The organism is Nonomuraea sp. NPDC049400 (assembly GCF_044466425.1).
In the GTDB taxonomy this organism is placed as follows: domain Bacteria; phylum Actinomycetota; class Actinomycetes; order Streptosporangiales; family Streptosporangiaceae; genus Nonomuraea.
In genome coordinates this window covers 1-111662 of record NZ_JBITMP010000023.1, presented here as the reverse complement: position 1 = coordinate 111662, position 111662 = coordinate 1, and the positions used below count along the sequence as shown (strand labels likewise).

112 protein-coding genes and 1 pseudogene (1 of these 113 running past the window's edge) are annotated in these 111662 nt (G+C 69.6%); 61 read left to right on the top strand and 52 right to left on the bottom strand.

The window, feature by feature from the left end; translation table 11 throughout:
- Positions 1–1075, top strand: the 3' portion of a protein-coding gene (locus ACIBVN_RS32300; RefSeq protein ID WP_397142851.1) for an MFS transporter. Its footprint begins 455 nt before the window's first position; the window shows 1075 of its 1530 coding nt (coding positions 456–1530); the start codon falls outside the window, past its left edge; it ends in the stop codon at positions 1073–1075.
- Between the two features lie 68 nt (positions 1076–1143).
- Complete coding sequence (locus ACIBVN_RS32295; protein ID WP_397142849.1) at positions 1144–1548, top strand: GNAT family N-acetyltransferase; 405 nt, start codon at positions 1144–1146, stop codon at positions 1546–1548.
- 22 nt (positions 1549–1570) lie between these two features.
- On the opposite strand, the gene ACIBVN_RS32290 is transcribed toward ACIBVN_RS32295, so the two are convergent.
- Complete coding sequence (locus ACIBVN_RS32290) at positions 1571–2512, bottom strand: NlpC/P60 family protein (protein ID WP_397142847.1); 942 nt, start codon at positions 2510–2512, stop codon at positions 1571–1573.
- A gap of 339 nt (positions 2513–2851) precedes the next feature.
- Positions 2852–4282, bottom strand: a complete 1431-nt coding sequence (locus ACIBVN_RS32285) for an MFS transporter (protein ID WP_397142845.1) — start codon at positions 4280–4282, stop codon at positions 2852–2854.
- Positions 4283–4534: 252 nt separating this feature from the next.
- On the opposite strand from ACIBVN_RS32285, the gene ACIBVN_RS32280 reads away from it, so the two are divergent.
- The 7 genes from ACIBVN_RS32280 (at position 4535) to ACIBVN_RS32250 (ending at position 11300) form a co-directional block, all read left to right on the top strand.
- Positions 4535–4954, top strand: a complete 420-nt coding sequence (locus tag ACIBVN_RS32280; protein WP_397142843.1) for a DUF6153 family protein — start codon at positions 4535–4537, stop codon at positions 4952–4954.
- A 75-nt stretch (positions 4955–5029) separates the two neighbouring features.
- On the top strand, positions 5030–5656 hold the full coding sequence (locus ACIBVN_RS32275) for a DUF305 domain-containing protein (RefSeq protein ID WP_397142841.1): 627 nt from the start codon (positions 5030–5032) through the stop codon (positions 5654–5656).
- A gap of 373 nt (positions 5657–6029) precedes the next feature.
- Positions 6030–7427, top strand: coding sequence for an MFS transporter (locus ACIBVN_RS32270; protein ID WP_397142839.1), 1398 nt, complete (start codon positions 6030–6032; stop codon positions 7425–7427).
- A gap of 18 nt (positions 7428–7445) precedes the next feature.
- Positions 7446–7586 carry a hypothetical protein gene (locus ACIBVN_RS32265; protein WP_397142837.1) on the top strand — a complete coding sequence of 47 codons (141 nt, stop codon included), beginning with the start codon at positions 7446–7448 and terminating at the stop codon, positions 7584–7586.
- Positions 7583–8059: a (2Fe-2S)-binding protein gene (locus ACIBVN_RS32260; RefSeq protein WP_397142835.1), complete on the top strand. Its 477-nt coding sequence runs from the start codon at positions 7583–7585 to the stop codon at positions 8057–8059. Before ACIBVN_RS32265 ends, ACIBVN_RS32260 begins: the two co-directional genes overlap by 4 nt.
- On the top strand, positions 8056–9018 hold the full coding sequence (locus tag ACIBVN_RS32255) for an FAD binding domain-containing protein (protein ID WP_397142833.1): 963 nt from the start codon (positions 8056–8058) through the stop codon (positions 9016–9018). Before ACIBVN_RS32260 ends, ACIBVN_RS32255 begins: the two co-directional genes overlap by 4 nt.
- Entirely contained in the window at positions 9015–11300 is a 2286-nt protein-coding gene (locus ACIBVN_RS32250) for a xanthine dehydrogenase family protein molybdopterin-binding subunit (RefSeq protein WP_397142831.1), read from the top strand. Before ACIBVN_RS32255 ends, ACIBVN_RS32250 begins: the two co-directional genes overlap by 4 nt.
- 159 nt (positions 11301–11459) lie before the next feature.
- On the opposite strand, the gene ACIBVN_RS32245 is transcribed toward ACIBVN_RS32250, so the two are convergent.
- Together ACIBVN_RS32245 and ACIBVN_RS32240 are read right to left on the bottom strand one after the other, a co-directional pair.
- Positions 11460–11903, bottom strand: a complete 444-nt coding sequence (locus ACIBVN_RS32245) for a DUF4396 domain-containing protein (protein WP_397142829.1) — start codon at positions 11901–11903, stop codon at positions 11460–11462.
- A gap of 295 nt (positions 11904–12198) precedes the next feature.
- Positions 12199–14595, bottom strand: coding sequence for a heavy metal translocating P-type ATPase (locus ACIBVN_RS32240; RefSeq protein WP_397142827.1), 2397 nt, complete (start codon positions 14593–14595; stop codon positions 12199–12201).
- Positions 14596–15001: 406 nt separating this feature from the next.
- Between ACIBVN_RS32240 and ACIBVN_RS32235 the strand changes: the two genes are divergently transcribed.
- Positions 15002–15607, top strand: coding sequence for a MarC family protein (locus ACIBVN_RS32235; protein ID WP_397142825.1), 606 nt, complete (start codon positions 15002–15004; stop codon positions 15605–15607).
- A gap of 82 nt (positions 15608–15689) precedes the next feature.
- Here ACIBVN_RS32235 and ACIBVN_RS32230 read toward each other — a convergent pair whose 3' ends face one another.
- The 6 genes from ACIBVN_RS32230 to ACIBVN_RS32205 form a co-directional block, all read right to left on the bottom strand.
- On the bottom strand, positions 15690–17000 hold the full coding sequence (locus ACIBVN_RS32230; protein WP_397142823.1) for an MDR family MFS transporter: 1311 nt from the start codon (positions 16998–17000) through the stop codon (positions 15690–15692).
- The gene (locus ACIBVN_RS32225) at positions 16997–18112 is read right to left on the bottom strand and encodes a PLP-dependent cysteine synthase family protein (RefSeq protein WP_397142821.1); all 1116 of its coding nucleotides are present in this window, start codon (positions 18110–18112) and stop codon (positions 16997–16999) included. Before ACIBVN_RS32225 ends, ACIBVN_RS32230 begins: the two co-directional genes overlap by 4 nt.
- Positions 18113–19359: 1247 nt before the next feature.
- On the bottom strand, positions 19360–20172 hold the full coding sequence (locus tag ACIBVN_RS32220) for a F510_1955 family glycosylhydrolase (RefSeq protein ID WP_397142819.1): 813 nt from the start codon (positions 20170–20172) through the stop codon (positions 19360–19362).
- Between the two features lie 66 nt (positions 20173–20238).
- A complete protein-coding gene (locus ACIBVN_RS32215; RefSeq protein ID WP_397142817.1) occupies positions 20239–21189 on the bottom strand; it encodes a M56 family metallopeptidase in 951 nt (316 codons plus the stop codon).
- Positions 21186–21560 (bottom strand): BlaI/MecI/CopY family transcriptional regulator, encoded by a 375-nt coding sequence (locus tag ACIBVN_RS32210; protein ID WP_397142815.1) that lies wholly within the window; start codon positions 21558–21560, stop codon positions 21186–21188. The genes ACIBVN_RS32215 and ACIBVN_RS32210 overlap by 4 nt, the downstream gene beginning before the upstream one ends.
- Positions 21561–21586: 26 nt before the next feature.
- Positions 21587–22729 (bottom strand): NAD(P)/FAD-dependent oxidoreductase, encoded by a 1143-nt coding sequence (locus ACIBVN_RS32205; protein WP_397142813.1) that lies wholly within the window; start codon positions 22727–22729, stop codon positions 21587–21589.
- Between the two features lie 148 nt (positions 22730–22877).
- Between ACIBVN_RS32205 and ACIBVN_RS32200 the strand changes: the two genes are divergently transcribed.
- The gene (locus ACIBVN_RS32200) at positions 22878–23081 is read left to right on the top strand and encodes a heavy-metal-associated domain-containing protein (protein WP_397142811.1); all 204 of its coding nucleotides are present in this window, start codon (positions 22878–22880) and stop codon (positions 23079–23081) included.
- 136 nt (positions 23082–23217) lie between these two features.
- Here the strand turns inward: ACIBVN_RS32200 and ACIBVN_RS32195 are convergent, their stop codons facing one another.
- The 3 genes from ACIBVN_RS32195 to ACIBVN_RS32185 all read right to left on the bottom strand — a co-directional run bounded on the left by ACIBVN_RS32195 (position 23218) and on the right by ACIBVN_RS32185 (position 24819).
- On the bottom strand, positions 23218–23565 hold the full coding sequence (locus tag ACIBVN_RS32195; protein ID WP_397142809.1) for a hypothetical protein: 348 nt from the start codon (positions 23563–23565) through the stop codon (positions 23218–23220).
- Between the two features lie 9 nt (positions 23566–23574).
- A complete protein-coding gene (locus ACIBVN_RS32190) occupies positions 23575–24048 on the bottom strand; it encodes an anthrone oxygenase family protein (RefSeq protein ID WP_397142807.1) in 474 nt (157 codons plus the stop codon).
- Positions 24049–24207: 159 nt separating this feature from the next.
- Positions 24208–24819, bottom strand: a complete 612-nt coding sequence (locus tag ACIBVN_RS32185; protein ID WP_397142805.1) for a TetR/AcrR family transcriptional regulator — start codon at positions 24817–24819, stop codon at positions 24208–24210.
- Between the two features lie 234 nt (positions 24820–25053).
- On the opposite strand from ACIBVN_RS32185, the gene ACIBVN_RS32180 reads away from it, so the two are divergent.
- Both ACIBVN_RS32180 and ACIBVN_RS32175 read left to right on the top strand, forming a co-directional pair.
- On the top strand, positions 25054–25998 hold the full coding sequence (locus tag ACIBVN_RS32180) for an RNA polymerase sigma-70 factor (RefSeq protein WP_397142803.1): 945 nt from the start codon (positions 25054–25056) through the stop codon (positions 25996–25998).
- Between the two features lie 94 nt (positions 25999–26092).
- Positions 26093–27343, top strand: coding sequence for an NAD(P)/FAD-dependent oxidoreductase (locus tag ACIBVN_RS32175; protein WP_397142801.1), 1251 nt, complete (start codon positions 26093–26095; stop codon positions 27341–27343).
- A gap of 288 nt (positions 27344–27631) precedes the next feature.
- Here the strand turns inward: ACIBVN_RS32175 and ACIBVN_RS32170 are convergent, their stop codons facing one another.
- Positions 27632–27844 carry a hypothetical protein gene (locus ACIBVN_RS32170; protein WP_397142799.1) on the bottom strand — a complete coding sequence of 71 codons (213 nt, stop codon included), beginning with the start codon at positions 27842–27844 and terminating at the stop codon, positions 27632–27634.
- Between ACIBVN_RS32170 and ACIBVN_RS32165 the strand changes: the two genes are divergently transcribed.
- The gene (locus ACIBVN_RS32165; RefSeq protein ID WP_397142797.1) at positions 27834–28382 is read left to right on the top strand and encodes a DUF3558 family protein; all 549 of its coding nucleotides are present in this window, start codon (positions 27834–27836) and stop codon (positions 28380–28382) included. The genes ACIBVN_RS32170 and ACIBVN_RS32165 overlap by 11 nt on opposite strands.
- A 25-nt stretch (positions 28383–28407) precedes the next feature.
- Here the strand turns inward: ACIBVN_RS32165 and ACIBVN_RS32160 are convergent, their stop codons facing one another.
- The gene (locus ACIBVN_RS32160) at positions 28408–29391 is read right to left on the bottom strand and encodes a helix-turn-helix transcriptional regulator (RefSeq protein ID WP_397142795.1); all 984 of its coding nucleotides are present in this window, start codon (positions 29389–29391) and stop codon (positions 28408–28410) included.
- Positions 29392–29454: 63 nt separating this feature from the next.
- On the opposite strand from ACIBVN_RS32160, the gene ACIBVN_RS32155 reads away from it, so the two are divergent.
- Both ACIBVN_RS32155 and ACIBVN_RS32150 read left to right on the top strand, forming a co-directional pair.
- The gene (locus ACIBVN_RS32155; RefSeq protein ID WP_397142793.1) at positions 29455–30591 is read left to right on the top strand and encodes an epoxide hydrolase family protein; all 1137 of its coding nucleotides are present in this window, start codon (positions 29455–29457) and stop codon (positions 30589–30591) included.
- Positions 30592–30659: 68 nt separating this feature from the next.
- Entirely contained in the window at positions 30660–31715 is a 1056-nt protein-coding gene (locus ACIBVN_RS32150; protein ID WP_397142791.1) for a hypothetical protein, read from the top strand.
- A 27-nt stretch (positions 31716–31742) separates the two neighbouring features.
- Here the strand turns inward: ACIBVN_RS32150 and ACIBVN_RS32145 are convergent, their stop codons facing one another.
- On the bottom strand, positions 31743–32297 hold the full coding sequence (locus ACIBVN_RS32145) for a YceI family protein (RefSeq protein WP_397142789.1): 555 nt from the start codon (positions 32295–32297) through the stop codon (positions 31743–31745).
- Positions 32298–32399: 102 nt separating this feature from the next.
- On the opposite strand from ACIBVN_RS32145, the gene ACIBVN_RS32140 reads away from it, so the two are divergent.
- From ACIBVN_RS32140 to ACIBVN_RS32125, 4 genes are all read left to right on the top strand, one after another.
- The gene (locus ACIBVN_RS32140) at positions 32400–33251 is read left to right on the top strand and encodes a helix-turn-helix domain-containing protein (RefSeq protein ID WP_397142787.1); all 852 of its coding nucleotides are present in this window, start codon (positions 32400–32402) and stop codon (positions 33249–33251) included.
- 24 nt (positions 33252–33275) lie between these two features.
- The gene (locus tag ACIBVN_RS32135) at positions 33276–34112 is read left to right on the top strand and encodes an aldo/keto reductase (RefSeq protein ID WP_397142785.1); all 837 of its coding nucleotides are present in this window, start codon (positions 33276–33278) and stop codon (positions 34110–34112) included.
- 136 nt (positions 34113–34248) lie between these two features.
- Entirely contained in the window at positions 34249–35403 is a 1155-nt protein-coding gene (locus tag ACIBVN_RS32130; protein ID WP_397142783.1) for a glycerophosphodiester phosphodiesterase, read from the top strand.
- Between the two features lie 113 nt (positions 35404–35516).
- Positions 35517–36059, top strand: a complete 543-nt coding sequence (locus ACIBVN_RS32125; protein WP_397142781.1) for an MOSC domain-containing protein — start codon at positions 35517–35519, stop codon at positions 36057–36059.
- Between the two features lie 144 nt (positions 36060–36203).
- On the opposite strand, the gene ACIBVN_RS32120 is transcribed toward ACIBVN_RS32125, so the two are convergent.
- The 3 genes from ACIBVN_RS32120 to ACIBVN_RS32110 all read right to left on the bottom strand — a co-directional run bounded on the left by ACIBVN_RS32120 (position 36204) and on the right by ACIBVN_RS32110 (position 38632).
- Positions 36204–36647, bottom strand: a complete 444-nt coding sequence (locus ACIBVN_RS32120; protein ID WP_397142779.1) for a hypothetical protein — start codon at positions 36645–36647, stop codon at positions 36204–36206.
- A gap of 147 nt (positions 36648–36794) precedes the next feature.
- The gene (locus ACIBVN_RS32115) at positions 36795–37457 is read right to left on the bottom strand and encodes a response regulator (protein WP_397142777.1); all 663 of its coding nucleotides are present in this window, start codon (positions 37455–37457) and stop codon (positions 36795–36797) included.
- Complete coding sequence (locus ACIBVN_RS32110; protein ID WP_397142775.1) at positions 37448–38632, bottom strand: sensor histidine kinase; 1185 nt, start codon at positions 38630–38632, stop codon at positions 37448–37450. The genes ACIBVN_RS32115 and ACIBVN_RS32110 overlap by 10 nt, the downstream gene beginning before the upstream one ends.
- A gap of 220 nt (positions 38633–38852) precedes the next feature.
- Between ACIBVN_RS32110 and ACIBVN_RS32105 the strand changes: the two genes are divergently transcribed.
- The 6 genes from ACIBVN_RS32105 (at position 38853) to ACIBVN_RS32080 (ending at position 44484) form a co-directional block, all read left to right on the top strand.
- Positions 38853–39134 (top strand): metal-sensitive transcriptional regulator, encoded by a 282-nt coding sequence (locus ACIBVN_RS32105; protein WP_397142949.1) that lies wholly within the window; start codon positions 38853–38855, stop codon positions 39132–39134.
- A 28-nt stretch (positions 39135–39162) separates the two neighbouring features.
- Positions 39163–39375: a heavy-metal-associated domain-containing protein gene (locus ACIBVN_RS32100; protein ID WP_397142948.1), complete on the top strand. Its 213-nt coding sequence runs from the start codon at positions 39163–39165 to the stop codon at positions 39373–39375.
- Positions 39372–40322: a hypothetical protein gene (locus ACIBVN_RS32095; RefSeq protein ID WP_397142773.1), complete on the top strand. Its 951-nt coding sequence runs from the start codon at positions 39372–39374 to the stop codon at positions 40320–40322. Before ACIBVN_RS32100 ends, ACIBVN_RS32095 begins: the two co-directional genes overlap by 4 nt.
- 17 nt (positions 40323–40339) lie before the next feature.
- Complete coding sequence (locus tag ACIBVN_RS32090) at positions 40340–42544, top strand: heavy metal translocating P-type ATPase (RefSeq protein WP_397142771.1); 2205 nt, start codon at positions 40340–40342, stop codon at positions 42542–42544.
- A 276-nt stretch (positions 42545–42820) separates the two neighbouring features.
- Complete coding sequence (locus ACIBVN_RS32085) at positions 42821–43603, top strand: hypothetical protein (RefSeq protein WP_397142769.1); 783 nt, start codon at positions 42821–42823, stop codon at positions 43601–43603.
- A gap of 59 nt (positions 43604–43662) precedes the next feature.
- The gene (locus tag ACIBVN_RS32080) at positions 43663–44484 is read left to right on the top strand and encodes an alpha/beta fold hydrolase (protein WP_397142767.1); all 822 of its coding nucleotides are present in this window, start codon (positions 43663–43665) and stop codon (positions 44482–44484) included.
- Between the two features lie 323 nt (positions 44485–44807).
- Here ACIBVN_RS32080 and ACIBVN_RS32075 read toward each other — a convergent pair whose 3' ends face one another.
- Positions 44808–45815 carry a GlxA family transcriptional regulator gene (locus ACIBVN_RS32075; RefSeq protein WP_397142765.1) on the bottom strand — a complete coding sequence of 336 codons (1008 nt, stop codon included), beginning with the start codon at positions 45813–45815 and terminating at the stop codon, positions 44808–44810.
- A 71-nt stretch (positions 45816–45886) separates the two neighbouring features.
- Here ACIBVN_RS32075 and ACIBVN_RS32070 point away from each other — a divergent pair, with 71 nt between their 5' ends.
- From ACIBVN_RS32070 to ACIBVN_RS32025, 10 genes are all read left to right on the top strand, one after another.
- Complete coding sequence (locus tag ACIBVN_RS32070) at positions 45887–47191, top strand: APC family permease (protein WP_397142763.1); 1305 nt, start codon at positions 45887–45889, stop codon at positions 47189–47191.
- The gene (locus ACIBVN_RS32065) at positions 47188–47370 is read left to right on the top strand and encodes a hypothetical protein (protein WP_397142761.1); all 183 of its coding nucleotides are present in this window, start codon (positions 47188–47190) and stop codon (positions 47368–47370) included. The genes ACIBVN_RS32070 and ACIBVN_RS32065 overlap by 4 nt, the downstream gene beginning before the upstream one ends.
- A gap of 331 nt (positions 47371–47701) precedes the next feature.
- A complete protein-coding gene (locus tag ACIBVN_RS32060; protein ID WP_397142759.1) occupies positions 47702–48334 on the top strand; it encodes an RNA polymerase sigma factor in 633 nt (210 codons plus the stop codon).
- 79 nt (positions 48335–48413) lie between these two features.
- Positions 48414–48653 (top strand): anti-sigma factor family protein, encoded by a 240-nt coding sequence (locus ACIBVN_RS32055; protein WP_397142757.1) that lies wholly within the window; start codon positions 48414–48416, stop codon positions 48651–48653.
- Positions 48654–48772: 119 nt separating this feature from the next.
- A complete protein-coding gene (gene egtA / locus ACIBVN_RS32050; RefSeq protein ID WP_397142755.1) occupies positions 48773–50002 on the top strand; it encodes an ergothioneine biosynthesis glutamate--cysteine ligase EgtA in 1230 nt (409 codons plus the stop codon).
- Positions 49999–51291 (top strand): ergothioneine biosynthesis protein EgtB, encoded by a 1293-nt coding sequence (egtB, locus tag ACIBVN_RS32045; RefSeq protein ID WP_397142753.1) that lies wholly within the window; start codon positions 49999–50001, stop codon positions 51289–51291. Before egtA ends, egtB begins: the two co-directional genes overlap by 4 nt.
- The gene (gene egtC, locus ACIBVN_RS32040; RefSeq protein WP_397142751.1) at positions 51292–52011 is read left to right on the top strand and encodes an ergothioneine biosynthesis protein EgtC; all 720 of its coding nucleotides are present in this window, start codon (positions 51292–51294) and stop codon (positions 52009–52011) included.
- 14 nt (positions 52012–52025) lie between these two features.
- Positions 52026–53006: an L-histidine N(alpha)-methyltransferase gene (egtD, locus tag ACIBVN_RS32035; RefSeq protein ID WP_397142749.1), complete on the top strand. Its 981-nt coding sequence runs from the start codon at positions 52026–52028 to the stop codon at positions 53004–53006.
- On the top strand, positions 53003–54202 hold the full coding sequence (egtE, locus tag ACIBVN_RS32030) for an ergothioneine biosynthesis PLP-dependent enzyme EgtE (RefSeq protein WP_397142747.1): 1200 nt from the start codon (positions 53003–53005) through the stop codon (positions 54200–54202). The genes egtD and egtE overlap by 4 nt, the downstream gene beginning before the upstream one ends.
- Before the next feature lie 79 nt (positions 54203–54281).
- Positions 54282–54659, top strand: a complete 378-nt coding sequence (locus ACIBVN_RS32025; RefSeq protein WP_397142745.1) for an alpha/beta fold hydrolase — start codon at positions 54282–54284, stop codon at positions 54657–54659.
- Here the strand turns inward: ACIBVN_RS32025 and ACIBVN_RS32020 are convergent.
- The gene (locus ACIBVN_RS32020) at positions 54631–56607 is read right to left on the bottom strand and encodes a zinc ribbon domain-containing protein (protein ID WP_397142743.1); all 1977 of its coding nucleotides are present in this window, start codon (positions 56605–56607) and stop codon (positions 54631–54633) included. The genes ACIBVN_RS32025 and ACIBVN_RS32020 overlap by 29 nt on opposite strands.
- Positions 56608–57046: 439 nt before the next feature.
- Between ACIBVN_RS32020 and ACIBVN_RS32015 the strand changes: the two genes are divergently transcribed.
- Entirely contained in the window at positions 57047–57379 is a 333-nt protein-coding gene (locus ACIBVN_RS32015) for a hypothetical protein (protein WP_397142741.1), read from the top strand.
- 131 nt (positions 57380–57510) lie between these two features.
- On the opposite strand, the gene ACIBVN_RS32010 is transcribed toward ACIBVN_RS32015, so the two are convergent.
- Entirely contained in the window at positions 57511–57882 is a 372-nt protein-coding gene (locus tag ACIBVN_RS32010) for a hypothetical protein (RefSeq protein ID WP_397142739.1), read from the bottom strand.
- Between ACIBVN_RS32010 and ACIBVN_RS32005 the strand changes: the two genes are divergently transcribed.
- The 6 genes from ACIBVN_RS32005 (at position 57881) to ACIBVN_RS31980 (ending at position 62093) form a co-directional block, all read left to right on the top strand.
- Positions 57881–58138 carry a hypothetical protein gene (locus ACIBVN_RS32005; protein ID WP_397142737.1) on the top strand — a complete coding sequence of 86 codons (258 nt, stop codon included), beginning with the start codon at positions 57881–57883 and terminating at the stop codon, positions 58136–58138. The two genes, ACIBVN_RS32010 and ACIBVN_RS32005, sit on opposite strands and share 2 nt — an antisense overlap.
- Before the next feature lie 12 nt (positions 58139–58150).
- A complete protein-coding gene (locus ACIBVN_RS32000; protein WP_397142735.1) occupies positions 58151–59560 on the top strand; it encodes an ATP-binding protein in 1410 nt (469 codons plus the stop codon).
- Positions 59561–59676: 116 nt separating this feature from the next.
- The gene (locus ACIBVN_RS31995) at positions 59677–60339 is read left to right on the top strand and encodes a response regulator transcription factor (protein ID WP_397142733.1); all 663 of its coding nucleotides are present in this window, start codon (positions 59677–59679) and stop codon (positions 60337–60339) included.
- 70 nt (positions 60340–60409) lie between these two features.
- A complete protein-coding gene (locus ACIBVN_RS31990; RefSeq protein WP_397142731.1) occupies positions 60410–60970 on the top strand; it encodes a DUF4956 domain-containing protein in 561 nt (186 codons plus the stop codon).
- Between the two features lie 101 nt (positions 60971–61071).
- Positions 61072–61938: a polyphosphate polymerase domain-containing protein gene (locus tag ACIBVN_RS31985; protein WP_397142729.1), complete on the top strand. Its 867-nt coding sequence runs from the start codon at positions 61072–61074 to the stop codon at positions 61936–61938.
- A gap of 14 nt (positions 61939–61952) precedes the next feature.
- Positions 61953–62093 carry a hypothetical protein gene (locus ACIBVN_RS31980; protein ID WP_397142727.1) on the top strand — a complete coding sequence of 47 codons (141 nt, stop codon included), beginning with the start codon at positions 61953–61955 and terminating at the stop codon, positions 62091–62093.
- Positions 62094–62180: 87 nt separating this feature from the next.
- Here ACIBVN_RS31980 and ACIBVN_RS31975 read toward each other — a convergent pair whose 3' ends face one another.
- Positions 62181–63176, bottom strand: coding sequence for an acyltransferase family protein (locus ACIBVN_RS31975; RefSeq protein WP_397142725.1), 996 nt, complete (start codon positions 63174–63176; stop codon positions 62181–62183).
- A 330-nt stretch (positions 63177–63506) separates the two neighbouring features.
- Between ACIBVN_RS31975 and ACIBVN_RS31970 the strand changes: the two genes are divergently transcribed.
- Positions 63507–64568 carry a 3-deoxy-7-phosphoheptulonate synthase gene (locus ACIBVN_RS31970; protein ID WP_397142723.1) on the top strand — a complete coding sequence of 354 codons (1062 nt, stop codon included), beginning with the start codon at positions 63507–63509 and terminating at the stop codon, positions 64566–64568.
- A gap of 54 nt (positions 64569–64622) precedes the next feature.
- Here ACIBVN_RS31970 and ACIBVN_RS31965 read toward each other — a convergent pair whose 3' ends face one another.
- The 4 genes from ACIBVN_RS31965 to ACIBVN_RS31950 are packed head-to-tail and all read right to left on the bottom strand — an operon-like array spanning position 64623 to position 69347.
- Positions 64623–66539: a DUF6807 family protein gene (locus ACIBVN_RS31965; protein WP_397142721.1), complete on the bottom strand. Its 1917-nt coding sequence runs from the start codon at positions 66537–66539 to the stop codon at positions 64623–64625.
- Positions 66536–67591 (bottom strand): mandelate racemase/muconate lactonizing enzyme family protein, encoded by a 1056-nt coding sequence (locus ACIBVN_RS31960; protein ID WP_397142719.1) that lies wholly within the window; start codon positions 67589–67591, stop codon positions 66536–66538. Before ACIBVN_RS31960 ends, ACIBVN_RS31965 begins: the two co-directional genes overlap by 4 nt.
- The gene (locus ACIBVN_RS31955; protein WP_397142717.1) at positions 67588–68460 is read right to left on the bottom strand and encodes a 5-dehydro-4-deoxyglucarate dehydratase; all 873 of its coding nucleotides are present in this window, start codon (positions 68458–68460) and stop codon (positions 67588–67590) included. Before ACIBVN_RS31955 ends, ACIBVN_RS31960 begins: the two co-directional genes overlap by 4 nt.
- On the bottom strand, positions 68457–69347 hold the full coding sequence (locus ACIBVN_RS31950; protein ID WP_397142715.1) for an NAD-dependent epimerase/dehydratase family protein: 891 nt from the start codon (positions 69345–69347) through the stop codon (positions 68457–68459). The genes ACIBVN_RS31955 and ACIBVN_RS31950 overlap by 4 nt, the downstream gene beginning before the upstream one ends.
- 180 nt (positions 69348–69527) lie before the next feature.
- On the opposite strand from ACIBVN_RS31950, the gene ACIBVN_RS31945 reads away from it, so the two are divergent.
- From ACIBVN_RS31945 to ACIBVN_RS31920, 6 genes are all read left to right on the top strand, one after another.
- Positions 69528–70481: a LacI family DNA-binding transcriptional regulator gene (locus ACIBVN_RS31945; RefSeq protein WP_397142713.1), complete on the top strand. Its 954-nt coding sequence runs from the start codon at positions 69528–69530 to the stop codon at positions 70479–70481.
- A gap of 214 nt (positions 70482–70695) precedes the next feature.
- Positions 70696–71616 (top strand): carbohydrate ABC transporter permease, encoded by a 921-nt coding sequence (locus ACIBVN_RS31940; protein ID WP_397142711.1) that lies wholly within the window; start codon positions 70696–70698, stop codon positions 71614–71616.
- The gene (locus ACIBVN_RS31935; protein WP_397142709.1) at positions 71600–72466 is read left to right on the top strand and encodes a carbohydrate ABC transporter permease; all 867 of its coding nucleotides are present in this window, start codon (positions 71600–71602) and stop codon (positions 72464–72466) included. The genes ACIBVN_RS31940 and ACIBVN_RS31935 overlap by 17 nt, the downstream gene beginning before the upstream one ends.
- Before the next feature lie 45 nt (positions 72467–72511).
- Positions 72512–73789, top strand: coding sequence for an ABC transporter substrate-binding protein (locus ACIBVN_RS31930; RefSeq protein WP_397142707.1), 1278 nt, complete (start codon positions 72512–72514; stop codon positions 73787–73789).
- A gap of 10 nt (positions 73790–73799) precedes the next feature.
- Positions 73800–75080, top strand: a complete 1281-nt coding sequence (locus tag ACIBVN_RS31925; RefSeq protein WP_397142705.1) for a Gfo/Idh/MocA family protein — start codon at positions 73800–73802, stop codon at positions 75078–75080.
- On the top strand, positions 75070–76095 hold the full coding sequence (locus tag ACIBVN_RS31920; RefSeq protein WP_397142703.1) for a dienelactone hydrolase family protein: 1026 nt from the start codon (positions 75070–75072) through the stop codon (positions 76093–76095). Before ACIBVN_RS31925 ends, ACIBVN_RS31920 begins: the two co-directional genes overlap by 11 nt.
- 49 nt (positions 76096–76144) lie before the next feature.
- Here the strand turns inward: ACIBVN_RS31920 and ACIBVN_RS31915 are convergent, their stop codons facing one another.
- The 7 genes from ACIBVN_RS31915 to ACIBVN_RS31885 form a co-directional block, all read right to left on the bottom strand.
- Positions 76145–77914: an ABC transporter substrate-binding protein gene (locus ACIBVN_RS31915; protein ID WP_397142701.1), complete on the bottom strand. Its 1770-nt coding sequence runs from the start codon at positions 77912–77914 to the stop codon at positions 76145–76147.
- Between the two features lie 18 nt (positions 77915–77932).
- Positions 77933–78208, bottom strand: a complete 276-nt coding sequence (locus ACIBVN_RS31910; protein WP_349450651.1) for a DUF2160 family membrane protein — start codon at positions 78206–78208, stop codon at positions 77933–77935.
- Positions 78209–78210: 2 nt separating this feature from the next.
- Positions 78211–78963 carry a carbohydrate ABC transporter permease gene (locus ACIBVN_RS31905; protein WP_397142946.1) on the bottom strand — a complete coding sequence of 251 codons (753 nt, stop codon included), beginning with the start codon at positions 78961–78963 and terminating at the stop codon, positions 78211–78213.
- An 82-nt stretch (positions 78964–79045) separates the two neighbouring features.
- A complete protein-coding gene (locus ACIBVN_RS31900) occupies positions 79046–79939 on the bottom strand; it encodes a carbohydrate ABC transporter permease (RefSeq protein ID WP_397142699.1) in 894 nt (297 codons plus the stop codon).
- Positions 79936–81030 (bottom strand): ABC transporter ATP-binding protein, encoded by a 1095-nt coding sequence (locus ACIBVN_RS31895; protein ID WP_397142697.1) that lies wholly within the window; start codon positions 81028–81030, stop codon positions 79936–79938. The genes ACIBVN_RS31900 and ACIBVN_RS31895 overlap by 4 nt, the downstream gene beginning before the upstream one ends.
- On the bottom strand, positions 81023–82177 hold the full coding sequence (locus ACIBVN_RS31890) for an ABC transporter ATP-binding protein (RefSeq protein WP_397142695.1): 1155 nt from the start codon (positions 82175–82177) through the stop codon (positions 81023–81025). Before ACIBVN_RS31890 ends, ACIBVN_RS31895 begins: the two co-directional genes overlap by 8 nt.
- 65 nt (positions 82178–82242) lie before the next feature.
- Entirely contained in the window at positions 82243–82671 is a 429-nt protein-coding gene (locus ACIBVN_RS31885; RefSeq protein WP_397142693.1) for a MarR family winged helix-turn-helix transcriptional regulator, read from the bottom strand.
- A 64-nt stretch (positions 82672–82735) separates the two neighbouring features.
- Here ACIBVN_RS31885 and ACIBVN_RS31880 point away from each other — a divergent pair, with 64 nt between their 5' ends.
- Positions 82736–83128, top strand: a complete 393-nt coding sequence (locus tag ACIBVN_RS31880) for a VOC family protein (RefSeq protein WP_397142691.1) — start codon at positions 82736–82738, stop codon at positions 83126–83128.
- Here ACIBVN_RS31880 and ACIBVN_RS31875 read toward each other — a convergent pair.
- Positions 83106–84659 carry an alpha/beta fold hydrolase gene (locus tag ACIBVN_RS31875; protein ID WP_397142689.1) on the bottom strand — a complete coding sequence of 518 codons (1554 nt, stop codon included), beginning with the start codon at positions 84657–84659 and terminating at the stop codon, positions 83106–83108. The genes ACIBVN_RS31880 and ACIBVN_RS31875 overlap by 23 nt on opposite strands.
- A 65-nt stretch (positions 84660–84724) precedes the next feature.
- Entirely contained in the window at positions 84725–85507 is a 783-nt protein-coding gene (locus ACIBVN_RS31870; RefSeq protein ID WP_397142687.1) for an SDR family NAD(P)-dependent oxidoreductase, read from the bottom strand.
- Positions 85508–85648: 141 nt separating this feature from the next.
- On the opposite strand from ACIBVN_RS31870, the gene ACIBVN_RS31865 reads away from it, so the two are divergent.
- A complete protein-coding gene (locus ACIBVN_RS31865) occupies positions 85649–87202 on the top strand; it encodes a DUF4434 domain-containing protein (protein WP_397142685.1) in 1554 nt (517 codons plus the stop codon).
- On the opposite strand, the gene ACIBVN_RS31860 is transcribed toward ACIBVN_RS31865, so the two are convergent.
- The gene (locus ACIBVN_RS31860; protein ID WP_397142683.1) at positions 87199–88080 is read right to left on the bottom strand and encodes an arginase family protein; all 882 of its coding nucleotides are present in this window, start codon (positions 88078–88080) and stop codon (positions 87199–87201) included. The genes ACIBVN_RS31865 and ACIBVN_RS31860 overlap by 4 nt on opposite strands.
- Positions 88081–88109: 29 nt before the next feature.
- On the opposite strand from ACIBVN_RS31860, the gene ACIBVN_RS31855 reads away from it, so the two are divergent.
- Positions 88110–88637 (top strand): CGNR zinc finger domain-containing protein, encoded by a 528-nt coding sequence (locus tag ACIBVN_RS31855; protein WP_397142681.1) that lies wholly within the window; start codon positions 88110–88112, stop codon positions 88635–88637.
- 89 nt (positions 88638–88726) lie between these two features.
- Here the strand turns inward: ACIBVN_RS31855 and ACIBVN_RS31850 are convergent, their stop codons facing one another.
- The 3 genes from ACIBVN_RS31850 to ACIBVN_RS31840 all read right to left on the bottom strand — a co-directional run bounded on the left by ACIBVN_RS31850 (position 88727) and on the right by ACIBVN_RS31840 (position 93360).
- The gene (locus tag ACIBVN_RS31850; RefSeq protein ID WP_397142679.1) at positions 88727–90001 is read right to left on the bottom strand and encodes a hypothetical protein; all 1275 of its coding nucleotides are present in this window, start codon (positions 89999–90001) and stop codon (positions 88727–88729) included.
- A 281-nt stretch (positions 90002–90282) separates the two neighbouring features.
- The gene (locus ACIBVN_RS31845) at positions 90283–92211 is read right to left on the bottom strand and encodes a sugar transferase (protein WP_397142677.1); all 1929 of its coding nucleotides are present in this window, start codon (positions 92209–92211) and stop codon (positions 90283–90285) included.
- A gap of 342 nt (positions 92212–92553) precedes the next feature.
- Positions 92554–93360, bottom strand: coding sequence for an alpha/beta fold hydrolase (locus ACIBVN_RS31840; RefSeq protein WP_397142675.1), 807 nt, complete (start codon positions 93358–93360; stop codon positions 92554–92556).
- A gap of 85 nt (positions 93361–93445) precedes the next feature.
- On the opposite strand from ACIBVN_RS31840, the gene ACIBVN_RS31835 reads away from it, so the two are divergent.
- Complete coding sequence (locus tag ACIBVN_RS31835; protein WP_397142673.1) at positions 93446–94105, top strand: TetR/AcrR family transcriptional regulator C-terminal domain-containing protein; 660 nt, start codon at positions 93446–93448, stop codon at positions 94103–94105.
- Positions 94106–94203: 98 nt separating this feature from the next.
- On the opposite strand, the gene ACIBVN_RS31830 is transcribed toward ACIBVN_RS31835, so the two are convergent.
- Complete coding sequence (locus ACIBVN_RS31830) at positions 94204–94497, bottom strand: VapC toxin family PIN domain ribonuclease (RefSeq protein ID WP_397142671.1); 294 nt, start codon at positions 94495–94497, stop codon at positions 94204–94206.
- Between the two features lie 619 nt (positions 94498–95116).
- Between ACIBVN_RS31830 and ACIBVN_RS31825 the strand changes: the two genes are divergently transcribed.
- From ACIBVN_RS31825 to ACIBVN_RS31815, 3 genes are all read left to right on the top strand, one after another.
- On the top strand, positions 95117–95578 hold the full coding sequence (locus ACIBVN_RS31825) for a hypothetical protein (RefSeq protein WP_397142669.1): 462 nt from the start codon (positions 95117–95119) through the stop codon (positions 95576–95578).
- Positions 95579–96035: 457 nt separating this feature from the next.
- Positions 96036–96593 (top strand): GrpB family protein, encoded by a 558-nt coding sequence (locus tag ACIBVN_RS31820; protein WP_397142667.1) that lies wholly within the window; start codon positions 96036–96038, stop codon positions 96591–96593.
- Between the two features lie 255 nt (positions 96594–96848).
- Positions 96849–97832, top strand: a complete 984-nt coding sequence (locus ACIBVN_RS31815; RefSeq protein ID WP_397142665.1) for a BtrH N-terminal domain-containing protein — start codon at positions 96849–96851, stop codon at positions 97830–97832.
- Between the two features lie 156 nt (positions 97833–97988).
- On the opposite strand, the gene ACIBVN_RS31810 is transcribed toward ACIBVN_RS31815, so the two are convergent.
- From ACIBVN_RS31810 to ACIBVN_RS31760, 11 genes and pseudogenes are all read right to left on the bottom strand, one after another.
- Entirely contained in the window at positions 97989–98423 is a 435-nt protein-coding gene (locus ACIBVN_RS31810; protein WP_397142663.1) for a methyltransferase domain-containing protein, read from the bottom strand.
- A gap of 222 nt (positions 98424–98645) precedes the next feature.
- Complete coding sequence (locus ACIBVN_RS31805; protein ID WP_397142950.1) at positions 98646–98804, bottom strand: hypothetical protein; 159 nt, start codon at positions 98802–98804, stop codon at positions 98646–98648.
- Between the two features lie 14 nt (positions 98805–98818).
- Positions 98819–99106: pseudogene (locus ACIBVN_RS31800) on the bottom strand (transposase family protein); the annotation flags it as partial.
- Between the two features lie 127 nt (positions 99107–99233).
- Complete coding sequence (locus ACIBVN_RS31795; RefSeq protein WP_397142661.1) at positions 99234–99614, bottom strand: hypothetical protein; 381 nt, start codon at positions 99612–99614, stop codon at positions 99234–99236.
- 266 nt (positions 99615–99880) lie between these two features.
- The gene (gene efeB, locus ACIBVN_RS31790) at positions 99881–101149 is read right to left on the bottom strand and encodes an iron uptake transporter deferrochelatase/peroxidase subunit (RefSeq protein ID WP_397142659.1); all 1269 of its coding nucleotides are present in this window, start codon (positions 101147–101149) and stop codon (positions 99881–99883) included.
- A 16-nt stretch (positions 101150–101165) separates the two neighbouring features.
- Positions 101166–102302 (bottom strand): iron uptake system protein EfeO, encoded by a 1137-nt coding sequence (gene efeO, locus ACIBVN_RS31785; protein WP_397142657.1) that lies wholly within the window; start codon positions 102300–102302, stop codon positions 101166–101168.
- A gap of 11 nt (positions 102303–102313) precedes the next feature.
- Positions 102314–103147: an iron uptake transporter permease EfeU gene (gene efeU, locus ACIBVN_RS31780; RefSeq protein ID WP_397142655.1), complete on the bottom strand. Its 834-nt coding sequence runs from the start codon at positions 103145–103147 to the stop codon at positions 102314–102316.
- Positions 103148–103250: 103 nt separating this feature from the next.
- Positions 103251–104618, bottom strand: a complete 1368-nt coding sequence (locus ACIBVN_RS31775) for a glycoside hydrolase family 5 protein (protein WP_397142653.1) — start codon at positions 104616–104618, stop codon at positions 103251–103253.
- A gap of 5 nt (positions 104619–104623) precedes the next feature.
- The gene (locus tag ACIBVN_RS31770) at positions 104624–105466 is read right to left on the bottom strand and encodes a carbohydrate ABC transporter permease (protein ID WP_397142651.1); all 843 of its coding nucleotides are present in this window, start codon (positions 105464–105466) and stop codon (positions 104624–104626) included.
- Entirely contained in the window at positions 105463–106422 is a 960-nt protein-coding gene (locus ACIBVN_RS31765) for a carbohydrate ABC transporter permease (protein ID WP_397142649.1), read from the bottom strand. Before ACIBVN_RS31765 ends, ACIBVN_RS31770 begins: the two co-directional genes overlap by 4 nt.
- The gene (locus ACIBVN_RS31760; protein WP_397142647.1) at positions 106419–107705 is read right to left on the bottom strand and encodes an extracellular solute-binding protein; all 1287 of its coding nucleotides are present in this window, start codon (positions 107703–107705) and stop codon (positions 106419–106421) included. The genes ACIBVN_RS31765 and ACIBVN_RS31760 overlap by 4 nt, the downstream gene beginning before the upstream one ends.
- A gap of 194 nt (positions 107706–107899) precedes the next feature.
- Here ACIBVN_RS31760 and ACIBVN_RS31755 point away from each other — a divergent pair, with 194 nt between their 5' ends.
- The 4 genes from ACIBVN_RS31755 to ACIBVN_RS31740 form a co-directional block, all read left to right on the top strand.
- Positions 107900–108910 carry a LacI family DNA-binding transcriptional regulator gene (locus ACIBVN_RS31755; protein ID WP_397142645.1) on the top strand — a complete coding sequence of 337 codons (1011 nt, stop codon included), beginning with the start codon at positions 107900–107902 and terminating at the stop codon, positions 108908–108910.
- 96 nt (positions 108911–109006) lie between these two features.
- The gene (locus ACIBVN_RS31750; protein ID WP_397142643.1) at positions 109007–110470 is read left to right on the top strand and encodes a serine/threonine-protein kinase; all 1464 of its coding nucleotides are present in this window, start codon (positions 109007–109009) and stop codon (positions 110468–110470) included.
- A gap of 359 nt (positions 110471–110829) precedes the next feature.
- Positions 110830–111285: a hypothetical protein gene (locus tag ACIBVN_RS31745; RefSeq protein ID WP_397142641.1), complete on the top strand. Its 456-nt coding sequence runs from the start codon at positions 110830–110832 to the stop codon at positions 111283–111285.
- A 60-nt stretch (positions 111286–111345) separates the two neighbouring features.
- Positions 111346–111662: hypothetical protein (locus ACIBVN_RS31740; RefSeq protein ID WP_397142639.1), on the top strand; the 317-nt coding region annotated here is incomplete at its 3' end.

The following is a 111662-nucleotide window of genomic DNA, read 5'->3' as shown; positions in this document are numbered from 1 at the left end:
TTCGGTGGGCACCGGCCTCGGTCCCGTGCTCGGCGGGGCGCTGCTGGAAACGTTCTCCTGGCGCGCGGCCTTCCTGGTGGCCGTGCCGGTCATGGTGGTGGTGGCGATCGGCGCTCTCCTGCTGCTGCCCGACACCCGTAACCCGGCTGCGGGCCGGCTCGACCTGTTCAGCGTGGCGCTGACGCTGGCGACGCTGCTGCCCATCGTCTACGGCGTCAAGGAGCTGGGCAAGGACGGCACGCTCGCGACGGCGCTGGTGAGCATCGTGGCCGGGCTGGGATTCGGTGTGTGGTTCGTACTGCGCCAGCTGCGGCTGCCGGAGCCGCTGCTGGACGTGCGGTTGTTCGCCCACCGTGCGGTCAGCGGCGCGCTGGGCGTCTTCCTGCTGGCGGCGATCGCGCTCGGCGGCGTGTACCTGCTGGTCACGCAGTACCTGCAGCTCGTGGAGGGACTGTCCCCGCTGCAGGCGGGACTGTGGGTGCTGCCGGGGGCGGCCCTGCTGGTGCTGGTCTCCACGGTCTCCCCTGTCCTGGTACGGCGGGTCCGCCCGGGATATCTCATCGCGGGCGGGCTGGCCGTCCAGTTGATCGGCTACTTGATGCTCACCCAGGTCGGCGCGGTCGGAGGGCTGCCGCTGCTGGTCGCGGGCTTCATGGTGCTCTATCCGGCCGTCGCGCCGTCCATGGCGCTGACCACCAACCTCGTCGTGGGCTCGGTGCCGCCGCAGAAGGCGGGCGCGGCCTCCGGGCTCGCCACCACCTGCAGCGACCTGGGCATCTCGCTCGGCATCGCCATCATCGGCAGCGTCGGCGCCGCCGTCTACCGCACCCGGATCAGCGGCGAGCTGCCTGGCGGCCTGCCACCAGAGGCTGTCGCGGCCAGCCGCGACAGCCTCGACGGCGCGGTCTCGGCGGCACAGGGGCTCCCCGGCGAGCTTGCCGCGGCGGTGCTCGCCCCCGCTCGTGAGGCTTTCGCCGGCGGGCTCAACGTGGCGGCTGTCATCGCGGCGGTCATCGCTGGAGGCGCGGCGGTTCTGGCGCTGCTCCAGCTGCGCCACATCCCGCCCACCGGCTGAGAAGGGGATTCACCATGGTGTCGATCCGTCGCGCGACGGCTGATGACGCAGCGATCGTTCATGGCTTGATGCGTGAGCTCGCTGGGCACCAGAGTCAGGGCTCCGCGATCGCCGTGAGCATCGATCGCTTGGGGGAGCTGCTCACGCGCCCTGAGATCTGCTATTTGATCGCGGAGCGGGATGGCCGGGCGATCGGTTACGTGTCCTGGCTCGAGAGGGTCAGCCTGTGGTCGGGCAGCGACTATCTCGCGCTGGACGACCTCTACGTATGCGCCGGGGAGCGCGGCGACGGGGTGGGGGAGCGGTTGATGCGGGCGGTCTCCGAGGTCTCGGACGGCAAGGTGATCCGCTGGGAGGTCGCCGAGACCAATGTGGCGGCACAGCGGTTCTACCAGCGCATCGGGGCCGGCCTGGTCTCCAAGAAGATCTGCCGATGGCAGGTGGTGGAGTCCCGCGCCGTCGGGGAGTCATGATGGGGCCGCGGGCAGGCCAGTGCTAGGGGCGGACTGCGCCGAGCAGGCGGGTGCGCCAGTAGTCGTCGAGGTCGACGACCTTGATGACGTCTCCGGTCTGGGGCGCGTGGACCATCTTGCCGTTGCCGGCGTACATGCCCATGTGTCCCAGCCCCTTGCTGAAGAGCAGGTCCCCGGGCTCCAACGCGTTCAGTGGGACGCGGCGGTCGGATCCCCAGCCCCATTGGGTCCAGGTCGTGCGGGGCAGCGCGACTCCCGCCGCGCGCCAGGCGGCCTGGGTGAGGCCGGAGCAGTCGTAGGAGCCTGGGCCGGTGCCGCCGTACCGGTAGGGCTTGCCCACCTGGGCGAAGGCGAACTGGAGCGCGGCGCGGGCGTTGCCGGAGGCCGGGCCGGTGTAGGGGATGCCGACGCTGTTGGGGTCGCCGGTCGTGAAGCCGCCCAGTCTCCGCAGGAGCTTGGTCTGCTCGGCGATCAGCTTCTGGATCTTGGCCTTCTCGTCACGAACTTTCCCGCGTGCGGTCTCGGCCTCTTCGAGCACGGTCTTGGCTTCGCTCCGCCGGTCGCGTAGTTCCTTGGTGGCGGCCTCGTAGGCGCGGATCTTGGCCACTCTGGCCTGCGCCAGAGCCTGGACGGAGGCCATGGTGCTCAGGATGGTCTGGGGGTCGGCCTGGCCGGTGAACTGTTCCCATCCGCGGTGGGGGCCGAGTTGGTAGTCGCTGACGGCCAGCCGGGCGAGCTCCTCGCGCAGCGCGTTGGCGCGGGCGTCCTTGCGGCCTAGCTCGGCGTTGAGGGCGTCGTACTTCTTCTTGGCGTTCTTGAACGCCTCGGTGGCCTGGTTGTACTGCTCGACCACCTGGTCGGCCTGCTCGTTCAGCTTCACCAGCTTGGCCCTGGCCTTGGCGGGCGAGGGATCGGCGACGGCGGCACCGGGGTAGGTGGCCAATGCGACCAGGGTCAGCGCCATGGCCATTACTGTCTGCCCAAGCCTTGCCGGCACGGCCACTACGACGCCTCCTCGTAAATCTCCAACCTGGGGCGAAATAGTACAGAAGTGAAGAGAGTGGCTAGCCTGTTAGCGGCAATTTGCGCCAGTCGGCGGGACTTACTATCCGGGATAGCCGTGCCGCCCGGCTCCCGTGTTTCGGGAGCCGGGCGCGGTCACGTCAGCGATCTCATCCAGGTCCAGGTCTATCAGGGCCGGGTGGTCGTCCAGGTGGTCGGTGCGGCTCTCTGGCGGTTGCCAGGCGTCCGGTGAGCGTGTGTACGGACATGGGGGCTCTCCTTTCATGCGGCGGCCGTTGGGTCAGCTCCGCGTGGCGGCGGTTTCGTCGGCGGACTCGGTGTGTACGGTCCCGCGCGTGCGCAGGGTTGCCGCGGCGAGCAGGGCGCCGACGAGGGCGATACCGGCGGCTCCGATGAAGGCGGCGGAGAAGCCGCTGGTGAGCGCGGGCAGGTTGCCCAGCTGGCCGGAGCCGTTGGCGGCGGCGACGGCGGTCATCGCGGCCAGCCCGAGGGCCGAGCCGACCTGGTAGCTGGTGTTGACGATGCCGGAGGCGAGGCCGCCCTCCTCGGGGCGCGCTGAGGAGATGGCGGTGCCGAGGGAGGGAATGAAGGCCAGCGACATGCCGAGTGCGGCGACGAGGCTGGCGGGCAGCACGTCGACGGCGAAGCTGCCCTGCGGGCTGATCAGCGACAGCCAGGCCATCCCCACGGCGAGCAGGGCCAGGCCGGTGACAGTGGTCGCCTTGGGGCCGAACCGGCCGATGGTCCGGGGAGCCAGGACGATCATGCCGAGCATGATGAGCACGGTCATCGGCAGCAGCGCGGCGCCGCTGGGGAAGGCGCTGTAGCCGAGGACCTGCTGCAGGTAGAGGTTGAGGAAGAACCACATCGGGATCCAGGCCCCGCCGAGCAGCAGCTGGGTCAGGTTGGCGGCGGCCAGGTTCGGGGTGCGGAAGATCGACAGCCGCATGAGCGGCTCCCGGCGGCGGGCCTGGATGGTGACGAACGCGCCCAGCAGCACTACGGCGCCGGCCAGCACGAGCCACGTCTGCGCCGAGCCCCAGCCGACCTCGGGAGCGCGGACGATGGCGTAGACCGCGGCGCCCAGACCGGCGGTGACGGTCAGCGCGCCGATGACGTCGATGGTGCCGCGTCGAGGCGGGGCGGCGGGCATCAGGGGACCGGTGGCGAGCAGCGCGACCAGTGCGATCGGGATGTTGATGTAGAAGACCCAGGGCCAGCTCAGGTACTCGGTGATGACGCCGCCGAGGAACACGCCGGCGGTGCCGCCCGCCGGAGCGGCCGCGCCGTACAGGGCGAGGGCCTTGGTGAGCTCCTTGGGGTCGTGGCCGAACAGCATCATCAGCAGTGTGAGCGCGGACGGGGCGATCAGGGCCGCGCCGACGCCCTGCACGGCGCGGCCGGTCAACTCGACCCACACCTCGGGGGCGACGCCGGCGACCAGTGAGCCGGCGAGCAGGACGAGCCAGCCGGTGCCGAACAGTCTCCGGGCGCCGAACAGGTCCGACAGGCGACCGCCGAGCAGCAGGAGGCCGCCGAAGGCGACGACGTAGGCGTTGAAGACCCAGGACAGGCTCTCCTGGGAGAAACCAAGGTCCTCCTGCATGCGGGGGAGGGCCACGCCGATGATCGACGTGTCCATGATGACGATGAACTGCGCCGTGGCGATCAGGGCCAGGGCCGCCCAGCGCCGTGGTGATGGTGCGGACATTGGACACTCTCCAGACTGTTGTTCATATACCCATAGGGGGTATAGGAGAAGAGATATATACCTCCTGGGGGTATGTGTCAAGGATGCTTTCGATGGCGGATCCTGACCTCTGGTGGAGTGCCGGATGGTGGCATGCCGCTCTGTGCGGTCCGGCGCAGGGCTGACCGTTCCGCTACATGTCTTTCGCTACTATTGGGCGTAGTCGTGCGGGTGGCTGTGCGGCGCTGGCGTTATGTTGTGAGGAGGGGGCGCATGGACGGGCTGGTCCAGCGGCTGCCCTTTCCCTGCCTGCGGTGGCTGTTGCCGGTGATGCTGGTCCTGGGGGTCTGGGGCATGCACACGCTCGGGCACCTCAGCTCCCATCACGGCGAGACCGCCGCCTTCGGCTCGTACGCGCTCATGTTCATGGACCAAAGCGCACATGGCGGCGCGGAGCCCGCCGGGGCGGCTTCGGCTGCGAACGCGCCCAGCATGCCCTGGCTTGACCCGAGTGCTGTGTGCCTGGCCGTGCTGACCTCGATTCTCGCCCTGCTGATCGCGGCGACGTGGGCCGCGGGACGCCGGTGGCCGGGTGGGTCACCTGGGAGGGCGCCATGGGTCGGTGGGGTGGCCAGGCCGCCGCCACGCCGCCTGGCGCCCACCCTGGCTGGGCTCTCGGTGATGCGTACATAGGCCGAACCGTCCGCGGACGACCTCCCGGTTGTCCGAGATGTCGGCTCATGTACGTCATTCACCAGAGAGACAACCATGTTCACGAATATCAGGAAATTCTCCGCCGTCGTGGTTACGTCGGGCGCTGTGCTGGCTCTGCTGAGCGCGTGCGGTGGCACGGACAGCGCATCCATGGGCGGGCATGACATGTCCACCACGTCCAGCGCCGTCACAACGGCGAGTGCCCAGCCGAGCGCGACGTTCAACGACGCGGACGTGATGTTCGCGCAGATGATGATCCCCCACCATCAGCAGGCGGTCGAGATGGCCGATCTGGCTGACACGCGGGCGTCGGACAAGGAGATCAAGGACCTCGCGGCGAAGATCAAGGCGGCTCAGGACCCCGAGATCCAGACCATGCAGGGCTGGCTCACGGCCTGGGGCAAGCCGATGCCGTCCGGTGACATGGACCACGGGATGGGACATGACATGCCCGGGATGATGTCCGAGGAGGACATGAAGAAGCTGGCGGACGCCAAGGGCACCGCGTTCGACAGGCAGTTCGCCCAGCTCATGATCGCGCACCACGAGGGGGCGATCGAGATGGCGCATACCGAGCAGTCCAAGGGCTCCAATCCGGAGGCCAAGGAACTGGCCAAGACCATCGAGGCCGCCCAGCAGGCCGAGGTGGAGCAGATGAGGAAGATCCTCAAGCGGCTCTAGGCGTCACTGTCGGCTGCCCGGCCACCGGGCAGCCGACCGGGTCCGTCGATGCGACTCTACGAGGGTCCGTTGCGGCAGGTCGACATCGCCGCCGCGCCGGCTGACGATGCAGAACGCCGCCGCGCATCCGTGTGGCCACTCCGCCACAGAGCTGGCGCAAATCCGCCTGGGGACGGCCGTCGCGCGGCGCATGGAGCGTGCTGGTCGAGGGCGGTCGGCATCTCACGGAGCGTCTCAGGTAGAGCGGGCTCGGCAGGGCGGCGGGTCGGGGCTAGGCGTCCACAGTAGCTCTAATTCGTACATTCATGTTCAAGTTCTTGGGGATCTGCGGCTACAGTAACTCGTACAAGCATGTTCGAGTTAGGAGATTCTCGTGACTGACGCCGGCATCCACGCGCCGCCGAACCCGCGGCGATGGACCGCTCTCGTGCTGCTCTGCGTTGCCCAGTTCATGCTGATCCTGGACGTCACGGTGATCAACGTGGCGCTGCCGAGCATCGGCTCCGGCCTCGACCTCGACCGCACCTGGCTGACCTGGGCCGTCACCGCCTACACGCTGTGCTTCGGCGGGCTCATGCTGCTGGGTGGCCGCCTCGGCGACGCCTTCGGCTCCCGTCGGATGCTGCTGACCGGGCTGACGCTGTTCACCGTCGCCTCGCTGGTCACGGGCATGGCCACCAGCGGCCCCGTACTGATCGGGGGGCGGCTTGCCCAAGGCGTGGGCGCGGCGCTGCTGTCTCCGTCCGCGCTGGCCACCATCACCCGCACCTTCCACGGCGCCGAACGGAACAAGGCGCTCGGCGCGTGGGCCGCGCTCGGCGGGGCCGGATTCGCGGCGGGCGCGCTGCTCGGCGGGCTGCTGACCGCATGGCCCGGCTGGCGCTGGGTGTTCTTCATCAACGTCCCGGTCGGGCTGGCCGTGCTGCTGCTGTTGCCCCGCATGGTGGCGGCGGACCGTCCGGCGCGGCGGCGGCGCGTTGACCTGCCCGGCGCCGTGCTGGCCACCGGATCGACCGCGGCCCTCATCTACGGCCTGGTCAACGCGGGCGATGCCGGATGGGGATCGCCCTCGACCCTGCTGGCGTTCGGGGGCGCCCTGACGGGATACGTCCTGTTCGCGGTGGTCGAGCGGGCCACCGCCGAGCCGTTGATGGACGTGCGCATCCTGGCCCGTCGCCCGGTCGCCACCGGTGCGTTCCTGATGCTGGCCGGCACGGCGCTGCTGCTGGCCATGGTCTTCCTCGGCTCGCTCTACCTGCAGCGGGTGCAGGGCATGTCCGCTCTGGTCACCGGAGTGCTGTTCGTGCCGGTGGCGCTCATGAGCGGGGCGGGTGGGCACCTGGCCGGGCATGTCATCCACAGGCATGGCGCGCGGGGAGCCGCCGCCGGCGGACTGCTGCTGGCGGCCGTGGGCACGACCGTCCTCGCCCTGGTGGACGGCACGGCCTGGGTCGTCACGGGCCTGGCGATCGGTGCGGGCGGGATCGTCCTGACGTTCGTGGCCGCCACCACCACGGCGCTCGGGTACGTCTCCCACCACGAGGCCGGGCTCGCCTCCGGAGTGGTCAACACCTTCCATGAGGTCGGCGGATCGGTCGGCGTCGCGGTCGTGTCCACCATCGCCGCGCGCGGCATCGAGACGGGCACGGCCGGCGGTTTCTCCACGGCGTACGGGGTGGCGGCGGCCACGGCGCTCATCGCCGTCCTCATCGCGATCGTGCTCGTCCCGAAGGGCAAGGCGCAGATGCCCGAGGGCGTCCATCTCCACTGAGCCGCCCAGGAGTGTCCTGTGAAAGTCATCACCATCGAAGAGCACTTCGCCACCGCCGTCCTCCACGACGTCGGCCATCCCTGCACGCCCAACGCGCCGGCCCGAGCCGGACGCCTGCTCGGACTCGGAGGGGTCTGGTGCCTGGCAATACGTACATGAAGGCACGGTTGTCGGTGAACGGCCACCGTCACGAGCTGGAGCTCGACACCCGTGTCAGCCTGCTCGACTGTCTACGTGAGCACCTCGGCCTGACCGGCACCAAGAAGGGCTGCGACCAGGGCGCCTGCGGTGCCTGCACGGTGTTGTTGGACGGTGAGCGGGTCAACTCCTGCCTCGTGCTCGCCGTGCAGTGCGAGGACGCGGAGATCACGACCATCGAGGGGCTCGCCGAGGCGGGTCGGGCGATGCAGGAGGCGTTCGTGCGTCACGACGCCTTGCAGTGCGGTTACTGCACGCCGGGCCAGATCTGCTCCGCCGTGGCCATGCTCGCCGAGTACGAGGCCGGAGTGCCGAGTGCCGTGGGCGCGCCGGGGCTTACGGACGCCGAGATCAGGGAGCGGTTGGCCGGGAACCTGTGCCGGTGCGGCGCGTACAACGGGATCCTCGCGGCCGTGAGAGAGGTCAGCCGGTGAAGCCCTTCTCATACGTCACCGTCACCGACATGTCGTCGGCCATCGGCGTGGCCACCGCTGAGTCCAAGTACCTGGCGGGCGGCACCAACCTCGTCGACCTGATGCGTGCGGGTATCGAGACGCCCGACCGGCTGGTGGACATCAGCCGGCTGCCGCTGGCCGAGATCGAGGACCTGCCAGGTGGCGGGCTGCGGATCGGCGCTCTGGCCCGCAACACGCGGGTGGCGAGCGACGGCCGGGTCCGCGATCGCTACCCGGTGCTGGCCCAGGCCATCCTGAACGGCGCCTCGCCGCAACTGCGCAACCGGGCCACGGTGGGTGGCAACCTGCTGCAGCGCACTCGCTGCGGCTACTTCTACGACCAGCATTCTGCCTGCAACAAACGCGAGCCGGGCGCCGGATGCGACGCCCTGGACGGGTTCAACCGCATGCACGCCATCCTCGGCGCCAGCGAGGGCTGCATCGCCGTTCACCCGTCGGACATGTGCGTGGCCCTGGCCGCCCTCGACGCCGTGGTCAACATCGCCGGTCGTGACCCCGTACCGCTGGTGGACTTCCACCGCCTCCCCGGAGACACTCCGCACGTTGAGACGGTGCTGCGGCCCGGCGAGCTGATCATGTCGATCGACCTGCCGCCCGCCCTCCCCGGCCACTCGGCCTATCTCAAGGTCCGCGACCGGGCCAGCTATGCCTTCGCTCTGGTCAGCGTGGCCGTGCTGGTCCGCATGGAGGCTGGGCTGGCGGCCTCCGTTCGCTTGGCGCTGGGCGGGGTGGCGCACAAGCCGTGGCGCGCGTACGAGGCTGAACGGCTGCTGACCGGCACGTCACTCGACGACGATCTCCTCCGCCAGGCGGCCGAGCAGGCCCTCGCGGACGCCCGCCCGCTCCGCCACAACGCGTTCAAGCCCGAACTGGTCAGGCGCCTGATCCATCGAGCGCTGAAAGGAGCCCGTTCATGAGCCTCGCAGCGCGCGGCTTCACTTTTGCCGGCAAGGTGATGGGCAAACTGGCCAGACTCCTCCCCGACGGAAGGCCCGACCCGCTAGCTCACCACCGCGCCGAACTCGGTCGCCCCGCCGACAGACTTGACGGCCACGCCAAGGCCACTGGCGCCGTCCAGTACGTGGCGGACCACCGACCGCCTGGCCTCGCCTACGCCGTCGTGGTGGGCAGCACCGTCGCCAGAGCCCGCATCACCACCATCCACATCCCTCCGGCGCCCGGCGTGCTGCTGGTGATGACCCACTACAACGCGCCCGCGATGAAGCGCACCTCCGCCTACGCCACCCTCCAGGGCCCGCTCGGCGCCGCCGCGATGAGCCTGCCCGTGCTCAACACCGACGAAATCTTCTGGTACGGCCAGCCCATAGCGGTCGTCGTGGCCGAAACCCTGGAACAGGCCAGGCATGCGGCCTCAGTGATCCACGCCGACTACCGGCAACACCCCGCCGCCCTGTCGATGGCCGACGGGAAACCGTTCACGCCCGCGCACGCCGTACTGGAAGAGCCCGCGACCAGAATCGGCGACACCCGCACCGCGCTCGCCCACGCGGCGGCCACCATCGAGGCCGAGTACACCACCCCGCTCGAATACCACAACGCGATGGAGCCGCACGCCACCCTGGCCCAGTGGGAGGGCGATCGGCTCACCGTCCATGACACTTCGCAGTACCCCTACGGGGTCAAGGAGATGCTGGCCAAGAAGTTCTCGCTGGCCGAGGAGAAGGTACGCGTCCTGGCACCCTTCATCGGCGGCGGCTTCGGCAGCAAGACCACGGCCTGGCCACACGTCTCCCTCGCCGTGGCGGCGGCCAAGCTCACCGGCCGCCCCGTCAAGCTCGTCCTCTCGCGCGCCGACATGTTCGCCATGACCGGCGGCCGGGCCCCGACCCGCAGCCGCATCTCGCTCGGCGCCGACGCCGAAGGGCGGCTCACCGCGCTCGAGCACGAGGCCCTGTCGTCGTGCAGCACCGACGAGTTCGCCGAGGCCGCCGTCATCGCCTCCCGCCATCTGTATGCCTGCCCCAACCTCCGCACCGTTCAGCAAGTGGTACGCCTGGACCGCATCCAGAACGCCTTCTTCCGCGGCCCCGGCGTGGCGCCCGGCTCCTTCGCACTGGAATCCGCCATGGACGAACTGGCCTGGAAACTCGGCCTCGACCCACTCGAACTTCGCCTCCGAAACGAGCCCGAACGCGACCCGACCAGCGGAAACCGCTTCACCAGCCGCCACCTGCGCGAGGCGTACGCCCTCGGTGCCGACGGGTTCGGCTGGTCACAGCGCACGCCCACACCCAGGGCGATGCGGGACGGGCGATGGCTGATCGGGTACGGCATGGCCGCGGCGATCAACCCCGACGCCGTACTCATCGCCGGGGTAAAGCTGCGCCTTTCAGCCGATGGGACCGTGACCATCCGCAGCAGCACCAACGAGCTGGGCGCCGGCACCTCGACCGCGCAGAGCCAGGCCACGGCCGATCGTCTCGGCCTGCCCCTCGACCGGGTGCGCTTCGAACAAGGCGACTCCGACGTGGCCAGGACCCGCATCCCCGGCGCCTCCGCCGCGACCACGACCCTTGCCTCGGCCATCTGGTCCGCTCGGGACAAACTGGTCCGTGAACTGCTCAAACTCGTCCGCGACACCGACTCGCCGCTGGCGGGACGGTCGTTCGAGGAGGTCGAGACCCGTGGCGGCGGCTTGTTCTGCTCGGGAGGGGGTGAAAGCTACGAGCGCATCCTGGCCAGAGCCGGGCTGGAGGCCATGGATGTGGAAGGCAAGTCGGCGCTGCCGTACCAGACCGTCAAGCGCGGCACCTACTCCTATGGCGCGCACTTCTGCGAGGTGCGAGTGGACGAGGACACCGGAGAGACGCGCGTCACGCGCTGGGTCGGCGCGTTCGACGGCGGCCGGACCGTCAACCCGAAACAGGCGACCAGCCAGATGCGCGGCGGCATCATCATGGGCATCGGCATGGCGCTGACCGAGGAGACCCTGCTCGACGAGCGCACGGGCCTCATCGCCAACCGCAGCCTGGCCGAGTATCACGTGCCTACTCAGCCGGACGTGCCCGACATCGACATCCGCTTCGTCGACCGGCCGGACCCGCAGACGCCGCTCGGCGCCAAGGGCATCGGCGAGCTCGGCATCGTGGGTGTCGCAGCAGCCGTCGCCAACGCCGTCCACCACGCCACCGGCAAACGCGTCCGTTCTCTCCCCATCACCCCGGACAAACTCATGTAAGGGGCGTGATCGCCGGGCGGGGATCGCAGCGTGCGCTTCGGAGATCTATGAACCGCACTGACCTCGACTGCGCTGACATCTGCGAGACCCCAGCCCGCGTTCTCTCCCGCCACACCGGACACGGCGCCAACATGACGCGGGCCACTCCGTGGGCAGTCCTCAGTGGCCGTGGTGGTACTGGTGCGTCACCGCATGTCCCTTGCCCCGTGAGATCAGCCACTTGTTCACCGGTGTCGTCAGCACGAAGGCCACCAGCAACGACCCGGCCAGCGCTCCCCAGAACAGCCAACTGGCAAGGCCCGCGTCCATGGCGCCGGGCACGAGCAGCATCACCGAGTTGTCCAGGATCTCCATGATCGCGATGGAGATGGTGTCGGCGGCCAGCGCCACCTTCAGCGCGGTGCGGAAGTCGACCCCGGCGCGCAGCACGCCACGCATGGTCAGCGCGTAGCCGAACACGAAGGCCAACGCCACTGCGAGGACCACCGTGGCGAGGTTGGACAGGCCGACGGCGGTGCCGATGACCATGCCCAGCACCTCGCCGATGGCGCACCCGGTCAGGCAGTGCAGCGTCGCCTGCGCCGCCATTCCCCACGTGGCCATGGGCGGGGCATGGTGATCGTGCCCGGCCGGTCCAGTCGCATGGTGAGCGTGCTCGTGCTCCGCTGAGAGAGCGGGCTCGGAGGACGGATGATGGTGACCACTGTGGTCCATGATGATGCTCCTTAGTCGTGAAGCCAAGATTGTACGGGTATGGGGTATTGAGGAAAAGTGGCTGGTCGATGTGCCCGGCATCCCGTCATAGGCGTCTGGCCTGACCTGTACATAAGGCACTTGACTATGGGGTGTAGTAGCGACCGGGCCGGCGCCCAGCGGTGGGTCGCAGCCACGTCGGCGCTCAGTCTCCGGCAGCGGCAGGGCGGGGCAGGCGGAGCCCTTTGAGGGCGAGTGCGTTGACCGCGACGATGAAGCTCGACCCAGACATTGACAGGGCGGCGATCTCCGGTCGCAGCACGAGGCCGAAGGCGGGTTCGAAGACGCCGGCCGCGATCGGCAGCGCGATCGTGTTGTACCCGATGGCCCAGCCCAGGTTCTGCCGCATCTTGCGCAGCGTGCCGCGGCCGATGGCCAGCGCTGTCGGGACGTCGAGCGGGTCGGAACGCATGAGCACCACGTCGGCGGTCTCGATGGCGACGTCGGTCCCGGCGCCGATCGCGATGCCCAGATCGGCTTGCGCGAGGGCCGGGGCGTCGTTGACGCCGTCGCCGACCATCGCGACCTTACGGCCGCCGCTCTGCAGTTCGGCGATTTTGGCGGCCTTGTCGCCCGGCAGCACCTCGGCGATCACCGTGTCGATGCCGAGTTGATCGGCGATCCGCCGGGCGGTGGCCTCGTTGTCACCGGTCAGCATGACGACCTCTATGTCGGCCTCGTGCAACGCGGCCACCGCAGCCGCTGAGCTGTCGCGAGGAGCGTCGGCAATAGCGATCAACCCGGCCGCACGCCCGTCCACGGCGGCGATGACCGCGGTACGCCCGCCCGCGGCCAGTTCCTCGCGCCGGGAGGCCAGCAGGCCGAGGTCGATGCCTTCGACCTGCATCAGCTTCGTGTTGCCCACCACGACCCGGCGCCCGTCCACCTGAGCCGTCGCGCCGTGACCTGGGACGTTCTCGAACCTGGTGGCCCGCAGGACGCCAGGAGCGTGCGCGTCGGCGTACCGGACCACGGCCTCGGCCAGCGGATGCTCGGACTCCCGCTCGACGGCGGCGATCAGCTTTAGCAGTTCCGCCACCTCCAGCCCGTCGGCGATCACATCGGTGACCTCGGGCTCGCCCCTGGTGAGGGTGCCGGTCTTGTCCATGACCACGGTCTGGATGTGGGCCGAGGTCTCCAGCGCCATGGCGTTCTTGAACAGCACGCCGCGCTTGGCGCCGAGGCCGGTGCCCACCATGATCGCGGTCGGGGTGGCCAGGCCGAGCGCGTCGGGACAGGTGATCACGACGACGGTGATGGCGAACAGCATGGCCGTTCCGGTGGCCGCGCCCGCCAGCAGCCAGGCCGCCAGCGTCAGCCCGCCGCCGATGAGTGCGACGAGGACCAGCCAGAACGCCGCCCGGTCAGCCAGGCGCTGACCTGGGGCCTTGGAGTTCTGGGCCTGCTGGACGAGCTTGACGATCTGGGCCAGGGCGGTGTCGGCGCCGACCTTGGTGGCCCGTACCCGCAAGGTACCGTTCTTGTTGATGGTCGCGCCGACCACCGCGGAGCCCGGGGCCTTGTGCACCGGCAGGCTCTCGCCGGTGACCATCGACTCGTCGACCTCGCTCTCGCCCTCCATGACCTCGGCGTCGACAGCGATCTTCGTGCCGGGACGGACCAGCAGCACGTCTCCGACCACGACTTCGGCCGTGGGGATCTCCACCTGCTCGCCGTCGCGGATCACCAGCGCCATGGGCGGGGCCAGGTCCAGCAGCGCGCGGATCGCGTCGTTGGCACCGCCTCTGGCCCGCATCTCGAACCAGTGCCCCAGCAGCACGAACGCCGCCAGCACGGTCGCGGCCTCGTAGAACACCTCGCCGCCGCCGGTCAGTGTGATGTACAGCGAGTAGAGCCAGCCCGCCCCGATCGCCACGGCGACCAGCACCATCATGTCCAGCGTGCGCGCCCGCAACGCCCGTACGGCGCCGTCGAAGAAGATCCACGACGAGTAGAAGATCACCGGCAGGCTGAGCAGCAGCGCCCACACGTCCTCGCGCAGCCCGAACGGCACCGGTACGTCCAGTCCCAGCACCTCGCGGCCGATCGGCGACCAGATCAGGATCGGGACCGACAGCACGGCCGCCACCAGGAACCGGTTACGCATGTCGGCCACCATGGCCGCCATCGACATGGCGCCGTGGCCCCCGTGCCCCATCATCTCGTGCGGCGCCGGACCGGCCTCGTGCCCTGTACGTTCTCCATGTTCGGCAGCGGGCTCCAGGACGGCCGAAGCGGGGCGGAGGGCGTGCTCGCCACCTGGTGGGTCGGGTTCTGTCATGGGATCGCAGACGTGCGATGGCACAGACTGGCCCGCGCAGTGATAGCCGCATTCCTGTACCCAGCGGCGAAGCTCGGCCAAGGATGTGGCCCTGGGGTCGAACAGCACGGTGGCGGTCTGCCCGACCGGGTTCACCTCGACCTCGATCACTCCAGAGCGGCGACTCAGGGCGGCACGCACGACGTTCTGCTCGGAGGCCCACTGCAGGCCGCTCACATCGAGAACCGCCGTGCTGCGATCTTTGGCATCCCCGGTCGTCATGGTCTCCTCCATACCCGCCCGGTGGCGTGCTCACAGGAAGCCTCTATCTACCATCGGTCATAGTAGTCATTGGCTTCTGAGGCGCCGTACGCCGCCCTCGAAGAGCCCGGCTCAGACTCATACGTGTGGCGCGGGGTATGGAGAGATGCGCTCCGCGACCATGGAGCGCGCCGTTCCGCCGCATCCGACGTATGTTCCTGGCGCTGCCGATGTTCGTGGCCTCCGCATCTAGATCAAGGGAATAGCGCACACCCACGTGGCAGTTTGCGCGGGCATGAACAGGCACGGGTACGGCGGTGGCGCGGCATGGCTGCGCTGGACCGTGCCCTGCGAGCCCACGGGAATCCGGTCCATCCCCGTCAGCTGAGAGTACGGGGACCCTTCGTCCTTTTCCGTGGGGCATGCCATGTCGCTGTTCGTCCAAGCCTTCGTCACGCTGCTCGTCATCTTCGACCCGCTGGCGGCCATCCCGATCTTCCTCACGCTCACGAGGAGCCAGGACCCGGTGGCGCGCCGCCGTACGGCCAGGATCTCCGTCCTGGTCGCGGCCGGCATCGTCGCCGTGTTCGCGGTGCTCGGCAACGGGTTGCTCGATGCCCTGGGCATCTCGTTGCAGGCGCTGCAGGTGGCCGGTGGGGTGCTGCTCGCGCTCATCGCACTCGATCTGCTGAAGGCGGATTGCGCACGTAACCGAGCCAACGCGGAGAGCGGCGCCGTCGCGTTCGTCCCGCTCGGCACGCCGCTGCTGGCCGGACCCGGCGCCATTGCCGCGACCATGCTTTACATGGAGAAGGCCGCCGGCGTCTTCGCGGTGCTGGAGGTGGCGTTGGCACTGGCGGCGGCACTCGTGCTGACCTGGCTGACGCTGCGCTTCTCCGCGGTGATCGGCCGCCTGCTCAAGGACAACGGGCTCAACCTGGTCACCCGAGTGATGGGTCTGCTGGCCGCCGCGATGGCGGTGCAGCTCGTTGCGGGAGCCGTCCAGCACTGGATGCGCTGGGGCGTCGCATAACCAGCGCAATCGGGTTTTCCTCCTATGCTGCGTAGGACATAAGGCCCGATGCGTTGTACGCGCCCCGACGCGGAGCTGCAGATCAGGCCGTTATGGGCGCGGGCTTTGCTGCGCGCACGGTCGGCGGCGCCAGGCGGCCGGTCCGGTGCAGGCCGTACAGAGCGGCGGCACAGACCAGGCCGAGCGTGAACAACGCGATCCATGGAAGCGCGGAGGCGCCTGCCGTGCGGGCTGCGTCCAGGGCCGCGCCGGTTAGCAGGTTGCCGAGGGTGATGCCGACACCACAGATGGTGTTGTAGAGTCCGTAGTGGGTGGCGACGAGCTGGTCACCGGAGAGCCGGACGATGGTGTCCATCTCGAACGGATAGGCGATCATTGTGCCTACCGCGAGGAGCAACGCGGAGAGCGTCGGTGGCGCCGCCGCCAGCAGCCACAGCCCCACCCCGCCGTCCGGCACAGTGACCACGGTGGGTACGAGCAGGGGCACGAACCCCACGCCCATGGTGAGCAGCCCCCACGTAAGAGCTCTTCCTGGCTCCATCCGGGCCTTGCACCAGGCGGTGACCTTGGTCTGGAAGAGGATCGTGGTCAAGCCCGAGACAGCGAACAGCACCGCCACCGCCACCGTGCCGAACTCCCCGTCTCTGCCGAGCCGTTTAACCTCCAGCGGCAGGGCGAGATAGACCTGGAACTGCATGACGTAGGAGCCGATCATGGCTACCGAGAACAGCAGGAACGGCCGGTTGGCCACGATGCCGCGCCACTGGGACAGCACCCGTTCCCGCTGGCCGGCTGCCTTGGTGGCCTGCACGTCGCCCGCGCGCCGGGCCGGCAGGGCATGGATCTGCACGATGCTCAGCAGGGCGAAGATGCCGGCCGACACCAGGCAGGTGACGCGGAAGTCGACGCCGGTCAGCACCATGCCCACCAGCGGGCCGAGAAGGATACCCGCCTGGTAGAAGACGTTGAACAGCGCGAACGCCTCGACCCGGCGCTCCCCGGCGTCCGCCGCCAGATAGGCCCTGACGGCTGGGTTGAACAGGGCTCCTGCCAGCCCGGTGGCGGCGGAGGCAGCCAGCAGGGCAGGGACGGAGTCCACGAGCCCGAGGGTGGCGAAGCCGACGATGCGGAGCATCAACCCGGCAATGATCATCGGCTTGTAGCCGAGTCGGTCGGCCAGGGTGCCACCGACCAGGAACATGCCCTGCTGGCTGAAGTTGCGTACACCGAGAACGAGCCCGACGATCCAGCCGGCCAGCGCGAGTGTTCCGGAGAGGTGGGCGGCCAGGTACGGCATCAGCATGTAGAAGCCGAGGTTGATGGTGAACTGGTTCACCATCAACAGCTGGACGCTACGCGGGTAGGAGCGCACCTGCGCGATGGTCTCCTTCACGGGGCCTCCTCCGCGTCGGATTCCTGCGCCTGGTCCGCCAGGGTGAGCGGGTCGACCACGGTGGTGCACCGGGTCCAGCGGGTGACCTCCTTCTCGTCCAGGCGGCCGATCACCTCGGGCTCGACGGGCGGAGGGGAGTCGAGCAGGCCGTGGGCGGCGCAGTAGTCGTCGTCGTAGACCGTGCCCAGGTAACGCTGGGGGCCGTCGGGGAAGATCGCTGCGATCTTCGTGTCCGCGGGCAGGGTGCGGGCCAGCCATCCGGCCACCAGGGCGACCGCACCCACGCTCCACCCACCGGTGGCGTAGTGGGACGCGGCGAGCTGTCGGCAGGTCCACACTGCCTCGGCCGGTGCGACCCAGTGGACCTCGCTGAAGTTGTCGTAGGCGACGTTGCGCGGGTAGATGCTCGATCCCAGGCCGCGCATCAGCCGGGTACGGGCGGGCTGTCCGAAGATGGTCGAGCCGACGGTGTCGACGCCGACGAGCTTCATCTCCGGATAGAGGTGCTGCAGAACACGGGAAACGCCGGCGGAGTGCCCACCGGTGCCCACGCTGCACACCAGTATGTCGATGCGGTCCAGTTCGGAGGCCAGCTCCAGCGCCAGCGGGGTGTAGGCGGTGGTGTTGTCCGGGTTGTTGTACTGATCCGGGCACCACGAGCCCGGGTGCTGCTTCATGAGCTGGGCCACCCGTTCACGGCGGGCCTGCTGCCAGCCGCCGGTGGGGTGGGGTTCGGAGACGACGTTGACCTGGGCTCCGTACGCGGTCAGCAGCCGGGTCATGGACCGCTCGAGCCCCGGGTCGGTGACCAGGGTGACCGGGTGCCCGAAGACCATGCCGGCCAGGGCGAGGCCGAGGCCCAGGGTGCCGCTGGTGGATTCGATGATCCTGCCGCCGGGGCGGAGATCCCCGCGGGCACGGGCCTGCTCGACCATGTGCAGCCCGGGGCGGTCCTTGATCCCGCCGGGGTTGAAGCCCTCTAGCTTCGCCCAGAAACCGCGATCAGCTGGGGCCAAGGGCTCGGAAATCCGGAGAACCGGGGTGTTGCCGACGAGCCCGGAAAGGGCGGAGCGGCTGGCAGGTGTGATGTCAGTGGTGGTTTGCGGGTGCATCTTTCCGCTCTATTCAGTGGTGGCGTGACGGGATGCTCATCTCGCGTGCGGTGCCGCCTGGACGAGGCATGCGCCTGGGCCTTGGTGGCAGCACGCGGCAGCCGCTGTCGAGGGGCTGCGAAAGCCCCGGTCTAGAGCCGCCACTGACAGACGACGGAGAGTCTGGTTCGGCCGTAACGCCGTATCCGGCATCTGGTGCCGTTGGGACGCACGGCCGGCCGCTGGACAGCCACGGTGGCAGTCACTCCTATCGCCCCTGCGGCGAAGGCAGCCAGGGGGGCCGAGCCCGTGAACAGCTGCCGGGCTTGCGGCAGCACATGGCTGGCCGCGTAGGGCGCGCACTCAGAGCCAGGGTGTGGATGCGGAGCGTGGGACGTCTCCCGCTCGAGGGCCTGTGCCGCAACCGGGAGATGCTCGGCGCCGTCATGTGTATGACCGTCGCTGTCATGCGTGGCAGAACAGAGGAACGCCCACAGCAGCAGACCGCCCAGGACGACGGCCACCAGCCGGAGCAGCCACGAAGCACTGGCAGCGGGACGGCCGATGCGAGGGTGAGTAAGGGAGTGGAACGGCATGGTTCCTCCAGGTAGCAGCCGCTGCTCACGGTTGTGGAGAGCGCGGCTGGCGGAGATCAGCAAAGTTCCAGGCGGACACCGGGAAACAGATCCCGCACGGCAGCACGGCACACGGGCGTCTGGGTGACGGGAACCGGCCGCACGTGACCGCCCCAGCCGGTCGGAGCCGGGGACTGTCGATTCTCAGGAGGCGGCGAATAGCCGGCGACGCCGGAATCTAGATCTGCGTGAGATGCTCCTCGGCGCACGCAGCGCTCACCCCGTGTGTGAACAGGATGCTGAGAAGCAGCGCGGCTAACCACGGCAAACTCAGCGGCCCCGCAGAAGTGCGGGCTCGCAGCAAGCCGGAGCGTGACCAGGCCGTAACCATCCCGTGAATGCTAACCGCTGCCCAGCGGTGCAGCGCAACTTCCCGCATAGCACAGCTCTAACGCGCTGCACACCGACTCCACCAAAGCGGGCGGGCCAAATGTTCCGGATGCCCTTTTCTGAAGGGATGGACGGCAGGCCATCCGAACCGATGCCCCATACGGGTTTATGGAGATGTCGCATAAAGGGTGCGATCGTGATTCTCGTCACAATTCCACTGCGTGACTGTGAGGCCGTGGTGGTGTTCTACGCCACCAGGGTGAGGACTGCCGAGTCGCCGGGCGGAGAAGGCCCAACCTGACATCAGCCGCTGGTAGGGCGGAAGATGACGGTGAAGTCCGTGCCGCCGTTCTTTGATTCGTACACGGTGCCGTCCTCGGATGCGGCGAGGAGGCGTTGCCGGTCGACGGCGGTGAACGCGGCCGCCGGAGCCGGGAGCCGACCGCTCTTCCGCCACGTTTCGCCGTCGTCGGCGCTCAGGTGCACCTGGCCTTCGGTGTCCTGCCCGATCAAGAGGTCGGCTGTGGGAGCCTCGATCTGGCTGAGCAAGGGTGCGTTCTTCACCGGCTCGAAATCCATGCCGCCGTTCTCGCTCACTTGCACGCCGTCGGTCGTGGCTGCGTAGACGCGTTCAGGCCGTGCGGCGTTGGCGGCAAGGTCGATGATCTCCTCCTCGGCGCCCAGCCGCCAGGTCGTGCCCCCGTCCACGCTTGCCCGAAGACGACTGGTCTGGCTGTCGTAGGCGTAGAGGGTGCTCCCAGCCGGTTGAAGGGCGTGAAAATCGGCGGCGCCGCGCTCCGAGATCGTTTCCCACGTTGTGCCGGCATTGTCAGTACGGATCAGGCCGAGATGGGGCGGGGAGCCGGTGTCGGCCTCGCCAGGGTGTCCGCTGGCGAGAAAGGTCTTGGGGCCGATCACGGTGAATCCCATGTGATCCTGTACGCGTCCGGCGACGCGCTGGGCGGCGTTGGCGGACGTGACCTTGAACAAGCCGTAGTGTCCGGCAAGGTAGAGGGCGCCGTCGGCGGGGTCGACGCCGATGCCGTGAACATGCCCGACGCCTGGATCGGTCTGCGCCGGCTCACCGGACTGCCCGCAGGCCCCCAGCACCAGCACCAGGAGCGCCAGCGCGGCAGCGTGAATTCCTCGCATGACGCGGAGTCTACTATCGATACTAGTAGGTCAGAGGGTGAGGAGCGAATGGCAGTGATGTGCCAGGAAGGAGCTGAGGCCGGGCACCAGCGCGACCATCGCGGGTCCACCCAGCAGCAGGGCGACCGCAAGCAGCCCGGTCAGGCGCTCGCGGCGGCCGAGCGGTGCCTCGGGGTTGAGCATGCGGCGCACCCGGGTGAGCGCTGTCTCGCCACCCGCGCCCAGCGTGAACGCAGGCGCGCGACCGGTGGCCAGGCGGACCAGCGCGGCGGCGATCTGCACACGCGGGTGGCGGCGCGCGGCGACGTCGTCGGCCAGCAGCTCGATCAGCCGGGCGATCTCCGTCCTGGCCCGCTCGAACAGCGGGACGCGCGGGAAAGCGCGGGCCAGCGCCTCTCCGCCGGCCAGCACCAGATGGTGGCGTCCCCGCAGATGCGCCCGCTCGTGCTCCAGCACCGCGGCGACCTGCTCGGGAGCCAGGCTTTGCAGCGCTCCCGTGGTGATGACCATCTGGGCGTGCCTGCCGGGCACACAGTAGGCCAGGCGCTCGTCGTACTCGATCACGACCGCGCCGAGGTCGCTGTCGCGCCGACCCAGGAGACTGAGCAGCGCCGCGTGCTCGCGACGTTCCATGCGGGCCCTGACCAGGACGGCCGCCCCGCAATAGGCGACCCGGGCCAGCACCGCTCCCGCCGCGAGCAGCGCACCTGCGCCTGCCGACGTGAGCCCGGACCCGTCGTTCAGCATGTCGGCGCAGGCCTCGAACAGCCCGGCCAAACCGTGCCCCACGACCTCGGGGGGAACGGCGAAGGCCAGCGCGGCCAGCAGCACCGAGGCGACCACCGAAGCGGCCGCGGCCTGCCACAGCGCGATCGCCAGCCGGGGCGCCCGATCGGCCCAGCCTGCCGCCCGCCGACCAAGCCGGGGCAACCAGATCGCGGCCACGACCGTATAGAGCAGCAGGACGATGGCGGCGATCATGCTCGGCTGCCTCGGTGCGGGAACACCTGCAGCGCCGCCTCCAGCGCCGCGGCCTCCTCCGCGGTCAGCCGCTCCAGGAAGTGCACCAGCGTGGCGGCCTGGTTGCCGCTGTCTGCCAGCGCGCTGCGCATCAGGTCGGCGGTGTATGCCTCCTTGGAGGCGACCGGTTCGTAGACGTAGGCGCGACCGACGGGCCGGCGCTTGAGCAGGCCCTTGGTGTGCAGCTTGTCCATCACGGTCATCACGGTGGTGTAGGCGATGGTCCGCTCCTGGCGAAGGTCTTCCAAGACGTCTCGTACGGAGGCGGGCCTGCGCCGGGCCCACATCCGGTCCATGATCGTGGATTCGAGTTCGCCGAGGCCGCGCATCATGCCGGCAATGCTACCTGCGATCGTAGTCAGACCGTCTTGCGCGCGATGATCGCCCGCTTGAGCTGGATCAGGTCCTTGGGGGAGTTGACCGCGACGGCGCCCACCGGCACGCCCCGGCGAGTGAAGGCCACGGCGAAGCGATCTTCTTCAGGGGAGCCGGTGGCGATGCTCGCCGCGTCCGCGAGGTGCGGCAGCCCAGCCGTCTGGATGCGGGCGCCGTGCACATGGGTGGCGAAGTTCGGCACCTCCAGGAAAGGTTGAGCGTTCTCCGGTCCGGCCAGCAGATTACGGGCGGCGACCGCGCCCTGCTCGTTGGCGTTGGCCCAGTGCTCGATGCGCACCATCTCACCGTCGAAGAGTCCGTGCGGCCAGCGCGCGACATCCCCCGCGGCCACGATGTCGGTCGACCTCGTCGCGAACAGCGTCGGCTCGCACAGCACGCCGTCGTCCACGGCCAGACCGCTGCCGTCCAGCCATTCCGTGTTCGGCACCACGCCCATGCCCCCGACGACCAGGTCCGCGGCGATGGAACGGCCGTCGCTGAGCCGTACCTGACCGCCGTTCACGGCGGTGACCCGGACATTCGTGATGAGCTCGACGCCGTTGCGCTCGTGGTGCGCGGCCAGCCAGAGTGACGCGTCCTCGCCCAGTCCGGCGCGCATGGGGTACGGCGCGGAGTCGACGAGGGTGACTTTCCTGCCGAGCTGCCGTGCCGTGGAGGCCACCTCTCCCCCGATGAAGCCGCCGCCGATGACCAGCACGTGCTCGTGTCCCGACTCGAGCTCCGCGCGCAGTGCCAGCGCGTCCTCGAGGGTGCGGAGGGTGTGCACGCCGTCGAGCCGTCGCGGGCGCGCGCCGCTGGCGATGACGAGGCCGTCGTAGCCGACCGCGGTGCCGTCGTCAAGGCTGACCGTCCGGTTCCGGACGTCAAGGTGTACGGCCTGCCGACCGCGCAGCCACTGGTCGCCGAGCTCCTCCGCACCCGGGAGCGTGACGTCGTCGTCGCCCCGCAGCACGCTCTTGGAGAGCGGCGGGCGGTTGTACGGGACGTGCGTCTCGGCTCCGACCAGCGTGACCTCGCCCTCGAAGCCCTCCCGGCGCAGCGCCTGCACGGCCCGCAACCCGGCCAGCGAAGCACCGACAACGATGATCCTGTTGATTCTTCTCATGCCTGTGAACATACCTATAGGGGGTATGTTCGCCGCAATGTGACATGAGTCTCATATACCCCTACCCCGTATGTCTTGCCTTGGAAGTGATCGGGGCGTACCGTCTCCTTTCGCATACCCACTTGGGGTATCGAGAGGAGACATGGCGATGAGCACGAGCACGTACAAGGTGTCGGGGATGACCTGCAGTGGGTGCGCCGGCAAGGTGAAGACCGAGATCGGCAAGGTTGCCGGGGTCTCCTCGGTGGCTGTCGAGCTGGCGACCGGGCAGGTCACCGTCACTTCTGACGGCCCGCTCGACGACGCGGAGATCAGGAATGTTGTGGAAGAGGCCGGTTACGAAGTGGGGTGACGTTCATGGGTCGGCGTGGTCGATCAGCCGCTGACGGTCGAGGGTGATGCCGTCGTTGCGGCCACCTCGAACGTGCAGTGCGGGGTGCAGCGGCCCCGGTAGCCGGTGAACCGGGTGATGATCGCCACGGTCCTCGTCATGCCGACGCCATCTGAGTGCGGCTGACGGACCAGACCCGTGCCAGCTGCACCATGCTCACCCCGAACATCAGCACGCCGAGCGGCACGTGCAGGCTCTTCACGTGCGCCATGCCCAGCGCCATCTGGGCCAGCGTCATCACCAGCATGCCGGCGGCGGGCAGGATGGCGCCCAGCCGCCGCGACACCAGCGCGGCGACCAGGTACAGCAGCACGGTGACCACGACACCGAGGGCCGTGGCGCTGTGCGCCATCCGGCCGCTGGGTGAGGCCAGCAGCAGCCCGGCGGTGACCGCCTGGAGCAGCAGGGCGACGGTCTGCGCGGTGATCGCGATACGCAAGAACATGATCTTTCCTTAGCGGGTAGTGGGCCGGGCGACGACGACGACAGTGACGATCAGGACGAAAGCGGTCAGCGCGGTCAGGGTGCGCAGGGTGTGGAACAGCTCCCACTGCTGGAAGATCTCGGCGTAACCGTCCGGGACCGGGCCGGCGGCCCACTTCCGGAAATGCGCGTGCAGCGGGATGTTGCCGAACACCGTGATCAGCAGCGAGGCCAGCGCCAGCGCACCGGCGCCGAACGCCAGCCGGCGCCACCGGCTCCGGTCGGCGATCGCCAGGCCGAAGGTGGTGAGGATGGCCAGCGCCATCGCGCTCTGCATGACCGGCTCGTTGACCTTCATCATCGTGGTGTGGAAGGTCAGGCGCACCTCCAGCGGAACGGCGCCGAACGTGGGGATCACGTTGGCCGCGCCGTACCCGAACGCGCCCGCGAGCAGCCCGGTGGCCAGCAACGCCCCCCCGTGGAGGTACCTGACTGGGGTTCTCATGACGCCAATGGTCCTCAAGCCAGGGCTCCACGACGTCCCACACGTGGACCCTTTTGCACTACCTCACCGGGAGCAACGACCGGCCGGACTACGACGTCGGGAGTAGTCCCGCAATACTGCACAGCAGGGGCCGGGCCCACGACCGTGCCGTCGGCGCGGCTACGCTTGCGCGGGCCGCTCGGCCGGGGCGAGCAGTGACAGCATTGTCGTGATCAGCACCTGTTCGGACTCCTCGGGCGCAAGCCGCCCCGCCTCACGCTCCTGCGCGGCACTGTGGATGATCGAGAAGAACGTCGTCACCAGCCAGGCCAGCGGCAGGTCGGTCCGGAAGTCGCCGTCGTGCTGCCCGCGCGCAATAAGCCGCTCGACCCGCCGCAACGGCCGGTCATGGTGCTCCCGGATCCGCTCCGTGGCCAGCACCCGGTCAGCGGCCAGAAACAGGCGGCGATGCCGGTCGAGCAACTCCCAGGACGACCGCAGCAGCCCCGCCATGGCCTCCGGCGCAGGCGCCGTGTCGATCGACTCGTCCGCCAGCACCGTCTCCGCCACGTCAACCGCGTGATCGAGCACCGCGTCCACCAGCGCCTCCCGAGACGGGAAGTGGCCGTAGAGCGTCACCCTGCCCACCCCGGCGGCCTTGGCGACGTCGGCCACGCTGGCCGTGGGGTCGGCGCTGAGCAGCCTGGCGCCGGCTTCGAGGATCGCAGCGATGTTCCGCTCGGCGTCCGCGCGCCGAGCGGGTACGGGCTGTCGTGCCGCGGTCCTCGCCATGCGATCCACCCTACGACGGCGGTCCCCCGTGCCACGTCAACCCTCAAGCACTGCAACCTGCCGGACGCGCCGCCGTCTTCGACGCCACACCGAGTACGAGTACGCCGCGTAGGACCGTCAGTGCGGAGGAGCTGGCCGAACGACGTACCCAGCCATGATGACGCTGCGTCGACCAGCGACGGATCGGCGACGCTCGGGCCGTGCGTCGCGGGTCGCGCGGGCTAGCATCGGGCCATGCCCTTGACCGCGAACGACGTCGACCGGTTCGAGGCAGCCAGGCCGCGCCTGGAGGCCATCGCCTACCGCCTCCTCGGCTCCGCAGGGGAGGCCGAGGACGCCGTGCAGGAGACGTTCCTGCGCTGGCAGGCCGCCGACGTCGACCGCATCGAGGTGCCCGAGGCCTGGCTGACGAAGGTCCTCACCAACCTGTGCCTCAACCAGCTCACCTCCGCGCGGGCGCGCCGCGAGACCTATGTGGGCCAATGGCTTCCCGAGCCGCTGCTCGCCGGGGACCCGATGCTCGGCCCGGCCGACACCGCCGAGCAGCGCGAAGCGGTCTCGTACGCGGTCCTCACCCTCATGGAGCGCCTCTCGCCCAACGAGCGGGCGGTGTACGTGCTGCGGGAGGCCTTCGACTACCCGCACCGGGAGATCGCCGAGATCCTCGACATCGCCGAGGCCACCAGCCAGCAGCTCTTCCACCGCGCCAAGAAGCACGTCGCGGACGGCAAGGCCCGCAGCGAGATCGACGATGCCGCCGCCCGGCGGATCGTCGAGGAGTTCCTGGCGGCCGCCGCCAGCGGCCAGACCGAGGTGCTCGTGCGCCTGCTCACCGAGGACGTCATCTCGATCGGCGACGGCGGCGGGAAGGTCCCGGCCCGCGCCAAGGCGTTCGAGGGCGCCGCCGCGGTCGCGAGGTTCCTGCGGGGTCTGCTCAAACCCAGCGAGGCCAAGCGCGCCCTGGTCGGCGGCGCGCCCGAGGTCTACGCCTGGACCGCCAACGGCGGCCCCGCCGTCGTGGCCGTCGTGGACGGCCGGGTCGTCGCCGTCATGTGCCTGGAGGTCACCGCCGAGGGCATCGCCGCGTTCCGCAACCAGGTCAACCCCGACAAGCTCGAACGCGCGACCGCGCACTGGGCGGCCGCCGACCACGGGGAGCCCCTGTTCAAGGCCTTCTGAGCGCTATGTGAGGTGCTTCACATCGCGTACCTGTCAGCAAACGGCGGGCTGCCCGGTTCAAGGGGCAAAACCCGCGCGAGACAGGGGCAAGGAAATGCAGCACCGCATCATCGTCCTCGGAGCCGGATACACCGGGGCCATCGCCGCCGGCCGCCTCGCCAAGCGGCTCCGCCGCGAGGACGTCGCCATCACCCTCGTCAACGCCGAGCCGGACTTCGTCGAACGTGTCCGCATGCACCAGCTGGCGACCGGCCAGGACCTCAAGCCCCGGCCGTTCAGCGAGATGTTCGCGGGCACCGGCGTCGAACTGAGGCTCGCGAAGGTCACCGGCGTCGACGTCGACCGCAAGACCGTCACCATCATCGACGCGAACGGCGCCGGCTTGACCGCGCCCGGGTCCGGCGCCGGCTTGACCGCGCCCGGGTCCGGCGCCGAAGAGCTCGCCTACGACACTCTCGTCTACGCCCTCGGCAGCGGCTGGAACGCCCAGGGCGTCCCCGGGACCGCCGAGCACGCCTATGAGATCGCCGGCCGCGCCGGAGCGCTCCGGCTTCGCGAGCGCCTGGCCAGCCTCGACGCCGGGCAGACCGTGGTCGTCGTCGGCGGCGGCCTCACCGGTGTGGAGGCCGCGACCGAGATCGCCGAGGCCCGACCGGACCTCGACGTCGCCCTCGCCGCGAGCGGCGGCCTCGGCGACTGGCTCTCGCCCAAGGGCCGCGAGCACCTGTGGAAGGTCTTCGGCAAGCTCGGGATCACCGTGCACGAGCACGCCGCCGTCGCCGGCGTCGAAGCCGACCGCGTCGCCACCGCCGACGGCACGGTCATCCCGGCCGCGGTCACCGTGTGGACCGCCGGATTCGCCGTCCACCCGATCGCGAAGGCGACCGCCCTGGAGGTCACCGGCAACGGCCAGATCGTGGTGGACGGGACCATGCGCTCGCTCTCGCACCCGGACGTGTACGCCGTCGGCGACGCGGCCATGGTGATGGGCCCAGGGGACAAGCCGCTGCGGATGTCGTGCGCCTCGGGAATTCCGACCGCGTGGCAGGCCGCCGACGCGATCGCGACGCGCCTGACCGGCGGGAAACTCCCGAACGTGCCGCTCCGCTACTTCAACCAGTGCATCTCGCTGGGCCGCAAGGAGGGCTTGATCCAGTACGTCACCGCCGACGACCGCGCCGTGCAGGCGGTCCTGACCGGACGGCTCGCCGCCGTCTACAAGGAACTGGTCTGCAAGGGCGCCGCCTGGGGAGTAGCCAACCCGACGCTCGGGCTGCCGGCCCGGCGCCGCCGCCTCACGCGGGAGCGGGCCGCGACGGGCTCGGCCGCCAAGGCGCTGGCGTAGAGCACGAAACGAAGGGGAAGTCCCCGACGCGAGGGCGCCCGCTACGCTCTCGGACGTGTGACCAGAACGCTGTGTATTTCCCCGTTCACCCAGTAGATTCGAAGCTCTCGTTGATCGACGAGGGGGGATCGGGCGGTGCGCGACGGCATGACGGTCGGCGGGCGCTACCGCCAGGAGACCTGCCTTGTCAGCAGCCGCGCCACGGAGGTCTGGCTCGCCCGCGACCTGCTGCTGAACCGGGATGTCGTGCTCAAACGCATGCTCGTGGACAACGCCGGCTTCAGCCGCTTACAGGCCGAGGCCCGCGCCCTGGCCGCCTTCAACCACCCGCACGTGGTCACCCTGTACGACGCCGTGCAGGACGAGGACGGGGCGGCGTCGTGGACCCCGTCCGGCCAGGACCGTGGGCCCGATCGAGGTCATCGACCACCCCGCCGAGAGCGAGGTGTGCCGGCGCACGCTCTTGCCGCCCGGCGTCGAGGACACTGTCGTGAAGGTCATCGCGAACCTGGAGGAGGACGGCAAGGCCGACTTGTGCGCCATCGCCGACGCCGCCACCACCACCGCGGCCCAGGCACTCGCCGGCGGCCCGATCGAACGCCGCTCCCCGCCACTGCCCGCCGCCTCCCTGGCCCAGAAGGACGCCTGCGCGCTGCTGCGCGGCGACGCCCTCGAGGCCGTCCCGGGCGTCGACGCCACCAGCCCCGACCCAGGGTTCGGCGGATGGCAGTGCTCGTGGGACGGCACCACCGGCGACACGTGGGTGAACCTGCAGTTCGACCGCGAACTGCGGCGAAACACCGAGGACGACGGGACGCCCATCCGCGTCAACGGCTACCGGGCCTTCGTCACGCCGAAGGGCGAGGGCGGCGGGACCTGCCTGCTCCAGGTGATCTACCGGTCGTACGCCGACCAGCGCGGCGAGAGCGCGGTCGAGAAGGTACGCATCGTGGTCGGCGGCTCGCGCCCCACGGACCGGCTGTGCCGGATGGCCACCGACCTCGCCCGTTCCGCCACCGCCCAGCTCCGCGGATCGTGACCTCCCGGACCGATCCGGACAGACCCTACCGGGAGGAACGGTGGTGGGCGCGCCCCGCGGTTCCTGACGCCGCCCGGAGACGGTCGGCCATGACGCCGATCCGCTCGACCAGCTCCGGCGGGTCATGCACCTCGAACCCGATGTCCATCAGGGCGACCCACACGACGATCTCGTCGAGGTTGTTCGCACCGCACAGCAGGACGCAGGTGTCCGCGTCGACGGGCTCCACCGTTCCCATCGTCGGTGGCATGTGCCCGGTCACGACCTCCGCCGGGGCGTGCATGGTGAGGCGCGCCTGATAGCGGTACGGAGCGCTGGAGATCGCCCGGGACATGTAGGCGGCGAGGTCCTCGTCGGGCGGGTCCCGGGGGACGAAGCGCGGCCCGTTCGGCGTCCTCAGGCGCAGCCGGTCGACCCGGTACGTCCGCCAGTCCTCCTTGTCGATGTCCCAGCCCACGAGATACCACCGGCGCCCCGAATGCACGAGCCGATGGGGCTCGGCCGAGCGGCGGCTCTCCTGACCCCCGTGCGACCGGTAGTCGAACCGCAGTCCCTCATGATCTCGGCAGGCGGCGGCGATGGCGGTCAGCACCTCGGGGTCCACCGGCGCCGAGGACCCCGTCATGGGCACGGTCATCGACTGCAGCGCGTGAACACGATGCCGCAGCCGTGTGGGCAGCACCCGTTCGAGCTTCGCGAGCGCCCGTACGGACGTCTCCTCGATCCCCGCGACCGTGCCCCCGGCGGCCGTCCTCAGCCCCACCGCGACCGCGACCGCCTCATCGTCATCGAGCAGCAGCGGGGGCAGGTCGGACCCGGCGCCCAGCCGGTAACCCGGCGCGCCGGCCGTGGCGTGCACGGGATAGCCGAGCTCCCGCAGCCGGTCCACATCCCGCCGTACGGTCCGGGTCGTGACGCCGAGCCGCTCCGCCAGCTCCGCGCCGGACCAGTCCCGGTGGGTCTGCAGGAGGGACAACAATCTGAGGAGTCGAGCCGAGGTCTCCAACATGCCGCCAATCTTGCCCGCGACCTAGGACCGGATCCGTCCTAACCGGCTCCTAACGTCTTGGGCATGGCGAAAATCCACCCGTTCCGCATCGACATCCCGCAGGCCGACCTGGACGACCTCCGCGACCGCCTGGCCCGCACCCGCTGGCCGGACGAGCTGCCCGGCACCGGCTGGTCGTACGGCGTCCCGTCCTCGTACGCCAAGGAACTGGCCGAGTACTGGCGGACGGCGTACGACTGGCGGAAGCACGAGGCGGCGCTCAACGAGTACCCGCAGTTCACCACCGAGATCGACGGCCAGAACATCCACTTCCTGCACGTCCGCTCGCCCGAGCCGGACGCGCTCCCGCTGATCCTCACGCACGGCTGGCCCGGTTCGATCGCCGAGTTCATGAACGTCATCGGCCCGCTCACCGACCCCCGCGCCCACGGCGGCGACCCGGCCGACGCCTTCCACGTGGTGGCGCCCTCCCTCCCCGGCTTCGGGTTCTCCGGCCCCACCCGCGAGACCGGCTGGAACCTGCGCCGGGTGGCCCGCGCCTGGGCCGAGCTCATGAGCCGCCTCGGCTATGACCGGTACGGAGCCCAGGGAGGCGACACCGGCTCGTTGGTCTCTCCCGAGCTCGGCCGTGTCGCCCCGGACGACGTCATCGGCGTCCACGTCAACGGCGCTCTGGGCTTCCCGACCTTCGAACCCGGCGAGCTGCAGGGTCTAACAACGGCAGAGCAGGCCCGGCTGGCCCTCTACACCGACCAGGACCGCGCGGGCTACGCCGCGATCCAGTCCACCCGCCCGCAGACGCTGGCCTTCGGCCTGCACGACTCCCCGGCCGGTCAGCTGGCCTGGATCGTGGAGAAGTTCAAGGAGTGGACCGACCCCGCTCACGACCTCCCCGAAGAGGCCGTGGACCGCGATCAGCTGCTCACCGACGTCACCATCTACTGGCTCACCGGCACCGCGGGGTCGTCCGCCCGCCTCTACAAGGAGGGCGCGACCGACTGGGGCCAGCCTGTCGAGAAGTCCGATGTGCCCACCGGGGTGGCGATCTTCCCTGGCGACGCCGGGATCCGCCGCGTCGCCGAACGCGAGCACAACGTGGTCCACTGGTCGGAGTTCGACCGGGGCGGCCACTTCGCCGCGATGGAAGCGCCGGACCTGCTGGTCACCGATATCCGCGCGTTCTTCCGGTTGGTCCGCTGATCCGTTTGCCCGAGCTGCTGTTCGGGTGTGCCAGGGCGTCCGAGCCGGAGGACCTCTAGAGTCTCGGCATGGAGAGCATCCTTGCGGCGGCCTCGGCGGTTCTGGGGGAGAAGGTCAGCAGGCCGGTCGATCTGGGCGGGAGTTCGCGCAGCGACGTCCTGCGGTGCGTGACCGGCGATGGCGGCACGGTGGTGGTCAAGGCGTACCGGGATGCTGCGGGGTTCGCGGCCGAGGCGGCCGGATTGTCGCTCGGTGACGGGTTCGGGCCCCGGCTGCTGGCCGTGGATCCGTCCTTCCCGCTCATCGTGATGTCGGACCTCGGTGTCGCGCCGAGCCTGGCTGACGTGCTGCTGGGGGAGTCGGCGGAAGCGGCGAGGGAAGGGCTGCTCGCGTGGGCGCGGACGTACGGGCGGATCGCCGTGGCCGGTGCAGGGCGACAGCAGGAGTGGGCACGCTCTCGGGCCGCCTACTCCGGAGACGGTAAGGGGCGGCCTTTCTTCCGCGATCTCGGAGAGGTGCTGCCACCCGTTGTGCCCGCGGGGCTCGAGGGGGAGCTGGCGGCGCTGACGGCGGGCAGCGAGCGATATCCGGTGTTCACGCCGGGTGACATCTGCCCGGACAACAACCTGCTGACCGCGGACGGGCTGCGGGTGCTCGACTTCGAGAGCGCCGGATATCACTCGGCCTTTCTCGAGGCGGCTTACGTACGCATGCCGTTCGCCACGTGCTGGTGCGTGTTCCGGCTGCCGCCCGGGACGGAAGCGGAGATCGAGGACGTCTACCGCGCGCAGGTGGTCGCGGTCCATCCCGAGCTGGCCGATGACGAGATCTGGGAAGCGGGGGTGCGGCAGGCTGTGGCCACGTGGACGCTTTTCATGACGTGGGTCTTCCTGCCGCGGGCCCGTGAGCAGGATCAGCCCACGCACGCCACCCGGACGCCGGTGCCGAGCCGGCGCCAGGTGCTGCGCTACCGATGGAGTCGCCTGCTGGACGAACTCGGCCGGGGCGGGGACGAGTTCCCCGCCGTGGCCGAGGTCGTACGGACATGGTTGGAGACCAGCGCGGAGTGGGACGTCGCCGAGTTGCCCCGCTACCCTGCCTTCACCTCGGCTGGGCCAGGGTGACGCTCGGCCACGGGCTGTCCTGAGGTGTCACTCGGGCTCGACGAACTGCATGTCGAGCTGGATCTTCACGGCGTCACCGAGGATGGCGGGGGCGAAGCCGAGACCGAAGTCGCTCCGGCGGATCTCGCCCTTCGCCTCGAACCCGGCGTGCCGCCGTCCGTCCACGATGGAGTCCTCCACCCCGCCGAACTCGACGTCGAAGGTGACGGACCTGGTCACCTCACCGATGGTGAGGTCGCCCTCCATGATCCAGTCGCTGCCGTCGCCTTCGATCCTGGTGGAGCGGAACACCATGGCCGGGCGGTTGGCGACGTCGAGCATGTCGGGGGCGCTGAGGTGGGCGTCGCGGTCGGCGTTGCCGGTGTCGACCGAGTCGAGCGCGACGGTGGCGGTGACCGCACAGCTGTCGAGGGTGTCGCCGACGATGAGGTCCGCCTCGAAGCGCATGAACTGGCCGCGCACCTTCGAGATGCCGAGGTGGCGGATCGTGAAGCCGACCGCCGAATGGAACGGGTCGAGGGTCCAGTGCCCGGCGGCGAGCGGCAGAGCGGTCGGGATGGTCGTGGTGGTCTTGGAAGTCATGTCCCCCAACCTGGCCCGGGCGGCGGCGCGTAGGGAGGCCGGGCTGAGGCTGGCCCTGACAGGGCGACCATGAGCGCGCCGGGGGTCGGTAGGTTGCCGGGTGTGAGCGACAACGAGTTGGGCGCGTTCCTGCGGAGCCGCCGGGAGGCCATCAGTCCCGCCGATGTAGGGCTTCCCGCCGGGTTCCGGCGGCGCACCCCCGGGCTGCGCCGCGCCGAGTTGGCCACGCTCGCGGGGATCAGCGTCGAGTACCTCGCACGGCTGGAGCAGGGCCGCGACCGGCATCCGTCCCCGCAGGTGCTCGGCGCGCTCGCCGACGCCCTGCGGATGTCCACCGATGAGCGTTTCCACCTCAGGATCTTGGCGAAGGCGACGGAAGGCGGCAGCTCGTTCGACTGCCGTTCGGCGCAGCCGCCGGTCGTGTCCATCCGGCCGACGGTACGGGCGCTGCTCGACAAGCTGGAACCCGCCCCGGCGGTGCTGATCAACCGGATGACGCAGGTGCTCGCGTACACCACGGGCTTCGAGCGCCTGGCCCGGCCCACCGGCCTCCTGGACGCGGCCGAGCCCAGCTTCGCGCGGTTCGTGTTCACCGACCCGCGCGCCCGCGACCTCTACCCCGACTGGGACGCCGTCGCGACCCAGCAGGTCGCCATCCTCAAGGGCGCGGCCGGTCTCGCCGACCCGCACGTGGCGGCTCTCGTCGACGAGCTCACCATCACGGCCGGCGGGCCCTTCAGCGAGCGGCTCACGACGCCGGGCATCCCCGAGCGGGCCGGTGTCCAGCGCTGGGCGCATCCGGAGGCCGGGGACCTGCGCCTCGCGTACGAGGCCCTCGAACTCGCCGACGACCAGCGCCTGATCGCCTACCTTCCGGCGGACGAGGCGTCGTCGGCCGCGCTCGATCGCCTGGCCGGGCGCCACCTGGGCACACTCCGCGTCGTCAACAGCTGACCGCATGAGAGGCGAAACCGACACATGACATCGAGCACATTCCGCATCGGGGGCGAGCGCAGCGTGCGGCGGCTCGGGTTCGGGGCCATGCAGCTGCCGACCGGACCCGGACCGGCCCGGGAAGCCTCCATCGCGGTGGCGCGACGCGCCGTCGAGCTGGGAGTGACGCTGATCGACACCGCGCACCTGTACGGGTGGGGCGCCAACGAGGAGCTCCTCGCCGAGGCGCTGTACCCCTATCCGGACGATCTGCTCATCGCGACGAAGGTCGGGGTCGCGCCGCCGAGCCCGCCGCACGATGCGGCGATCTGCGGACGGCCGGACTTCCTGCGGGATCAGGTCGAGCAGGGCCTGCGCCGGCTTCGGGTCGAACGGCTCGAGCTGCTCCAGTTGCATCGCATCGACCCGACGGTGCCGCTCGCCGACCAGCTGGGAACGCTGCGCGAGCTCCAGATCGAGGGCAAGATCGGCCACCTCGGACTGTCCGAGGTCACCGTCGCCGAGCTCGAGGAGGCGCGGCAGATCATCGACGTCGCGAGCGTGCAGAACCGCTACAACCTGCTCGATCGCCACCACGAGGCCGTGCTCGACGCCTGTGCCGCGGCGGGGATCGCCTTCCTGCCCTGGCGGCCCGTCCACCCCGCGGTGTCGGAGGCGACGGCCGAGATCGCCGCCGTGGCGGCCGAACTCGGCGCCACCGCGGCGCAAGTCTCGCTCGCGTGGCTGCTCGACCGCTCCCCGGTCGTGCTGCCGATCCCGGGCACCGCCACGATCGACCACCTGGAGGAGAACGTCGCCGCGGCGAGCCTGCGGCTGAGCGGCGATCAGCGGCGACGGCTCGATCGCATCCAGCCGCGATGAGCCGGGTGGTGGAGGGACCGCGCTCGTCACCGGAAATTCCGCCGTTATTGGCCCATAGTCATATTTCGGTCCTTACCATAATGCCGCGGTGATCGCCGGTGAGAGTCTCCGGCACAGATGCCGCAGGGAGTCCCACGTGCGAAAGATCGCAGCCACCACCCTCGCCGTCCTCGCCCCCCTCGCCGGAGCCGGTGCGGCTCCGGCCGCGGCCGAGCCCGCGCACGACCGGTCCCAGGTCGTCGTCATCGGCCACCGCGGCTCGGCGGGCCACCGCCCCGAGCACACCCAGGGCGGCTACGAGCTGGCCGTGGCCATGGGTGCCGACTGGATCGAGCCCGACCTGGTGCCGACCAAGGATCACGTGCTGGTCGTCAGGCACGAGAACGAGATCTCCGGCACCACCGACGTGTCGCTGCACCCCGAGTTCGCCGCGCGCAAGACCACCAAGGTCGTCGACGGGCGCAACGTGACCGGGTGGTTCACCGAGGACTTCACGCTGGCCGAGCTGAAGACGCTGCGGGCGGTCGAGCGGCTGCCCGCGATCCGCCAGCGCAACACCGTCTACAACGGCTACTACCAGGTGCTCACCTTCCAGGAAGTGCTCGACCTGGCCAAGCGGCTCTCGCGCCAGTACGGCAGGCAGGTCGGCGTCTTCCCCGAGACCAAGCACCCGACGTACTTCAGGTCGATCGGGCTGCCGCTGGAGGAGCCGCTGATCGAGACCGTCAAGCGCAACGGCCTCAACCGGCCGGGCAGCCCGGTGGTGGTGCAGTCGTTCGAGCCGTCCAGCCTGAAGCGGGTGGCCAAGGACCTGCGCGTGCCGCTGTGGCAGGCACTGGGCACCACCGGCCGGCCGTACGACCTGACCGCGGCCGGAGACCCGACGACCTACGCGGACATGATGAAGCCCGAGGGGCTGGCCAAGATCGCGGAGTACGCGCAGTGGATCGGGCCGGACAAGTCCTCGGCGATCCCGATCAACCCGGACGGGAGCTGGGGCACCCCGACGACGCTGGTGTCGGACGCGCACAAGGCGGGCCTGAAGATCGGCGTGTACACCTTCCGCAGCGAGAACCAGTACCTGCCCCTGCAGCTGCGCCGCGGCCAGGCCCCGACCGACCACGGTGACGCGCTGGCGGAGTACCGTGCGCACCTCGACCTGGGCGTGGACGCCTTCGTCACCGACTACCCCGACGCCGCCGCCCTGGCGAAGGCCGAGCGGGGCAAGCCGCAGAGGCCCGTGCAGCCGAAGCAGTTCGACAACGGCCTGCCGGAAGAGGGCCAGGAGTAGGGAGGGGGCCGCCGCCACGCCGAGGCAGGCGGCCCCCTGCACGTCCGACCGCCCGCGGCCAGTACAGCTAGTCTGCTTCCGAATAGTCAAAATCCGCAAAGGGGGCAATGGGGATGAGCGGGACTGTCGTGGCGGTCAGCAGCAGCGGCGAGCACTCCTTCAGCAAGCCGGCCCGGGAGAGCATCACCCTGCTGGCCGGGCTCGGGGTGGAGGGGGACGCGCACGCGGGCGTGACCGTCAAGCACCGCTCCCGAGTCGCCCAGGACCCCACCCAGCCGAACCTGCGTCAGGTGCACCTCATCCACGAGGAGCTCTTCGCCGAGGTGAGCGAGGCTGGTTTCACGGTCAAGCCCGGCGAGCTCGGCGAGAACGTCACCACCAAGGGCATCGATCTGCTCGACCTGCCGGTCGGCACGCTGCTGCGCATCGGCGACGAGGCCGTCGTGGAGCTGACCGGGCTGCGTAACCCTTGCGTTCAGATCGACGCCTTCCAGAACGGTCTGCTCAAGCAGGTCGTCGGCCGCGACGCGGCCGGGAACCTGGTTCGCAGGGCCGGCGTCATGAGCGTCGTCAGGACGGGTGGCGTCGTACGCCCTGGCGACGTGATCCAGGTTGAGCTCCCGGCTGAGCCGCACCGACCTCTCGACCGGGTCTGACTCCAGGTGCTCCCAGGCTCAGCCACCGACCGCCTCCCTGGTCGCCCACGCCGACGCGCAGGGGCCCCCGCCCGCCTCGGTTGCCTGAGCGGGGGCCTCATCTGCCTGCCGGGAGCACCCTGTGCCGGGACAGACTTGTAGCGGTTACTTGTAGTACTGCACCCAGTACTCGACGGTGTGCTTCTTGTTGAGGCGGAAGCGCGCGTTGTACGTCCCGTGCCCGGCGTTGTGGATGCGGACGATGCCGTAACTGCCGTTGCAGGCCCACTTGCCGGACTTGGCGACCTTCTCGCCGGCGCCGTAACGGCGCACGTAACTGAGGTCGACCGTCAGCTGCGAGTCGTTGCCCCAGCAGCGGGCCTTGACCTGCATCACGCGGACACCCTTGGGCCGCTTCCAATACCCGGCCGTCATGTTCTTGCCTGGGCCCAGCGCCTCGTGCCGTTGGGTGTGCCACTTGGCCATTGCCGCTGCGCTCGCGTGGGTCGAGACCTCGCTGTGCGCGGCCGGGGCCGCGACGGCCGGTGCGGCCGCCAGACTCAAGCTCACCGCGGCGAGCAATGCCGACGCGGATGTCCTCAGCTTCATGCTGCCTCCCTGGTTCCCGTTGACGGACGGTGCTGTCATCCGAGAGTGCAGGTCGGCGACGTCGCGGCACATCTGTCTTGCGGCGGAACCTGCTGTCGGCCGTCGCGCGTATGGCGGTTCATCCGTGATCGTGATACGGCGCCGGGGTCAGGTGGCGTCGACCAGCCCGTTCTCGAAGGCGAAGACGACGGCCTGCACCCGGTCCCGCAAGCCGAGCTTGGCGAGGATGTGGCTCACATGCGTGCGCACGGTCCCCTCCGACAGGTACATCCGCGCCGCGATCTCGGTGTTGGATAGCCCTGTGGCGATCGCCGCGAGCACTTCCCTTTCCCGGCGGCTGAGTAGGGCGGCCCGCTGGTCGGGTGTCTTGCCCGGCTCCGGCACGCGCTGCATGAAGTGGGAGATGAGCCGCTTGGTGGTGGACGGCGCGATGATGACCTCGCCGTCGTGCACCACCCGGATCGCCTCGGCGAAGAACCGCGGGCCGCTGTCCTTGAGCAGGAAACCGCTGGCCCCGGCCTTGATCGCGCCGAAGACGTACTCGTCGAGGTCGAAGGTGGTGAGGACGAGCACCCGGGGCCGCGCGGCCCGCTCGCAGATGCGCCGGGTGGCCTCGATGCCATCCATGCGGGGCATCCGTACGTCCATGACCACCACGTCGGCGGGCACCTGCTCCACCAGCTCCAGGATCTCCTCGCCGTCCGCGGCCTCCCCGACGACCTCGATCCCCTGCTCACGGCGGAGCACCAGCCGCACCCCGGTACGGACGAGTTGCTGGTCGTCGGCCAGCAGCACACGGATCAGGTCCACGGCAAGGTGGCCTCGACCTGGAACCCGCTAGGTGGCGGCGAAGCGACCCGCACCGTGCCACCCAGCATGGCGGCGCGCTCCCGCATGCCGACCAGCCCTTGGCCGGAACCCGACCAGCTTAAGGAGCCGGCTCTGCGGCGAATTCTCCCACCCCCGTCATCGGTGATCTGGATGTGCAGCCCGTCGTCGGCGTAGCGCAGTGACACGTCGGCCTTGGCACCCTTTCCGGCATGCTTGAGCGTGTTGGTCAGAGCTTCTTGCACGATCCGGTAGGCGGCCAGACCCAAGGCCGGCGGGGCCTCGCGGACCTGGCCACTGACGTGTAACCGTACCTCCATCGGCAGCCGTTCGGCCAGATCCTTGATCGCATCGATGCTCGGCTGCGGCGCCATGGGCGCGTCCCGCAAGAGGCCCAGCAGCAGCCGCAGCTCCCGCAGCGTGGCCCTGCCGGACGCCCCGATGGCGTCAACGGCCTGGCCCGCCTCGTCCACGTCCTGGTCGAGCAGCGCGGCGGCGGCACCGTCCGAGTGGATCACCATGGCGCTGACGTTGTGCGCCACGATGTCGTGCAGCTCACGCGCGATGCGTATGCGTTCCTCCGCCAGAACGGCCTGGACGCGGCTCTCCTCGCCACGGGTGATCGCCTCGGATTCCGAACGGCGCAACCTGCCCAGCCCCCACGCGCCGGTGCACAGCACGAAGGAGGTCACCAGCAGGGGAGTGGGCACGGCGGGCAAGGGGAACGGCAGCGTGTCCGGTCCGAAGACCTGCTGGACGGTGACCGGTGCCACGGGCAGCAGCGTCGCGATGATGAACAGCCCGGCCCAGCGGGAAGAGCTCCACCGTCCCGCGGTGTAGGACATGAACATCAGCGCCGTCGGTGTGCTCAACTCCGCCCAGGAGGCGTTCCACTCCGTCCAGATGTCCCAGCGCCCGCTCAGCAGCCACAGCGCCCACACCAGGGCCAGGACCGCCACCGTGTTTCTGCGCCGCCACGCCAGGCTCGCATACGCCAGCAGATCGCCCCAGAACGAGAGGGGGACGCGGTCGAGGTCCGCGATCGTCTGCTCGTGATAGGGCACTTCTATCAGCAGGTACACGCAGGCGACCGTGGCGAGGAGCGCGTCGGCCAAGCGCTGATGACGGTTCCACCATTCCAGAAAGCGCCGGGGCATGACACGACGTTACGGCCCCCGTCTCGCGCCCGCCTCATCCTTGTCACGCATACGCGATACGCCGCCGGGCAGACCTCGGCCATCCGCCTGCAGGCAGATGCGCACACGTGTCATCTGTGCCCCTGAGCCGATGTGTGCCGTCAAAGTGCCGCGATTCTCGCCTGATCTTTGGAATACGGTAGGGGGGTATGGTACGTTGAAGGAGTCGGAAGGGGGAGCCATGGTTGGCTGCAGCGACAACAAGCAGGACCAGCTGCGCCGGCTGCGCCGGATCGAGGGTCAGGTGCGCGGGTTGCAGCGGATGGTCGAGGACGACAAGTACTGCATCGACATCCTGACGCAGGTGTCGGCGGCCACCAGTGCCCTGCAGTCGGTCGCGATCTCTCTGCTGGAGGATCAACTGGCGCACTGTGTGGCCGACGCCGCCGCTCAGGGCGGGCCGGAGGCGCAGGCGAAGGTGAAAGAGGCTTCCGACGCGATCGCACGGCTCGTGCGTTCCTGACATGACCATCGAGGAAGGGTTGATCGACATGGCTACTGCTACCTACACCGTCAAGGGCATGACCTGCGGCCACTGCGTGAGCTCGGTGAAGGAGGAGGTCGGCGAGGTCGCCGGTGTCACCTCGGTGGAGGTGGATCTGGCCAGCGGGCTGCTGACGGTCGAGAGCGACAGTCCGGTGGCGGCGGCGCAGATCGTGACGGCCGTGGAGGAAGCGGGCTATGAGGTGGTGAATCCGGCATGAACGCGGCGACCAAGCTGGGTGTTTACGTGCTGGGGCTGGCCGTCGTCTTCGGCGGCGCCCTGGGCGTCGGGAGCGCGGTGGGAGACGTCGGTCCGGCACCGGCCAAGCCGGAACACGGGACCACCCATTCGACTCCCGCCGCGGACAGCTGCGGCGGCCATGAGCAGACCACCGCAACAGCGCAAGACGATACCCCCGGGGGGCTCCAAGTGTCCCAGGACGGCTACACCCTCAACCCGTTGACCACCATCAAGGCCGGCGAGGCCACCGACTTCCGGTTCACCGTGACGGGGCCGGACGGCCGGCCGGTGACCGGCTACCAGGTCCAGCATGACAAGAAGCTGCACTTCATCGTGGTCTCGCGGGACCTCGGGACGTTCCAGCATCTGCACCCGGACATGACCTCCGGCGGCGTCTGGTCGGTGAAGCTGACGCTGGACGACCCCGGCGCCTACCGCGCCTTCGCCGACTTCGCCCCTACCGGTGGGAGTGGCCTGACCCTCGGCGCGGACCTGCTGGTCGCGGGCGACTACAAGCCGGACCCCCTGCCCGAGGTGGCCCGGACGGCCGAGGTCGACGGTTACCAGGTCTCGCTGGACGGTGATCTGGTGCCTGGCCAGGCCGCCAAACTCACGCTGAGCGTGAGCAAGGACGGCGAACCGGTCACGGACCTGCAGCCGTATCTGGGAGCGTACGGACATCTGGTGGCGTTGCGGGCAGGTGACCTGGCTTATCTTCATGTGCATCCGGAAGACAGCGGCAAGGCCGGGCCGGAGATCACCTTCTACGCGGAGGCTCCCAGCGCCGGTGACTACCGTTTGTTCCTGGACTTCAAGCACGACGGCAAGGTCCGCACCGCGGACTTCACCGCCCGCGCCGGGGCCGGACAGCCCAAGCCGACGGCCGAGCCGGGCACCGGCGCGTCCCACGATGACCACACGCACTGATCGGGAAAGGAGGGGTGATGTCTTCCCTGACTGAGGACAGATCCGTCGAGCTTGCCATTGGCGGTATGACGTGCGCGTCCTGCGCGAACCGGATCGAGCGCAAGCTCAACAAGCTCGAGGGCGTGAGCGCGACCGTCAACTACGCGACGGAGAAGGCGAAGGTCACCTTCCCCGAGAGCGTGGATGCGCAGCAGTTGATCGCCGAGGTGGAGAAGGCGGGTTACACCGCCGCGCTGCCCGCCCCGCCCGCAACCGAAGCCGACGAGGAGCCGGCGGACGAGCTGAGGCCGCTGCGCGAGCGGTTGGTCACCGCGGTCGTGTTGAGCGTGCCGGTGGTGGCGATGGCGATGGTCCCGGCGTTGCAGTTCACGAACTGGCAGTGGTTGTCGCTGGTGCTGGCGGCGCCGGTGGTGGTGTACGCGGGGTGGCCGTTCCACAAGGCGGCCTGGACCAACCTGCGGCACGGCGCGGCCACGATGGACACCCTCATCTCGGTCGGCACGCTGGCCGCCTTCGGCTGGTCACTGTGGGCGCTGTTCTTCGGCACCGCGGGCACGCCCGGGATGACGCACCCGTTCGCCTTCGCCATCGAGCGAACCGACGGCTCGGGCAACATCTACCTCGAGACCGCGGCGGCGGTGACCGCGTTCATCCTGGCCGGGCGCTACTTCGAGGCCCGCTCCAAGCGGCGCGCGGGCGCGGCGTTGCGGGCGTTGCTCGAGCTGGGCGCCAAGGACGTGGAGCTGGCCGACGGCCGCCGCATACCCACCGACCAGCTCAAGGTCGGCGACACCTTCGTCGTGCGGCCGGGAGAGAAGATCGCCACCGATGGTGTGATCCTTGAGGGCTCATCCGCGGTGGACGCCTCGATGCTGACCGGCGAGTCCGTCCCTGTGGAGGTCCGCCCCGGCGACGCGGTCACGGGGGCCACCGTGAACGCGGGCGGCCGCCTGATCGTCCGTGCCACGCGGGTCGGCGCCGACACCCAGCTCGCCCAGATGGCCAAGCTGGTGGAAGAGGCGCAGACCGGCAAGGCGGCTGTGCAGCGGCTGGCTGACCGCATCTCCGGCATCTTCGTGCCGATCGTGATCGCACTGGCCGTCGCCACGCTCGGGTTCTGGCTCGGCACCGGCAACGGTGCGGCGGCGGCGTTCACTGCGGCGGTGGCGGTGCTGATCATCGCGTGCCCGTGCGCGCTGGGACTGGCCACGCCCACGGCGTTGCTGGTCGGCACCGGGCGGGGCGCTCAGCTGGGCATCTTAATCAAGGGTCCGGAGGTGCTGGAGTCGACCCGTACGGTGGACACGATCGTGCTGGACAAGACCGGCACGGTGACCGAGGGCAAGATGACGCTGGTCGCCGTGCACCTGGCCGAGGGCGAGAGCCGCGAGGAGGTGCTCAGGCTGGCGGGCGCGTTGGAGCACGCTTCCGAGCACCCGATCGCTCAGGCCATCGCCCGCGAAGCCGGCTCCGATGCGACCGTCGAGGACTTCGCCAACGTGGAAGGACTCGGCGTACAGGGCATCGTGGACGGCCACGCGGTGCTGGTCGGCCGGCCCCGGCTGCTGGCCGAATGGTCTCAGCACCTGCCCGCCGACCTCGAACGCAAGCTGGCCGAGGAACAGGCGGCGGGCCGCACCGCGGTGGCGGTCGGCTGGGACGGCCAGGCGCGTGCGGTGCTGGTGGTGGCCGATGTGGTCAAGCCGACCAGCCGGCAGGCGATCGCCGACCTGCGGGCGCTGGGCCTGACCCCGGTGCTGCTGACCGGCGACAACGAGGCCGTGGCCAGGACCGTGGCGGCCGAGGTGGGCATCGATGAGGTGATCGCCGAGGTGCTGCCCGCCGACAAGGTCGATGCGGTGAAGAAGCTGCAGGCCGAGGGCAAGGTGGTGGCCATGGTGGGCGACGGGGTCAACGACGCCGCCGCACTGGCCCAGGCCGACCTGGGGCTGGCGATGGGCACCGGCACCGACGCCGCCATCGAGGCCTCCGACCTCACCCTGGTCCGCGGCGACCTGCGGGTGGCCGCCGACGCGCTCCGGCTGTCCCGCCGCACGCTGTCCACGATCAAGGGCAACCTGTTCTGGGCGTTCGCCTACAACGTGGCCGCCCTCCCGCTGGCCGCGCTCGGCCTGCTCAACCCGATGATCGCCGGAGCCGCGATGGCGTTCTCCAGCGTCTTCGTGGTGAGCAACAGCCTGCGGCTACGCCGCTTCAAGTGAACTAACCACCCCTGTGGCCGAAGGCGATCAACGCCTTCGGCCACGTTCACGTGTACAAGCGATCCGCGCGTCCCCCTGGACGCGCGCCGCCGAGCTGGGGCCGCTCGCCACATGCGCGACGGCAGCAGGGTCATCACCATCGGCAGCGGCCTCGCCGAACGGGGTGCCGTACCTGGGCTGTGGATGGCCTCGACCGGGCGTCTCACCTGCACGGGGGAGTCCCTTCCCCTTCGGGAGGGAAGCCGCCGAAGGACCTCCTCATTACCGTGGGCCGGCATGAGATCACGTGCACGGCCCGTGCTGCTGGTCGCGGGGTGGACGGGAGCGGCCGCGCTTGTGCTGGTGGCGCCCGGCAATCTGGTCATGCGGCTGGTGTTCGGCAAGCTGCACGACCCCGCGCTCGTCCGGCAGGTCCTGCTGTCGGTGCTCGGGCTGCTGCTCGCCCTGGTCACCGTTCGCTATGGCGAGCGCAGCCGCCCGCGCCGGCTTGAGCGCCGGGGCGACGGGACGGTCCGGCCTGCGCCCTGGGCCAGAGCTGTGACCTGGGCGGCGGCGGGCGTGCCGGTGCTGGGTTTCGCGGTTCCGCACCTGTTCTGGGGGCTTGGGGTGCCGTTGGGGGTGGCGATGGAGTCCGGTGCCGGCTTGGCGGGTTTGGGCGGGTCGGCGGTGTTCTGGGGGCTGCTCGTGGCGGGGCCGGTCGCGGGGGCCGGGCTCACGCTGGGGTTGATCAGCCGGTGGGGGCAGGTGGTGCCGGCGTGGGTGCCGTTGGCAGGAGGCCGGCGAGTGCCGCGTGTCATCGCCGTCGCCCCGCCGGTGCTGGTCGGCCTGCTGGTCGGCCAGTACGGGGCGATGATGACGAACTGCCTGGCTTTCGGCGTCACCCGTACGTGCGCGCCGGGCGGCGGCGCCGAGATCCTCGACGGCAGCTGGGGGTTCTCCGCGACCTATCCGGTCTTCCTGGTCTGGGGCGCGTCGCTGCTCGCCGCGGGGGTCGGCTACCTCCACACCACCTGCGCACGATCCATTCGCTGGGAGAAACCTAGGAAGATTAGGCTATAAGCTAGGCTCTCTAGGTAGCTGGAGGCGCCTGCTTCCGCTGTGCGCAATGGAGGAAGATCATGACTGTGCTGTCCGTACCCGGTGCCCGCCTCTATTACGAGGTCAGCGGCAGCGGGCCGGTGCTCCTCATGCTGCCGGGCGGCGGCGGTGACGCGGCCGTCTTCGACGTGGTGGCCGGGCCGCTCGCCGAGCACTTCACGCTCGTCACCCTCGACCCGCGCGGGTACTCGCGCAGCCGTCTCGACAGCCCGGTCCCCGTGGATCAGCGGGTCGACGTGCAGAGCGACGACGCCTTCCGGTTGCTCGGCGTGGTGAGCCCGGACCGGCCCGCCTACGTCTTCGGCGGCAGCAGCGGCGCCATCGTCGGTCTTGACCTGCTCGCCCGGCATCCTTCCCGGGTGCGTCGCCTGATCGCCCATGAGCCGCCGTGCTTCGCCCTGCTGCCCGACGCCTCTGCGCAGTCGGCCATGGTCGAGGAGGTGTATCAGCTCATGCGTACGCAGGGGCTCGCAGCCGCGTCAGCTCGGTTCATGGAGGGCGTAGGCGGCACCATGAAGGCCATGCCGGACCCGGCTTCGTTGCCGCCTCGGGCCGCCGAGATGATGGCCCGGCTGATGCGCAACGCTCCGATCATGATGGAGCACGAGTTGCGGCAGTTCACCTCCCATGTGCCTGACCTGGCCGCTCTTGGCCGGGTCTCCGACCGGCTGGTCCTCGCGGCCGGGCGGGAGAGCAGGGGGCATCTGCCGTACCGGCCCGCCGCCGTGATGGCTGAGCGGCTCGGGATCGAGCTGGTCGAGTTCCCGGGCGCGCACAGCGGTTTCACCGACGCACCCGAGGAATTCGCCAAGCAGCTGATCGACGTGCTCGGCGCTTCCTGACCGGCGTGGCCGGCCGCTCGGGTCCGGCTCACGCCTCGGCGGCAGGAGGCGTGCCGCCAATGCGGCCGGCTGCGGGCGGCGCTGGACGCCGGAGTCACGTCGGTCCGCGAGGTCGGCGGGCTCGGCATCCACATGGTGCCGCTCGCGAAGAAGTCGCAGCCCAATTCGCCGACCTTGACGTCCTCGATGCCGAAGCCGTGCGCGCCGTCCATTGCGTCGCGGACCGGTGCCGGGTGCGAGGCCAGGAGGATAAGAAGCCGGCGGCTTTCGTCCGCCGATTTCGGTCGGCCATTAACGCGTTCTCGAGACGCAAATCCCGGTAATCAAACGGATATGTTCCTGCGACTTTTGGCCGCTCCGTGCTCGGGTTTATCCGCGCGGTAACGGAAGATCTGACGGTAGGTCTGCGGGGGGACGCCGGCGACCCGGCCGAAGTGGTAACGGAACGTCGCGGCGGTCGCGAAGCCGGCCTGGCGGGCGATGTCCTCGATGGACTCGTCCGTGGTCTCCAGGAGCTCCTGCGCCAGCCGTACCCGCTGCTGGAGCAGCCACTGGAGAGGGGTGATGCCCAGGGTGTCGCGGAAGCGCCGGGCGAAGGTGCGCTCGCTCAAGTGCGCCACCTGGGCGAGCCGCGGAACGGTCAGCGGCTCGTGCAGATGGCTGCGGGCCCACTCCAGCACCGGGGTCAGGGAGCCGTTCTTGCCGGACTGGAGGACCGGCCGGGTGTACTGCGCCTGGCCACCTTCCCGATGCGGTGGCACCACCATGCGGCGGGCGATTTCGTTGGCGACCGCCGCGCCATGGTCCTGGCGCACCAGATGCAGGCAGGCGTCGATGGCCGACCCCGTGCCGGCCGACGTGATGACGTCGCCGTGGTCGATGTAGAGCGGTACGGGGTCGTAGTCGATCTGGGGGAAGCGGTGGGCGAAGTCGGAGCCGTTCATCCAGTGCGTGGTGGCGCGCCGGCCGTCCAGCAGCCCGGCGGCGGCCAGCACGTACGCGCCTGAGCAGATCGACATGATGCGCCTGCCCGCGCTGTGGGCGGTGCGCACCGCGTCCACCAGCTCGGACGGAGGATCGAGCTGGACGGCGCGGGCGACGGCGCCCACCACGACGGTGTCGGCCAGGACCAGGTCGTCCAGTCCGTACGCGGTGTCGATCGTCAGGCCGGCGGTGGTGCGCAGCGGACCGGGCTGGGCGGCGCACAGCCGTAGCTCGTACCAGGGATCGACCAGGTCGCTCCGGTCGATGCCGAAGACCTCGCACGGCACGGCCAGCTCCAGCACGGGGGTGCCGTCGGTGACCGCGAGGCCGATCACATGTCTGCCCATGGCTGGAATTTAACGCATAATGTCGTTTCTGCCGATGGCCCTGACGCGCCGTGCCCCTGATGCTGATCGGCATGAGTGACGTGACCAAGACGGGGAGCATGACGCTCCGCCACGGCACCGCGATGTACGTGGGCGCGGTGCTGGGCACCGGTGTGATCGCGCTGCCCGCGCTGGCCGCCGACGCCGCCGGACCGGCCTCGTTGCTGGCGTGGCTGGCGCTGGTCCTGTTGTCGGTGCCGCTGGCCGGAACCTTCGCCGCGCTCGGCGCCCGCTACCCAGACGCGGGCGGCGTGTCCACCTACGCCCGCCTGGCCTTCGGCGGGCGTGCGGCGGCGATCGTCGGCTGGTGCTTCTATTTCGCCGTGCCCCCGGGCGCCGCCGCGGCGGCGCTGTTCGGCGGCGCCTATGTCTCGGCCGCGCTCGGCGGCGGGACGACGACCACCACCGTCACGGCGTTCGTGCTGATGGCCGTGGTCACGGCGGCCAACGCCTTCGGCGTGCAGGCGAGCAGCAGGCTGCAGTTCGCGCTGGCGGGTCTGCTCGTCGCGCTGCTGCTCGTGTCGGTCGCGCTGTCCTTGCCGCACGCCGACCTGGACAACCTGCGGCCGTTCGCCCCGCACGGCTGGGGCGCGATCGGATCGGCGGCGGCGCTGCTGGTGTGGAGTTTCGCGGGCTGGGAGGCGATCACGCATCTCGTCGCCGAGTTCCGCCACCCGCGGCGCGACGTGCCGAGGGCGACCGGGGCCGCGGTGACCATCGTCGGCGTGCTCTATCTGCTGGTGGCCTTCGCCACCCTCACCGTCCTGGGGGCCGGCGCGGCGACGACGGACGCGCCGTTGGGCGAGCTGATGGCTCGCGGGCTGGGCGGCGGCGCCCGCTGGCTGGCCGCCGGGGCCGCGCTGTTGCTGACGCTGGGCGCCATGAACGCCTATTACGCCGGCGCCGCCAAGCTCGGCGCCGCACTCGGCCGGGACGGGGCGCTGCCCGGCGTGCTCGCCCGGGGAAGCGTGGCGGGCGAGGTGCCGCGGCGCAGCCTGGCCGTCAACTCGGCACTCTCGTTCGCCGCGCTGGCCGTGGTCGTCGCGGTCGGGGTGGGGCCCGAGCCGCTGGTGCTGCTCACCACCGGTTCGTTCGTCGCGGTGTACGCGTACGGGGTCGCCGCGGCGATCAAGCTCCTGCCCCGGCGCAGCAAGGGGCGGGCCGCGGCGATGCCGGCGCTCATCGCGGTGGTGGCGCTGCTGCTCATGTCCGGCGTCTACCTGCTGTGGCCGGTGGCGGTGACCGGAGCGGCCCTGCTGTACCTGCGGCTCAACCGGCGCCGCCGGCCCGCGGCAGGGGAGCGGCGGCCGGAGGACGTCCGACTGGAGCGCCTGTGATCCTCGGCATCGACCACGTGGGCCTGGCCATCGTCGCCCGCGCGCTGGGCAACATGCACAACACCGCACCGTTCGACGCCACCGGCAACCCCGCGCTCAGCGTTCCCTGCGGCTTCTCGGACGGGCTGCGGCCCCCGCGACCGACGTGCTACACGTTGTCAGGAGTGTGCGCGGCCTGAGACACCCCCGGACACGGCGTGTCCCCGGCCCGTCCCGGGGAGCCGGGGGCACGCCGCATTCGGGGGCCGGCGCCCGCACGGCTCATCGGCATCGCCACACGCCGTCTCGGTGGCCGCCGCGCTTACTCGGCCTGCCCTGGACTGCACGATCGCGAGACCGGCCCCCCGTCGGCCGCGTTTTTCCAGGCGGTGTTTTCAACGCGAGGACACCGCCGGGACGGAAGAACGTCAGTGGGAATGATTAGCGTGGGGCGGGTTAGTCCCAGGCGCAGGGGCCGAGGTCCGGCCTCGACGTCATGGATGTCTCAGCGTTCGACCGGAGGGGGCGATCGTGGGGTCTTTCGCGGGCGGTGGGCTGCCCCCGGACGACGTCGTCGTCACGGCCCTGCGAGCCGGAGACGAGGCGATGTTCGCGGCGCTGCTGGACACCTGGTCCGGGGGCATGTTGCGGGTGGCCAGGTCCTACGTGTCCACCGACCACTCCGCGGAGGAGGTCGTCCAGGACACGTGGCTGGCGGTGATCGGCGGGATCGACGCCTTCGAGAGCCGCTCGTCGGTCAAGACGTGGATCTATCGCATCCTGGTCAACACCGCGAAGAAGCGGAACGCCCGCGAGAGCCGCACGCTGCCGTGGAGCTCCTTCGAGCAGGACGGCGTGACGGACAAGGGCCTCGACGCCGTGCTGCCGGGCGGCTGGAAGGAGCCCCCGGCGGCCTGGCCGACGCCCGAGAGCGAGGCGCTCGCCGCGGAGGTGCGTGGGCTGATCGCCGAAGGGCTGGCCAGACTGCCTCCCCGGCAGCGGATCGTGATCACCCTGCGCGACGTGGAGGGGTGCACTTCTGAGGAGGTGTGCGAGATCCTGGAGATCTCCCCGGCCAACCAGCGGGTGCTGCTGCATCGCGCCCGCACGGCCGTGCGCGGCTGGCTCGCCGACTACTTCGAGTCGGTGAAGCAGCCAGAATAGCTCGCAGGCTCCCTTCCGGCCGATGCGGCGGCACAATTAGTGAAGCGGTTCATATCCAGAGAAAAGGGCGGTCGACGTCGTGAAGCGGTTCACCTGCGACGAACTGGCGGAAGTTATCACCGCCTACCTTGAAGACGCCCTCGACCGGCCGGCACGCGACGGCGTGCGGGCGCATCTGGCCTGCTGCGAGGGGTGTGAGCGCTACTTCGAGCAGTTCCGCGCGACCATCGGCGCCCTCGGCGACCCGCCTCCGGAGGAGCTGCCCGCCGACGTGCGCGCGCGGCTCATGTCGGCCTTCCGCGAGCGGCGGCGCTTATGACCGGAGGCAGGCGGTCACGAGGCCAGTGAGCCCGGTCGCCGTTCATTGCCCAAAAATTACCTGTAACGCTGGCGCGTCTCGCGGGTCTGTAGACCCGTGCGCCACGCGAAGGGTAGACGATGATCGGCCTGACGTCCGAGGGCACGCCGCTGCGGGACGCCTCCGAGGTGGCGGACTTCGCACGCCGCTGCTTCCAGCCGGACCTGGGTGCCACGGACCGGGTGGGCGTCGAGCTGGAGTTCCTGGTCTTCGACCGTAGGGCGCCGGCCGCGTACGTACCGCTGGCCAGGGTGGAGCGCGCCGTCCCCGCGCTGCCGGGCGGCAGCCGGGTGACGTTCGAGCCCGGCGGCCAGCTGGAGCTGTCCGGTCCGGCGGCCTGCCTGCCGGACGCGCTCGGCTGCCTGGCCGCGGACCTGGCCGCCGTGCGCGCCGCCCTGCACGAGGAGGGGCTGGTCCTGGCCGGGGTGGGCCTCGACCCGGTTCGGCCGGCCCGCCGCCAGCTGCGCCTGCCCCGATATGAGGCCATGGCCGAGTTCCTCGGCGAGCCGTACGGGCCGCTGATGATGTGCTCGACCGCGTCCGTCCAGGTCAACCTGGACCTGGGGGAGCGGCCGGCGGCGCGCTGGGAGCGGGCGCACGCGCTCGGCCCCGTGCTGCTGGCGGCCTTCGCCAACTCGCCGCTGAGCGGCGGCCGTCCGTGCGGCTGGATGTCGGGCCGACAGGCCGTGTGGGAACACCTCGACCGCACCCGCACCGCGCCCGTGCCCGCCTCGGGCGACCCCGCCGCCGACTGGGCCGACTACCTGCTGGACGCCCGGCTCATGCTGGTACGCGAGGGCGAGGAGCACTGCCGCCCGGTCCGCGACGGCTCGACGTTCCGCGACTGGCTGAACGGCGGAGGCGCGCGCCGGCCCACCGCCGACGACCTGGCCTACCACGCCACGACGCTCTTCCCCCCGGTGCGGCCCCGGGGCTGGCTGGAGATCCGCTACCTCGACGCCCAGCACCCGGCGGCCTGGCCGGTGTGCGCGGCCGTGACCCACGCCCTCGTCACCGACGACCGGGCCGCCGACGCCGCGCTCGCCGCCGCGGAGCCGTACCGGATGTGGTGGGAGACGGCGGCGCGGTGCGGGCTGGCCGATCCGCGCCTGAGCCGGGCCGCCGAGGCGTGTTTCCGCGCCGCCCTGGAGGCGCTGCCCCGCCTGGGCGCGGGCCCCGGCCTGGTCGGCGAGGTGGCGGCGTTCGCCGACCGGCACGTGACCACGGGCCGCTCACCGGCGGCCGACCTGATGGATGCGGTGCCGGGACGGCGCGTCCCGGCCTGGCTCAACGGGGAAGGACGGGAATGAACGACTTCAAGGAACGCATCGCGGCCGAGCTCCTCGCCGTGCGCGACCGGTCACTCGCCTACACGGCGGCGGACGACGACCTGCTGGTGCGCCAGCACTCGCCCCTGATGTCGCCGCTGGTGTGGGATCTCGCGCACGTGGGCAACTACGAGGAGCTCTGGGTGCTGCGCGAGGCCGGGGGCATCGACCCGCTCCGCCCCGAGATCGACGACATCTACGACGCGTTCAAACACCCGCGAAAAGACCGCCCCACCCTGCCGCTCCTGGGCCCGGCCGAGGCCCGCCGCTACCTCGAGGGCGTACGCGGGCGCGTGCTCGACGTCCTCGACGCGATCGACCTGGACGGACCGGCCCCGCTGCACCGCGACGGTTTCGTGTTCGGCCTGGTGATCCAGCACGAGCACCAGCATGACGAGACCATGCTGGCCACGCTGCAGCTGTCCGGGCAGCCGGGCCTGGTGCGCGAGGGGGAGCTGCCGCCGGGCCGGCGCAGCGGCCCAGAGGAGGTGTACGTGCCCGCGGGCCCGTTCTCCATGGGCACCGACACGTTGCCCTGGGCCTACGACAACGAACGCCCCGCCCACCAGGTCGAACTCGCCGCCTACTGGATCGACCGGCTCCCCGTCGGCAACCGCGCCTACGCGGCGTTCATCGAGGACGGCGGCTACGAGGATCCGCGCTGGTGGAGCGCGGAGGGCTGGTTGTGGCGGCAGCGCTACGGCGTCTTCGCCCCCCTGTTCTGGGTCAGGGACGGTGACACCTGGTGGCGCACCCGCTTCGGCCGGACCGAGCCCGTCCCGATGGACGAGCCGGTCCAGCATGTGAGCTGGTACGAAGCCGATGCCTACGCCCGCTGGGCGGGCAAGCGGCTGCCCACCGAGGCCGAGTGGGAGAAGGCCTGCGGCTGGGACCCGGAGGCCCGACGGGCACGCCGGTATCCGTGGGGCGAGGACGACCCGAGCCCCGACCGGGCGAACCTCGGCCACCGCGCCGCCCACCCCGCGCCGCTGGGCGCCTATCCGGCCGGGGCCAGCGCGTATGGGGCCGAGCAGATGGTGGGAGACGTCTGGGAGTGGACCGATTCCTGGTTCCAGCCCTACCCCGGATTCCGCAGCTTCCCGTACAAGGAGTACAGCGAGGTGTTCTTCGGCCACGACTACCGGGTGCTGCGCGGCGGCTCGTGGGCGGCCGACCCGGCGGCGGTGCGCACCACGTTCAGGAACTGGGACTACCCGATCCGCCGGCAGATCTTCACCGGGTTCCGGTGCGCGCGCTCGGAGCTGGTCTGAGTGTGCAGGCACGCGGCCTGGCTGGGCGCCGCCCGTCCGCTCACCTGGCTCATCCACGAGCCCGAGCACGGCCTGCTCAGACAGTCGTACGCGCCGCGGCGGCAGCGCCATGGCATGATCAACGCCGACGGCTACGGCATGGGCTGGTACGACCCGGCCAGCGCCGAGCCCGTGCGGTACCGCCGTACCGTGCCGATCTGGGCCGACGCCAACCTGTCCGGGCTCGCGCAGGCCGCCCGCTCGACCTGCCTGCTCGCGGCCGTGCGCTCGGCCACCACGGGCATGCCGATCGAGGAGAGCGCCACCGCGCCGTTCGCCGACGGCGGGTGGCTGCTCAGCCACAACGGGCGCGTCACCAGGGACGCGCTGCGCGACCTCGCCGACGACCTGGGCGATCGCGCGGAGAGCGCGTGCGACGCCGCCTGGGTCGCGGCCGCCGTGTTCCTGCGCGGGCGCACCGGGCTGGGCCTGGGCGCGGCGCTGGCCGAGGTCGTCGTCCACGCCGGGAAGAAGGATCCCGGTGCCCGCCTCAACCTGCTCGCCTGCGACGGCGCGTCGGTCGCCGCGACCGTCTGGGGCGACACGCTCTTCTACCGCCAACACGACGACGGCGTGCTCGTGGCCAGCGAGCCGCTCGACGACCTGCCGGGCTGGCAGGCCGTTCCCGAGCGCAGCCTGTTGACCGTCACCCGCGACCGCGTGAGCTTGCAGCCGTTGTGATCCAAGGAGGCCCCATGGCCGTCAGCCAGTCCATCGTGCATGTGATCGACCACCTTGACCGTGACTATCTGCGACAGACGCTCGAACGCGACGTCAGGACCGGCCTGACCGCGACACCCAAGTGGTTGCCGCCCAAGTGGTTCTACGACGCCGCGGGCAGCGACCTGTTCTCCCGCATCACGCGGTTGCCCGAGTACTACCCGACCCGGCGCGAGCTGGCGATCCTGCGGGCGCGGGCCGCGGAGCTGGCGGCGGCCTCTCACGCGGACACGCTGGTGGAGCTGGGGTCGGGCACCAGCGAGAAGACCGAGCTGCTGCTGGAGGCGCTCGCCGCGGCGGGCACGTTGCGCACGTACACGCCGGTGGACGTGGACGCCGTCACCCTCGAGGCGGCGGCGCGGCGGCTGGCCGGGCGCTTCGCCGGGCTGGAGGTGCGGGCGGTGTGCGCCGACTTCGAGCGCCATCTGGGGCTGCTGCCGCGTACTGGGCGGCGGATGGTGGCCTTCCTCGGCGGCACGATAGGGAACCTCGAACCCGCCGCCCGCAGGATGTTCATGAAGGAGTTGCGGGCCACGCTCCGGCGCGGGGACACATTCCTGCTCGGGGCCGACCTGGTGAAGGACACCGAGCGGCTGGTGGCCGCGTACGACGACGCGGCGGGGGTGACGGCCGCCTTCAACCGGAACGTGCTGCGGGTGATCAACCGGGAGCTGCGGGCGGACTTCGAGCCGGAGGCGTTCGAGCACGTGGCGCTGTACGACGAGCGGCACGAATGGATCGAGATGCGGCTGCGGGCCGGCCGTGACATGCGGGTGCGGATCGAGAGCCTCGGGATGGTGGTGGACTTCGCAGAAGGGGAGGAGATGCGTACCGAGATCAGCGCCAAGTTCCGGCCGGAAGGGCTGCGCCAGGAGCTGGTGGCGGCGGGTTTCCAGATCCGTCGCGGCTACACCGATCTGGCAGGTGACTTCACCCTGATCCTGGCGCAGGCGTGATCGCCGGGGCCGGGCGGCACGCTCCGATCGCCGGGGCCGGGCGCGCTTCGATCGCCGGGGCCGGGCGGCGCGCTTCGGTCGCTGAGGCCTGGCGGGGCGCGCGCAGCGTGGCGCCGCCCGGGCATCTCGACGCGGCCGGCTGCAACGTGCCCAGCGACCGGGTGCTCGACGCGGTCGTGGCGCACCTGCGGCTGGAACGGGAGCGCGGCGGCTACGCGGCCGTACCCGACCTCACCCCGGCGAAGTCGGCCCTGGCCGCGCTGGTCGGAGCCGATCCGGGGGATGTGGCGTTCCTGGAGAGCGGCACGGCGGCGATGGCGGCCCTCCTGGGCGGATGGCGGCTCGCGCCGGGCAGTCGCGTCGGCTACGCCCGCACCGAGTACGGCAGCACGCTGATGCTGCTGCACCGCCTGGCCGCCCAGCGCGGCTGGAAACCGGTCGAGCTGCCGGTGGACGGCGACGGCCGCCTGGACCCGTCGGAGCTGGGAGCGGGGCTCGACCTGATGATCGTCTCGCACATCGCCTCCCATCGCGGCGTCGTGCAGCCGGTGGAGGAGATCGGGGCGCGCTGCCGCGCGGCGGGGGTCCCGCTCGTGCTCGACGTCTGCCAGTCGCTCGGGCACGTGGAGGTACGCGGGGCCGGCGCGACCGCGTACGTGGGCACCTCCCGCAAGTGGCTCGCCGGCCCGCGCGGCGTCGGCTTCCTGATCGTCCCCGGCCTCACCCCGGCCATGGACGCCGCGGTCCCGACCCTCCGCGGCCACCTCTGGACTGCACCGGCCGATGACCCGGTGCCGGTGCCTGGCGCGGTGCGGTACGAGAGCGCGGAGGCGGCGGTCGCGGCCCAGGTCGGGCTCGGCGAGGCCGTGCTCGAGCAGCACGCACTGGGCCCGCCCGCCGTTCACGCGCATCTGGCCGACCTCGGTCGTACGGCGCGCGGCGTGCTCGACGGGGCGGGCGGGTGGCGGGTGGCCGAACCGCTCGACGAGCCGTCCGCCCTCGTAACGCTCAGGCCCCCGCCCGGTGACACGGCGGAGGCCGCCGCCGCCCGTGCCGCCGAGGCGTCCCTGCTGGTCAGCGTCGTGCCGCCGGCCAGGGCCCCGCTTGACCTACGCGAACCAGTGCTCCGCGTCTCCCCGCCACCCGGTACGCCTCCGGAGACCCTGCACGCCCTGGCCCGCGCCCTCGCCCACTGACCGGTCGGGTGCAACGACCACCGTCAGCCGTGCGGCGTACATAGTACCGACCGGTTCGATCTCTGCTAGTATCCGCGCTGTGGCGACATTTGTCCTGATCCCCGGTATGTGTCATGGCGGCTGGTGCTTCGACGAGCTCACCGAGCGGCTGCGAAGTCACGGGCACCGGGCGTACCCGCTGACGTTGACCGGGGTCGGCGAGCGCAGCCACCTGCTCCACGGCGGGGTGAACCTCGACACGCACATCCAGGACGTGACCGGGGTGCTGGCAGCCGAGAACATCACGGACGCCGTCCTGGTCGGCCACAGCTACGGCGGGATGGTGATCGCCGGAGCCGCCGACCGCGCGCCCGAGCGGGTGGGCGGCCTGGTGTACCTGGACGGGGTGGTGCCCGGACACACGGCGACTCCTGCTGGAGCGTCTCTGATCAGCTTAACGATCCTCTGTCAGGCGTAGTGGCTGGGATTGTTTCCCACCGTGGCGGGGTGACGTGGGCGTGGAGGTGGAATCCTGCGCCCAGCGCCGCGGCGCGCGGCCGGTGCTGCCTGGTGGGTGTGCTGATCGTTGTCCCGTTCTGGTGCCGGTGGGCTGCGCGCGGCAGCCGGTGCCGGTCCGTTGGTGCGGGTCCCTCCGGACGCTGGCCAGCAGGGCGGGTGAGCCATGCTGGGGAGGGTGCCCTGCGTCGCCTGGGCGCGGGGCGTGTGGTGCGGCGCCGGGTAGGGCCGGTCTTGGATCGATCCGTACGGCGAGACTGTATGGCGGACGGGGTGATGACCGCCGTGGCTTCCAGCTTGTCCACCACCGTGGGAATGGTCATCTGGCCGTTCGCCCGGTCTGTCACGGTCTTGGATTGGTGGGTCAGGCCGCGAGCGGCGATGCGGCGCCAGGCTCCCTGGTCCCGGTCGCCCTGCCAGCCGCATTCGGGGTTGGGGCAGGCGGCCCATTTCCAGCCCGGGATCGTCGGCTGGTCGGGGGCTTTGCGGTGCCGCAGCGGAGTGAGGCAGTGCGGGCAGTGCTTGGAGGTGTTCTTGGCTGGGACGGTGACCATAGCGATGCCGACCTCGGCGGCCAGGTGCCGGATGTGGTCGGCGATACGGCCGCGTACCTGCTGCGACAGGCGGGTGTTGAGAGTGCGGCCCATACCCCGAGCTTCCAGCGAGCGCAGGTCTTCCAGGTAGATCACGCTAGCCCGGGCGGCGATGGCCTGGTCGACGACCCAGCGGGCGGCGGCCCAGGCCAGGGCGTCGTTGAGGTTGGACCGGCGCTTGGACACGTGCCGGATCTCGTCGCGCAGCACGGTGTGCTTGCCGGTCAGCTCGTGCTGCGCGTTTGTGGCGATGAGCCGCTGGTGGTGGTCGGCCTTGGTGTGCAGGTGCTCGGACAGGCGGCGCAGCCGGTGCTGTTTGGCCAGGACTCCAGCGGCCCGGAACTGGGCCCCGGAGCCCAGCGCGCTGATCCGCCCGTCGGGGTGCAGCCGGGTCGCACCCGCGCTGAGCAGTGTGTTCAGGCCCCAGTCCACGCCGAGCGCGACCGTGTGACCGGTGGGGCTGGTCGTGGGAACGGCGTGGGTGTAGGCCATATCAGCCTGCACCCGGCCGCCCGCAAGGCGAAGGGTGGGCAGGTGCAGGACCGCTGAAGCGAGGACCGTGGGCGGCAGGGTGATGGGGCAGGCCACCCACGTCCAGTCCGCGTACGAGCGCGGGAGGGGCCGGGTGGGCAGCTGCAGCCGCAGCACAGCCCGCCGCGGGTCGCTCTCGCTACGCTCGATGGTGGCCTGCTGACGGTCGCAGGCGGCCAGCAGCAGCATCCCCACCACCCGAGGCACGTCCTCCAGCTCGAACACATCGGCCGGCAGCCGGCCGTTGGCTCGCAGGTAGGTGGCGATCTGCCGGGTGCGGGACTTGATGACGCTGGAAGGCAGGTGCCGGCCGTCGGGGACGGCGCCGCGCACGGCGTCCCATTCCTCAGCTGTGCGCTTGAGTGGGTCGCCGGGCCAGGTGGCCAGCACACCGGCGGTCACCTTCGCCCGCCAATGCGCGGAGCGGAGCTGCCGTCCGGCCTGTTCCTGGGCCATCCGCAGGATCCGGTCGTTGACCCTGACGCCCTCCGGCGCGCTGCTGGTCCAGCCCAGTCTGCGCAGTGCCATCCAGGCGTTTGACGGCAGGCGCCGCCCGCCTGTATCCACCCCACTCGCCAGCAATGCGACATCGACGCTGTTCCAATGTTCGGCCAGCAGCGCCGCCGTCATGCCGGACACCAACTCCGCACACCAGCCAACCCGCATCGCCAGCACGCCCGGCGACACCCATACGCCGGTCTTCTCTTCCGCACCATTACGCAGCAAGACGCGAGCACAAGCCGTCCGCGCACTCTCCCCCTCGGCCAGCGCAAGTCTCCGGCTCATCGGCTACCCCACCCTGACGATCCCGACGGCATCCCCACAGCGCACGGCGCCGAGCCTCCGCCGCTCGCTGTGGCACCTCCGCCTCTCCCCCACACCAAGCGCCAGACGAGCCCCACTACCGGCCCAGCAAGGCGCCGGCGACTTGCCTGCTCGAACCCGATCGCGAACGAACCAGCACGTCTCCGCCACCAGCACCCACCTCCCGGGTTTCACAGTGAGTGACCGATAGATTACCAGTCCTTGGAGGTGTCGGGTAGAACGTATGAGCGAGATATGGCCGCCGGTAGATATAAAGGCCACACCGCATCCCCTCGAGCTTCTCCAGGTCGCTTCTCAGACAAAGCCGCAGTCCACACTCAGACTCCGCAGGCCTCCTGGGCGGCCGGAAAACTCGGCGGATCACCCCGCTCATGATCACTAAGGATCGCTAAGGGATTCAATGATTCTGGTCTCCGAGCAGGAACGGTGGTGGTACGTGGACGTGGAGGACAGCGGCTACGCGACCCGGCCGCTGCCGTTCTTCGACCCGCGGGCCACGGCTCACCCGCTCGCCTCGGTGCTCCAGCCGCTCCGGCTCACCGGCGACCTCGCGCACATCCGCCGCAGGGATTACGTGTACGCGGCCGGCTGGGGCAGCGAGTCGCCGTTCACCGCCGTGTACGAGCGGCTGCGTCGCGACCCTTCCTGGACCACGCACGCGCTGGACAGCTCGCACAACCTCATGCGCGACGCTCCGCAGGAGCTGCTGAAGATCCTGCTCGACGTCGCTTAGACCGCGGTCGCCCCGGCGAGACACGGCGAGCGGAGCGTGATAATCATGCTGCGTAGCGTGATCGGATGAGAGTTTTCTCATCTCGGCTTCAGCGTGGTCTCCTCGAAGGGCGTCAAAGTCAAGGTCATGAATCACCGGGGAACGTTGATCCTGTTCGCCCTGGTTGCGGCGATGGCCGGGTTCATGTCGGTGGGGTTGGTGCGGGCGGCCCACCATGAGCCCGAGCTCGGTGACCCCGTCGTGGTGTCGCCCACGCCCACGTTGGGCTCAGGCCCCATGGGGGGTGGAGAGCTGGGGGCCGGCTCGAGCTCGCCCACCACGGCCGCGAGCCCCACGCCCACGACGAGCCTGGCGCCACAGCCCACCACGAACTCGGCGCCACAGGCCGCCATCAGCACGAAGCCGGCACCGCAGGCCGCCGTCAGCACGAAGTCGAGGCCCACGGCGAGCGCGAAGCCCGGGTCCCGCTCGAGTGCCGCGCCGAGACCGGCCAAGAGCGCCATGCCGAGACCGGCCAAGAGCTCCGCGCCCCGGCCCGTCAGGAGCGCCGCGCCGGGCGGGGACGACGCGCGAGAGACCGGTGTGCTGCCCGTGCCCGGCGATACCGGGGCGCAGCCCATGCCGCGAACGACCAGGGCGGAGCCGGTCCTGCCGCCGCCGCCCAGGCCGGCGGACGGTGACGATGACGGCGACGACCGCGGTGGGGATGACGGTGGCGGCGACGACCGCGGTGGGGATGACGGTGGCGACGATGACTGACCAGGTGGCCGCATGCGGATGAGCGCCCGTGCCCGGATCGTGGGCTGGATGCTCGCCGTCGTCGGCCTCGCCCTGTCGGTCTCGATCTTCGCGACCTGGACCATCCTGCTGACCCGTCTTGACGACCGGATGAGCCTCGAGCTCAGCAATGAGGCGGAGAAGCTGCGGCGCTACGCCGCGACCGCGCTGGATCCGGAGACCGGGCGCACGATCACCGACGTCGAGCACCTGCTCACCGGATACCTGGCGCTCAACGCGCCCGACAGGTGGGAGACCTTCTTCAGCATCGTCGACGGCCGGGCCAGCAGGATCACCGCGATCCCGCCACCCGTACGCCTCGACACCGACGACGCGCTGGTCGCGCGGATGGCCGGGGCCATCAGGCCCGATTACGGCGAGGTCGAGAGCGCTGTGGGAACGGTCCATTACGCGGTCATCCCGGTGACGGTGAAGTCGGATCCGCGGCCGGGCCACTTCGTCGTGGCGATCCTCTACGACCGGCACCGCGACGAGATCGTGGACGCTGTGCGGGTTCTCGGGCTGTCCGCGCTGGCGGCGACGGCGCTGGCGGGAGCGGCCGGGTGGTTCGTGGCCGGGCGGGTGCTGGCGCCGGTCCGGCTGGTCAGCCAGACAGCGGAGCAGATCAGCGACTCCACCGATCTCACGCGCAGGCTCGTCGTGCCGGGCGACGACGACGTGGCCGCGCTGGCGGCGACGTTCAACCACATGCTCGACCGGCTCGAGCACGCCTTCGTCGTGCAACGGCACTTCATGGACGACGCCGGCCACGAGCTGCGCACGCCGATCACCGTCATCCGCGGCCACCTGGAACTCATGGGCGACGACCCCCGCGAACGCGCGGAGACCCTCGCCCTGGTCACCGACGAGCTCGACCGCATGAACCGCATCGTCGAAGACCTCCTCACCCTCGCCAAGGCGGAGCAGCCCGGGTTCCTCGACCTGAACGACGTCGAGGTGGCCGACCTCACGGTCAGCGTGGTCGCCAAGGCCCGCGCGCTCGGCAACCGGCGCTGGCGGGTCGACGAGGTGGCCGAGGCCCGTGTGCCCGCCGACCGCCAACGGCTCACGCAGGCGCTCATGCAGCTCGTGGCCAACGCCGTCCGCCACACCACCGACGACGACCTGATCGCCGTCGGCTCGGCCGTCCGCGACGGGCAGATCGAGCTGTGGGTACGCGACAGCGGGCCCGGCGTGGCGCCCGCGGAGCGCGAGCGGATCTTCGGACGGTTCGTACGCGGCGCGGGCCGCACCGTGCTGTACGAGGGGGCAGGTCTGGGCCTGGCCATCGTCCGCTCGATCGCCGAGGCCCATGGCGGCAACGTGAGCGTGACGGATGCCCCAGGTGGCGGCGCCTGTTTCGTCATGACCATCCCGGTGTGGGAGCTGTGGAGGCCGGGATGAGCCAGACGTGCTCGCCCCGCCCAGGCCCACCGTGGTCGTGGGGGAGAGGCCGGAACCGGCGGGGTGTGATCGTCGAGGGCGGAATTCTGTTCACGCTGGGTGTGGGAGAGGAACGGATGAATCGCATTCTGATCGCCGAGGACGAAGCCAGGATCGCGTCCTTCGTGGAGAAGGGGTTGCGGGCCAACGGCTTCGCGACCGCCGTGGTCGGAGACGGGGTCGCGGCCTACGACCTTGCCTGCGCGGGCGGGTTCGACCTGTTGCTCCTGGACATCGGGCTGCCGTTGAGCGACGGGTTCACGGTGCTGCGGCGGCTGCGGCAGTCCAGGGTGACCATGCCGGTGATCATCTTGACGGCGCGCGCCAGCGTGAGTGACACGGTGGCGGGGCTGGAGGGCGGCGCGGACGACTACATCGCCAAGCCGTTCGCCTTCGAGGAGCTCCTGGCCAGGGTGCGGCTGCGCTTGCGGGCCGAACACACGCTGGAGGTGACCGTGCTGCGCGTGTCGGACTTGTCGCTGGATCTGCGTACGAGGCGGGCGTACGTCGGGGATCGGGCGGTCGACCTGTCCGCCAGGGAGTTCGCACTGGCGGAGATCTTCTGCCGCCACCCCGACCAGGTGCTGACGCGCGAGCAACTGCTCAGCCACGTCTGGGGCTTCGACTTCGATCCCGGGTCCAACGTGGTGGACGTCTACGTGCGCTACCTTCGCCGCAAGATCGGCGCGGACCGGATCGAGACCGTGCGCGGCACCGGTTACCGCATGAGAGTCGCCTAATCATCACCTCACCGTCGCCTCACCCCACGCAGTCAAGCTGTTCATCAGCAGCACCACGGAGGGAGCGGTCGTGACAGCCGGACTCGTCATGGATCTCGCGTCGATCGTCGTCCTGGCCTACGGCCTCTACTACCGGCGACACCACCGGCGCGACCTGCTCTTCGCCTACGTGGCACTCAACGTGGGCATCTTCGCGGTCGTCTCGCTCCTCCTCGTCCAGCGAGTCGACATCGCGGTCGGCTTCGGCCTGTTCGGGGTGCTCTCGATCATCCGGCTCAGGTCCAGCGAGATCACGCAGCAGGAGATCGCCTACTACTTCGTCGCCATCGTGCTGGGCCTGGTCAACGGCATCGCGGGGCGGTGGCCGACGACCGCCCTCCTGCTGGACGGGGTGCTGCTGGCGGTGATGTTCATCGCCGACCACCCTGGCCTGCTCGGACGCACCCGCCACCAGCTGGTCACGCTGGACGTGGTGCATGCCGACCCGGACCTGCTGCGCGTCGACCTGGAGAGCCGGCTGCGGGCGCACGTCCTCCACTACGTGGTCACCCAGATCGACTACGTCCGCGACGTGACGGTGGTCGACGTCCGCTTCGTGGTCCCACCGCACCGTCGCGCCGGCGCGCGTTGACCAGCTCGTGGACCGGGAGGCGTGCCGACACGGGGCGGAGCGGCGGTCAGGTCGCGTCGGGCTTGCGGCGATGGGGCGTTCTGGACGGTGGGGGTGTGGTGATGGCGGCTGAACTGGATGCGGATGTGCTGCTTGCCGGGGCCGCGGCCGCGGTGTCGCCGATCGGGCTGGAGGAGGTGCCGGAGCTGATGAGCCGGGTCGACCGCAAATACATCGTGACGGGCACGACCATGGCCGCGCTCGCCGCCGAGCTGGGCGACCGGTTCGCCGTGCTGCGGATCGGCGCGCGGCGGCAGTTCCGCTACAGCTCCACCTACTTCGACACGCCCGACCTGCTCACTTTCCACCAGCACCGGCAGGATCGGCGGCGCAGGTTCAAGGTCCGCACCCGTACCTACCTGGACGGGGGCGGCCAGTGGCTCGAGCTCAAGCTCAACGGCGCGCGGGGCAGCACCGACAAGCACCGCATCCCGTACGACGACGCTCCGGGACAGACCCTCACCCCGGAGGCATTGGACTTCGTACGCGACACCCTCCTCACCGAGCTCCACCTCATCGCCCCAGAGACGCTGGGACCGGTGCTGTCCACCGACTACAGACGCGTGACCTTCATCGACCCCTCCGGCGCCGCGCGGCTCACGTGCGACACGGGCCTGATCTGCCGTGACGGTCAGGCCAGCGCGTCGGCCCGCCGGGACCTGGTGCTGCTGGAGTCGAAGTCGGCGGACGGAAGGGCGTGGGTGGACAAGGTCCTGCGAGGGCTGGGCGCGCAGCCGGTGAGCGTGAGCAAGTACTGCCTCGCGGTCGCCGCACTCCGCCACCTTCCCGCCAGCCGCTGGCGCCCGGTGCTGCGACGCTATCTCGTCCACCGGCCGGAGCCGGAGGCCCGGCGCCTGGTGCCCAGGGGCTGTCGGGGGCAGGCGGCGTTTCCCAGCGTTTCGGACAGCACCCGCCGTACCGTTTCCTGAAGTGAGCTGTCCTGATGGATGACCGTTTCGTACCCGCCGGGCAGAAGATCCCGTTCGATGTACCACTCCCGCATCAGCTCCGCCCCGAACTCCGCGCTCTGCGGGCGGGTGACGAGCCCGTCGTGCGGGTCATAGGGGAGGCCGCCGATGGCTGAGTGGGTCGAGCCGGTCGCCGGGTAGGCTATCGTGCCTTCCCCTGTACAACGGAGCTCTGGAGCACCGCCGCAGAACCGGCCACCGTGTCACGGTCGACGGAGCGGGGTGAAGGCCCAGGACATGCGCGGCTCGACCGCCCAGTGGAAGATCCGGCGGACCGGCGGGGTGCAGAGCAGCGTGGCGACGCCCACGCCGAGCAGGATCGACAGCGGCACGCCCAGCTCGAACCGCTCGGCGACCTTGACCACGAAGCCGTGGAACAGGTACGCGTACATGGTGGCCGCGCCCAGCCCGCTGAACCAGGTGCGCCGCGCCGGCGTCACCGCGAGGAACGCCGCCACCAGCACCGCCCCGGCCACCAGCAGCCCCAGCCGGACGGCCGTCCCCGTGAGGTCGTCCACGTGCAGCGCCGAGTTGGGCAGCCGCCACCTGATCCACTCCGTGGGCACCCGGTCATGCACGAGCAGCGCCACCGCCAGCCCCAGACCGAGCACGCACGCCCCGGCCAGCCGCATGTACGGCCTGCGCAGCCACGCGAAGTGCGCCGGCTTGAGCATCAGCCCCAGCACGTAGAAGGGCAGCAGGGCGAACGTCCGGTTCATGGCCAGCTCGTCGGGCAGCGCGCTCATCCCGGTCAGCAGCGACAGCGCGACCGCGACCCCCAGCGGCCACCTGAGCTGCTGCCACACCGGCGTCGACAGCCGCCACAGGAACAGCGAGAGCAGGAACCAGGTCAGGTAGTACGGGTCCAGCAGGCTCAGCTCGAACTTCCCGTACAGGAGCAGCCTGGGCAGCGAGTACGCGAACTCGAAGATCAGGTACGGCACCGCCAGCGTCGAGATGAGCTTGCGCGCCTTGCCCGCCGAGAACGTGAACCGGCGCGACAGGTAGCCGCTCAGCACGATGAACAGCGGCATGTGGAAGACGTAGACGTAGAAGTAGAGCGCGTGCGGGATGGCCGCGTCCCGCTGGTCCTCGATGAGGTGACCGCACACGACCAGCACGATGGCCAGGTATTTGGCGTTGTCGAAGAACGGGTCCCTGGTGGTGACGGGCTCGGCGGTGACGGCTGCGCTGCTCACAGATCCCGCACCCTAGCCAGCACTCGAGTAACCGCCAGGAAACGGGGAGTGAGGGATTGCGGAAGGGCGGATGTCCGCTCACGCCCGGCGCGCGCGATTTGAAACCGTGGACGTCTCGCTGGTACCGTTCACGACATGCCGCTGATCAGTCGATTTTCGCGCTATGTGCGGGCTCCGGGTGGGGCCGAGGGTCACATGCGCTGATCAACTGTTCATCCGGAGCCAAAGGCAGAGAGATTCGTCTCTGCCTTTTCGTCATTTAGGCGGTCGGCTCCGGACCCTCGGGCGTGGGCCGTATCGCCACAGAGCGCAGAGAGCAGGCCCCGCCCCATGACTGTCACCAGGGATCTACGCATCACCTCGTTCGAAGCCCTGTCCGCACCCGCGGAGCTTCGCGCGGAACTACCGCTAGGAGCGGACAAAGAGGCATTCGTCGCGGCCAGCCGTCGTGCCGTCCGCGACATTCTCGCCGGCGACGACGATCGGCTGCTGCTCGTCATCGGACCGTGCTCCGTGCACGATCCGGAGGCGGCACTCGACTACGCCCGCCGCCTCGCCGAAGCCACGCGCGGCATGGAGGACGCCCTGTGCGTGGTCATGCGCGTCTACTTCGAGAAGCCGCGAACGACCATCGGCTGGAAGGGCCTGATCAACGACCCGGACATCGACGGCGGCCATGACGTGCAGCGGGGCCTGCACCTCGCCCGCACCGTGCTTCTCGACGTGCTCGGCACGGGACTGCCGGTCGGCTGCGAATTCCTGGAGCCCACCAGCCCGCAGTACATCGCGGACGCCGTCACGTGGGGCGCGATCGGCGCGCGTACGCCGGAGAGCCAGGTGCACCGGCAGCTCGCCTCCGGCCTGTCCATGCCGGTCGGCTTCAAGAACGCCACGGACGGCGATGTGCAGGTGGCGATCGACGGCGTGCACGCCGCCGCCCACCCGCAGGTCTTCTTCGGCATCGATGACGAGGGGCGGGCCGCGGTGGTGAGCACGAAGGGCAATCCGGACTGCCACATCATTCTTCGCGGCGGCCGTGGCGGCCCCAATTACGGCGTGGACTCCGCCGGCGACGCCCTCGCCCTGCTGCGGAAGGCTCAGCGACCGGAGCGGTTGATCGTGGACGCCAGCCACGGCAACAGCGGTAAGGACCATGTGCGTCAAGCCGCTGTGGTCCGTGAACTGGCCGCTCGTGTCGCGGAGGGTGAGGAAGGCATCGCCGGGTTGATGGTGGAGAGCTTCCTCGTTCCTGGCCGGCAGGAGCCCGGACCTCGCGAGGGCCTGACCTACGGGCAGAGCATCACCGACGCCTGCGTCGGCTGGGACGAGACTGAGCGCCTGCTCGACGTCCTGGCGGCGGCCGCGCGCTCCCGGAGAGAGTCCAAGAGCTGATTCACCGAGGCGGTGGCGGCTCGGACCGAGCCGCCACCGCCGCTGGGGATCTTGTCATCGCAGCAGCTCGCGGGCGACGGCGGAGGCCGAGGCCGCGTTCAGCCGCCCGTCGACCACCGCTGTGATGACCCGCCTCGTCAGCGCGGTCTCCAGCACCAGCGGCCGGTCCCAAGCCAGTGCCTGCCCCACCCCCGGATAGTGATCCACCCGCACGAACCACGGATCGTCGGCCGTCTGGGCGAAGACGAGCGTCCAGTCCCGGCCCTCGGGCGTGGTGCCCGTCATGGCCACCCACGGGGAGCGGCTGCCGTGCACGGCCTGCTCGTCCCCCGGGAAGGTGGTCCGGCCGGTGGAGGTGCCGGGCGCGCGCCAGAAGAACCCGCCGTAGCCCGCGCCCTCCCGGCCCTTGGTGGCCGAGCTCTGGATCTCCAGGGGAGAGCCGGTGAGGTTCGTGAGCGTGAACGTGAAGTCCAGCGCCCAGAAGCCGTCGAGCGGCAGGGCCGTGACCGCGCGCTCCTCGCGCGCCATGAGCCGCCCCTTGGGCCCGACCCACTCCAGGCGCTCGGCGAAACCGGAGTCATCGAGCCGCGAGAACGCCACGTGCCGCTGCGCGCCGTGATCGTCCAGCCAGGTCGGGCCCTGGTCCTTGACGTAGGTGCGGCCGCCCCAGAAGTTCGCGCCGCCCAGGTCGGAGATCGCGACTCCCACGCCGAGGTGATGCACGTGGTCCTCGGGGCGCAGCTGGGTGACCTCCACGCCGCCGAGCGTGCGCACCGGATGCAGGTAGGGCCGCGGCGAGTCGGTGACCGGCAGGTCGGGCCGCCACTCGTACGAGGCCACCGCCGTGTCCGCGACGTGCAGCTCCACCGTCGTCCACGGCACGCCCAGCTCCGAATACAGCGCCAGCTCCTCCGCGCTGCGGGCGGTCAGGTCGTCGACGCCGGGCAGGGTCCGGCGCGTGACCTCGCCGGAGGCGGGGTCACGCTCGACGACCTGGTGGCGCTCGGGGATCGGCAGCGGCTCGGGAGCCAGCCGCACCGCGTCCAGCACCTGCGTGAACGACTCCGTGGCCGACAGCGGCACCAGCAGGCCGGCGCCCGCGCGGACGTGGTCGATGAGGTTCTCCAGCAGGTCGGTGCGCTCGTGCACCGTGGTCGTGACCGAGCCGTCAGGGAGCTCGACCTTGAGCACGTCCTTCGTGTAGAAGAGCGTGGCCCGGCCCGCGTCGCCGTGCACGACCAGGTACGGGTCGTGCGTTTCCGCCGCGCACAGCGTGACCGCGATCGTGATCACCTGGCCGTCGTCGAGCCGGATCCGCACGCAGGAGGTGTCGTCCGACTCGATCGGGTGGGCGTGGTAGAGCTCGGTCTCGATCCCCGCGATCGGGCCGTCCACCAGGGCGAGAGCGGTCGCGACGGCATGCGCGAACGGGTTCGTGAGCGCGCCGTCCACCACGTCCACGCCGGCGAGCCGGCGTCTGCCCGACCAGGCGGACCTGGTGAAGTAGGACGAGGGCCGCACCCAGGCGCCCGCGCCGCCGATGCCGCGGACCCGGCCGAGCGCGCCGCCGGCGATCAGCGAGCGCAGCGCGGGGACCGCCGCCGAGCCGAGCGACTGGAAGCCGACCTGGCAGGCCAGCCCCGTCTCCGCCACCGCGGCGGCGATCCGCTCGTGCGCCGACCCGCTGGCCGCGGGCGGCTTCTCCAGCAGCACGTGGGAACCGGCGTGCAGCGCGGTCACGGCGAGGTCGGCGTGCGTCTGGATCGGCGTGCAGATGATCGTGATCTCCGCGCCGCTCTTGGCGATCAGCTCGCCCAGATCGGGCGACTGCAGGGGCGAGGCGAAGTCCACTTCGACGGGACGCACGTCGCAGATCCCGGCGAGCTCGACCTGCCCCTGGTGGCTGAGCCCGCGCAGGATGTCCAGGTGATGTTGCCCGTGCCCGCGCGCACCGGCGAGTACGACCTTCACCGCGACCACCTCAGCCCCAGCCCCGCGTGCTCGCTCGCCCGCAGCACACCGTCGGCGGCCCGCACCGGGTACGGCTCCTCCAGCAGCCCGAGCGTCGCGAACGACGCGTCCTCCACGTCCTCCGCCATGACCGGCAGCGGCAGGGCCAGCGCGAGCTGCCCGGAGATCTCGCTCAGCAGGTGCGGGTAGACCGGCACGTCGTACGCCCTGGCCAGCTCCACGATCCGCAGGAACGGCGTGATCCCGCCGACCCGCACCACGTTCGGCTGGACGACGTCGCACGCGCCCGCGGCCAGCAGGTCGCGGAACCCGTACGTGGTGTAGACGTTCTCCCCGACCGCGACGGGCACGTCGATGGAGCGCCGCAGCTCCACGTGGGCGGCCACGTCGTCGGCGGGCAGCGGCTCCTCGATCCAGTGCAGCCCGAACTCCCGCAACGCGGCAATGGCCCGCCTGGCCCGGTGCAGGTCCCACCGCTGGTTCGCGTCGATCATCAGCAGCCGGTCAGGCCCGATCACCTCGCGAACGGCGGCCACCCTGGCCACGTCCTCCGCCAGGTCGGGCCGGCCCACCTTGATCTTGACGCCCCGGTACCCGGCCGCCACCCAGCGCCGGGCCTGCTCCACCAGCTCCTCCAGCGGGTAGTGCAGGTTGACGCCGCTGCCGTAGACGGGCACCTCGTCGCGCCGCCGCCCCAGCACGTCGGCCAGGCCGCTGTCGCCGCAGCGCAGGTCCCACAGCGCCAGGTCGATCCCGGCCAGCGCAATCGTGGTGATCCCGCCCGGTCCCGCCTCGCGCAGGTGGCGCCAGAGCCGGTCCCACACCACCTCGGGGTGCGCGGGCAGCCCGATCAGCGCCTCGCGCAGGTCGTGGTCGAGCAGAGCCTGTACGGCGTGCGCCCCGATCTGCGGCGTCCATGAGAACCCGGTGCCGGTCCGCCCGTCCTTGAGCGTGACCTCGCACACGATCACGTGGTTGGCGGGCACGTCCGCGCCCCAGGGCCGCGGCAACGCGACCGTTCGCAGCGAGGTACGAAGGTCGGCGATCGTCATGACTTCGCCAGCTCCAGCCCTGTCTTGATCAGCGCCTCCAGCTCCGCCAGGTGCTCTTCGGTCGGCTCGACCAGCGGCGGGCGGACGGCGCCCACGTCCAGGCCGCGCAGCCGCACCCCGGCCTTGACCAGCGCGACCGGGTAGCCGGGGACCTTGCCGCGCAGCCGTACGAGCGGGGCGTAGAACTCGGTGAGCAGCCGCTCGTCACCGTTCAGATAGGCCAGCGCGATCTCCGGCGCGAACGCGAAGACCGCGCTCGAGTACAGCTCCACGCCGATGCCCCGGTAGGCGGGCATGGTCAGCTCGGCCGTCGGCAGCCCGTTGAAGAACAGGAAGTCCGGGTACGACTCCCGCACCGCCAGCACGATCCGCTGCATCCTGTCGATGTCGCCCACGCCGTCCTTGAGCCCGATCACCCCGGGGATGCCGGCCAGCTCGACCACGGCCTCCGGCTCCAGCACCACCGAGGCCCGCTGGTAGACGATCACCGGCAGCTCGGCGGCCACCGCCGCCACGTAGGCGGCGAAGCCGTGCCCCGGACCCTGCGCCAGGTACGGCGGCATGAGCAGCAGCCCGTCGGCGCCCGCCTCACGCGCGGCCCGCGCCTGGTTCAGCGCCGTGCCGAGCGGGCCGCCCGCGCCCGCGAACACCGGCACCCGCCCGCCCACGACCTCGGCCGCCACCCGCACCGCCCGCGCGTGCTCCGACTCCGACAGCGCGGAGAACTCCCCGGTGCCGCACGCCACGAACACGCCGCCGGGACCGTGCTCCATGCCCTGCCGGATGTGCTCGGCCAGCACCTCTTCTGCGAGCCTCCCGTCGCCGTCGAAGGGAGTCACGGGGAAGAACAGCACACCGCTCAGATTCATGCAGATTCCTTCAGTTCAGTGCGCCAGCTCCGCTTGGGCTGCCAGCCGAGCAGGCGCTGTGCCTTGGTCGTCGAGAAAGCGGGGGTGGTGCCGGTGAGCCCGGCCGCGAACGGCTCAGTCCCGGGCACGACCTGGGGCAGCAGGTCGGCGAGCGGCTTCCTGGCCAGGGCGTCGGCGGCCCCGGCGAAGAACACCTCGCCGTTCGGCAGCTCAGGCAGCGCCTCGGCCAGCACGGCGATCATTTCGGCGGCGTCGCGGGAGTCGATGTAGTTGAACAGCGAGACCCCGCCCAGCTCGGGCCGGTCCAGCCGCTCCTTCACGGTGTGCCCCGACTGCGTGGGCGCGCCCGCCCACTCCTCGGGCGGGATGACGAAGCACGGCCGCACCGCGGCCATCCGGGTCGTCCCGGCCACCGCGAACGCCTTCATGGTCTGCTCGGCCACGACCTTGGACAGGTTGTACGCGTTCCACGGACGTACCGGGTGCTCTTCGTCGATCGGCAGGTAGCCGGGCGCCCAGCCGCCAGGGGCGCCGTACCCGATCACCGTCGGGCTGCTGGCCACCACCACGCCCCGCACGCCCAGCGCCACGGACGCCTCGCAGACGTTGAACGCCAGCTGCGTGTTGACCTTGAAGATCACGGACTCCGGAAGGCTGAACGGCGTCGCGATGGCCGCCAGATGGATCACGGACTCGGGCCGGAACCTGGCGATCACCTCGAACGCCTCGCCCGTGTCCGTGAGGTCGGCCGGTAAGGCGGCCGCGGCCTCGGATGGCGTGCCCGGCGCTCTGTCCACGCCGATGACCTCGTGCCCGGCCGCCACTAGCGTGCTGACCACGCTGCGGCCCAGGCGTCCTGCGCTTCCGGTGACGAGGACTCTGCTCACCCTGGGAGGCTCCTTCAAGACTGCAAACAGTTGCACTAAACCTTCGTGTCCCCGAGGGCAGGGCGTCAAGTAGTGATTTCATTGCCCGGGCACGAGCAGGGGTTTCCTAGCGAGTTCGCTCGGCAAGCGCTTTCATGGTACTCGGGGAGTCTGCAAGCGGTTGCGTTATGGTGGGCGACTGTGACAGTGACGATTCGTGATGTGGCCCGGGCCTCCGGCGTGCATGTATCGACCGTGTCGCGGACGTTCTCCGCGCCGCACATGGTGAACGCGGCCACCCGCACCAGGGTGCTGACCGTGGCCGAGGAGCTGGGATACCGCCCCAACCGGGCGGCCAGGGCGCTCACGACCGGCCGCACCCATAATCTTGGCCTGATCGTGGCCGACATCGCCAATCCGTTCTTCCCCCCGCTGATCAAGGCGGCCCACGCGGCGGCCAGGCAGCGCGACTACCACCTGTTCGTGGCCGACACCGACGAGGAGGCGGCCGCCGAGGAGGAGCTGGTGCAGGCGTTTTCCAAACAGGTGGACGGTCTGGTGCTGTGCAGCCCGCGGTCGTCCAACAAGGCACTCGAACGGCTGGCACAGCGGGTGCCGTTCGTGGTGATCAACCGGCGGCTGCGCGGCGCCGCCACGGTGCTGATGGACGTCGGCAGCGGCGCCAGGCTGGCGGTCGAGCACCTGGCCGGGCTCGGGCACCGTCGCGTGGCCCTGGTGTCGGGTCCGGCCGGCTCGTGGACGAGCGCGGAGATCCGTACGGCCGCCGAACAGGTGGACGGTGTCGAGCTGGTCGTCATCGGCCCCAACGCGCCCACCGAGCGGGGCGGGTTCGCCGCGGCGGGCAAGGTGCGCGACTCTGGGGCGACCGGCGCGCTCGCCTACAACGACCTGGTGGCGATCGGGCTCATCGAGGGCCTCGGCGACCTCGGGCTGGGCGTGCCGGAGGACGTCAGCGTCGTGGGGATCGACGACATCGTCCCCGGACGGCTGAGCCGTCCCAAGCTCACGACGGTCGCCATGCCCACGGCCGCGGCAGGCCGGCTCGCGGTGGACCTCCTCATCCAGGAGGTGACGGCCACCACGTCACTGGAGACGCGCCTGGTCATCAGGGACTCCACCGCGCCACCACGATAGCCTGCCTACTGCAAACGGTTGTACTAATCGCGCAGCAAATTCGTCTGACTTCTTCGGTGGACGAGCGCTCTAGCTGGGAAAACGCCGTAACGATATATCGGTAACGGCTATGTAACGGCTGCAAAGGGTTGACGCAACTTTCCCGCCAGCTATAGGAAAGCGCTATCCATTCACATCTCGCCGGAAGGTCCGTGAATGACGAATGAGTTCCGTCATGGCTGACATGGTCAGAGGCGGGCCCCGCTCCCTACGTGCCCGCCGCGAGGCCAGAGCCGCCTACCTGTTCCTGGCGCCCTGGTTCGTCGGCCTGCTCGTCATCACGATCGGCCCGATCTTCGCCTCGCTCTACCTGTCCTTCACCGACTACAGCCTCCTCAAGGAGGCCAAGTGGGTCGGGCTCGAGAACTACATCAAGATGTTCACCGAGGACGAGAGGTTCCTCGCCTCGTTGAAGGTGACCACGATCTACGTGGTCGTGTCGGTCCCGCTGCAGCTGGCCTTCGCGCTGGCGCTGGCGCTGGTGCTCGACAGAGGGCTGCGCGGGCTGTCGTTGTACCGCTCGATCTTCTACCTGCCCTCGCTGCTGGGCGGCAGCGTCGCGATCGCGATCCTCTGGCGCAAGGTCTTCGGCGCCGACGGTCTGGTCAACGCGGTGCTGTCGCTCTTCGGGATCCAGGGACCCGGCTGGATCGGCGACCCGGACACGGCGCTGGGCACGCTGATCCTCCTGCACGTGTGGACGTTCGGCGCCCCTATGATCATCTTCCTGGCCGGGCTGCGGCAGATCCCCAGCAGCTACTACGAGGCGGCCTCGGTGGACGGCGCCGGATCCCTCCGCCAGTTCCGCTCGATCACGCTGCCGCTGCTGACGCCGATCATCTTCTTCAACCTCGTGCTGGAGCTCATCAAGTCGTTCCAGTCGTTCACGCAGGCCTTCATCGTCAGCAACGGCAAGGGCGGTCCGGCCGACTCCACCCTCTTCTACACGCTCTACCTCTACCTGCAGGGGTTCAAGAACTTTGACATGGGCTACGCCGCGGCGATGGCGTGGGTCCTGATGGTCATCATCGCCGCCCTGACCGGAGTGAACTTCCTCGCGTCTAAGTATTGGGTCTTCTATGGCGACACCAAGTAGGCCGGTCCCGGTGCTGTTCCGCCCCCTCAGGGGCGGGCCGGTGGTCAAGCACATCCTGCTGATCGGCTTCGGCCTGGTCATGCTCTATCCGCTGCTCTGGATGATCTCCAGCTCGCTCAAGCCGGAGGAGCTGATCTTCCGGCAGCCCGGACTGTGGCCCAGCAAGATCACGTTCGAGAACTACACCGAGGGCTGGACCGCGCTGAAGCACCCCTTCGGCTACTACCTGTGGAACTCCGCGGTCGTCACGGCGTTGTCGGTGGTGGCGAACCTGGTGGCCTGCTCGCTGGCGGCCTACGCCTTCGCGCGGCTGAACTTCCCGCTGAAGAAGCTCTGGTTCGCGATCATGCTGGGCACGATCATGCTGCCGCACCACGTGACGATCGTGCCGCAGTACATCATGTTCTCGAAGCTCGACCTGATCAACACGATCTGGCCGCTGGTGATGCCCAAGGTGCTGGCGACGGACGCGTTCTTCGTCTTCCTTATGGTGCAGTTCATCCGTACCCTGCCGAGGGAGCTGGACGAGGCAGCCGAGATTGACGGAGCGGGCTATTGGCGCATCTTCATCAGAGTGGTCATGCCGCTCTGCCTGCCCGCGCTGGCCACCACCGCGATCTTCACGTTCATCTGGACCTGGAACGACTTCCTCAGCCAGCTCCTTTACCTCAACAACCCGGACAACTTCACCGTCCCGGTGGCTTTGCGCACGTTCCTCGACTCCAGCGGAGAGTCGTCATGGGGCCCGATGTTCGCTATGTCGATCATCGCCCTGGGTCCGATCTTCGGCTTCTTCCTGGCCGGCCAGAAGTACCTGATCCGTGGCGTGGCCACCACGGGACTGAAGTAGCTCCATCCACCCCCCGACAAGAGGAAACCCATAGGAGGTAGAGCCGTGAGCTCTGGCAAGAAGATGTGGTCGGCGGCGCTGCTCGCCACCGCAATGCTGGCGGTCACCGCGGCCTGCGGCAGCGGCGGCGAGAGCGTCGACGGCAAGGTCAAGCTGCGCTTCTCCTACTGGGGCAGCGACGCGCGACAGAAGATGACCGAAGAGGCGATCAAGAAGTTCGAGGCGAAGAACCCGACCATCGACGTCGAGGGCGAGTTCTCCGACTTCGGCAGCTACTACGAATCGCTGTCCACCAAGGTCGCGGCCAACGACTCGCCCGACGTCATCACCCTCGAGATCCGCGGCCTGCGCGAGTACGCCGACCGCGGCACGCTGGCCGACCTGGCCAGCAAGGTCAACACCGCCGACATCGACGCCAAGGTGCTGGCCACCGGCGCCATCGACGGCAAGCAGTACGCCATCCCCACCGGTGTCAACGCCTGGTCCCTGGTCGTGGACCCGGCCGCGGTCGAGAGCGCGGGGCAGAAACTGCCCGACGACACCAAGTGGACCTGGGACGACTGGGTCGACCTGTCAGCGAAGATCACCGACAAGAGCGGTGGCAAGGTCTTCGGCACGCAGCAGGCCTTCAACCCCGCCTTCCTGCAGATCTTCGCCGCGCAGCGGGGCGAGCCGTTCTACAACGGCAACAAGGTCGGCGTCTCGCCCGACACGCTCAAGGCGTGGTGGGCCGTCATGCAGAACCTGATCAAGACCAAGGGCTCTCCTGACGCCGCCAAGACCTCCGAGATCGGCGCCCAGAGCGTTGACCAGTCGCTGTTCGCCACCGGCAACGGCGCGATGGGCATGTGGTGGAGCAACCAGCTCGGCGCGATCAACAAGGCGTCAGGCAAGGAGGTGGACCTGCTCCGGATGCCGAAGGCGCCGGGCGCCACCACCGGCGGCATGTTCCTGCAGCCCGCGATGTTCTACACCGCCTCGTCGAAATCCGAGCACGCGGCGGAGGCCGCCAAGTTCATCGACTTCATGATCAACGACCCGGAGGCGGGCCAGATCATCCTCAGCGACCGCGGCCTGCCGGCCAGCTCCAAGGTGCTGGCGGCGGTCAGGGAGAAGCTGCCCGCCACGGACAAGAAGACCCTGGACTTCCTCGACAAGGTCAAGGGCGAGCTGGCCGACCCGCCTGCCGCTCCGCCGAAGGGCGCCAGCGCCATGGAAGACATCCTCACGCGGTACTCGGAGGAGGTCCTGTTCGGCAGGATGACCCCCGACGACGCCGCGCAGAAGTTCATCACCGAAGCCAACGCCGCTATCGCCGGCTAAAAGGAGAGAAATGAAGTACGCGTTCGTCGGGCTCGGGCACCGCGCGCAGATGTACGTCGACGCGCTGCTCGGGGAGTGGCGCGACGCCGGCACCATCGTCGCTCTGTGCGACACGAACCGGACCCGCATGGACTACTACGTCGAGCGGATCGGTCACGAGGTGCCGCGCTTCACGCCAGATGAGTTCGACAAGGTGCTCGAGCTCGCCGACGCGGTCATCGTCACCACCGTGGACGCCACCCACGCCCGATACGTGTGCGCGGCGCTCGACGCCGGGCGCGACGTCATCGTGGAGAAGCCGCTCACCGTCGACGCCGAGGGCTGCGCAGCCATCGCGGAGGCGGCCGAGCGCAGCACCGGCAAGCTGATCGTCACCTTCAACTACCGGTACTCGCCGCGCAACTCGGCCGTGCGCCGCCTGCTGCAGGAGGGCGCGATCGGCCGGGTGACGTCCGTGCACTTCGAGTGGACGCTCGACACCATCCACGGCGCCGACTACTTCCGCCGCTGGCACCGCGAGCGGATCAACTCGGGCGGGCTGCTCGTCCACAAGTCCACCCACCACTTCGACCTGGTCAACTGGTGGCTCGCCGCCGCTCCCCAGACCGTCTTCGCCCAGGCCGACCTGCGCTTCTACGGCTCGGAGAACGCCCGCGAGCGCGGCGTGACCGACCGTCCCACGCGTGGCCAGGGCGCCCCGGGCCTCGGTACGGACCCGTTCATCCTGGACATCTCCCAGGACGAGCGGCTCAAGCGGCTCTACCTGGACGCCGAGCACGAGGACGGCTATATCCGCGACCAGGACGTCTTCGGCGACGGGATCACCATCGACGACACCATGTCGGTGATGGTCCGCTACACCGACGGCGCCGTGCTCACCTACTCGCTCAACGCCTACGCCCCCTTCGAGGGCTACCGGGTGGCGTTCAACGGCACCGCCGGGCGGCTGGAGCTGGAGGTAATCGAGCGGGCGTGGACCCCGCCGCACGCGGCCATCGACCCGAGCGCCGCCACCAAGCAGCACAAGGCCGATGCGTGGGAGAAGCTCACCCTGCACCGCCAGTGGAGCGAGCCGGAGGAGGTGCCGATCGAGAGCGGGGCCGGCGGGCACGGCGGCGGCGACCGCCTGCTGCTGAACGACGTCTTCCGCGGGCCCGGCGACGACCCGCTGAAGCGGCAGGCCGGCTACCGCGACGGCATCCGCAGCGTGCTGACGGGCCACGCGGCCAACGTCTCGGCCGCGACCGGCGAGCCCGTGCACCTCGCGGACGAGGGCACGCGTGTTCGCTGAGCTGGCCGGCATCACCGCCGCCCAGCTCGGGGTCTACCCGTCTCTCCCCGGCTCCGAGCTGCGCTCGGCCGCGCGTGCCGCCATGGGGGTGCTCGACCTGACCGCTCAGGACGTGCGGGTCGAGCGCTCGTGGACGGACGGCGACCTCGCCGGGGAGGAGCTCTCCTGGTCGGTGGGGTTCGGGCCACGCACCCACGCGTACCTGCTGCGCCCTCGGGAGGCGGCCGGGCCGCTGCCCGGGGTGGTGGCGCTGCACTGCCACGGCGGGATGAAGTGGGTCGGCAAGGAGAAGATCGCCGACGGCCCGTCCGCGCCTTCTCCCGAGGTGCTGAGGGTCCGCGAGCGGATCTACGGCGGTCGCGCGTACGCGAACGAGCTGGCCAGGCGCGGCTTCGTGGTGCTGGCCCCCGACGTGCTCACCTGGGGCAGCCGCCGCTTCCCGCTCGGTGTCGACGAGCCCGCCCGTTACGACGCGGCGGCCAAGGACCACGAGCATGTGGTCGCCAAGTACTGCGCCGCGCTCGGCACGTCCTTCGCGGGCGTGGCGGCGGGCGAGGACCTGGCCGCGGCGGCGTACCTCCGGTCAAGGCCCGACGTGGGACCCGTCGGATGCGCCGGGCTCTCCGGAGGCGGCCTGCGGGCCGCGCTCCTCGGCGCGTTCGACCCGGACATCCGGGCCGTGGTCGTCGCCGCGATGGTCTCGTCCTACCGCGACATGCTCGACGGGTACGTCGAGAAGCACACGTGGATGCTCTGGCCGCCGGGGCTGCCGCGCCTCGGCGACTGGCCCGACCTGGTGGCCGCCCGCGCGCCCCAGCCGCTCATGGTGCAGTACGCCCTGCGTGACGAGCTGTTCCCCGAGCCGGGCATGCGCCGGGCGCACGCCATGATCGAGGAGCGTTACCGGGAGGCCCCCGACGCCTACGAGGCGGTGTGGGCCGACGTGCCGCACAGCTTCGACGTGCCCAGGCAGGATCGGGCCTTCGACTGGCTGGCCCGTAACCTGAAGGAATAGGAGACGGCCGCCGCCCGGACCTGCCCCGGGCGGCGGCGCTCTCGCACGGTCAGTTCCCCGACTTCCACGTCGCGATCAGCTTGTCGTAGTCGAGCGTCTCCGGCTTGCCGCGCTCGTCGGCCAGCTTCGGCGCGGGCGCGCCCGGCTGGTCGAGCCAGTACTGGGCGGGGCGCTCGGGGTTCAGCTTCGGCGCGCAGTTCCCGCCGTAGCCGCGCCGCTCCAGCCGGGCCAGGATGTCGTCCTGCTGCTTGGCCAGGTTGTCCATGGACTGCTGGGCCGTCGTCTCGCCGGTCACCGCGGTGGCGACGTTCTGCCACCAGAGCTGGGCGAGCTTGGGATAGTCGGGCACGTTCGTCCCGGTCGGTGTCCACTGCTTGCGGGCCGGCGAGGCGTAGAACTCGATGAGCCCGCCGTACTTCTTGGAGTTCTCAGAGAAGTAGTCGCTCCTGATGTCGGAGTCGCGGATGAACGTCAGCCCCTTGATCGACTTCTTCAGCGACACCGACTTCGACGTGACGAACTGCGCGTACAGCCACGCCGCGGCCCTGCGGTCCTGCGGCGTGTTCCGGAGCAGCGTCCACGAGCCGGCGTCCTGGTAGCCGAGCTTGTTGCCCTGCTTCCAGTACGCGCCGTGCGGGCTCGGCGCGATGCGCCACTTGGGCGTGCCGTCGCTGTTGACGACCGACAGCCCCGGCTTGGTCATGTCGGCCGTGAACGACGTGTACCAGAAGATCTGCTGGGCGATGTTGCCCTGCGCCGGCACCGGGCCCGCCTCGCTGAAGTTCATGCCCGCGGCCTCCCGGGGGGCGTACTTCTTCAGCCAGTCCACGTACTTGGTGAGCGCGTAGACCGAGGCGGGGCCGTTGACGTCGCCGCCGCGGGTGACCGACGAGCCGACCGGGCGGCAGTTCTCGACCCTGATGCCCCACTCGTCCACCGGCAGGCCGTTGGGGATGCCGGGGTCGCCGTTGCCCGCCATGGACAGCCAGGCGTCGGTGAAGCGCCAGCCCAGCGACGGGTCCTTCCTGCCGTAGTCCATGTGGCCGTAGACCTTCTTGCCGTCCATGGTCCCGTTGCCGTTGACCTTGTTGGTGAAGAAGTCGGCGATGTCCTCATAGGCCGCCCAGTTGACCGGGACGCCCAGGTCGTACCCGTAGGCGTCCTTGAACTGCTTCTTGATCTTCGGATCGGTGAACCAGTCGTAGCGGAACCAGTACAGGTTCGCGAACTGCTGGTCGGGGAGCTGGTAGATCTTCTTGTCCGGGCCGGTGGTGAAGCTGATGCCGATGAAGTCGTCCAGGTCGAGGGTGGGCGAGGTGACGGTCTTGCCCTCGCCCGCCATGTAGTCGGACAGCGGGAAGACGTAGTCGCCGCGGGAGTGGGTGCCGATGAGGTCGGAGTCGTTGACGTACGCGTCGTAGATGTTCTGGTTGCCCTGGATCTGGGTCTGGAGCTTCTCGATGACGTCACCTTCCTGGATCAGATCGTGCTTGATCTTGATCCCGGTGATCTCGGTGAACGCCTTGGCCAGCGTCTGGGCCTCGTACTCGTGGGTGGTGATCGTCTCGGAGACCACGTTGATCTGCATGCCCCGGTACGGCGCCGCGGCCTTGATGAACCAGTCCATCTCCGCCAGCTGCTGGTCCTTGGACAGGGTGCTCGGCGTGAACTCGTCCGTCACCCACCGCTGCGCCGCGGCCTTGCCGTCGGACTCCTTGAAATCGCTCGTGGGCTTCTTCTCGCCCTGCGTGCAGCCGGCCACTATCAGGACGACCGCGGCCAGACCCACCGCCGCGGACCTGCCTGCACGATGCCTCATCGCTTGGCTCCTCCTCTGTTAGCCCCATATCCCGATCACGACCGCCACCAGCAGCGCGCACCCGAGTGCGAGCCACATGGACAGGTCGGTGACTGCTATCCAGCCCGCCAGCACGACGGCGGCGCTGATCAGGCCGATGTAGAGCCGGTCGCCACGGTCGGTCTCGATGCGCAGGAAACCGCGCCGGGCCACGGGCGGGGAGATGCGGGCCCAGACCGCCATGACGACCAGAAGGAGGGCGAGCCCGGCGAAGACCAGGGCGGTGGGGACGGTCCAGACCATCCACTCGAGCATCCCTAGACCCTCCCCATGGTGAATCCCTTGGCTATGTAGTTGCGGACGAACCAGATGACGATCGCGCCCGGGACGATGGTGAGCACCCCCGCCGTGGCCAGCAGGCCCCAGTCCACCCCCGCCGCGCTCACCGTCCTGGTCATGGTCGCGGCGATCGGCTTCGCGTTCACCGAGGTGATGGTCCTGGCGATCAGCAGCTCGACCCAGCTGAACATGAAGCAGAAGAACAGCGTGACGCCGATCGCGGAGCGGATCATCGGCAGGAATATGCGGATGAAGAAACGGGGCAGCGAATAGCCGTCTATCGCGGCCGTCTCGTCGATTTCCCGGGGGATTCCCGACATGAAGCCCTCGAGTATCCACACGGCGAGCGGCACGTTGAAGAGCATGTGCGCAAGGGCAACCCCGAGATGCGTGTCGAAGAGCCCGACGCTCTGATAAATCTGGAAGAACGGCAGCAAGAACACCGCCGGCGGCGCCATGCGGTTCGTCAAGAGCCAGAAGAACAGGTGCTTGTCCCCGGCGAAACGGAACCGCGAGAACGCGTACGCCGCCGGCAACGCCACGACGAGCGACATCACGGCGTTCATCGAGGTGTAGACGATGGAGTTCAGATAGCTCGAATACCAGGCGGAGTCGGAGAAGAAAGTGACGTAGTTGTCGAACGTCACGCGCTGCGGGATGAGCGAGAAGCTGCCGAGGATGTCCTCGTTCGGCCGGATCGACATGAGGAACATCCACAGCACCGGCAGCATCAGCGTCGCCACGTACAGCCAGAAGACCGTCCGCGCCCAGGGCAGCCGCCGCCCCGCGCCCCTGGTCAAAGCAGCCATCGGGTCACCTCCCCGACCTGGTCAGCACGGTGAAGAAGACGTAGCAGAGGATCTGCACGAACAGGAAGTAGAGCAGCGAGAACGCGCCCGCCGGGCCCAGGTCGAACTGCCCGACCGCGATCTTCGACAGCAGGATGCTGAGGAACGACGTCGCGTTCCCCGGACCGCCGCCCGTCACCACGAACGGCTCGGTGTAGATCATGAAGCTGTCCATGAACCTGAGCAGGATCGCGATCGTCAGCACCCCGCGCAGCCTGGGCAGCTGGATGTGGCGGAACGTGGCCCAGGCGGACGCGCCGTCGATCTGCGCGGCCCGGAAGTACGGGTCGGGGATCGAGCGCAGCCCGGCGTACGCCAGCAGCGCCACCAGCGGCGTCCAGTGCCAGACGTCCATGAGCAGGACCGTGACCCAGGCGTCCGTGGAGTCCAGCGTGTAGTTGAAGTTGATGCCCAGGACGTTGTTGATCGTCCAGCCGCCCAGGCCGATGTCGCCGCGGGCGAAAATCTGCCAGATCGTGCCCACCACGTTCCACGGGATGAGCAGCGGCAGCGCCACCAGCACCAGCGCCACCGACACCCATACGCCGCGGCGCGGCATCGACACCGCGATCGCCACTCCGAGGGGGATCTCCAGCAGCAGCACCTGCGCCGAGAACAGCAGCGTGCGCACGAACGCCGAGCGCACCTCGGGGTCGCGCGCGATCGAGCGGAACCACTCCAGGCCGACGAAGATGCGGTCGCTGGGGCTGAAGACGTCCTGGACGGAGAAGTTGACCACGGTCATCAGCGGAATCACGGCCGTGAACGCCACGGACACGACCACCGGCAGCACCAGCCACCAGGCCCGGTTGTTCTTCCGCTTCAGGTCCGCCCGCGACTCCTCCTGGACCTCGGTCACGTCGTGCCCCTTCCGTTCAGCGGCGCGAGCGAACCGCACCTGACCTGGTCGCGGAACAGGAACGTGCGCTCCGCGGGGAAGTGCAGGAACTCCACCGACTCCGGCGCGTACGGCGAGCCCGCCTCGGTCTTGGCGGTCACGTTGTGCTCGCCGACCTGGGCGTGCACCAGGTCGTAGGCCCCCATGCGGTCGATCCCGGTCACCCGGGCCGCCACCCCCGGCGAGCTGCGGGCGTCGCTGATCTGCACGAACTCGGGGCGCACCCCGATCCTGACCGGCCCGGGCGGCAGGTCGCCCGCGGCCAGGCCCACGTCCGCCTGCCCGACGCGTACGACGCCGTCGACGATCTCGGCGGGCAGCATGTTCATGCCGGGGGAGCCGATGAAGTGCCCCACGAACTCGTGCTCCGGCGACAGGAACAGCTCCGCCGGCTCGCCCGACTGCACGATCGCCCCGTCGTTGACCACCACGACCTCGTCGGCGAACGTCAGCGCCTCGGTCTGGTCGTGCGTGACGTAGATCAGCGTGTGGCCCGTGTCGCGGTGGATCTCCTTGAGCTTGCTGCGCAGCGTCCACTTCAGCGCCGGGTCGACCACGGTGAGCGGCTCGTCCAGCAGCACCGCCGCCACCTGGGAGCGCACCAGGCCGCGGCCCAGGCTGACGATCTGCTGGCGGCCCGGGTCCAGGCGGCGTGACCTGCGGCGGAGGAGGTCCTCGAGGCCGAGGAGCCGCGAGACCTGGCGGACGCGCTCGTCGATCTCCTTCGCCGGATATTTCCGGTTACGGAGGGGGAAGGCGAGGTTGTCGTATACCGACATCTCCTCGTACAGGACCGGGAACTGGAAGACCTGCGCGATGTTGCGGCCCGCGGTGGGCACGTCGGTGACGTCGCGGTCGTCGAAGAAGATCCGGCCCACCGTGGGCGTGATCAGGCCGGAGATGATGTTCAGGAGTGTGGTCTTGCCGCAGCCGCTCGGGCCCAGGAGCGCGTACGCCCTGGAGCTCTGCCAGGTCCAGGTCATCGGCTTGAGCGCCCACGTCTGGCCGCCGTCGTAGCTGTGGCCCACTCCTTCCAGCCGGATGTCAGCCATGCAGGTCGACCTCCGCGGCGCTCGTGGCGAGCAGGCGCCCGCCGTCCTCGTCGAAGACGAAGACGTGTGCCGGGTCCACGTACGCGACCGTGGTCTCGCCAGGGGTGAAGAGCTGGGTGCCCGGCAGGTGGGCGACCAGGTGGACCTGCCCCTGCAGGAGCAGGTGCAGGAACGTCGCGCTGCCCGTCACCTCGGCCAGCCTGATCTCGGCGGGCAGCTCCAGCGCGCCGGGGCCGCCCCGTTCGATGCTGACCTGGTGGGGACGTATGCCGAGCATGACGTCGCGCCCGGACGCGTGCGCGCGGGGCGCGGGGAACGACGTGCCGAGGCATTCGATCCTGCCGTCGCGCACGACGCCGGGCAGCAGGTTGAGCGGCGGGTCGCTGAGCGTGGCGGCGACGGCGAGCGTGGGCGGGTGGGCGTACATCTCGGCCACGTCGCCGACGTGCTGGACCCTGCCTTCGCCCAGGACCACGGTCGGCGCGGCGAACGTGAGCGCCTCGTTCGGGTCGGCGGTGGAGTAGAGGACCACGCCGGCGGAGTCCGCGAACATGGTCTTCAGGTCGGCGCGCAACTGCTCGCGGAGCTTGAAGTCGAGGTTGGCCAGGGGCTCGTCGAGGAGCAGCACGTCCACGGGGCGGGCCAGCGCCCGGGCGATGGCGGTGCGCTGCTGCTGGCCGCCCGACAGCTCGGCGGGCCTGCGGTCGAGGAACGCCGCGATGCCCATGAGCTCGGCCACCTCGCGCACCCGCCGGTCGATCCCGTCACGGCGGAACCCCGGGTCGAGCCGGAGGGGAGAGGCGATGTTCTCGTAGACGGTCAGCGACGGGTAATTGATGAATTGCTGGTAGACGAAGCCGACCGAGCGTTTTCGCACAGAAATGTCGGTGACGTCTTTTCCGTTGACAAGGACGCGGCCCGAATCCGGTGGTAACAATCCGGCGACGACGCGCATCAATGTCGTCTTTCCGGCGGTCATCGGGCCGATTAGGGTGGTCATTCCATCGGATAATTCCAGGCGAACGTCGTCAAGCCAGGTCTCCCCGCGCCGCCGTACGAAGACGCCATCGAGAATCAGCGTCACTGTGCCGGTCCTCTCTGCTCGCCTCCATCTAACATGATCTGCAACTGTGTGCAAAGAGGGCATGTGGTGCAGGAGTGAAGATTGTGACAGCTGGGTTAATTACCACCCTCGTGCGTGGCCTGTCCTGATCAGTTGGTGAAGACCTTCGCCACCAGCTCGTGCAGCTGCTTCCGCTCGTCCGCCGTCAGCGGGGCCAGCGTCTCCCGCTCCACGCGCTCGACCACCGCCAGCGCCCGCTCCAGCGCGTCGCGCCCCTCGGGAGTCAGCGAGATCCGGTAGCGCCGCCGGTCGGCCGGGTCGCGGTCGCGCTCTGCCAGCCCCTCGTCCATCAGGCCGTCCATGAGCCGCACCATGTCGCTCGGGTCGAGCCCGAGCCGGTCGCCGACCTCGCGCTGGGCGGCGGGCCCGAAGTCGGCCAGCGTGGCCAGCACGGCGAACTCCCACAGGCTCAGCCCCGTCTCGCCCGCCAGCCGGGCGGCGAGAGTGCGGCGATTGCCGGCTCCGACCTTGTGCAGCACGAAGGTCGTGGTCGCGAGCAGGGTGGGTGGCAGGTCCATGTCGGCCAAGTGTAGGTTGTGACCAATCATTGGTAGTCACCCACTAATTTCGAGGAGATCCCCGATGGACGCTCTCTATCCACGCCTGCTGGTGCGCGACTTCCCGGCCAGCGCCGCGTTCTACCAGGCAGTGCTGCGTGAACTGCTCGGCGTCGAGCCGGTGAAGGTCCTGCCCGGCTACGCCAACTGGGACATCGAGGGGGAAGCCGGGCTGGTGCTGTTCGCCCGGGACAGGCTCGCGGAGGCCGTCGGCACCGCTGACCTGCCCCGGACCGCTCAGGACGGGGCAATGCTGGTCATGAAGGTGGACGATGTGGACGTGGCGGCCGCCTGCCTCGCCCGCCACGGCGCCACCGTCGCCGCCCCGCCGCAGGACCGTCCCGACTGGGCGCCGACCCTGCGTACCGCGCATCTGCGTGACCCGGAGGGCAACCTCATCGAGTTGCAGTCGTACTGAGCTGGGTGCGGACCGGGAGCTCGGTCGAGGTCGGCACCGGCACCCCGGGGCAGGTGGCGGTGAGCCGCCCGGTCTCGAAGTAGTCGACCACCTTCGTGACGCAGCCCGGCACCCCGAGCGCGGAGCCGTGCACGTCGTCGTCGACGGTCACCACGTGCCCGCCGACGGCCGCCCTCGTCTGCAGCGTCCACTCGTACGGTGACGGGCTCTCGTGCAGGTGCCCCGACAGCACCAGCGAGCCGCCGGGCCGCAGGCGCGTGGTCTGCACGGGCAGCGGCCACCCGGCGCACATGGGGAAGAACGAGGTGGCCTCGCCGGTCACCGGATAGCGCTCGAGGCGCTCGCGGTAGGCGTTCCAGGCCGAGTCGAACGTGCGCGCGCCCTGGTCCTCGTTGCAGAAGAACGCGACGCGCGCCGTGCCGTTGTTCCGCTCGGGCACGCCGGCGGGCGGGGGCGGCGGCCGGTCGCCGAACAGCTTCTTGATCGTCGGGGGCGCGGTGGGGCCGGTCGCGTCCACCAGCTCCTTCAGCACCTGGGCGACCTCCGGCCAGGCGGGGCTCGGCTGGCCCGCCGCCTCCGCGATCATCCGGCCGTCCACGGTGAGGCCGATGTCGGTGAAGGTCACTGGCTTGGCGTCGTACGCCTTGCGCAGATCGGTCAGCGCCGACACCACCTGGCCCTTCGCGCTGCCGAACCCGTACACGTCGTCCCGCTCGGCGATCCACCTGGCCATCCGCTGGAAGTCGCGGTCGGCGGCCCTGGCGCGTACCTCCGTGAAGACGTCCATCCTCGGCACGGGCAGCGCCACGCTGTCCAGCCACATGCGGTGCACCTTGGCCGGGAACAGGCTGCGCAGGACCGTGCCGAGCCAGGTGCCCCACGAGACGCCGAGGAAGCTGATCTTCGCCTCGCCCAGCGCGGAGCGGATCCTGTCGATGTCGCGGGCCACGTTGGCGGTCGTGAGCCGGCCGATGAAGCCGGGGTCCGACCGGCCGCAGGCCTGGTTGTCCTTGACCGTCTGGTCGTAGACCTGCCTGGCCAGCTCCTCGCTGACGGGTCCCGGCGGCGCCGGCCCCGGCCTGCCGCCGGAGCATTTGGCCTTCGTGCTGTAGCCGACGCCGCGCGGGTCGAAGCCGATCAGGTCGTAGCGGGCGTTCAGCTTCGCGTCGGTCATGGTGAGTTGGAGCGGCATCAGGTAGCCGCTGCCGCCCGGGCCTCCGGGGTTGACCGCCAGGCTGCCCAGGCGGTGTTCCCGGTCGGTGGCCCTGAGCCTGGTCAGGGCGATGGTGATCTGCTTTCCGCCGGGGTCGGCGTAGTTCTGGGGGACGGTGAGCGTGCCGCACTCCGTCCTGCCGAGCAGGCGTCTGAACTCGGGGAGCCGCTGGTCGTCGAGGCCCATCCAGCGCAGCACGTCGTCGGAGTAGGACGGGCAGTCCTGCCAGGTGATGGCCGGTCGCTCGGCGGTCCCGGCCGCGTACGCGGGTGCGGGCGCGGCCAGCAGGCCGGCCGTGAGCAGCGTTCGTAAGATCATGCCCCCAGGCTCGCGGCGGCCCGGCCCGGCGACATCCCCCGGCAGAGGGGGCCACGAGCCAACCTTCAGGGGATGATCGAGTCCACGTACCCGCCGTCGACCCGCACCGCCGCCCCCGTGGTCGCGGAGGCGAAGGGCGAGCTGAGATAGACGACCATGTTCGCGATCTCCTCGGGCTCGATCAGGCGCTGCAGCAACGACTGGGAACGGTGCTGGAGCATGAACGCCCGCTGCGCCTCCTCCCACGGCAGTTCCGTGCCCATGAGCTCGTACACGAACTTCTCGACGCCCCCGGTGCGCGTCGGCCCCGCGATCACCGAGTTGACCGTCACCCCGCTGCCCGCCGCCTCCTTGGCGAACCCCCTGGACACGGCCAGCAGCGCGGTCTTCGTCATCCCGTAATGGATCATCTCGATGGGGATGACCACGGCGGAGTCGCTGGCGATGTACTGGATCCGGCCCCAGCCGCGCTCGACCATGCCGGGCAGGTAGGCGCGCGTGAGCCGGACCGCGGCCAGCACGTTGACGTCGAAGTAGCGCCGCCACTCGTCGTCGGTGATCTCGAGCGCGGGTTTGGCCCCGAAGATGCCCAGGTTGTTGACGAGGATGTCCACCTGGGGCAGCGCGCGCAGCACCGCCGCGCAGCCCTCGTCCGTGGTCACGTCGCCGGGTGCCGCGATCAGGTCGCCGACTTCTATCTGCTCGATGGCCATCGCGACGGTGCTTTCGCTGCGGCCGTTGATCGCGACGTGGGCCCCCGCCAGCGCCAGCCCCTCGGCGATGGCCGCCCCGATGCCCTGAGTCGAGCCGGTGACCAGCGCGGTCTTGCCACTGAGATCGATACGCACGACATCTACCCCCTGCTCGCCATTGTCCGTGGTGAGGAAGCGGTGGGTCGCGCCGGGGGTGGCACTCGGCCCGCGTCGCTCGCGAAGAGGCCTGAGCGCCGGTCATATGCGTAGGCTGGTGGTGGCGTGGAAGGGGCGTGGGTGCACCGGATCATCCTGTGGCTCGTCGTGGTGGTCGCCTTCATGGTGAGCCTGGTCGTGCCCGGCAAACCCGAGATCGAGGCGTGCCAGTCACGCGACACCAGAGTCGTCGCCCCGTACGCCGTCACCGGCTACTGGGTCATGCCCCGGGCCGATCCGTGCGTGACGCGGCGCATGGTCGAGGCGATCCACGCGATCGGCGGCGACACGATGATCACGTTCGGCCCGCGGTTCAGCGCCCGCGAGGACCCCGACTTCGCCGACTGCCTCGTGGACGGGCGGCCGTGCGCCGAGGTCCCCGGGGTCCGCCACGTCTACACCTACGTGACCAGCGAGGAGTTCGGGAAGGGGCTGCTGCGGTGCCCGGGGCTGGACCGGCGGATCGAGAGCCGGGGCCGGATCTTCTACCGGGTCTCGCTGGCCGGGTCCTGTCAGGACCCCGTACAGGATCTCGTGCTCATCGCCACGGACGGCGACGGGCTCGGCAACCTGATGACCGAGGCGGCCGCGTACGGGATGACCGTCTTCCCCGGGCTGCCCGCCGCGCCGCAGCTGGCCGGCAAGCCGTGGGAGCCCGACACCGCGCACACCGCCGCGCTGACCGCCTTCACCGCGCGGGTGCTGGCCGACTACCGGGAGCGGTTCGGGAGGTCTTCCGCGTTCGGCGGGGTGTACCAGTCGTTCGAGCTGGCCATGCGGACGCGGTCGGCCAAGGACCCGATCATCGAGCTGTACGCGGCCCAGCACAAAGTCGTCGCGGCCACCCTGTCGGGGAAGAAGATCGTGGTCAGCCCGTACATCGACGCCCGGAGAGGCCGCGGGTTCCCCCCGGAGCAGGTGGAGCAGGGGCTCGCCGACATCGCGGCGACCCGGGCGGGGCTGCCCATGGCCGTCGCCGTGCAGGACGGGCGGGGGACCGGGAAGGTGCCGGTCCACGGGATCCAGGAGGCGGGGGCGAAGGTGGTGCCGCGCCTGGTGCCGGTCGTCGGGGACGTGAGCAACGCGCAGGCGTACTACGGCGCCACCCGCGACTACATCGAGGCGGCGGCGCGGCGGGTGCCGTCCGGGGTGGAGTTGTGGGTGAACGTGGAGGGGTTCGAGCCGACTCCCGTGGACGGGGAGTGCGGGCGGGTCGATCCGTTGCCGCTGCGCGGGCGTACCACGAAGAGCCGGATCGACCAGCAGGTGATGGCGGCCGGGACGCACGCCGCCAAGATCATCTCTTACGGATGGGACCCCTTCTTCACCTGCCAGGCCCGCTACGACACGCCGTCGCTGGCCGACGACATCGTGAACGGCTGGCGGCAGCCGATCATCGTCGGCGCCTCGCGGAAGGAGATGAACGGGCGGCCCGGCGTCCTCGTCGAGGGCTACAACCTGCGCGGCGGCACGCTCCGCTTCGACCCGCAGGGGGTGGTGGTCAAGCAGGAGTGGTACGAGAAGGGGCGGCTGGAGTCGGCGTGGGCCCCGTACGTTCCTTCGGGCCCCTGGACCTCGATCACCGCCACGAATGAGACCGGCCACTCCAGCACGAGCGGCTACGTGATCCGTTAGGTCAGCGCCGACACGAGGATGTCCGCCAGCAGGGCGGCCTGGCTGCCGTCCTCGTCCAGGTCGGGATCGAGGATCGTCACCTCCAGGCCCGCGGCTCCCGGGAGCTTCACCAGGCCGCGGATCAGCTCGGTGAGCTGCGCGGCGTCGAGCCCGCCGGGCGTGGGGGAGTCGACCGCGGACAGCACGGACGGGTCGAGCACGTCAGCGTCCACGTGGATCCAGAACCCGTCGAGTTCGTCCCGCAGGAGCACCTTGCTCGCGTCGTCGAGGGAGATGTCCCTGCCGGGGACGCAGGCGATGCCGCTGTCCGAGAAGTCGTCGAGATCCTCCTCGTCCCGCACTCCCAGCACGATCACGTCCTCGTCCCTGACGTACGGCCGCAGCCCGTCGATGTCCGTCAGGTAGTCGTCACCCCGCCCGGTGACCAGGGCCAGGTCCTCCCCGGCCGCGGAGCCGACGTGCGGGGAGTTGCCGAGGTGCCGGAAGTCGGAGTGCGCGTCCAGGTACGCCAGCCCGTACCGTCCGCTCCTGCGCAGGTCGAGGGCCGGGCCGAGCAGGATCGAGCAGTCCCCGCCGAGCAGCACGGGGAACCCGCCCTCCGCCCTGATGGCGCCCACCCGGTCGGCCAGCCTGCGGGCGTAGGAGGCGATGGCGGGTCCGTTGCGCACGCCGCTCCCCGGCGTCCAGGTAGCCACGTAGCGGGGCGGGACGAGCGCGCCCGCGTCGGCCGCGCCCAGGCGCTGGACGAGACCGGTGTTCCGCAGCGCCCAGGGGGCCTTGTAGCAGCCGGGGACGGTGTCAGGGGCGGGCGGGCGCAGGCCGAGGTTGGAGGGCGCGTCGAGGACGACGATCTCTCTGTCAGGGGTTATTATGCTCATAGTCGTGACGGTAACAGGAGGCGGGCGGAATGCGCCAGTTCGTTGAGACGGGTCTCGTGGCACTCGACCTGGCCAACACGTGGGACGAGTACCTGGCGGATCCCGAGCGCCTGCCGGATGTGGAGGCCCTGCACCGCTTCTGCCACGAGCTGGGGGAGTGCGGCGAGCCCGGCGGTGACGACCTGCGTGCGGTTCGTGCCGTCCGGGGCCGATTGCGCGCGGTGCTGTCCTGCGAGCCGGTGGAGCGAACGCGCGCCTTGGCTCAGTGGGCGGACGACCTTCCGATCCGGGTGATCGTGGAAGAAGCGGACGGGGTGCCGCGGCAACGGCTCAGCGCGTCTGCAGGAGCCACCCTGGCCGAACGGCTGGCCGTGCGATCCGTCGCGGAGCTGCTCGACATCGCCGCCTCGGGCGACTGGGACCGGCTCCGCCTCTGCGCGGCCGATCCCTGCAAGGACGCCTTCGTGGACCACAGCCGTCCGGGCAAGCGCCAGTTCTGCTCCACCCGCTGCGCCAACCGCGCCCACGCCGCCGCCTCCCGCGCCCGCCGCCGTTGAGGCTTCCGGACGGCTCTCGCAACGGAGATCACCGTGCTACGACGGCGGTCAGCCAGTTTTGCGCGGGACGGCTCAATGTGCTGTTGCGATCACGTCTGGGTCCGGGTGGTGGAGACGGCGCAGCCGTCGCACCAGAAACCGAAGAGCAGCCAGGGAAACTGCACCGGACCGAAGGGCGTGGGGCCGCTGTCGACAGCGGCAAGGAAGGGCATGAAGTTCCCGCACTCAGGGCAGATGGGATGCGTCTCGGGGGTTGGCCAGCGCGGTAGGCCGCCTACCTGATGGTGGGAGTTCCTGGTGACGCTTCCGGGGATGGCAGTCTTGCTGACACCCGTCTGGTTGGGGTGGGGCTCGAGGACCATGGACCGTTCGCCAGGTATCAGTCGTGGCTCGCGGCCCGCGGGGCCTTGAGGGTTGAAGTAGACCTTCGTGCCCTGTCCGGTGAACCGCACGGTGATTACGTCAACTTCGTCGCAGTCGCACGAGAACCAGAAGAACGATGGATCGTGGCTCAGGTTGTGCGGTAGGTCGCCGGCCGACAGAGTGAGCACGCGTTCGGCCGGCGCCCCGCACTCTGCGCAGAGGGGAACCTGGTGCGCGTACGTGCCGCCCATGATGTGCTTGCTCGCACCTTTGTCCGCGACGAACCCCATGAACGCGGGGTGGAAGCCGGCCGCTTTCCCGGTGTCGGGTAGTCGGCCCGCGAGCGGCATCAGCCATTCCCAGTCCTCCAGGTCCGGCACCTCGTCGCGTACCGAGGCGATGAGTTCCGCGGCGTGTTCGGTGCGGATGAGGGCCAGTGCCCACAGGTGGTCCAGGTCGCCGTCGTTCTTCCACTCGGCCAACAGGGCGTCGGCCAGGTCGTCCTCGGCACCGGACAGCAAGCTCTCCTTGATGGACGGGCTGTCGATCCGGTCGGCGCAGTGGCGTAGGCGTTCCGGGAAGTAGATCCCAATATTGAAAAGGACGGCGGAGTATGGCGAATCTGGGTCCGGGGCGGCCAGATAATCCTGGATGAACGCGTCCAGGGTGGCGGCCGGCAGCCACGGGACGAGCCGGGCCGCTGATCGGGCGAGCGGAACCGTACGACGCAGCCGTTCCGCTGCCCTGGTCTTCTCCGCCTGCGCACCCGGGATCATCTCGAGGTAGGCCGCCACATGCTCGGCGACCCGACTGTCCGATGTCTCCATGAGACAGGTGATCGCTGCGGCAATCCCCTCGGTGCCGGCCGGGGCTAGCAACGCCGTGACGCGCTCGTCCTTCGCCGCGACCGACAACTCCTCATCGAAGATGATCTCCTCGATACTCTGGATCATGATCCGACATACTTCCATCTCGGCGGGCGAACACGACACGGTGCGCATACTGGCACTCCACCCGATCCAGACATCGGCCCGGAGATGAGCCTCGGGCAGAGCCACCTGCGTTGCACGGTTTCAGCGGCTGGATCGACAGTCAGGTCGCCATCGCCACCCTTGTCCTCGTACACCGACCGCGGCTGCATAACCTGACTGCCATCAGCCGTCAACCCCTTGCGCGGAAAGGCTCACTCACGCTGGAAGGCGACGGCGGGCGTACGGAAACAATATCGCCGCTACGTCGCGGTTCCCCCTCCCTGTTCTGCTGGGCGCACGAAAGATCGAGGCTAGGAAATGCGCTTCCAGTAAGTGGAAATGAAACCCCAAAGCAGACTTCGATCCAGCTCCAGGCTCGCGTGTTTGTCATACCAGAAGCTGGTGAAGCCTCGTTGAACGTCCCATGCATCTGTCTTCGGCTTGAGGCCGAGCTCCACGGTCTTGTTGGCGAACGGGCCGATCCACCCGGGCTTTCCGATCAGATCCACTTTGTCCCAACGTGGGCCCAGGGCGGGACCGACAGCATTTATAGTTCTCTGTCTGTCGTCCAGCAATAGCGGTCGGTTTTCCACGACCGACATGTTTCCTTTGTAGAGGACGTTGTAGGCCATTTGACCAATCTCGTCGAGGGTGGACTTCGCCCACACTGCGCCGACCTTCGTACGCCGCGAATCTGATGAGCCGCCGCTGCTGTCCTTGCCGTCGGTTATCTTCATCGTACGGCCCTTGAGAAGGTCGAACTCGTGGCCGCCCTGGCCAATCCGTTTCTGCAGGAAGAAGGGGTTCTTTCCGTCCTCTACGAACTTCGCGAGCGCGAAAAGGGAGGTCACAGGAGCGGTGACAGCGAGAATCCCCAAAGCCCACTTGACGTCATGCCACCGCTTGGCCGGACTAAGCTTCCAGCCTCTGCCCTCCAGGCTCGCATAGCTCGGGACAGGCCAGGATCGGGCGGCGAGTGCCGCGCCGGTGCTGAGAACGGCCATGCCGAATCCCAGCTGAGCAGCGTGCTCCCAATCCCAGTCGGCGCCGCTGGCCCATCCCGCGGTCGCCAGCACGGTTGTGCTCACCGCCCCGCCGGCCAGGATCCGGGAGAACGCCCGCTCCCATGTGGCCGACTCCATGGCCTGGGCCAGACCAGTGAGCGCGGGTCCCCCTCGGCGCAGGAGCAGGGGCAGCGCGGCGTGCGCACCGGCCATCAACCCGCCGGCGAGCGCTCCGTGAGACATGTCCCGAACGAGCTCCGCCGCATCGACGGTGCCGGTGGTGAACAACTGATCGATCACGCCCAGTCCGCCGGAGAACATCGCGCCCAGCGCGGCCTGACGGATGATCAGCAAGATGATCCGTAGTGCCTGGCCCTCCACTCGGAGCAGCCTTTTCACCACGACGTCGAGGGTGGGGCCGAGCCTGCGGGCCAGTAGCTTTGCGAGGAGCATCAGTGCCACCACGAACGCCGCGGATGCCACGAATCGCCATCTGGCCTTGACAATCGCGTCATAGGCGATCTGCGCGCAGTCGGCGAGATGCTCGCACTGCTGCCGCAGGCGCGCCAGCTGCCCCTGGTCGCCGTGCACCACCCGCGCGGCGCGTCCGAACGCGGCCGTGGCCGGCCCGCACCCGGCCGCACGACAGGACTGATCGGCGATCTGCTCCTGAACATCGCCGACTACGCGTCCCATCGCCGTCGCGGCATCCCGCAGCCGCACCACACCGTCGAGATCGCCATCCGGCCACGCGGAGCCGCATCCTATGGATTCGAGGAACCAGATCGCCTGGCTCACGAAGCCAGGCGGCGGCGTGGTCGTCGGAAGGCCGCCCGGGCCCAGCTCGGGCCTGTACTTCTCCGGATCCTTCAGCCAACCCGGGCACGGCTGCTCGCACGGGATCCCACCGTTCGCCGCCTCGACCCTGGCATACCGGTCCCCGGTGACAGCCAGCCCGGCCGCCATCCCGCGTAGCAGGTTCACCGCCGCGACCAGGTCGTTCAGCAGCTCGTCACGTATTTGGGCGAACCCCGGCACGCCCGCCTCGGGATCGCCCTCGAAAAGCCCCCGGCCCAGACCGTCCTGACCGAAGGGCCGCTCATCCATCGCCCGGCAGAACGCGTCCACGCCCCGGGCGAGATCATCGGCGGCCTCCCGGGCCCCTTTTCCCGCGCTGACCCAGCTCTCCGGATTGAATTGCAGGACCCCCGCAGGGGCCAAATTCTCGGCGGCCATGGCTCTTCAACTCCATGATCTGCAACAACCGCTCGCCACTGTAACGGATCAGCTACGCCGACGGAATATGTGGCCGCTTTGAAGAGCACGCGCCCCCAGCCGTCCCCCGCGCCCGCCACTGCTGACGAACCGGCTGGCAATCCGACGCGCTTTGGCGCTCCAGGCTCAGGCACGGCGCCAGGTTCGGCGCCGTGACTCCTTCCGCTGGCTCACCTGGCTACCCAAGACCGAGCGCCATAGGTGCGTACGCCTTTCCTCTCCCCCTCCCACCGCAGCCGTGAGCTGAGTGACGAGAGGCCGCAGGCTTCGCGTCAAAGCCACGGACCGCACCAGCAGGCGTTCCTACAGGACCTTGTCGGCGAGTGTCCGAATGATGTCGGCGACTGTCTTGGGGGCTTTGAGGTCAGCGCCGTGATCCCGCTTGTGCATCACCACACGTTCGGCCCGGCGTAAAACGCGCTCGATGGCGTCCAACGACGCGGTCTGCTGCGATGTGCTGCGGTCGCCGCTGAGTAGCACGGTGGGCGTGGTGATCCGGGAGTACGCGTCGAGGCGGACACCCAGCCGATCCATGGCTTCGAGATCATCGATCTGGCACGGCACCAGCCTGCGGTAACGCGAGATGAGGGCGGTGAGAGCGGCTGCCGCCCATGCCTGCCAGGCCGGTAGGCCGATGGTCTGGCGGAAGAAGATCGCCATTGCCTTGCTCGGCTTGCCTGCGGCGAGCGCGGCCCGCGCGTGCGTGATGACCTCGCTGTCCCGGCCGGCCAATGGTGTGTCGATCACGGCGGCTGGTTCGAAGATCACCGCGCCGGTGAAGGCCGACGGTGATGCCGCAAGGGCTTCGAGGGCGACCACCCCGCCGGAGGAGTGGCCGTAGATGATCAGTGGCCGGCCGACTTGGCGGGCGATCGCCAGAACGTCGTCGACCTCCTGGGAGACCGAACATGCTGTGCCGCCGGTCTTGAGGTCCGGCCGGTACTGACGTCGGTGCAGGCGTAGGACGCGAAACCGCCGGGCGAGGATCGCGGCGAGCTTCTTGGTCCGCGTCCCGTCGTCCAACCCGGGACCGATGATCAGGATGGCCGGCCCGCGCCCCTGGTCGTAGACGTGGATGTCAGTCCCGTCGGCTGCGATCACGGTGTCCATGCCGTCTCCTTCGCCGCTGCCTTAGCATTGCTAAGCTCGCCTTAGCAATGCTAAGGATGACTTAGCGCTGCTAAGGTGTCAACCGATGTGCGCGAACGCCCGCCCTGGCCTGACCAGACAGACGTTGATTGAGACGGCGCTGCGGCTTCTGGATGAGGTAGGGCTGGAGGGGCTGACGGTGCGCCGACTCGCCGCCGAGCTCGGCGTCCAGTCGCCGGCGCTGTACTGGCACATTCGCAGCAAGCAGGAACTGTTGGACGGCATGGCGGATGCGATCATCCTGGCTGCGGGGATGGGCCCGCCTCACCACGGCGAGGTGTGGCAGGATTGGCTGGCCCGCCGGGCCCGTGCGTTCCGGCAGTCGCTGCTCGCCCACCGTGACGGCGCCCGCATCGTCGCCGATGCCGCCTGGCTCAGCCCCGCGACGGTCAGAGCGTTCAACGACGAACTGACCGCCATGGTGGACCGCGGCTTCACCCCCGTGCTGGCACTGCGCACCATCACCGCCCTCTCTCAGTACGTCACCGGATTCGTCCTGCAAGAACAGTCCCGGCCGCGCAAGCGCGCCGAGCAGCGTTCGGACCCGATTGCAGCGCTGAGCGATCTACTGGACGGCGACACCTCCGCCCCCCTGCTTGCGGCGATCCGCGACGGCGGCACCACGACCGGCGACGACGCCTTCGAGCATGGCCTTCAGGTACTCATCGACGGGACCATCGCCGCCCTCACCGCGCAGGCCACCTGATGGCTTGACGAACTTGCCGCCCATTCATCACTCATGTGTCGCAACGTTTCCGTCTATGACAGAACAAGAACGCCCCAGCCGTGCTCGGCTCGGGGCACTCAGTGAGGAACCACCTGAGCGCGGACACCGGGGAGATCGTCGAACGCTGCCGACGCGTCCATCGTGATCACCGTCCTCGCGGTGGCCGCAGCTGTCGCGGGGATCAGCAGTTCGTGCGCGCCTCGGGACTTGCCTTCTCGCCGGACATGTGCCATGAGACGGGCGTGGACCCTGGCGACGCCCGTTGTGTATTCCTCAACGGGGATCAACGCAAGAACCTCATCCACGAAGGCCTGTCGATTGGGCCGTCGGGCCGCATCAGCCATCTCGACAGCGACGAGCAACTCAGCCACAGTGATGGCTCTCCATGCGTGTAAGCATCGCCGGGCGTACCGAGTACGAGAGGCCGGGCGCCTCGAGTGGGTAGCGCTCGCCGTTATCCGCCGCCTGATCGACAAGCGCGACATCGTCAGCGGCACCAGCATGAACGCACCGCTCTACGTCGTTACGGAGGTGTAGCGGCGTAGGCCATGTTCCGTCTGCCAAGCGGACGCGCAGCCGGAGCGTAGGAGGGCATCGAGCAGCGCGGCCAGGTTCGGACGATGGGCGCACTGCTGTCGGAGTGGCAGTCTTCCCACGCGCCGATCACGATGGCCGTGACCTTCGCGGTGTCGACGCGCTCGAAGAACCAGTCGAGGCGCTCGGCGATGCGGCTGCCGTCTCAGCCGGGAGCGCCGAGCCGCCAAGCCGCGGACCCGGCGTCGGGATGCGGCCCATAGACCCCGACGACACTTCCGCCACCCGAGCCATCGGGCCTCACTAGTCTCCGGAGTCCTTGAACGCCGGTGGGCAGGCGAACAGGCCGCTGGAGACGTGCTTGACGTACGGTTGCCCGTCCGGGATCGGGACACGAACAAAGCGTCGACCAGCAAACGGACTCGACATCTGAACTACTTCAGATAACCTGTTGAGGTGACGACCAAGAGCTTTCCTTACAGTGCGTTTCTCAGGGGCCCTTCAGAGGTGCTTCCCACACTGGACAATGCCGATGTCATCCTCGAACGACGCGATGACGAGAACCTCATCTTGATGCGCGCCGAGCGGTTCGAGGCGGGGATGGCCAGCTTGCGTATCGCCGCTCGTGCGCTGGCCATCGTGGCTCGCCGCAACAGCGCCCTTGCCGAGGAAGTCCTCGCGGAGGAGCTCCCGTGGCTCACCTGGCTGCCCGACACGGAACGTCAGGAGTGCGTACGTGAGCTGCTCAGCCACCTGATCGCGGGGGCGGACACTGGAGAGTTGCTGCCGTTCGGGAGGTCGTTGGCCTCATGGCGCTCCACTGCGGTGATCTGGAGCGATCCGCGCCTTGCCGGCGAGCTGCAGGGGCCCTTCCCCGGCGACGGGTCAGAGGTCCCCCGTCCGAAAGGCGATTCTTGATGGCAGGCCGGGGAGACGATGTCCCCCGCCCCAACCCATGGCGTGTTCGATTCGCCGACCGCCGCGCCGCCGAGGGGTGGACGCATTTGCTCGCCCAGGCTCCGGAAAACCTTGATCGGGCATGGGTGGCCATCACCAGCGATCCGCGACGTGTGGACTGCCGCCAGCACCCGCTCAAGGGTGCACTCGGCATCGTGAAAGTGGCTGGTGCACCACTCGAACAGTGGCAGTACGAGGCCACGTCCGGCGGTCGGCTGTGGTATGCGATTGACGATGAGGAGCGCACCCTGTGGATCACACGTGCCGGGACGGGACATCCTAGGCAGACCGACCAGCGCCGTTGACCGCCGCCATGCGATGAACCCTTGATGTACGGGAGAGGGCAGGCGGGGCGGGGTTTGCCCATGATCTGAGCTCTCAGGTACGTTGATCCGCTGCCTACTGGAAGGCCGGGAAAATGTCCGATGCGCATGATGACGCCAAGCTGTCCGCAGTGCTGGTCCACGGTCTGCGTCCGACGAAGGTGACCATCGTCGACTACGATCCCGCCTGGCCGGCGCGCTACGAACGGCGAGCCGCCGAGTTGCGGGCGATCCTCGGCGAGCGCGCGAGGTTGATCGAACACATCGGCTCCACCTCGGTGCCCGGCCTCCCCGCGAAGCCCATCATCGACATCGTCGTCGGCATCGACGATCCGGACGACGAGCCTGCCTACCTGCCCGATCTCGAAGCGGCAGGCTACGACCTGCGCGTTCGGGAGCCGGGACACCGCTGCCTCCGGACCGGGGAGCCCGGCGAGCCGGTGAATCTGCACTGTTACCCGCCCGATCACGTCGAGGTGCGCCGCTACCTCGCCTTCCGCGCCCGGCTGCGGGCCAGCGAGAGCGACCGGGACCTGTACGCGGCCACCAAGCGCGAACTGGCACAACGGGAGTGGCGTGACATCAACTACTACGCCGAGGCAAAGGGACCAGTGATCGGCGAAATCCTCACCCGAGCGGGATGGCGCGACTAGCGACGGGACGGGCGTCAGCACGGGCCGGCAAAAGGACATCATAGCTGGACGACTTCCGGCTCCCGATGGGCGGTGTCTCTCGGGTGCGTGGTGCGACAAGCAACTCCCGAGGCCGCCGCTAGCCTGTCGCGCGGCTGGACTCTCCCACTGGGGGAGGCCTCATGCTACTCCCACGGTCCCCAGTGGTTGATCACGAAGGTGTCAGGGACGGGAACGGTGTGACCGTTCGCCCCGTCAGCATGAGGAGAGCGACGCATGACCATAGTGAAGGACATCGAGGCCCGTGGCATGCACCACTGCGAGACGACGGCGCTGGGAGTGCTGTTGCGGCATGAGGGACTTGATCTGTCCGAGCCCATGCTGTTCGGCCTGGGTTCGGGCCTGTCCTTCATCTATTGGGACAGCAAGGGCATGGCGTTCCCCTTCCTCGGAGGCCGCGTCAAGCCTTTCGACCTCACCAGGAACCTGGCCGCCCGGCTGGGGCTGACGTTGACGACCGAGGAGACCACCTCACCGCGCAAGGCGTGGGAGAACGTGGCCGCCCCAATCGACGCCGGTCGGCCGGTCGGCCTCCAGCTCGACTGCTACCACCTGGACTATTTCCGCTCCAAGGTGCATTTCGGCGGTCATGTCGTCGCCATGTACGGCTACGACGAGCACGACGTCTACCTTGTGGACACCGACCAGCAGGGCGGAGCGGTGCGTACCAGCCGGGCCAGCCTCGCCACGGCGCGGGCCGAACGCGGCCCGATGACCGCCAGGAACCGATCCTTCACCATCACCCTGCCCGCTCACCCGCTTTCCTGGCAGGACCAGATCATCCCCGCCATCAAAGCGTGCGCCGACGCCTTCCTCGCCGCTCCCATCGCGAACCTGGGCCACCGCGGCATCGAGAAAGCCGGCAAACAGGTGCCCAGATGGCTGCTACGCGCCGGCGCGCCGCAGCAGGACCTGCCGCAGGCCGCCCTCCTCATGGAGAAGGGCGGCACCGGCGGTGCCCTGTTCCGCGCCCTCTATCGCGACTTCCTCGACGAGTGCACTGGGCTGATCGACGACGGCAACCTCCGCGCCGGTCACAGGCTGTACGCCGAGGCCGCCGACCTTTGGACGGACGTGTCCACCTTGATCGCGAAGGCTGGGGAGAGCGGCGACGCGGGATACCTCGAGCAGGCAGGCGTCATCCTCCACGATCTTTCGCGCATCGAGAAGGACGCCATGCAGGTGCTGCGTCAGTTGTAGCTCAAAGGGAAAGCGGGCTGTACGGATACGCCCTGAGTCATGCGGGCTCTTCGAAGTTGGTCGGGGCTGAGCCATCCACGGCTTCTCCGAGTCAACCGCGCACTGGTCTTCCGACTTCGACTGGGTTCGAAACCCCATGAAGCCGATCCAATCGGCTCAAGTCCGCGGGATGAGCAGTTCACGAAGCGGATCGCCACCGTCGATGAAAAGCCGGGCCTCTGCCGTGGTCGCCGCGGCGATGCACTGGAGCATCCGCTGACCAACCTCGGGATGTCGCCCGTCGAGGGCTCCAACGCGAACGGCGAACACGATGTCGTACGGCTCTTCGTGAGCCTGCAGGACGAAGTCTTCGCCCGCGACCTGGCGGACGCTCATGCGGCCGGACGTGATTTCGTCTATCGCGGCGGCTTCTGCCTGGGCGATGGCGGCGGCGGATCTGTCGATGGCCAGGATGTGGCCGGTGGTGAGCCGGGCTGCGACCGCTCGTGCGGCGGCCCCGGGCCCGCACCCGATTTCGAGGACACGCGAGTGCGGCTGAAGGGGAAGCGCATTCACGACCGCAGCAAGGCGGGGTGACAGACGTGTCGGCATGAGCGGAAGACTAAATCACGGTCGGCCTGTGCGGGCTCTTCGAATTCAGGCGCGGCTGAGGTGTCCGCGTCCGCGCCGGGTGGTGGCGCAGCGGGTGCGCAGACGCCGGTTTTCGGCGTTGCGGAAGCCGTAGGCGTCGCGGGGCGGTGGTCTTGATGACGCGGTTGGTGCTTCGGAGCCGGCGTTGGTGATGCCGGTCTGGATGAAGGCCAGGATCTCGGGTCACCTGGTCTCGATGGTGGTGGCCAGGCGTTCGAGTTCGGGCAGGCCGGAGGTGGCGCAGCGGTCGTAAAAGCGAAACAGCCGGTCGGCGATGATGCTTCGGTCGGGGGAGTGCCGGTCAGGGCGAGCAGGTCCAGAAGGTCTTCCTTGGCGTTCCACGCGGCCAGGATCGGTCTGCCCAGCCGCGCGGGCAGGGCTTGCAGGTCATCGGCCAGGGCGGCCAGAAGATCCACGGCTTCGCAGATGTAGCGCCAGGCCGTGGTGGTGCCGATGGCGCACCCCACGGCCAGACGCGTGTAGGCATCGCCATTGCGTAGGTGGGCCAGGACCAGCAGCGCTTGTCGGGCTGGGGCTAACCGCCGCCAGCGGGAGCGGCGTTCGGCGCGTTGGGCGCGGATGAGGTAGGCCAGGCGAGTCAGGGTGTGGATGGACAGCGGAATGGAGGCAGGGTAAGACAGCAACGAGGCTCCCGGTTGCGGCATCGGATCTTGGTCGACTGCTGCCTTATCGGGAGCCTCCTCTCAGCCGCCACTGTTCTGTGCCAACCCACTGTGACCAGGGCCGTCAGGTTGGAAAGAGCTCGTTGGACTACAGGCCGTTCAACAGGTCTCGATAGCGCAACTGCTCAAGGTCGGCGATTTGCTGTCTGAGTTTCCGGACCACGTGCGGCCGGTCGAGTTGCATGTCTACCAGCCATTCGAGCAACGCGATCGCGTCCGGCCGCTTTGCCGGGATACGGCCGATCGTCGTGGCATAACGGTGCGCCGCCAACAGGGTTTCGTCATGTAGGGGACCCAGATCATCCGTTTTGACCTGGAACTCAACGAGACGTGCGTACGCCTCCGGTAATTCGATCTCGACTTGCGGACTGTCGCCGGGACGCTTGGTCACCGAGACGTAGGCGTCGCCGTAGTCGCCGAGCCGCACCGATTCGCTGCTGCGTCGACGCAGCCACCGGGGCCATCTCATGGGCACCTCCGTCCTCGACGATGGCACGTCGGCCCCGGCACCGTCCAGTGACACTGAAGCGGCCAAACCGGAAGCGCAGGCGGAGCCCGCGCCCTGATGAAACGTCTGAGCGGAGCGAAGTCCTACAGGGGTCGGGGCTCTGGCCCGACTGGAAGCAGCGCCTGAGCTCCCGAGCGCGAAGCGCCCCCTGGGAAGACCTTTGGCTCGGGGCGGGGTCCAGCAGGCCCACCCGGGAACAGGGCAACGGGCGGGTGCGCCTGCGCAACCTACTGCTCGAAGAGCGTGCGGCCCCAGTAGTCGCCCGCGTCCCGGACGCCGGGTGGGCAGGCGAACAGGCCGCTGGAGACGTGCTTGATGTACTCGTTGAGTACGTCGTTCTTGGCCAGGTTCATCTGGACAGGGACGAACTGTTTGCGCGGGTCCCGTTGGTAGGCGATGAAGAACAGGCCCGCGTCCAGGCGGCCGAGCCCGTCGGAGCCGTCCACGAAGTTGTAGCCGCGGCGGAGCAGGTGCGCGTTGTTGTTGGAGCTCGGGTGCGCCAGCCGCACGTGGGCGTCGGCCTTGATGTACGGCTGCCCGTCCGGCCCCTTGGCCGCGAAGTCCACCGGGTCGAACTCGGCCTTCTTGCCCAGCGGTGCGCCCTCGCCCTTGTCCCGGCCGAAGATCTGCTCCTGCTCGGTGAGCGAGGTGCGGTCCCAGGTCTCGATCACCATGCGGATCTTCCTGGTCACCATGTACGTGCCGCCCGCCATCCAGGCGCTGCCGTCCTGCGCGGAGGCCCACAGCTGGTCGCGGAGCAGGTCGGCGTCCTCCAGCTTCATGTTGTTGGTGCCGTCCTTGAAGCCCATCAGGTTGCGCGGGGTCGCCTGAGCCCGGGACGTGGACGACGTACGGCCGAAGCCGAGCTGCGACCAGCGTACGGACACCTTGCCGAAGCCGATCCTGGCCAGGTTGCGGATGGCGTGCACGGCGACCTGCGGGTCGTGGGCGCACGCCTGCACGCAGATGTCCCCGCCGGAAATTTCCGGGATGAGCTGATCTCCGGGGAATTTCGGCAGGTCAGCGAGGGCCGCGGGACGCTTGTCCGCCAGCCCGAACCGGTCGTCGAACAACGACGCCCCGAACCCGATCGTCAGCGTCAGCCCGGAGGCGGGCAGTCCGAGCGCCTCGCCCGTGTCGGCGGGAGCGGCCTCGGGCGCGCCGCCCACCGCTCCGAACGACCCCGCCTCCTTGCCCTGCGTCAGCCGCGCCGCCGCGGCCGTCCACTCCTGCAGCAGTTCGACCAGCTCGGCCCGGTTCTTCGTGGTGACGTCGAACGCCACGAAGTGCAGCCGGTCCTGCGCGGGCGTGACGACGCCCGCCTGGTGCTCGCCGTAGAAGGGGAAGGGGTCGAAGATCGAGGAGGCGTGCGCGACCGGCGCCTCGTCGAGCAGCGCGTTCGAGGCCACGACCCCGGCCCCGACCACCGCGGCCCCCGCCGCCCCCAGCCCGAACAGCCCCCTGCGGCTCATCCGCGTGCCGCGCGAAGCGCCCATCGCCGTCACCTTCCCGCTACTTCGCGATGGCCGGCGCGATCTTGCTGATCGGCTCGGCCAGCGCGTTGATCGCATCAGACAAGGTCTTCAGCTCGGCCTTGGACAGCTCGTTGTGCAACTTCCAGCCGTCGCCCTTCTGGTGCACGCCGAGCGCCGCCTCGGCCGCGGCGAACTTCTCGTCCAGCGTCTTGACCAGGTCGGGAGCCCGCTCCTCCAGCACCGGCCGGAGCGCCTGCACGGCCGCCCTGGAGCCCTCGAGGTTGGCGTCGAAGTCCCACAGGTCGGTGTGCGACCAGATGTCCTCCTCGCCGGTGATCTTCCCGGTGGCCACCTCGTCGAGCAGTTCCTTGGCGCCGTTGGCCAGGTTCAGGGGGGTCAGCTCGGCGGCGTTCGCCTTGGCCACGATCGTCTTGACGTCGGCGATCAGCTTGTCGGCGATGGGGCCGTCCTTGCTGACGTCCTTCTTGATCCACAGATCCTTCTCGATCCGGTGGAAGCCGGTCCACTCCTCGCCGTCGGCCAGATCCGCCTCGCGGGCGTCGATGGCCGGGTCGAGGTCGCCGAAGATCTCCGCCACCGGCTCGATGCGCTCCCAGTACGTCCGTGAGATCGGGTACAGCTCCTTGGCCTTGTCGATCTTCTCCGCCTTGACCGCGTCCACGAACTCCTGCGTCTTGACCAGCAGCGTGTCGCTCTGCGACTTGATGTACCGCTTGTAGCCGGCGACGGCCTCGGCGAGCTTGGCGTCCTCGTTGAGCGACTTGTGCTCGCCGGTCACCTTGAGCGCGTTGCGGATGCCCTTGCCCACCATGCCGGGCTTGCACGCCGTCTCGTACGCGCCCGCCGGCAGCTCGGCGATGAGCTCCCTGGTCAGTCCGGGAACGATGTTCTCGACCTCGGCCATGACCCGGTCACCGGGGGCGTACACGTAGAACTCGGTCACCTTGCTGCCGCCGTTCGTGATCGAGAACGTCGTGGTGCCCGCGGCGACCTCGGCCGCGGCGACCTTGCACTCGGTGTCGGACGCCGCCACGGTGACCTTCCCAGGGGCGGCGGATCCGGAGGGGGCGGCGGCGGTGTCGTTGCCCGAGCCGCAGGCGGCCAGCGTCGTGAGGGCGAGCGCGCCGAAGGACAGGCGGATGGCGGTACGCATGATGCTCCTGTTCAGGCCGCGGAGGACGCGGGTGACGGCGTGGACTTGACCCGCGGGTCGCGCAGGAAGAAGAAGAGGGTGGGAACGAGGTAGCAGGCCCAGGCGATGACCTCGGCGATGCTCGGCTGCGGCGTGATGTTCAGCATCCCCGACAGCAGCGTGCCGTACCAGGAATCGGCGGGCATGACGGAGCTGATGTCGAAGGCGTAGGAGTTCAGGCCGGGCAGGAGGTTCGCCTCCTGCAGGTCGTGCACGCCGTACTTGAAGATGCCGGCGGCCACCAGGATCAGCAGCAGCCCCGTCCAGGTGAAGAACCTGGTGAGGTTGATCTTCACGGCGCTGCGGTAGAGGCCCCAGCCGATGAGCACGGAGGTGAGCAGCCCCAGGCTGATGCCGATCAGCGGCTCCGCCGACGTGACGGCGCCCTGCACGGAGGCGAAGAAGAGGATCGCCGTCTCCAGCCCTTCGCGGGCGACGGCGAGGAACGCCATCACGACGACCGCCAACGAGCCCATCTCCAGCGCGTTGGAGAGCTTGCCACGCAGCTCGCCGGAGAGCGCGCGGGCCGCCCGCCGCATCCAGAAGATCATCCAGGTGACGAACACGACGGCGAGCAGCGAGGTGATGGCGTCGAACAGCTCCTGCCCCGTGTGCCCCAGGTGCGCCGCGGTGAACGTCAGCAGCGCCCCGAACCCCACGGACAGCGCGACGGCCGCACCGACCCCCGTCCAGACCTGCGGGAGCTTGTCCTTGCGGTCACTCTTGACGAGGAAGGCGACCAGGACTGAGACGACGAGTGTCGCCTCGAGACCTTCGCGCAGTCCGATGAGGTAACTGGCGAACACCGTCACTCCTGCTTGCTGAAGATTTGCTGAGGAAAGCCTTACCTAAATTAGGGCAGGCGAAGCATACCTAGCGCAAGAGCCGCAAGCGACAGTGTGCGGGGCATCACGTCTGGAGGTTGCCGGCCAGCAGGTCGAGCAGGGGCTGGCGGCGTACGCACTGCTCCAGGAGGAACGAGTCGGCCAGAGCGGTCAGCTCGTCGTCGTCGAGCCCGCGGAACAGCTCGGCGTACTCGGGCAGCAGCGCCTGTGCGATGAGGATGTGCCTGATCAGGTCGTCGGTCTGGTAGCGGGCGCCCCACGGGTACGGCTCCCAGCCGGGGGCCTCGGTCTCGATCAGCGCGTGCAGCGGGGTGAGCACGTCCGCGGACTCCTCCATGGTGGAGCCCCAGCGGTCCGCGCCGAGCCGCTGCTTCTTGGCGATGAAGCCGCCGAACCTGCGCAGGTACGGCCCCGCGGCGTGCACCAGCCCCTGCAGCCCCACGTCCTTGTACGTCCACAGCGACCAGCCGGCGCCCTCGGCGTCGTAGATCGACAGCTGGTCGCGCAGGATCTGGTAGCGCTGCTGGTCCACGGCCGGATCCCCGGTGTAGACGGGGCCGAACTCGCCCACCCAGAGCGGCGTGCCCGTCTCGCGCTGGAAGCGGGAGCGCCTGGCGAAGGTCCGCTCCAGCTCGTTCCTGTCGCACCACTCGCCGCGGGTGTAACCGGGGTACGGCCCGCCGTGGGCGAAGCCCGCCAGTGCGTAGTCGTGGAGGACGAAGACCGTGTTCTCATACATCTCACGAAATATCGAGAAATCCGTGGCGTACGTGTTTCCGTCCAGGAACAGGATGTGGTGCGGGTCGGCGGCCCGCACCACCTTCACCAGCCGGTCGTAGAACGGGCCGATGACCTTGCCCGTGAGGTCGCCGGGCTCGTTGACCGGGTTGTAGCCCGCCACCCAGGGGTTGTCGCGGTAGTGGTCCACGATGGCCTCCCACAGGTGCACCACCCGGTCCTGGAAGTGCCGGTGCTGCCAGAACGCGGCGACGTGCGTGGGGTTGTCGGAGTGCCAGTGCTGGTTCTGGGAGCCGGGCAGCGCGTGCAGGTCGATCACGCTGTAGATGCCGTGCGCGCCGAGCAGCCCGATCACCCGGTCGAGGTGGCGGAAGCCGCGCGGGTCGATCTCGAAGGGCCGGTCGTCGGACTCCCAGTGGCGGTAGTTGACCGGGATGCGCACGCAGTTCATGCCCAGCCCGGCCAGCAGCGCCGCGTCGTCCTCGGTGAAGAACGAGGTCAGCAGGCGGTCGAAGAACAACTCCGCCCGCTCGTCGCCCAGCACGGTGCGCACGGCGTACCGCATGGAGCTCTCGTTGGCCGGATAGCCGGTGATGAAGTTCTCCATGTTCATCCAGCCCCCGAGACCCACCCCGCGTAGCCGTACCGGCGTGGCGCCGTCCTTGACGAGCTGGGCTCCGGATACTTGCAGCATGTAGGTCATCCCTTCGTCGCACCCGCGGTGAGACCACCGACCAGGTGACGTTCCGCAACGGCGTAGAACCCGAGCGCGGGCAGCATGGCCAGGACGAGGTAGGCCAGGATGCGGGCGGTGTCGGAGGCGTACTGGCCCTGGAACTGCTGGATGCCCAGCGGGAGCGTCCAGCTCGACTCCTCGTTGAAGACCACGAGCGGCAGCATGAACTGGTTCCAGCTGCCCACGAGGGCGAGGACCGAGACGGTGGCGATGGCGGGCCTGGCCATCGGCAGCAGGATCCGCCAGAAGAACCCGAACGGGCTGCAGCCGTCGATGATGGCCGCCTCCTCCACCTCGCCCGGGATGCTGCGGAAGAAGCCGCGCAGGATGATGATCGTCAGCGGCAGGCCGAAGGCCGCCTGGGTGAGGATCACCCCGAACGGGTTGCCCAGCAGGCCGAACGAGCGCAGCAGCACGAAGATCGGCAGGATGGCCACCGCGAACGGGAACATCAGCCCGGCCGTGAACAACGTGAAGAACAGCTCCCTGCCGCGGAAGGCGAACCTGGCGAAGACGAACCCCGCCAGCGCCGACACCCCGACGGTCAGCACGGTCGTCAGGACCGCGATGAACGTGCTGTTCCACAGCTGCAGCCAGAACGAGCCCGAGCCGAGCACGTCGGTGTAGTTGGCCGGCACCCACGTCTCGGGCAGCCCGAACGGGTTGGTGGACAGCTCGCTGGTGGACTTGAAGCCGCCGATCAGCGCGTAGATCACCGGGACGATGACGAACGCGCCGACGATCCACGCGACCGCGTGCAGCGGGAGGGTGTTGCGCCGCGGCGTGCGCTTCTTGCGATGGATCATCGGCGCTCTCCCATCGAGGTGGTCGCGCCCTCCAGGTCGCGGCGCATCACGAAACGCTGGTAGACGAGGGCGAAGACCAGGCTGAGCAGGAACATCACGACGCTGATCGCGCTGGCGTAGCCGACCTGGGAGCGCTTGAAACCCCAGTCCATCATGGTGACGGCCATCGTCTCGGAGGAGTGCGAAGGGCCGCCCTGGGTGAGGATCCAGACCAGGTCGAAGAGCTGGATGGTGTAGATGACGGACAGGAAGACGCTGATCCGGATCGTCGGCCCGAGCAGCGGCAGCGTGATGTGCCGGAACGTCTTCCAGCTCGTGGCGCCGTCGATCTGGGCGGCCTCGATGAGCTCGTTCGGGATGTTCTGCCGCCCGGCCAGATAGATCATCATGTGGAAGCCGAAATATTTCCACATCATGACGAGGAAGAGCGACGGCATCACGGTGTCGGGGTCGGCCAGCCACTCGGAGTCGAGCCCGAACACCGACAGGAGCCGGTTCGCCATGCCCGACTCGGGCGAGAGGATCAGCGAGAACAGCACGCCGGTGATGACCTCGGAGAGCACGTACGGCGCGAAGAACACCACCCGGTAGAGCGTGCGCCCGCGGATGCGCTGGTTCAGCAGCATCGCGATGGCCAGCGAGAACGGCAGCTGGATGCAGACCGACAGCAGTACGAGGACCAGCAGGTGCCACAGGTCCTGCCCGAAAATTTCGGTGCCGAAGAGCCGGGTGAAGTTGTCCAGCCCGATGAAGTTGGTCGGCAGGCCGCCGAACCCGTTCCACCTGAACAGGCTGGAGTAGAACGCCACCAGGATCGGCGCGACGACGAGCAGCAGGAAGAGGACCAGGGCGGGCAGCAGGAACAGGGCGATGGTCACCCAGCGGCCGCGCCGCCTGGCGGCAGGGGCGGGGGCCGGAAGCTGAACCGCCTCCGGCCCTTTGATGAGAGTCGTCATCCTTCGCTCTTGGCCACTTCAGTGATGTCCTTGCCCACTTCCTCCGGCGTCTTCGTACCGGCGATGAGCTCGGCCACGCTGTCGTTGACCTGCTGGCCGACGGCGGGCGGGTAGGCCTGGTCCAGGTAGAGCTGGTAGCCGCCGGCCGAGGCGAGCAGGGTGGCCACCTGCTTGAGGTTGGCGTCCTTCACCGCGCTCTCCTCGCCCTTGAGCACCGGCAGCACGCCGCCGGCCTCCACGGCCTTGGAGTGGTTGCCCATCTCGGTCATGAACTTGACGAACTCCAGGGCCTCCGCCGGGGCGTCCGCGCCCACGGCCAGCCCGCCGCCACCGCCGAACGCGTCACCGATCGAGCCCTTGCCGCCCTCGACCGCGGGGAAGGGGAAGAAGCCCAGGTCGTCGCCGAGCCCCTTGCCGGAGTCCTTCTGCACGGCGGGCGCCCACTGGCCCATCAGCTCCATGGCGGCCTTGCCGTTCGAGACCGTGGCCGACTGGCCGTCGGGGGTGGAGTACGCCGCGCCGAGGAAGCCCTTCTGGAACGGCTGCAGGTCCGCGAGCGCCTTGACCTGCTGCCCGGCGGCGATGAAGTCGGGCTTGGTGAAGTCGTGGTCGGTGGCCGCCTGCTTGAGCGCGTCGAGGCCGGCGATGCGCATGGCGAGGTAGGCCCAGTAGTAGTGGCCCGGCCACTTCTCCTTGCCGGCCAGGGCGATCGGGGTGACGCCCGCCGCCTTGAGCTTCTTGACGTCCTCGAGGAACGCCGACCACGTGGCGGGCGGCTGGGTGATGCCCGCCTTGGCGAAAAGTTTCTTGTTGTACCAGAAACCGACCAGGCCGATGTCGGTCGGCAGCCCGTACGTCTTGCCGTCGAACTGGTACGCGCTCAGCGCCGCCGGCGTGAAGTTGGGCAGGACGTCGGCGACGTCGCCGGAGATGTCCTTGACCAGCCCCGCGTCGATCTGCTGCCTGAGCACGCCGCCGCCCCAGGTCGCGAAGATGTCGGGCGCCTTGCCCGACTGCGTGATCGTGGTGAGCTTGGCCTTGTACGCGTCGTTCTCCAGGACCGTGGCCTTGATCGTGACGTTGGGGTGCTTGGCCATGTACTCCTTGGCTCGCTGCGCCCAGAGCGACTTGAGCGGCTCGGCGGTCGACAGGTGCCACCATTCGAGCGTGACCTTGGCGGACGAGCCACCCTGCTGAGGAGCCGTGCTGCTGCCCCCACCGCCGCCACCGCCGCAGCCGGCTATGAGCACTGCGGTCGCGATCAACACCAGACTGCGTTTCATCCAGGGGTCCCTTCCTCAGAAGTGGCCCGGCGCTCCTCCATGTGACTCATGGGGCACTGCGAGTCGCACCGGAAGAAAGTTTCGTAACTCCCCCGATAATTTCGCTTTCTGGATCGTAGGTAGACGGTATGGAAAGCGTCAACACCTCGAGTGGGAGCGATCCCAAACCGAAACTTTCGGCTAAACTCCCGAACGTGTCAGCGAAGCGGCGGGTGACGATCGCACTGATCGCGGAGGAGGCCGGAGTCTCCATCCCGACGGTGTCCAAGGTCATCAACGGACGTCCAGAGGTCGCTCCGGCGACCCGCCATCGAGTCGAACGACTCCTGCAGGAGCACGGTTACCAGCGGCGCATCAGCCAGGACGACACCCCGGCCGGCCTGGTCGACCTGGTGTTCGCCGAGATCGAGTCGCCCTGGGCCATGGAGATCGTGCGCGGCGCGGAGGGCGCGGCCCACGAGGCCGGGGCCAGCGTGGTCATCTCCGTCCTGCACACCCATGCGGGCCCGGGCCGCGACTGGCTCGAACGCCTGGCCGCCCGCAGAACCGACGGCGTGGTCATCGTCGCCTCGCGCCTGTCCACCGGCATCCAGGCCCAGCTCAGCGCGCGCTCGCTGCCGTTCGCGGTGGTGGACCCGGAGGGCGAGCCCGCCCCCGGCGTCGTCTCGGTCGGGGCCACCAACTGGAACGGCGGCCTGTCCGCGACCCGCCACCTGCTGGAGCTCGGCCACCGCCGGATCGGCATGATCAGCGGCCCGACCGACATGCTCTGCAGCCAGGCCAGGGTGGACGGATACCGGGCGGCCCTGGAGACAGCGGGGGTGCCGATCGCGCCCGAGCTGATCCGGCGCGGCACGTTCCTGGTGGATTCCGGCCACGACGAGGGCCACGCGCTCCTCTCGCTCGACGAGCCTCCGACGGCCATCTTCGCGGGCAGCGACCTGATGGCGTTCGGCGTGTTCGAGGCCGCCCGCCAGCGGGGGCTCCGCGTGCCGGAGGACTTGAGCGTGGTGGGCTTCGACGATCTGCCCCTGTCGAAGTCGGCCTGGCCGCCCTTGACGACGGTACGCCAGCCGCTGCAGGAGATGGCGGCGCTGGCCACGCGTACGGTGCTGGCGATGGGCCGGGGAGAGGCGCCGGAGACGAAGCGCGTGGAACTGGCCACGGAGCTGATCGTCCGAGACAGCACGGCCCGCTACGAGTAATCGCACCAGAGACGGACAGGGCGGTGGGCATGCCGCATGGACGGGCATGGCAGGGCTCCGACCGCCGCCTGGGCGTGCCAGTGAGGGGTGTCGCCCTTGGAACCGCTGAGGCAGGAGGGTTCGCGCCAGATGGCGGACGGCCGGGTGGTGGCGGGCCGGTACCGGTTGACCGATCTGCTGGGCCGGGGCGGGATGGGAGCGGTCTGGCGCGCGCATGACGAGCAGCTCAAGCGCGAGGTGGCGGCCAAGGAACTGGATCTGCCCGAGCAGTTGGACGACGCCCAGCGGCAGGCCTGGATCGCGCGCCTGGATCGCGAGGCGCGCGCCGCTGCCCGGCTCAAGCACCCAGGCATCGTCACCGTGCACGACCGCGTCACCGGTGATGACGGACGCCCCTGGATCATCATGGAACTGGTGCGCGGGCGCTCCCTGCAGGACCTGCTGACGGCCGAGGGATCGCTGCCGCCCCGCCAGGTCGCGCAGATCGGGCTGCAGGTGCTGGACGCCCTGAGCACGGCTCATCAGGCGGGCATCACACATCGCGATGTCAAGCCCGCCAACATCCTGCTGGAGGGCGACCGCGTCATCCTGACTGACTTCGGCATCGCGGCCGTCGAGGGCGATGTGACCCTGACCGCAACGGGCGCGGTCCTCGGCACTCCCGTCTACATGTCGCCCGAGCAGGTGCTCGGCCAGAAGGTCACGGCCGTCTCCGACCTGTGGTCGCTCGGCGCGACGCTGTACACCGCGGTGGAGGGGCACCCCCCGTTCCAGGGTGCGAGCACCGGGGCGATCTTTGTCGCCATCGCCACCGGGGACCCCGCTCCGTCCGCGCACGCCGGTCCCCTGGAACCGGTGCTCAAGGCGCTGTTGCACCGTGACCCGTCGCAACGCCCGACGGCCCGGCATCTGCACGCCCAGCTCGCCCCGCTCGCCCAGGACCGAACGCCCGCGGGATCGAGCACCCTCCTGCTGACGTCCGCGCCGCCACCGGCACAACCCCTCATCGCGCAGCCGCCTGCGCCGCCCGGACAGCAGCTTGGTCCGTCCCGGCGCCCGGCCCGCTCACGCAAGAAAATCGTCCGCCTCGTTCTCACCGCGGCGGCCGCCGCCCTGGCACTCATCCTCACGGCGACCGTAGCGGTGCCCGCGATCGAGGAAATGCAGGAGAGGGCGCGCTATGAGGAGAACATGAACACGATCGCGGGGATGGGGAGGCTCCCGGGCGAGTCGACCGACATGTACAACGCGGGGAGCGGCAAAGTGAATGTGACGTCCGTCCTGTGCGAGAAGACCTTCACCTCCCCAGCCGACAGATGCGACCTGGACGGCCAGGTCACCGCAGCCGTCAATTGGTTCCAGGCGCAGCCCGGCGTACGGTCCGTGATCTTCAACGACGCCAGGGAGAAGTGCGGCCTGACGGGCTTCGATGGCGGCTGCGAGCTCTCAATCCTCACGCAGAGCCCACTGAGGATCACCAACGTCAAGATCCGTAATGAGGGCGGCGGCACCGAGAGCGTGAAGAGAGACCAGCTCACTCTCATGTTCACCGTCGGCTGACGGGGTTGTCGGTTTCCGGAGTCGTCTGCACGGATGTCTGAAGTCCTATGTATGGGGCGTGGTTACGCGGCCGCGGAGAACACTGCCGTGGAGGCCGCACGCGCGTACCCGACCGGATGGTTCCACGAGGGCGGCCTGACCATCACCTACCGCTGAGCGAGATCCCGGCGACAGACCGCTCGAAGACCAAAGATAAGGGTGAGACCTACCGGATCATCGCCGAGCAAGAAGAGCGGCACATACCGCCGATATACCGCGCCTCCTTAGAGTCAGCGCTTGTCCGCTAGCGAATCACCCCGGCACGAGAGGGCACTATGCGAGTGACAAGCATCCTGCAGAAGACGGCGATCCTCGGAACCATGGGCATGGCGTTGTCGATCATCCCCACGGCGGGTGTTTCGGCTTCGGTGGCCGGCGAGTGGGACTCCGCCGCGAGCGCCGCCTCGGCGGCTCGGACACTCTATGGCAGCTGCAAGACGCCCGGCGAGAGCTTCTACGCGAACGTCGAGGCCTACTACACGCCGCGCGACAACAAGGACCACATCTCCACCATCAAGTTCTACCTGGGTTCCAAGGGCAATCACCAGCTCGGGACCAAGAACAACGCCACCTTAAGGATCCGCGAGGCCCGAAACAATGCGCCCGACCGGTCGCTGTGGACCTGGATCTCCAAAGACAACATCCCGAAGGGCTGGACCACCAAGTCGGTCGGCATCGCGGTGAACTACTCGGTCAAGTGGCACGCCGACTTCGAGTTCACCTTCGACCGCTCGGGCGGCGATCCGAAGTGCTCCGGTCGCACCAGCGGCGCCTGACGCTTCGTGACGGGTGTGCCGCGGGCGGCGCGGCACACCCTCTCGCTGGGGAGAGGGTCGGTGATGTCCCGAGCCGTGCTCGCGCTGCTGGTGTTCCTGACCGGCTGCACCGCCGCGACCGCTCGGCCCGAGCCGGTGGCCACCCCACCGGACGTGCGACCGCCGGTGATCGTGGCCGCGTCCGCGGAGGGTGCCGTGGTGGCCGACAACCAGGCCGAGGCGTTCTACGGGCTGGACCGGGCGGGCAAGGAGGTCTGGCGAGACGCGGCCGCCTACACCGCGGGCGCCGAAGATCTCGATGCTCATGTCGGGCTCCTTGATGTGCTCGGTGTGATCAGGTGGTCGATGTCAGGGAGGGCGGGCTTAGTGGTAGGAGC

What these genes read in the sequence shown, in the direction of transcription:
- ACIBVN_RS32070 (WP_397142763.1), top strand. Translation starts at nt 45,887, where the DNA reads ATGAGTGACGTGACCAAGACGGGGAGCATGACGCTCCGCCACGGCACC.
- ACIBVN_RS31835 (WP_397142673.1), top strand. Translation starts at nt 93,446, where the DNA reads ATGTGCGCGAACGCCCGCCCTGGCCTGACCAGACAGACGTTGATTGAG.
- ACIBVN_RS31880 (WP_397142691.1), top strand. Translation starts at nt 82,736, where the DNA reads ATGGACGCTCTCTATCCACGCCTGCTGGTGCGCGACTTCCCGGCCAGC.
- ACIBVN_RS31875 (WP_397142689.1), bottom strand. Translation starts at nt 84,659, where the DNA reads ATGATCTTACGAACGCTGCTCACGGCCGGCCTGCTGGCCGCGCCCGCA.
- ACIBVN_RS32145 (WP_397142789.1), bottom strand. Translation starts at nt 32,297, where the DNA reads ATGACTTCCAAGACCACCACGACCATCCCGACCGCTCTGCCGCTCGCC.
- ACIBVN_RS31760 (WP_397142647.1), bottom strand. Translation starts at nt 107,705, where the DNA reads ATGAAACGCAGTCTGGTGTTGATCGCGACCGCAGTGCTCATAGCCGGC.
- ACIBVN_RS32215 (WP_397142817.1), bottom strand. Translation starts at nt 21,189, where the DNA reads ATGATCGCCGCCATCGTCCTGCTGCTCTATACGGTCGTGGCCGCGATC.
- ACIBVN_RS32095 (WP_397142773.1), top strand. Translation starts at nt 39,372, where the DNA reads ATGAACGCGGCGACCAAGCTGGGTGTTTACGTGCTGGGGCTGGCCGTC.
- ACIBVN_RS31855 (WP_397142681.1), top strand. Translation starts at nt 88,110, where the DNA reads ATGCGCCAGTTCGTTGAGACGGGTCTCGTGGCACTCGACCTGGCCAAC.
- ACIBVN_RS32225 (WP_397142821.1), bottom strand. Translation starts at nt 18,112, where the DNA reads ATGCACCCGCAAACCACCACTGACATCACACCTGCCAGCCGCTCCGCC.
- ACIBVN_RS32235 (WP_397142825.1), top strand. Translation starts at nt 15,002, where the DNA reads ATGTCGCTGTTCGTCCAAGCCTTCGTCACGCTGCTCGTCATCTTCGAC.
- ACIBVN_RS31915 (WP_397142701.1), bottom strand. Translation starts at nt 77,914, where the DNA reads ATGAGGCATCGTGCAGGCAGGTCCGCGGCGGTGGGTCTGGCCGCGGTC.
- ACIBVN_RS32205 (WP_397142813.1), bottom strand. Translation starts at nt 22,729, where the DNA reads ATGAGAAGAATCAACAGGATCATCGTTGTCGGTGCTTCGCTGGCCGGG.
- ACIBVN_RS31885 (WP_397142693.1), bottom strand. Translation starts at nt 82,671, where the DNA reads ATGGACCTGCCACCCACCCTGCTCGCGACCACGACCTTCGTGCTGCAC.
- ACIBVN_RS32195 (WP_397142809.1), bottom strand. Translation starts at nt 23,565, where the DNA reads ATGTTCTTGCGTATCGCGATCACCGCGCAGACCGTCGCCCTGCTGCTC.
- ACIBVN_RS32180 (WP_397142803.1), top strand. Translation starts at nt 25,054, where the DNA reads ATGCCCTTGACCGCGAACGACGTCGACCGGTTCGAGGCAGCCAGGCCG.
- ACIBVN_RS31980 (WP_397142727.1), top strand. Translation starts at nt 61,953, where the DNA reads ATGGATGACCGTTTCGTACCCGCCGGGCAGAAGATCCCGTTCGATGTA.
- ACIBVN_RS31815 (WP_397142665.1), top strand. Translation starts at nt 96,849, where the DNA reads ATGACCATAGTGAAGGACATCGAGGCCCGTGGCATGCACCACTGCGAG.
- ACIBVN_RS32170 (WP_397142799.1), bottom strand. Translation starts at nt 27,844, where the DNA reads ATGACCTTCACGACAGTGTCCTCGACGCCGGGCGGCAAGAGCGTGCGC.
- ACIBVN_RS32125 (WP_397142781.1), top strand. Translation starts at nt 35,517, where the DNA reads ATGAGCGGGACTGTCGTGGCGGTCAGCAGCAGCGGCGAGCACTCCTTC.
- ACIBVN_RS32210 (WP_397142815.1), bottom strand. Translation starts at nt 21,560, where the DNA reads ATGATGCGCGGCCTCGGCGAACTCGAATCCACGATCATGGACCGGATG.
- ACIBVN_RS32075 (WP_397142765.1), bottom strand. Translation starts at nt 45,815, where the DNA reads ATGGGCAGACATGTGATCGGCCTCGCGGTCACCGACGGCACCCCCGTG.
- ACIBVN_RS31840 (WP_397142675.1), bottom strand. Translation starts at nt 93,360, where the DNA reads ATGGACACCGTGATCGCAGCCGACGGGACTGACATCCACGTCTACGAC.
- ACIBVN_RS32245 (WP_397142829.1), bottom strand. Translation starts at nt 11,903, where the DNA reads ATGGCCACGTGGGGAATGGCGGCGCAGGCGACGCTGCACTGCCTGACC.
- ACIBVN_RS32005 (WP_397142737.1), top strand. Translation starts at nt 57,881, where the DNA reads ATGCCGAGACCGGCCAAGAGCTCCGCGCCCCGGCCCGTCAGGAGCGCC.
- ACIBVN_RS32015 (WP_397142741.1), top strand. Translation starts at nt 57,047, where the DNA reads ATGATTCTGGTCTCCGAGCAGGAACGGTGGTGGTACGTGGACGTGGAG.
- ACIBVN_RS32190 (WP_397142807.1), bottom strand. Translation starts at nt 24,048, where the DNA reads ATGAGAACCCCAGTCAGGTACCTCCACGGGGGGGCGTTGCTGGCCACC.
- ACIBVN_RS32290 (WP_397142847.1), bottom strand. Translation starts at nt 2,512, where the DNA reads ATGGCGCTGACCCTGGTCGCATTGGCCACCTACCCCGGTGCCGCCGTC.
- ACIBVN_RS31960 (WP_397142719.1), bottom strand. Translation starts at nt 67,591, where the DNA reads ATGACGATCGCCGACCTTCGTACCTCGCTGCGAACGGTCGCGTTGCCG.
- ACIBVN_RS32110 (WP_397142775.1), bottom strand. Translation starts at nt 38,632, where the DNA reads ATGCCCCGGCGCTTTCTGGAATGGTGGAACCGTCATCAGCGCTTGGCC.
- ACIBVN_RS32185 (WP_397142805.1), bottom strand. Translation starts at nt 24,819, where the DNA reads ATGGCGAGGACCGCGGCACGACAGCCCGTACCCGCTCGGCGCGCGGAC.
- ACIBVN_RS31745 (WP_397142641.1), top strand. Translation starts at nt 110,830, where the DNA reads ATGGGCATGGCGTTGTCGATCATCCCCACGGCGGGTGTTTCGGCTTCG.
- ACIBVN_RS31770 (WP_397142651.1), bottom strand. Translation starts at nt 105,466, where the DNA reads ATGATCCATCGCAAGAAGCGCACGCCGCGGCGCAACACCCTCCCGCTG.
- ACIBVN_RS31810 (WP_397142663.1), bottom strand. Translation starts at nt 98,423, where the DNA reads ATGCCGACACGTCTGTCACCCCGCCTTGCTGCGGTCGTGAATGCGCTT.
- ACIBVN_RS31845 (WP_397142677.1), bottom strand. Translation starts at nt 92,211, where the DNA reads ATGGCCGCCGAGAATTTGGCCCCTGCGGGGGTCCTGCAATTCAATCCG.
- ACIBVN_RS31895 (WP_397142697.1), bottom strand. Translation starts at nt 81,030, where the DNA reads ATGGCTGACATCCGGCTGGAAGGAGTGGGCCACAGCTACGACGGCGGC.
- ACIBVN_RS32150 (WP_397142791.1), top strand. Translation starts at nt 30,660, where the DNA reads ATGGAGAGCATCCTTGCGGCGGCCTCGGCGGTTCTGGGGGAGAAGGTC.
- ACIBVN_RS31955 (WP_397142717.1), bottom strand. Translation starts at nt 68,460, where the DNA reads ATGAATCTGAGCGGTGTGCTGTTCTTCCCCGTGACTCCCTTCGACGGC.
- ACIBVN_RS32135 (WP_397142785.1), top strand. Translation starts at nt 33,276, where the DNA reads ATGACATCGAGCACATTCCGCATCGGGGGCGAGCGCAGCGTGCGGCGG.
- ACIBVN_RS32160 (WP_397142795.1), bottom strand. Translation starts at nt 29,391, where the DNA reads ATGTTGGAGACCTCGGCTCGACTCCTCAGATTGTTGTCCCTCCTGCAG.
- ACIBVN_RS32200 (WP_397142811.1), top strand. Translation starts at nt 22,878, where the DNA reads ATGAGCACGAGCACGTACAAGGTGTCGGGGATGACCTGCAGTGGGTGC.
- ACIBVN_RS32240 (WP_397142827.1), bottom strand. Translation starts at nt 14,595, where the DNA reads ATGACGACCGGGGATGCCAAAGATCGCAGCACGGCGGTTCTCGATGTG.
- ACIBVN_RS32120 (WP_397142779.1), bottom strand. Translation starts at nt 36,647, where the DNA reads ATGAAGCTGAGGACATCCGCGTCGGCATTGCTCGCCGCGGTGAGCTTG.
- ACIBVN_RS32090 (WP_397142771.1), top strand. Translation starts at nt 40,340, where the DNA reads ATGTCTTCCCTGACTGAGGACAGATCCGTCGAGCTTGCCATTGGCGGT.
- ACIBVN_RS31765 (WP_397142649.1), bottom strand. Translation starts at nt 106,422, where the DNA reads ATGACGACTCTCATCAAAGGGCCGGAGGCGGTTCAGCTTCCGGCCCCC.
- ACIBVN_RS31985 (WP_397142729.1), top strand. Translation starts at nt 61,072, where the DNA reads ATGGCGGCTGAACTGGATGCGGATGTGCTGCTTGCCGGGGCCGCGGCC.
- egtD (WP_397142749.1), top strand. Translation starts at nt 52,026, where the DNA reads ATGGCCGTCAGCCAGTCCATCGTGCATGTGATCGACCACCTTGACCGT.
- egtB (WP_397142753.1), top strand. Translation starts at nt 49,999, where the DNA reads ATGAACGACTTCAAGGAACGCATCGCGGCCGAGCTCCTCGCCGTGCGC.
- ACIBVN_RS31935 (WP_397142709.1), top strand. Translation starts at nt 71,600, where the DNA reads ATGGCGACACCAAGTAGGCCGGTCCCGGTGCTGTTCCGCCCCCTCAGG.
- efeO (WP_397142657.1), bottom strand. Translation starts at nt 102,302, where the DNA reads ATGCGTACCGCCATCCGCCTGTCCTTCGGCGCGCTCGCCCTCACGACG.
- ACIBVN_RS32260 (WP_397142835.1), top strand. Translation starts at nt 7,583, where the DNA reads ATGAAGGCACGGTTGTCGGTGAACGGCCACCGTCACGAGCTGGAGCTC.
- ACIBVN_RS32100 (WP_397142948.1), top strand. Translation starts at nt 39,163, where the DNA reads ATGGCTACTGCTACCTACACCGTCAAGGGCATGACCTGCGGCCACTGC.
- ACIBVN_RS32275 (WP_397142841.1), top strand. Translation starts at nt 5,030, where the DNA reads ATGTTCACGAATATCAGGAAATTCTCCGCCGTCGTGGTTACGTCGGGC.
- ACIBVN_RS32280 (WP_397142843.1), top strand. Translation starts at nt 4,535, where the DNA reads ATGGACGGGCTGGTCCAGCGGCTGCCCTTTCCCTGCCTGCGGTGGCTG.
- ACIBVN_RS31890 (WP_397142695.1), bottom strand. Translation starts at nt 82,177, where the DNA reads ATGCCCTCTTTGCACACAGTTGCAGATCATGTTAGATGGAGGCGAGCA.
- ACIBVN_RS32285 (WP_397142845.1), bottom strand. Translation starts at nt 4,282, where the DNA reads ATGTCCGCACCATCACCACGGCGCTGGGCGGCCCTGGCCCTGATCGCC.
- ACIBVN_RS31820 (WP_397142667.1), top strand. Translation starts at nt 96,036, where the DNA reads ATGTCCGATGCGCATGATGACGCCAAGCTGTCCGCAGTGCTGGTCCAC.
- ACIBVN_RS31925 (WP_397142705.1), top strand. Translation starts at nt 73,800, where the DNA reads ATGAAGTACGCGTTCGTCGGGCTCGGGCACCGCGCGCAGATGTACGTC.
- ACIBVN_RS32010 (WP_397142739.1), bottom strand. Translation starts at nt 57,882, where the DNA reads ATGGCGCTCTTGGCCGGTCTCGGCGCGGCACTCGAGCGGGACCCGGGC.
- ACIBVN_RS32080 (WP_397142767.1), top strand. Translation starts at nt 43,663, where the DNA reads ATGACTGTGCTGTCCGTACCCGGTGCCCGCCTCTATTACGAGGTCAGC.
- ACIBVN_RS31850 (WP_397142679.1), bottom strand. Translation starts at nt 90,001, where the DNA reads ATGCGCACCGTGTCGTGTTCGCCCGCCGAGATGGAAGTATGTCGGATC.
- egtA (WP_397142755.1), top strand. Translation starts at nt 48,773, where the DNA reads ATGATCGGCCTGACGTCCGAGGGCACGCCGCTGCGGGACGCCTCCGAG.
- ACIBVN_RS32155 (WP_397142793.1), top strand. Translation starts at nt 29,455, where the DNA reads ATGGCGAAAATCCACCCGTTCCGCATCGACATCCCGCAGGCCGACCTG.
- ACIBVN_RS32250 (WP_397142831.1), top strand. Translation starts at nt 9,015, where the DNA reads ATGAGCCTCGCAGCGCGCGGCTTCACTTTTGCCGGCAAGGTGATGGGC.
- ACIBVN_RS32020 (WP_397142743.1), bottom strand. Translation starts at nt 56,607, where the DNA reads ATGAGCCGGAGACTTGCGCTGGCCGAGGGGGAGAGTGCGCGGACGGCT.
- ACIBVN_RS31910 (WP_349450651.1), bottom strand. Translation starts at nt 78,208, where the DNA reads ATGCTCGAGTGGATGGTCTGGACCGTCCCCACCGCCCTGGTCTTCGCC.
- ACIBVN_RS31940 (WP_397142711.1), top strand. Translation starts at nt 70,696, where the DNA reads ATGGCTGACATGGTCAGAGGCGGGCCCCGCTCCCTACGTGCCCGCCGC.
- ACIBVN_RS31795 (WP_397142661.1), bottom strand. Translation starts at nt 99,614, where the DNA reads ATGAGATGGCCCCGGTGGCTGCGTCGACGCAGCAGCGAATCGGTGCGG.
- ACIBVN_RS31905 (WP_397142946.1), bottom strand. Translation starts at nt 78,963, where the DNA reads ATGCTGCCGGTGCTGTGGATGTTCCTCATGTCGATCCGGCCGAACGAG.
- efeB (WP_397142659.1), bottom strand. Translation starts at nt 101,149, where the DNA reads ATGGGCGCTTCGCGCGGCACGCGGATGAGCCGCAGGGGGCTGTTCGGG.
- ACIBVN_RS32295 (WP_397142849.1), top strand. Translation starts at nt 1,144, where the DNA reads ATGCGTGAGCTCGCTGGGCACCAGAGTCAGGGCTCCGCGATCGCCGTG.
- ACIBVN_RS32000 (WP_397142735.1), top strand. Translation starts at nt 58,151, where the DNA reads ATGCGGATGAGCGCCCGTGCCCGGATCGTGGGCTGGATGCTCGCCGTC.
- ACIBVN_RS32085 (WP_397142769.1), top strand. Translation starts at nt 42,821, where the DNA reads ATGAGATCACGTGCACGGCCCGTGCTGCTGGTCGCGGGGTGGACGGGA.
- ACIBVN_RS32175 (WP_397142801.1), top strand. Translation starts at nt 26,093, where the DNA reads ATGCAGCACCGCATCATCGTCCTCGGAGCCGGATACACCGGGGCCATC.
- ACIBVN_RS32105 (WP_397142949.1), top strand. Translation starts at nt 38,853, where the DNA reads ATGGTTGGCTGCAGCGACAACAAGCAGGACCAGCTGCGCCGGCTGCGC.
- ACIBVN_RS31970 (WP_397142723.1), top strand. Translation starts at nt 63,507, where the DNA reads ATGACTGTCACCAGGGATCTACGCATCACCTCGTTCGAAGCCCTGTCC.
- ACIBVN_RS31995 (WP_397142733.1), top strand. Translation starts at nt 59,677, where the DNA reads ATGAATCGCATTCTGATCGCCGAGGACGAAGCCAGGATCGCGTCCTTC.
- ACIBVN_RS31860 (WP_397142683.1), bottom strand. Translation starts at nt 88,080, where the DNA reads ATGAGCATAATAACCCCTGACAGAGAGATCGTCGTCCTCGACGCGCCC.
- ACIBVN_RS31775 (WP_397142653.1), bottom strand. Translation starts at nt 104,618, where the DNA reads ATGCTGCAAGTATCCGGAGCCCAGCTCGTCAAGGACGGCGCCACGCCG.